81 protein-coding genes, 25 pseudogenes and 2 riboswitches (1 of these 108 only partly in view) are annotated in these 115,343 nt (G+C 42.8%); of the genes and pseudogenes, 46 read left to right on the plus strand and 60 right to left on the minus strand.

Going from position 1 to position 115,343, the window contains the following annotated elements; genetic code table 11:
* The 7 genes and pseudogenes from TT12_RS00520 to TT12_RS00550 form a co-directional block, all read left to right on the plus strand.
* Nucleotides 1-1,488: the 3' portion of an NAD(P)/FAD-dependent oxidoreductase gene (locus TT12_RS00520; protein WP_045451260.1), read on the plus strand. Its footprint begins 273 nt before the window's first position; the window shows 1,488 of its 1,761 coding nt (coding positions 274-1,761); its start codon lies beyond the left edge, outside the window; the stop codon is at nucleotides 1,486-1,488.
* Nucleotides 1,489-1,529: 41 nt separating this feature from the next.
* Nucleotides 1,530-2,513: a DUF1365 domain-containing protein gene (locus tag TT12_RS00525; RefSeq protein WP_045451539.1), complete on the plus strand. Its 984-nt coding sequence runs from the start codon at nucleotides 1,530-1,532 to the stop codon at nucleotides 2,511-2,513.
* A gap of 368 nt (nucleotides 2,514-2,881) precedes the next feature.
* Nucleotides 2,882-4,084, plus strand: a pseudogene (locus TT12_RS15940) (class I SAM-dependent methyltransferase).
* A 101-nt stretch (nucleotides 4,085-4,185) separates the two neighbouring features.
* Nucleotides 4,186-4,595, plus strand: a pseudogene (locus TT12_RS00535) (DUF2177 family protein).
* A 126-nt stretch (nucleotides 4,596-4,721) separates the two neighbouring features.
* Nucleotides 4,722-5,267: an acyl-CoA thioesterase gene (locus TT12_RS00540; RefSeq protein WP_045451264.1), complete on the plus strand. Its 546-nt coding sequence runs from the start codon at nucleotides 4,722-4,724 to the stop codon at nucleotides 5,265-5,267.
* 104 nt (nucleotides 5,268-5,371) lie between these two features.
* Complete coding sequence (locus tag TT12_RS00545; protein ID WP_045451266.1) at nucleotides 5,372-6,493, plus strand: cation diffusion facilitator family transporter; 1,122 nt, start codon at nucleotides 5,372-5,374, stop codon at nucleotides 6,491-6,493.
* A 15-nt stretch (nucleotides 6,494-6,508) separates the two neighbouring features.
* Nucleotides 6,509-7,216: a DUF2059 domain-containing protein gene (locus TT12_RS00550; RefSeq protein ID WP_201604995.1), complete on the plus strand. Its 708-nt coding sequence runs from the start codon at nucleotides 6,509-6,511 to the stop codon at nucleotides 7,214-7,216.
* A gap of 180 nt (nucleotides 7,217-7,396) precedes the next feature.
* Here TT12_RS00550 and dps read toward each other — a convergent pair whose 3' ends face one another.
* On the minus strand, nucleotides 7,397-7,879 hold the full coding sequence (gene dps / locus TT12_RS00555) for a DNA starvation/stationary phase protection protein Dps (RefSeq protein ID WP_045451268.1): 483 nt from the start codon (nucleotides 7,877-7,879) through the stop codon (nucleotides 7,397-7,399).
* A gap of 371 nt (nucleotides 7,880-8,250) precedes the next feature.
* On the opposite strand from dps, the gene uvrB reads away from it, so the two are divergent.
* From uvrB to TT12_RS00580, 4 genes are all read left to right on the plus strand, one after another.
* Nucleotides 8,251-10,362, plus strand: a complete 2,112-nt coding sequence (uvrB, locus tag TT12_RS00560; RefSeq protein WP_025652097.1) for an excinuclease ABC subunit UvrB — start codon at nucleotides 8,251-8,253, stop codon at nucleotides 10,360-10,362.
* A gap of 239 nt (nucleotides 10,363-10,601) precedes the next feature.
* Nucleotides 10,602-11,660, plus strand: a complete 1,059-nt coding sequence (locus tag TT12_RS00565; protein ID WP_045451273.1) for a pyridoxal phosphate-dependent aminotransferase — start codon at nucleotides 10,602-10,604, stop codon at nucleotides 11,658-11,660.
* Between the two features lie 536 nt (nucleotides 11,661-12,196).
* A complete protein-coding gene (locus TT12_RS00575; RefSeq protein WP_243443190.1) occupies nucleotides 12,197-13,219 on the plus strand; it encodes a pyridoxal phosphate-dependent aminotransferase in 1,023 nt (340 codons plus the stop codon).
* A 306-nt stretch (nucleotides 13,220-13,525) separates the two neighbouring features.
* The gene (locus tag TT12_RS00580) at nucleotides 13,526-13,903 is read left to right on the plus strand and encodes a hypothetical protein (RefSeq protein WP_045451279.1); all 378 of its coding nucleotides are present in this window, start codon (nucleotides 13,526-13,528) and stop codon (nucleotides 13,901-13,903) included.
* A gap of 137 nt (nucleotides 13,904-14,040) precedes the next feature.
* On the opposite strand, the gene TT12_RS00585 is transcribed toward TT12_RS00580, so the two are convergent.
* The 3 genes from TT12_RS00585 to TT12_RS00595 all read right to left on the minus strand — a co-directional run bounded on the left by TT12_RS00585 (nucleotide 14,041) and on the right by TT12_RS00595 (nucleotide 16,675).
* The gene (locus TT12_RS00585; protein ID WP_207803936.1) at nucleotides 14,041-15,711 is read right to left on the minus strand and encodes an alkaline phosphatase D family protein; all 1,671 of its coding nucleotides are present in this window, start codon (nucleotides 15,709-15,711) and stop codon (nucleotides 14,041-14,043) included.
* Nucleotides 15,712-15,856: 145 nt separating this feature from the next.
* Nucleotides 15,857-16,246 carry a hypothetical protein gene (locus tag TT12_RS00590; protein ID WP_045451282.1) on the minus strand — a complete coding sequence of 130 codons (390 nt, stop codon included), beginning with the start codon at nucleotides 16,244-16,246 and terminating at the stop codon, nucleotides 15,857-15,859.
* A gap of 195 nt (nucleotides 16,247-16,441) precedes the next feature.
* Nucleotides 16,442-16,675, minus strand: a complete 234-nt coding sequence (locus tag TT12_RS00595) for a hypothetical protein (RefSeq protein WP_045451284.1) — start codon at nucleotides 16,673-16,675, stop codon at nucleotides 16,442-16,444.
* Nucleotides 16,676-16,954: 279 nt separating this feature from the next.
* Between TT12_RS00595 and TT12_RS15045 the strand changes: the two genes are divergently transcribed.
* Nucleotides 16,955-17,194: a hypothetical protein gene (locus tag TT12_RS15045; protein ID WP_201502363.1), complete on the plus strand. Its 240-nt coding sequence runs from the start codon at nucleotides 16,955-16,957 to the stop codon at nucleotides 17,192-17,194.
* A 280-nt stretch (nucleotides 17,195-17,474) separates the two neighbouring features.
* On the opposite strand, the pseudogene TT12_RS00605 reads toward TT12_RS15045, so the two are convergent.
* A pseudogene (locus tag TT12_RS00605) lies at nucleotides 17,475-17,988 on the minus strand (hypothetical protein).
* Between the two features lie 313 nt (nucleotides 17,989-18,301).
* On the opposite strand from TT12_RS00605, the gene recJ reads away from it, so the two are divergent.
* Complete coding sequence (recJ, locus tag TT12_RS00610; protein WP_045451547.1) at nucleotides 18,302-20,131, plus strand: single-stranded-DNA-specific exonuclease RecJ; 1,830 nt, start codon at nucleotides 18,302-18,304, stop codon at nucleotides 20,129-20,131.
* A gap of 73 nt (nucleotides 20,132-20,204) precedes the next feature.
* On the opposite strand, the gene TT12_RS00615 is transcribed toward recJ, so the two are convergent.
* From TT12_RS00615 to TT12_RS15055, 9 genes and pseudogenes are all read right to left on the minus strand, one after another.
* On the minus strand, nucleotides 20,205-20,870 hold the full coding sequence (locus tag TT12_RS00615; RefSeq protein ID WP_045451289.1) for a trimeric intracellular cation channel family protein: 666 nt from the start codon (nucleotides 20,868-20,870) through the stop codon (nucleotides 20,205-20,207).
* A gap of 114 nt (nucleotides 20,871-20,984) precedes the next feature.
* The gene (locus tag TT12_RS00620) at nucleotides 20,985-21,620 is read right to left on the minus strand and encodes a trimeric intracellular cation channel family protein (RefSeq protein ID WP_045451292.1); all 636 of its coding nucleotides are present in this window, start codon (nucleotides 21,618-21,620) and stop codon (nucleotides 20,985-20,987) included.
* Nucleotides 21,621-21,756: 136 nt separating this feature from the next.
* On the minus strand, nucleotides 21,757-22,911 hold the full coding sequence (locus tag TT12_RS00625; protein WP_045451295.1) for a multidrug resistance efflux transporter family protein: 1,155 nt from the start codon (nucleotides 22,909-22,911) through the stop codon (nucleotides 21,757-21,759).
* A gap of 61 nt (nucleotides 22,912-22,972) precedes the next feature.
* A pseudogene (gene queE, locus TT12_RS00630) lies at nucleotides 22,973-23,703 on the minus strand (7-carboxy-7-deazaguanine synthase QueE).
* A 241-nt stretch (nucleotides 23,704-23,944) separates the two neighbouring features.
* A pseudogene (gene dapD / locus TT12_RS00640) lies at nucleotides 23,945-24,765 on the minus strand (2,3,4,5-tetrahydropyridine-2,6-dicarboxylate N-succinyltransferase).
* A 143-nt stretch (nucleotides 24,766-24,908) separates the two neighbouring features.
* Nucleotides 24,909-25,864, minus strand: a pseudogene (locus TT12_RS00645) (alpha/beta fold hydrolase).
* A 135-nt stretch (nucleotides 25,865-25,999) separates the two neighbouring features.
* On the minus strand, nucleotides 26,000-27,154 hold the full coding sequence (locus TT12_RS00650) for an amidohydrolase (protein WP_207803937.1): 1,155 nt from the start codon (nucleotides 27,152-27,154) through the stop codon (nucleotides 26,000-26,002).
* Nucleotides 27,151-27,537: an amidohydrolase family protein gene (locus TT12_RS18050; protein ID WP_207803938.1), complete on the minus strand. Its 387-nt coding sequence runs from the start codon at nucleotides 27,535-27,537 to the stop codon at nucleotides 27,151-27,153. The genes TT12_RS00650 and TT12_RS18050 overlap by 4 nt, the downstream gene beginning before the upstream one ends.
* A 25-nt stretch (nucleotides 27,538-27,562) precedes the next feature.
* Nucleotides 27,563-27,736, minus strand: coding sequence for a hypothetical protein (locus tag TT12_RS15055; RefSeq protein ID WP_207803939.1), 174 nt, complete (start codon nucleotides 27,734-27,736; stop codon nucleotides 27,563-27,565).
* 529 nt (nucleotides 27,737-28,265) lie between these two features.
* On the opposite strand from TT12_RS15055, the gene arsS reads away from it, so the two are divergent.
* From arsS to TT12_RS00670, 4 genes are read left to right on the plus strand one after another with little or no spacing between them, the layout of a single operon-like run.
* On the plus strand, nucleotides 28,266-29,264 hold the full coding sequence (gene arsS, locus TT12_RS00655; RefSeq protein ID WP_045451303.1) for an arsenosugar biosynthesis radical SAM (seleno)protein ArsS: 999 nt from the start codon (nucleotides 28,266-28,268) through the stop codon (nucleotides 29,262-29,264).
* Nucleotides 29,265-29,276: 12 nt separating this feature from the next.
* Entirely contained in the window at nucleotides 29,277-30,140 is an 864-nt protein-coding gene (locus TT12_RS00660) for a DUF547 domain-containing protein (protein ID WP_045451306.1), read from the plus strand.
* A gap of 23 nt (nucleotides 30,141-30,163) precedes the next feature.
* Entirely contained in the window at nucleotides 30,164-30,874 is a 711-nt protein-coding gene (locus tag TT12_RS00665; RefSeq protein ID WP_243443191.1) for a TIGR04283 family arsenosugar biosynthesis glycosyltransferase, read from the plus strand.
* 17 nt (nucleotides 30,875-30,891) lie between these two features.
* Complete coding sequence (locus TT12_RS00670) at nucleotides 30,892-31,530, plus strand: TIGR04282 family arsenosugar biosynthesis glycosyltransferase (RefSeq protein ID WP_045451310.1); 639 nt, start codon at nucleotides 30,892-30,894, stop codon at nucleotides 31,528-31,530.
* Nucleotides 31,531-31,643: 113 nt separating this feature from the next.
* On the opposite strand, the gene TT12_RS18055 is transcribed toward TT12_RS00670, so the two are convergent.
* On the minus strand, nucleotides 31,644-32,024 hold the full coding sequence (locus TT12_RS18055) for a phosphorylase family protein (RefSeq protein ID WP_306304311.1): 381 nt from the start codon (nucleotides 32,022-32,024) through the stop codon (nucleotides 31,644-31,646).
* 58 nt (nucleotides 32,025-32,082) lie between these two features.
* Entirely contained in the window at nucleotides 32,083-32,553 is a 471-nt protein-coding gene (locus TT12_RS18060; protein ID WP_279378757.1) for an MTAP family purine nucleoside phosphorylase, read from the minus strand.
* A gap of 516 nt (nucleotides 32,554-33,069) precedes the next feature.
* Between TT12_RS18060 and TT12_RS00680 the strand changes: the two are divergent.
* From TT12_RS00680 to TT12_RS00690, 3 genes and pseudogenes are all read left to right on the plus strand, one after another.
* A pseudogene (locus TT12_RS00680) lies at nucleotides 33,070-34,091 on the plus strand (TAXI family TRAP transporter solute-binding subunit).
* Nucleotides 34,072-34,632, plus strand: a complete 561-nt coding sequence (locus TT12_RS00685; RefSeq protein ID WP_227678861.1) for a DUF1850 domain-containing protein — start codon at nucleotides 34,072-34,074, stop codon at nucleotides 34,630-34,632. The pseudogene TT12_RS00680 and the gene TT12_RS00685 overlap by 20 nt, the downstream one beginning before the upstream one ends.
* Before the next feature lie 10 nt (nucleotides 34,633-34,642).
* A pseudogene (locus tag TT12_RS00690) lies at nucleotides 34,643-36,693 on the plus strand (TRAP transporter permease).
* 126 nt (nucleotides 36,694-36,819) lie between these two features.
* Here the strand turns inward: TT12_RS00690 and lipA are convergent.
* Together lipA and TT12_RS00700 are read right to left on the minus strand one after the other, a co-directional pair.
* On the minus strand, nucleotides 36,820-37,863 hold the full coding sequence (lipA, locus tag TT12_RS00695; RefSeq protein WP_045451313.1) for a lipoyl synthase: 1,044 nt from the start codon (nucleotides 37,861-37,863) through the stop codon (nucleotides 36,820-36,822).
* Nucleotides 37,864-38,037: 174 nt separating this feature from the next.
* Nucleotides 38,038-38,447, minus strand: a pseudogene (locus TT12_RS00700) (carboxymuconolactone decarboxylase family protein).
* A 485-nt stretch (nucleotides 38,448-38,932) separates the two neighbouring features.
* Between TT12_RS00700 and acnB the strand changes: the two are divergent.
* The 3 genes from acnB to TT12_RS00720 all read left to right on the plus strand — a co-directional run bounded on the left by acnB (nucleotide 38,933) and on the right by TT12_RS00720 (nucleotide 43,323).
* A complete protein-coding gene (gene acnB, locus TT12_RS00705; RefSeq protein ID WP_045451314.1) occupies nucleotides 38,933-41,536 on the plus strand; it encodes a bifunctional aconitate hydratase 2/2-methylisocitrate dehydratase in 2,604 nt (867 codons plus the stop codon).
* A gap of 206 nt (nucleotides 41,537-41,742) precedes the next feature.
* The gene (locus TT12_RS00710) at nucleotides 41,743-42,471 is read left to right on the plus strand and encodes a hypothetical protein (RefSeq protein WP_045451316.1); all 729 of its coding nucleotides are present in this window, start codon (nucleotides 41,743-41,745) and stop codon (nucleotides 42,469-42,471) included.
* Between the two features lie 402 nt (nucleotides 42,472-42,873).
* Nucleotides 42,874-43,323, plus strand: coding sequence for a PACE efflux transporter (locus TT12_RS00720; RefSeq protein WP_243443192.1), 450 nt, complete (start codon nucleotides 42,874-42,876; stop codon nucleotides 43,321-43,323).
* A gap of 120 nt (nucleotides 43,324-43,443) precedes the next feature.
* Here the strand turns inward: TT12_RS00720 and TT12_RS00725 are convergent, their stop codons facing one another.
* A complete protein-coding gene (locus TT12_RS00725; protein WP_045451320.1) occupies nucleotides 43,444-44,241 on the minus strand; it encodes an enoyl-CoA hydratase/isomerase family protein in 798 nt (265 codons plus the stop codon).
* A 471-nt stretch (nucleotides 44,242-44,712) separates the two neighbouring features.
* On the opposite strand from TT12_RS00725, the gene TT12_RS00730 reads away from it, so the two are divergent.
* Complete coding sequence (locus TT12_RS00730; protein ID WP_045451322.1) at nucleotides 44,713-45,525, plus strand: alpha/beta fold hydrolase; 813 nt, start codon at nucleotides 44,713-44,715, stop codon at nucleotides 45,523-45,525.
* Between the two features lie 237 nt (nucleotides 45,526-45,762).
* Here TT12_RS00730 and TT12_RS00735 read toward each other — a convergent pair whose 3' ends face one another.
* The 8 genes and pseudogenes from TT12_RS00735 to TT12_RS19200 all read right to left on the minus strand — a co-directional run bounded on the left by TT12_RS00735 (nucleotide 45,763) and on the right by TT12_RS19200 (nucleotide 53,079).
* The gene (locus TT12_RS00735) at nucleotides 45,763-46,827 is read right to left on the minus strand and encodes an HpcH/HpaI aldolase/citrate lyase family protein (RefSeq protein ID WP_201539932.1); all 1,065 of its coding nucleotides are present in this window, start codon (nucleotides 46,825-46,827) and stop codon (nucleotides 45,763-45,765) included.
* A 213-nt stretch (nucleotides 46,828-47,040) separates the two neighbouring features.
* Nucleotides 47,041-48,236, minus strand: a pseudogene (locus tag TT12_RS00740) (cysteine protease StiP domain-containing protein).
* A 63-nt stretch (nucleotides 48,237-48,299) separates the two neighbouring features.
* The gene (locus TT12_RS00745; protein ID WP_045451324.1) at nucleotides 48,300-49,127 is read right to left on the minus strand and encodes an HAD hydrolase family protein; all 828 of its coding nucleotides are present in this window, start codon (nucleotides 49,125-49,127) and stop codon (nucleotides 48,300-48,302) included.
* Between the two features lie 82 nt (nucleotides 49,128-49,209).
* Nucleotides 49,210-50,520 carry a phosphoribosyltransferase domain-containing protein gene (locus TT12_RS00750; protein ID WP_045451327.1) on the minus strand — a complete coding sequence of 437 codons (1,311 nt, stop codon included), beginning with the start codon at nucleotides 50,518-50,520 and terminating at the stop codon, nucleotides 49,210-49,212.
* A 45-nt stretch (nucleotides 50,521-50,565) separates the two neighbouring features.
* On the minus strand, nucleotides 50,566-51,066 hold the full coding sequence (locus tag TT12_RS15945) for a S1 family peptidase (protein WP_243443193.1): 501 nt from the start codon (nucleotides 51,064-51,066) through the stop codon (nucleotides 50,566-50,568).
* The gene (locus TT12_RS15950) at nucleotides 51,021-51,308 is read right to left on the minus strand and encodes a S1 family serine peptidase (RefSeq protein ID WP_243443194.1); all 288 of its coding nucleotides are present in this window, start codon (nucleotides 51,306-51,308) and stop codon (nucleotides 51,021-51,023) included. The genes TT12_RS15945 and TT12_RS15950 overlap by 46 nt, the downstream gene beginning before the upstream one ends.
* 8 nt (nucleotides 51,309-51,316) lie before the next feature.
* Nucleotides 51,317-51,805, minus strand: coding sequence for a TerD family protein (locus TT12_RS15955; protein WP_045451329.1), 489 nt, complete (start codon nucleotides 51,803-51,805; stop codon nucleotides 51,317-51,319).
* A gap of 87 nt (nucleotides 51,806-51,892) precedes the next feature.
* A pseudogene (locus tag TT12_RS19200) lies at nucleotides 51,893-53,079 on the minus strand (ATP-grasp domain-containing protein).
* Between the two features lie 305 nt (nucleotides 53,080-53,384).
* On the opposite strand from TT12_RS19200, the pseudogene TT12_RS19205 reads away from it, so the two are divergent.
* Nucleotides 53,385-54,672: pseudogene (locus tag TT12_RS19205) on the plus strand (TerD family protein).
* A gap of 136 nt (nucleotides 54,673-54,808) precedes the next feature.
* Here the strand turns inward: TT12_RS19205 and TT12_RS00775 are convergent.
* From TT12_RS00775 to queC, 11 genes and pseudogenes are all read right to left on the minus strand, one after another.
* A complete protein-coding gene (locus TT12_RS00775) occupies nucleotides 54,809-55,417 on the minus strand; it encodes a TerD family protein (protein WP_045445366.1) in 609 nt (202 codons plus the stop codon).
* A 109-nt stretch (nucleotides 55,418-55,526) separates the two neighbouring features.
* Nucleotides 55,527-56,279 (minus strand): TIGR00266 family protein, encoded by a 753-nt coding sequence (locus TT12_RS00780; RefSeq protein WP_045451333.1) that lies wholly within the window; start codon nucleotides 56,277-56,279, stop codon nucleotides 55,527-55,529.
* A gap of 170 nt (nucleotides 56,280-56,449) precedes the next feature.
* Nucleotides 56,450-57,024: pseudogene (locus TT12_RS00785) on the minus strand (TerD family protein).
* A 480-nt stretch (nucleotides 57,025-57,504) separates the two neighbouring features.
* Nucleotides 57,505-58,556, minus strand: a pseudogene (locus tag TT12_RS00790) (DUF475 domain-containing protein); the annotation flags it as partial.
* Nucleotides 58,557-58,828: 272 nt separating this feature from the next.
* Nucleotides 58,829-59,403, minus strand: a pseudogene (locus tag TT12_RS00795) (TerD family protein).
* Between the two features lie 356 nt (nucleotides 59,404-59,759).
* Nucleotides 59,760-62,103: pseudogene (rlmKL, locus tag TT12_RS00800) on the minus strand (bifunctional 23S rRNA (guanine(2069)-N(7))-methyltransferase RlmK/23S rRNA (guanine(2445)-N(2))-methyltransferase RlmL).
* Between the two features lie 228 nt (nucleotides 62,104-62,331).
* A pseudogene (locus TT12_RS00805) lies at nucleotides 62,332-63,518 on the minus strand (mechanosensitive ion channel family protein).
* A 115-nt stretch (nucleotides 63,519-63,633) separates the two neighbouring features.
* Entirely contained in the window at nucleotides 63,634-65,130 is a 1,497-nt protein-coding gene (locus tag TT12_RS00810) for a dihydrolipoyl dehydrogenase (RefSeq protein WP_045451334.1), read from the minus strand.
* Between the two features lie 194 nt (nucleotides 65,131-65,324).
* Nucleotides 65,325-65,822, minus strand: a complete 498-nt coding sequence (locus TT12_RS00815) for a peroxiredoxin (RefSeq protein ID WP_045451336.1) — start codon at nucleotides 65,820-65,822, stop codon at nucleotides 65,325-65,327.
* 190 nt (nucleotides 65,823-66,012) lie between these two features.
* Nucleotides 66,013-66,342 (minus strand): hypothetical protein, encoded by a 330-nt coding sequence (locus tag TT12_RS00820; protein ID WP_045445384.1) that lies wholly within the window; start codon nucleotides 66,340-66,342, stop codon nucleotides 66,013-66,015.
* Between the two features lie 236 nt (nucleotides 66,343-66,578).
* Nucleotides 66,579-67,295, minus strand: a complete 717-nt coding sequence (queC, locus tag TT12_RS00825) for a 7-cyano-7-deazaguanine synthase QueC (protein ID WP_201605111.1) — start codon at nucleotides 67,293-67,295, stop codon at nucleotides 66,579-66,581.
* A 430-nt stretch (nucleotides 67,296-67,725) separates the two neighbouring features.
* On the opposite strand from queC, the gene ttcA reads away from it, so the two are divergent.
* A complete protein-coding gene (gene ttcA / locus TT12_RS00830) occupies nucleotides 67,726-68,886 on the plus strand; it encodes a tRNA 2-thiocytidine(32) synthetase TtcA (protein WP_045451340.1) in 1,161 nt (386 codons plus the stop codon).
* Between the two features lie 138 nt (nucleotides 68,887-69,024).
* Here ttcA and TT12_RS00835 read toward each other — a convergent pair whose 3' ends face one another.
* The 6 genes and pseudogenes from TT12_RS00835 to ccoN all read right to left on the minus strand — a co-directional run bounded on the left by TT12_RS00835 (nucleotide 69,025) and on the right by ccoN (nucleotide 75,273).
* Nucleotides 69,025-69,606: a FixH family protein gene (locus TT12_RS00835; protein ID WP_045451345.1), complete on the minus strand. Its 582-nt coding sequence runs from the start codon at nucleotides 69,604-69,606 to the stop codon at nucleotides 69,025-69,027.
* A 335-nt stretch (nucleotides 69,607-69,941) separates the two neighbouring features.
* Nucleotides 69,942-71,351, minus strand: a complete 1,410-nt coding sequence (gene ccoG, locus TT12_RS00840) for a cytochrome c oxidase accessory protein CcoG (RefSeq protein WP_045451347.1) — start codon at nucleotides 71,349-71,351, stop codon at nucleotides 69,942-69,944.
* Nucleotides 71,352-71,830: 479 nt separating this feature from the next.
* Nucleotides 71,831-72,967, minus strand: a complete 1,137-nt coding sequence (gene ccoP / locus TT12_RS00845; protein ID WP_045451348.1) for a cytochrome-c oxidase, cbb3-type subunit III — start codon at nucleotides 72,965-72,967, stop codon at nucleotides 71,831-71,833.
* Nucleotides 72,964-73,146, minus strand: a complete 183-nt coding sequence (locus tag TT12_RS00850; protein ID WP_010199605.1) for a CcoQ/FixQ family Cbb3-type cytochrome c oxidase assembly chaperone — start codon at nucleotides 73,144-73,146, stop codon at nucleotides 72,964-72,966. Before TT12_RS00850 ends, ccoP begins: the two co-directional genes overlap by 4 nt.
* Nucleotides 73,146-73,783 (minus strand): annotated as a pseudogene (gene ccoO / locus TT12_RS00855) (cytochrome-c oxidase, cbb3-type subunit II). Before ccoO ends, TT12_RS00850 begins: the two are co-directional and overlap by 1 nt.
* A gap of 9 nt (nucleotides 73,784-73,792) precedes the next feature.
* Nucleotides 73,793-75,273: pseudogene (ccoN, locus tag TT12_RS00860) on the minus strand (cytochrome-c oxidase, cbb3-type subunit I).
* Between the two features lie 861 nt (nucleotides 75,274-76,134).
* Between ccoN and TT12_RS00865 the strand changes: the two are divergent.
* Nucleotides 76,135-76,524 (plus strand): hypothetical protein, encoded by a 390-nt coding sequence (locus TT12_RS00865; RefSeq protein WP_045451351.1) that lies wholly within the window; start codon nucleotides 76,135-76,137, stop codon nucleotides 76,522-76,524.
* Between the two features lie 130 nt (nucleotides 76,525-76,654).
* Here the strand turns inward: TT12_RS00865 and TT12_RS00870 are convergent, their stop codons facing one another.
* On the minus strand, nucleotides 76,655-77,629 hold the full coding sequence (locus TT12_RS00870) for a hypothetical protein (protein WP_045451354.1): 975 nt from the start codon (nucleotides 77,627-77,629) through the stop codon (nucleotides 76,655-76,657).
* A 453-nt stretch (nucleotides 77,630-78,082) separates the two neighbouring features.
* Here TT12_RS00870 and TT12_RS00880 point away from each other — a divergent pair.
* From TT12_RS00880 to TT12_RS00890, 3 genes and pseudogenes are all read left to right on the plus strand, one after another.
* A pseudogene (locus tag TT12_RS00880) lies at nucleotides 78,083-79,316 on the plus strand (lipoprotein-releasing ABC transporter permease subunit).
* Nucleotides 79,317-79,471: 155 nt separating this feature from the next.
* On the plus strand, nucleotides 79,472-80,152 hold the full coding sequence (lolD, locus tag TT12_RS00885) for a lipoprotein-releasing ABC transporter ATP-binding protein LolD (protein ID WP_045451357.1): 681 nt from the start codon (nucleotides 79,472-79,474) through the stop codon (nucleotides 80,150-80,152).
* A gap of 337 nt (nucleotides 80,153-80,489) precedes the next feature.
* Nucleotides 80,490-80,798 carry a hypothetical protein gene (locus TT12_RS00890; protein ID WP_045451359.1) on the plus strand — a complete coding sequence of 103 codons (309 nt, stop codon included), beginning with the start codon at nucleotides 80,490-80,492 and terminating at the stop codon, nucleotides 80,796-80,798.
* Nucleotides 80,799-80,987: 189 nt separating this feature from the next.
* On the opposite strand, the gene TT12_RS00895 is transcribed toward TT12_RS00890, so the two are convergent.
* On the minus strand, nucleotides 80,988-81,563 hold the full coding sequence (locus TT12_RS00895) for a DUF2062 domain-containing protein (RefSeq protein WP_045445416.1): 576 nt from the start codon (nucleotides 81,561-81,563) through the stop codon (nucleotides 80,988-80,990).
* A gap of 322 nt (nucleotides 81,564-81,885) precedes the next feature.
* Here TT12_RS00895 and TT12_RS15975 point away from each other — a divergent pair, with 322 nt between their 5' ends.
* From TT12_RS15975 to TT12_RS00915, 7 genes and pseudogenes are all read left to right on the plus strand, one after another.
* Nucleotides 81,886-82,230 carry a hypothetical protein gene (locus tag TT12_RS15975; protein WP_243443198.1) on the plus strand — a complete coding sequence of 115 codons (345 nt, stop codon included), beginning with the start codon at nucleotides 81,886-81,888 and terminating at the stop codon, nucleotides 82,228-82,230.
* Nucleotides 82,231-82,271: 41 nt separating this feature from the next.
* On the plus strand, nucleotides 82,272-83,216 hold the full coding sequence (locus TT12_RS18065) for a ComEC/Rec2 family competence protein (RefSeq protein ID WP_279378758.1): 945 nt from the start codon (nucleotides 82,272-82,274) through the stop codon (nucleotides 83,214-83,216).
* A gap of 124 nt (nucleotides 83,217-83,340) precedes the next feature.
* Nucleotides 83,341-84,438 carry a ComEC/Rec2 family competence protein gene (locus tag TT12_RS18070; RefSeq protein WP_279378759.1) on the plus strand — a complete coding sequence of 366 codons (1,098 nt, stop codon included), beginning with the start codon at nucleotides 83,341-83,343 and terminating at the stop codon, nucleotides 84,436-84,438.
* Entirely contained in the window at nucleotides 84,399-84,869 is a 471-nt protein-coding gene (locus tag TT12_RS15985) for a hypothetical protein (RefSeq protein ID WP_243443199.1), read from the plus strand. The genes TT12_RS18070 and TT12_RS15985 overlap by 40 nt, the downstream gene beginning before the upstream one ends.
* A gap of 206 nt (nucleotides 84,870-85,075) precedes the next feature.
* Complete coding sequence (sppA, locus tag TT12_RS00905) at nucleotides 85,076-86,131, plus strand: signal peptide peptidase SppA (protein ID WP_045451362.1); 1,056 nt, start codon at nucleotides 85,076-85,078, stop codon at nucleotides 86,129-86,131.
* A gap of 135 nt (nucleotides 86,132-86,266) precedes the next feature.
* Nucleotides 86,267-87,155 (plus strand): annotated as a pseudogene (locus TT12_RS00910) (alpha/beta hydrolase).
* 249 nt (nucleotides 87,156-87,404) lie between these two features.
* Nucleotides 87,405-88,193 (plus strand): CPBP family intramembrane glutamic endopeptidase, encoded by a 789-nt coding sequence (locus TT12_RS00915; protein WP_045451553.1) that lies wholly within the window; start codon nucleotides 87,405-87,407, stop codon nucleotides 88,191-88,193.
* 66 nt (nucleotides 88,194-88,259) lie between these two features.
* Here the strand turns inward: TT12_RS00915 and dusA are convergent, their stop codons facing one another.
* The 3 genes from dusA to TT12_RS00930 form a co-directional block, all read right to left on the minus strand.
* Nucleotides 88,260-89,231: a tRNA dihydrouridine(20/20a) synthase DusA gene (dusA, locus tag TT12_RS00920; protein ID WP_045451365.1), complete on the minus strand. Its 972-nt coding sequence runs from the start codon at nucleotides 89,229-89,231 to the stop codon at nucleotides 88,260-88,262.
* A 128-nt stretch (nucleotides 89,232-89,359) separates the two neighbouring features.
* Nucleotides 89,360-90,661 (minus strand): MFS transporter, encoded by a 1,302-nt coding sequence (locus TT12_RS00925; protein ID WP_045451556.1) that lies wholly within the window; start codon nucleotides 90,659-90,661, stop codon nucleotides 89,360-89,362.
* A 337-nt stretch (nucleotides 90,662-90,998) separates the two neighbouring features.
* Complete coding sequence (locus TT12_RS00930) at nucleotides 90,999-92,639, minus strand: phospholipase D family protein (protein WP_045451368.1); 1,641 nt, start codon at nucleotides 92,637-92,639, stop codon at nucleotides 90,999-91,001.
* A gap of 479 nt (nucleotides 92,640-93,118) precedes the next feature.
* Here TT12_RS00930 and TT12_RS00940 point away from each other — a divergent pair, with 479 nt between their 5' ends.
* The 4 genes from TT12_RS00940 (at nucleotide 93,119) to TT12_RS00955 (ending at nucleotide 97,174) form a co-directional block, all read left to right on the plus strand.
* Nucleotides 93,119-94,408, plus strand: a complete 1,290-nt coding sequence (locus TT12_RS00940) for an O-succinylhomoserine sulfhydrylase (protein WP_045451559.1) — start codon at nucleotides 93,119-93,121, stop codon at nucleotides 94,406-94,408.
* A 251-nt stretch (nucleotides 94,409-94,659) separates the two neighbouring features.
* Nucleotides 94,660-94,989, plus strand: a complete 330-nt coding sequence (locus TT12_RS00945) for a YbaB/EbfC family nucleoid-associated protein (protein ID WP_045445429.1) — start codon at nucleotides 94,660-94,662, stop codon at nucleotides 94,987-94,989.
* A 119-nt stretch (nucleotides 94,990-95,108) separates the two neighbouring features.
* Nucleotides 95,109-95,702 carry a recombination mediator RecR gene (gene recR / locus TT12_RS00950; protein ID WP_045451374.1) on the plus strand — a complete coding sequence of 198 codons (594 nt, stop codon included), beginning with the start codon at nucleotides 95,109-95,111 and terminating at the stop codon, nucleotides 95,700-95,702.
* A gap of 137 nt (nucleotides 95,703-95,839) precedes the next feature.
* The gene (locus tag TT12_RS00955) at nucleotides 95,840-97,174 is read left to right on the plus strand and encodes a ribonuclease D (RefSeq protein WP_201604974.1); all 1,335 of its coding nucleotides are present in this window, start codon (nucleotides 95,840-95,842) and stop codon (nucleotides 97,172-97,174) included.
* A 39-nt stretch (nucleotides 97,175-97,213) separates the two neighbouring features.
* Here the strand turns inward: TT12_RS00955 and TT12_RS00960 are convergent, their stop codons facing one another.
* From TT12_RS00960 to gcvT, 6 genes and pseudogenes are all read right to left on the minus strand, one after another.
* Nucleotides 97,214-97,903 (minus strand): esterase/lipase family protein, encoded by a 690-nt coding sequence (locus TT12_RS00960; RefSeq protein WP_045451564.1) that lies wholly within the window; start codon nucleotides 97,901-97,903, stop codon nucleotides 97,214-97,216.
* Nucleotides 97,904-98,013: 110 nt separating this feature from the next.
* On the minus strand, nucleotides 98,014-98,634 hold the full coding sequence (locus TT12_RS00965) for a hypothetical protein (RefSeq protein ID WP_045451377.1): 621 nt from the start codon (nucleotides 98,632-98,634) through the stop codon (nucleotides 98,014-98,016).
* A 337-nt stretch (nucleotides 98,635-98,971) separates the two neighbouring features.
* A pseudogene (gcvP, locus tag TT12_RS00970) lies at nucleotides 98,972-101,865 on the minus strand (aminomethyl-transferring glycine dehydrogenase).
* 76 nt (nucleotides 101,866-101,941) lie between these two features.
* Nucleotides 101,942-102,724, minus strand: a complete 783-nt coding sequence (locus tag TT12_RS00975) for a nitroreductase family protein (protein ID WP_045451379.1) — start codon at nucleotides 102,722-102,724, stop codon at nucleotides 101,942-101,944.
* A 258-nt stretch (nucleotides 102,725-102,982) separates the two neighbouring features.
* Nucleotides 102,983-103,362: pseudogene (gene gcvH / locus TT12_RS00980) on the minus strand (glycine cleavage system protein GcvH).
* A gap of 69 nt (nucleotides 103,363-103,431) precedes the next feature.
* Nucleotides 103,432-104,522 (minus strand): annotated as a pseudogene (gene gcvT / locus TT12_RS00985) (glycine cleavage system aminomethyltransferase GcvT).
* A 282-nt stretch (nucleotides 104,523-104,804) separates the two neighbouring features.
* Nucleotides 104,805-104,964, minus strand: a riboswitch (glycine riboswitch).
* A gap of 55 nt (nucleotides 104,965-105,019) precedes the next feature.
* Nucleotides 105,020-105,157, minus strand: a riboswitch (glycine riboswitch).
* A 235-nt stretch (nucleotides 105,158-105,392) separates the two neighbouring features.
* On the opposite strand from gcvT, the gene TT12_RS00990 reads away from it, so the two are divergent.
* The 5 genes from TT12_RS00990 (at nucleotide 105,393) to TT12_RS01015 (ending at nucleotide 110,847) form a co-directional block, all read left to right on the plus strand.
* Complete coding sequence (locus tag TT12_RS00990; protein WP_045451381.1) at nucleotides 105,393-105,713, plus strand: YcgL domain-containing protein; 321 nt, start codon at nucleotides 105,393-105,395, stop codon at nucleotides 105,711-105,713.
* 307 nt (nucleotides 105,714-106,020) lie between these two features.
* Nucleotides 106,021-106,662 carry a hypothetical protein gene (locus tag TT12_RS00995; RefSeq protein WP_045451384.1) on the plus strand — a complete coding sequence of 214 codons (642 nt, stop codon included), beginning with the start codon at nucleotides 106,021-106,023 and terminating at the stop codon, nucleotides 106,660-106,662.
* A 378-nt stretch (nucleotides 106,663-107,040) separates the two neighbouring features.
* On the plus strand, nucleotides 107,041-107,904 hold the full coding sequence (locus TT12_RS01005; protein WP_045451389.1) for an AAA family ATPase: 864 nt from the start codon (nucleotides 107,041-107,043) through the stop codon (nucleotides 107,902-107,904).
* Between the two features lie 85 nt (nucleotides 107,905-107,989).
* Nucleotides 107,990-109,213 (plus strand): vWA domain-containing protein, encoded by a 1,224-nt coding sequence (locus TT12_RS01010; RefSeq protein ID WP_045451392.1) that lies wholly within the window; start codon nucleotides 107,990-107,992, stop codon nucleotides 109,211-109,213.
* Between the two features lie 437 nt (nucleotides 109,214-109,650).
* The gene (locus TT12_RS01015; protein ID WP_045451394.1) at nucleotides 109,651-110,847 is read left to right on the plus strand and encodes a globin domain-containing protein; all 1,197 of its coding nucleotides are present in this window, start codon (nucleotides 109,651-109,653) and stop codon (nucleotides 110,845-110,847) included.
* 131 nt (nucleotides 110,848-110,978) lie between these two features.
* On the opposite strand, the gene TT12_RS01020 is transcribed toward TT12_RS01015, so the two are convergent.
* From TT12_RS01020 to rtcA, 5 genes and pseudogenes are all read right to left on the minus strand, one after another.
* The gene (locus tag TT12_RS01020) at nucleotides 110,979-111,794 is read right to left on the minus strand and encodes a phosphodiester glycosidase family protein (protein ID WP_045451397.1); all 816 of its coding nucleotides are present in this window, start codon (nucleotides 111,792-111,794) and stop codon (nucleotides 110,979-110,981) included.
* A gap of 354 nt (nucleotides 111,795-112,148) precedes the next feature.
* Nucleotides 112,149-112,666: pseudogene (locus TT12_RS19210) on the minus strand (glutamate synthase-related protein).
* Nucleotides 112,654-113,013, minus strand: a complete 360-nt coding sequence (locus TT12_RS19215; RefSeq protein ID WP_502685156.1) for a glutamate synthase-related protein — start codon at nucleotides 113,011-113,013, stop codon at nucleotides 112,654-112,656. The pseudogene TT12_RS19210 and the gene TT12_RS19215 overlap by 13 nt, the downstream one beginning before the upstream one ends.
* Complete coding sequence (locus TT12_RS19220; protein WP_502685157.1) at nucleotides 113,010-113,663, minus strand: glutamate synthase-related protein; 654 nt, start codon at nucleotides 113,661-113,663, stop codon at nucleotides 113,010-113,012. Before TT12_RS19220 ends, TT12_RS19215 begins: the two co-directional genes overlap by 4 nt.
* 245 nt (nucleotides 113,664-113,908) lie before the next feature.
* Nucleotides 113,909-115,009, minus strand: coding sequence for an RNA 3'-terminal phosphate cyclase (gene rtcA / locus TT12_RS01030; RefSeq protein WP_045451567.1), 1,101 nt, complete (start codon nucleotides 115,007-115,009; stop codon nucleotides 113,909-113,911).
* Nucleotides 115,010-115,343: the final 334 nt, after the last annotated feature.

Consider the following 115,343-nt stretch of genomic DNA (forward strand, 5'->3'; position numbering starts at 1 on the left):
ATAGATACTGGCTTTATCGTCTTTAATGAGCGTACTTATCCCAATTTCTTTCGTCTACTGCATGAGCTGCAAGTGCCGTTTCAATCGACTGACATGAGCTTTTCGGTAAAGAATACGGCGCGCCATTTTGAATACAATGGTCACACGCTCAATACTTTATTATCGCAGCGTAAGAATGTCTTTAATCCAAAATTCTGGCAATTTATCAAAGATATTCTACAGTTTAACAGGCATATCAAGCAGCTACGCCAAGACTACGAAATGGCACGTGCTAACGGGCAAGATGTTGGCATTTTTACTGAGCAAACACTGGGCACCTATCTCACAGAAAAAAGTTATGGCAAGCTGTTTATAGACAACTATCTGCTGCCAATGGTTTCTGCCATTTGGTCAACCAGTCTGCATGAAGTACAAGACTTCCCACTGGTGTTTTTTGCACAGTTCTTTGACAATCATGGCTTGCTCGATGTGGTTAATCGTCCGCAGTGGTTTACGATTAAAGGTGGCTCAAAACAGTACGTCAATAAGTTGATTCCACGCTTCATCAAAGCGGGCGGTAAGGTGAGAGTAAACAGTCCCGTACAGTCTGTGGTTCGTGATGGTGAGCAAGTATTATTGACGGTTCAAAATAAAAGCATTACTGACAACAATATCGAAAGCTTGAACGAAAAATTGGTATTTGACGAAGTTATCTTTGCTTGTCATGCAGACACCGCGCTCAAAATTTTAAAAGACGCCAGTAAGGATGAACATGAGGTACTCAGTCATTTTCGCTTTACCAAAAATACCGCCGTACTGCATACCGATGTCAGTGTCCTACCGAACAAGCCATTGGCGTGGGCCAGCTGGAATTACCTGATTGATGAGAATCTCGCAAATAAAACTGCGCGACAATCAGGACAATCAGCTACTGAAAACCATACTAAAAAAGCGCAAACATTAGCAAAACCAGTGCTGACTTATCACATGAATATTTTGCAACGCCTGACCAAAAAGCACAATTATTTGGTTACGCTGAATCCAGAAACCGTTCGTGAAAATGTTGATGATAAGCACGTCATTAAGCGCATCGATTATAGCCATCCTGTGTTTGATAAAGTGATGATTGAGGCGCAAAGCAGATGGTCGAGTATCTCTGGTAACGACATGCACACACATTTTTGCGGTGCCTATTGGTTTAATGGTTTTCATGAAGATGGCGTACGTAGTGGTCTACGTGTCTGTCAGGCGCTCGGTCATGATATTGCGATAAAAGACGAGGTTGATCCGACTCATCTGCCTGATGCCGAGAGCGCACATACGCCGTTTCGTTATAAAGACCTGCCGGTAAAGGCAGACACCAAATTGCGCACACTTAATAAGCGTGAGGTTGTCACGGCGCTTACTAATCAGGAGCTGATTGAGTACATTGAACGTTTACAACCGACTGTTAAAAATGATGAATCAAAGCGAAAGCGTCGCTTATTTGGCTGTCATAACGTGCAGTGATTTTGGCAGTGAAATCAACGAACACTATTGAAGAGAATGCTATGTCTATTGAAACCGGCACGCCTAATAAGCTGTTACCCCATCAGTTGTTCAATGGGACGACTTGGCACAGTCGGTTACTGCCAAGTGTGCATAAATTTGCGTATCCATACCGTTATTGGGGCATCAATATCAGCGCATTGGCTAAAGGGCTGGAGCTTCCTGAAGTAAGTATAGGTATTAGTAGTAAAAATAAGCTTTTAAACAAGTTGCTTTCAAAAGGGCGGCTGACCAAAGGATTGCCATTATTTTCAGCAAAGAAAAAAGCCTTGCAGCAGTTTTGTCCTGATGATTACTTACAAGGTCTACCTTTACAAGAGTCAAATAGCCTAAGTAATTTATCAATGAGTGGTAAACAGGATAATGGTCGTTCAAATTCTGTTCAAGCACTTAATCATCGCTTAAACCAAGCGTTTACTGAGCAAACGGGTAGTGCGCCAACAGGCGATATTATTGGAATGCTCGTTTGCCGCAATGCGGGCATATATTTTAGTCCAGTCAATTTTTACTTAGGTTTCGATGAGCAGCAGATACCGTCGCATTTATTGGCTGAAGTCTCTAATACACCGTGGGATAAGCGCCATTATTATGGGTTTACACTCAATGGTGCGAATACTGAATTTTGTCATAATAAAGATTTTCATGTCTCACCTTTTAACCCGATCGATCAGCTATATCGTTGGCAGGTTAAGGTAAAAAAGCAGCCGGATAATTGCTTGCAAGTTCGTATTGCTATTGATATCAGCGACGAGCGCGGTGAGGTATTAAAAACGGGTATAAAAATGGCTGGCGTTCCAATGACCGCCACAACAATTCGCAACAGTTTGCGAAAAAATCCGCTAATGAACATGACCTCTGTAACCCGTATTTATTGGCATGCTTTCAAGCTTTATGCGATTAAAAAAGTGCCTTATATTCATTATGATGAAAAACTGGCCGATAGCCAACAGAACAAAGCACCGACTCCAAAAGATATTCTTCGATAGTTGAAGGGCTAACGACCAGCCAAAGAAATTTATCAGCTTAACGCTTAAGCATAGAGCATTTAAACAAGGATGAATATACGATGTCAGCACGACCAACCGACCGAGCACCCGTTTCGACATTAGGAAAATTGACCGCACAGATGAGTAAGGTCGTCAATGAGCGCGCCATTTTTCAGCCCGTCAGTGCGGGAATGAATCAATTGGCAAGAAAACTCATCTTCCGCGCATTAACGCATATCCAGTTTGGCAGCCTGACTATAGTCGAAGCATTCGATGAGCAAGCACCTAATACCGTCAGCTTTGGTAAAGTATCCGATAGTGTCGCGAGCAGTTCGGCAGTGGGTCGCCATTCACTACACGTCACCTTGATGATTCATGATCCTACTGTCTATCGGCAGCTGTTGCTTGGCGGCTCTATTGCGCTAGCAGACAGCTATATCAATGGTGAGTGGGATACGGACGATTTGACAGGGCTGATTCGTTTGGCAGCGCGTAACTTGGCGGTGTTGGATAAGTTAGAAAATCGCTTTGCAGGTGTGAGTAAGGCGTTTGAAAAAGCGAAGCATCGGCTACGCAGTAATGATCAGTCTGGTGCTAAGTCCAATATTTTAGCGCATTATGACTTGGGCAATGATATGTATCAGCGGTTTTTGGATGATACGATGATGTATTCAGCAGCAGTCTATCGTACGCCTGATGTATCACTGAGCGCAGCGCAGCAGCATAAACTGGCGCTCATTTGCCAGCGATTACAATTGACGCCTGATGATCACGTGATAGAAATTGGCACAGGGTGGGGCGGTTTTGCTATTTATGCCGCCACACATTATGGCTGTCACATAACGACGACGACCATCTCTGATGCCCAGTATGATGAGGCGCAGCGCCGAGTCGATGCGGCGGGACTGTCTGATAAAATTACCCTGCTGAAGCAAGATTATCGTGAGCTGACAGGGCAGTACGACAAGCTAGTCAGTATCGAGATGATTGAAGCCGTTGGGCACGAGTACTTACCGACGTTTTTTGCCAAATGTAATAGCTTGCTCAAACCCACAGCTGATGGTACTGCAAGCCATTACCTTTAATGATCAAACTACCAAGATTATGTTAATTCAGTCGATTTTATCCAAACGCACATTTTCCCTGGTGGTTGTTTGCTCTCTAATCAAGAGCTAAATACGCAGTTTACGGAACAAACCGACATGGTTATCAAGCAGCTACATGATTACGGTTTTGACTATGCTCATACCTTGCGCGACTGGCGTGCGGCGTTTATGGCACAGCGTGAAGAAATTAAGGGGCTTGGTTATGATGATGCCTTTATTCGCTTGTGGGATTTTTACTTTTGCTACTGCGAAGGTGGATTTTTAGAGCGTACTATCGGCGTGGTACAGTTGACCGCAGTGAAGCCAGACAATATTGATGTGATGCATTTCTCTGATTTGTCTTCTCATGACACTCTGACCGATGAGCAAAGCAGCCGCCTGATTCACGATATTATGAATTCTCATGAAAGCGGTAATGTTAACAGTGATGGCCAAGACGCCTCCAAACGAAACATAGCGTCTTAACAAGTTGCGTTTCAATAGGCAGTGTCTTAACAAGCACTGACTTAACAAGCGATGATGGAAATAAGCTGGGATTAAAAAACGCTAATTAAAAGGATGTGGTTATGGGTTATGTATTTATATATCTGGCTGCTGTGCTTATATTTTTGGGTATTGACGCAGTTTGGCTCAAGACCATGACTGGCTTATTTTATGAAAAGCGTATCGGGCATCTGCTTGCCGATGAGCCAAACATGATTGCTGCTGGCGTGTTCTATATGTTTTATCTACTGGCTCTCTGTGTCTTGATTTTATATCCACAAATCAAAGCAGGCGCTTCGATTGGTCATATATTCTTGCTTGGTGGCCTAATAGGCTGATGGCCTACGGTACTTATGACTTTACCAGTTTAGCGTTGTACAAAGGTTTTACACTGGATACAGCGTTGGTTGATTTTGCTTGGGGCGGTATCTTGACAGGTTCAGTGAGCGCCATTGTTGCTTGGCTTGCTTATCGTTTTCATTGGTTGAGCTAAAGTTAAATAGCTTAAGATTTACATAACCTAGACCATTCAATGACAGAGTGCTGTTTGTGCTCTCTTATGAGCTGCTGTATAAATGATACTTACTATCAACACGCCCTAAATCATTCAAGGATTTTTATGCCGCAATACAATACCAGCTCTACTGCCAAAAAAGCCCCATTAAATCATGAGCTATATATGTCGATACTTATGACGCCTGATATGGCGAATTTTATTGGCAATGTGCATGGTGGTGATTTGCTTAAGATGCTAGATCAAGTCGCTTACGCTTGCGCCAGTCGCTATAGCGGCAATTATGTGGTGACGCTATCTGTCGACCAAGTGATGTTCCGTGAGCCTATATATGTTGGCGAATTGGTTACCTTTGCGGCAAGTGTTAATTATGTGGGGAATACTTCAATGGAGGTCGGTATTCGCGTCGAAGCAGAAGACGTTCGAGCCCGTACTGTACGCCATACCAACAGCTGCTATTTTACGATGGTCGCTATCGATGATAATGGCAAGCCCACACCTGCGCCGCCACTTGATATCAAAAATCCCATGCAGCAATGCCGCGCCGATGCCGCACTAGAGCGTAAAAACCTGCGTCTGGAAAGCTCGCATCGACCCAGTTGTGATATAGGAGATATGATTGGTGAGCTGGCTAATCTTCATGATCGTTAAGACAAATAGACCTTGTATAGTCAGTTAAACGGCTTTCAATATACGGTCTATTAATCTGGTTAAATATATATATCTGCGTTCAAAAAGCCTATATCGAGATTATTATGAGCTTAAAACCATCGGAAGCCGAGTCACACACTCCTGTTTCTCATCAGTCAGCGCCGCATAATAGTCGTGCTCGAGGCACTGGTACGCTCATTAAAGATACCACTTCTGATAGTGATTCTCGTTCTGTATTAGACGGTTCTGCTAAGTCGACCACTAATAAAGACAAGCAACATTCCGCTTCATTGGTAACGGTATTAATTGCCGTTGGAGCCAACATTATCATTGCGATTGCCAAAACGGTAGCAGCATTTATGACGGGTTCTGCTTCTATGATCGCAGAGTCAGCGCATTCGTGGGCAGATGCAGGTAACGGTACCTTATTAATCGTCGCCGAGAAAAAGGCGATCAAACCTGCTGATGAAAGCCATCCCCTCGGCTATGGCAAAGAAGCTTATGTCTGGTCGATGATTGCCGCTTTTGGTGTCTTTATGGCAGGTTCGATTGTCTCCATTTATACTGGTATCACCGAGTGGAATGCTGCGGAAAGCGAGACCAACTATACCATCGGTTTCATTGTATTGGCGATTGCGTTTGTGCTCGAAGGGTTTTCATTAGGGCAAGCTTACTTACAAAGTAAAAAGCATGGTGAAGCGATAAATGTCAGCGCCATTGGCTATGTGGTCGATACGTCAAACCCAACTTTACGTGGCGTATTCTTTGAAGACTTGGCAGCTGTCATTGGCTTGGTTGTCGCTGCTGCTGCCATGGGTATGCATGCTTATACGGGACAGCCGTTTTGGGATGCGCTCGGCTCTATCATTGTCGGAATATTATTGGGTGCGGTAGCCATCTTTTTAATTAGCCGTAACCGTGACTTTTTGGTCGGTTATAAAGTATCAGAGAGGATACATGGCTATGCATTGACCGAGTTACTCAATCATCCAGATATAGATAGTGTGTCGTACTTACATTTGGAGTGGGTGGGACCCAAAAAGATATTTATGGTGGCGGCAGTCGATATCGCTGGTAATCAAAAAGAAAAAGAGATTGCCCAAAAATTCGAAATTATTGAAAGTCAGTTCCGTGCGAATCCTTTATTTCAGGAAGCTATCCTGACATTATCTGTACCCAATGCCGAAACTTTGAGCTTACCCAATAGTTATAACCAAGATGCCTGATAAAGAGAAACTAATATGAAACTAAGTCTTCAGTCTGCTATAGAGAGCCCTGTTGGGCGTTCAATCATGGTTCGCTCATTAAGTATGGCCGTTGTCACTATTAGCGCAGTAGCCAGTCTGACTCAAGCACAGGCTGAGCTGGTAATTCATAATGGGTCTGCTCAACAGCAAAGCGTAAGTATCAATAGAATAAGTGCGAATAGCGCTTCTATTAACAATACCGCTTTTATGAATAATAATATTTCCCCAACAGATACGTCTATCGTTAAGCTGATGGAAGTGATGCACATTGATGAGCAAATAGAATCTATCGTTAACGGGCAACAAGCGGCTATCGATGCTATCAATGTACAAACGCAAAATCGTACTGAGTCAGTAGGTGATGGTAACTTAAATAAACGCCAACAGGCGCTACAAGAGCAGATTCAAAAAGTGCTAGGTCAATATGCCAAGATAATGACCAATACTATCGGCGATACCACTGACAAGCAGACGTTGACGCAAGCATATATTAAGGCGGCAAAAACTTACTATACGCAAGCGGAAGTTGATGCCCAAATTGATTTTTATGATACAGAAATGGGGCAAAGTATTCTTGCTAAGCAACCACAAATTACCGCCGCTTTTTTACAGCAATCCTTGCCTGATGATACTAGTGAAACTGAGGCACAGCTGGATGAGCTTTTACCGCAGATGCAACAAATAATCCAAGGTGTTTTTTAACTGACAGCTAATAACTGACAATTTAGCTACTTTGAAGCCCGTTTCTGAGCGTGAATCTTAAAGTTATTATACATAAATCATTAAACATAAGTTCGTACACACAAAAAAGTCACTATAAAAGTGACCTTTTTTGCTGATATAGACTATCTTATTGATATAACTGGTTTGAGTACAAAGATATTATTTCTTTGGCGCATTGGCACCGATGAACCAAGCATCTTTATCCACAGTACGGCTTATTTCTGTTAATAAGTCAGCGGTATCTTCGTCACCCGCATCACCAGCAGCATCAATCCCTTCACGCAATGATGCCGCAATGGTCTTATAACGATTGGTAAGCTCACGAACATGCTGATCGACTTCAGTGATATCAGTAGGGTAAGTCTCTAGGATAGAGTCCTCAACGACGCGTTTAGAGATACCATTGGCTTTACCGCCAAGGATAACAATACGCTCAGCGACCGTATCATAAGCTTCAGTCAAGCGACCATAAGTATCATCTAATAACTGATGAACACCGATAAAGCCAGTACCTTGCAAATTCCAATGACATTGCTTACTGTCCATACTCAAATCAATGAGATTCGCTAGATTAGCGTTCAATAAGTCGATCATTTTCTTTGCGGTTGCGTCATCTATTCCACTTGCGTAACGTTCTCTCATGTTCTACTCCGTTATGTGTATTATTTTAATGAAAATCTCATTTGTTGTTATTGGTATCTTACTAATGAACTACTTGTTGATTCGTTATAAATAATAGCAGCTTAAATGAAGATTGAAAGCCTCAAGCTTTAGGCTTTATTAGGTGGTCGTGTAATGAGTTTGTTAATCATGAAAAGCTTTGTAAATTTAGTAGTTGCTGTGTGCGTTTTTTATAACGAAGGTACTATTTATTCGTTATAAATAGGGCGTGTGACGTCATATCTAGATGCCAATATTGTAAGAGAAGATGACAAGATAAAACCCTTAATTACCTTTAAAAACCCTAGCTTAGACCCCACATTGTTATAAACCTTCAGAAGAAGAAAGCCATTATGCGAATGCCTGAACCGCGCTCGTCGCGTCAGTTAAACCAATTGGCCACTCAGCTACAGGGCGAAGCTGAAATTAGTGGTGTCAATGCGTCTGGGACGCAAATATCAAGTCGTGCTTTTGAGATGGTTACCGAATTTGAGCCAGCAGGCGATCAACCGCAAGCGATTGAAAAGCTCGTCAACGGTATTAATTCTGGCATGGATGAGCAGTTACTACTGGGTGTAACGGGTTCGGGTAAGACCTATACCATGGCAAAGGTCATCTCTGAGACGCAGCGTCCAACCATTATCATGGCACATAACAAAACGCTTGCCGCGCAGTTATATGGTGAGTTTAAGTCATTTTTTCCAAACAATGCCGTTGAGTATTTCGTCAGTTATTATGACTATTATCAGCCGGAAGCCTATGTCGCGGCAAGTGACACCTTTATCGAAAAAGACAGCGCTATTAATGATCATATCGATCAGATGCGTCTGTCAGCGACGCGAGCACTCCTAGAGCGCCGTGATGCAATTATCGTCGCCTCGGTCTCGTGCATTTATGGTTTGGGTGATCCAGAAAGTTATTTAAAAATGCTGCTGCACGTCGTCGTTGGGGACAAAATTGATCGCACTGCTACCATTAAACGTCTTGTTGAAATGCAATATACGCGCAATGAGCTAGACTTTGGACGCGGTACGTATCGGCTGCGTGGCGAGCTGCTAGATATTTATCCTGCGGAGTCTGAGCAGCTGGCGGTACGTGTGCATTTATTTGATAATGAAGTGGAGAAAATTACTTGGTTTGATCCATTGACAGGTAAGACGGTACGTAGCGTGCCGCGTATTACTATTTATCCAAAGTCGCACTATGTGACGCCGCGTAATAAACTGGAAGCTGCCAGTCATACGATTCGGGCTGAGCTTGAGCCGCGTTTGGAGTATTTCCGTGAAAACAATAAACTGATTGAAGCACAGCGTCTTAAAGAGCGTACCCAGTATGATCTTGAGATGATTCAGCAGCTCGGCTACTGCAACGGTATTGAAAACTATTCGCAGCATCTCTCTGGTCGTCCATCAGGGGAAGCGCCGCCGACCTTATTTGACTATATTCCAGAAGACGCACTGCTGTTCCTTGATGAGTCACATGTCACTGTTTCGCAAATCGGTGCAATGTATAAAGGCGATAGATCACGTAAAGAGAACTTGGTCAATTATGGCTTTCGTTTGCCAAGTGCGATGAACAACCGTCCGATGAAGTTTGAAGAGTGGGAGCGTATCAAGCCAAAAACGATTTATGTCAGTGCCACGCCTGCATTGTATGAGCTTGAACACAGCGAGCAAGTGGTCGAGCAAGTCGTGCGTCCAACGGGTTTGATTGATCCTGAGATTGAGATTCGTCCTGTATTGACGCAGGTCGATGATGTGTTATCAGAGATTACTAAGCGCCGAGAAAAAGATGAGCGCGTGCTGATTACCACGTTGACCAAGCGCATGTCAGAGGATTTGACCAGTTATCTAAAAGAATACGATGTCAAAGTTGCCTATCTGCACTCGGACATCGATACCGTTGAGCGTATGCAGATCATTCATGAGTTACGTACAGGCGTGCATGATGTGTTGGTCGGTATTAACCTATTGCGTGAAGGGTTAGATATGCCAGAAGTGTCATTGGTCGCGATATTTGATGCCGATAAAGAAGGCTTTTTGCGTTCTGAGCGTGCACTTATTCAGACCATCGGTCGTGCTGCGCGCCATATCAATGGTAAGGCTATCCTTTATGCTGATCGTATTACCAACAGTATGCAAAAGGCGATAGACGAGACCGACCGTCGCCGTGAAAAACAAGTGGCATTTAACCTTGAACACAACATCACACCAAAAGGGGCGCGTCGCAGTATTACTGATAAAATCGATACGGGTGACGATCAGAATGCCAATGACAATCAAGTGATTCCTATCAAGAGCAATCTACCTGATGTCGATATTAGTATCTTACGCAGTCCTGATTTGCTGGCGAAAGAAATCAATCGTCTTGAAAAGCTCATGAAGCAGATGTCGCGTGATTTGAAGTTTGAAGATGCTGCAAAAACGCGTGATAAAGTGCTAGAGTTAAAGGCGCATTTGATTTAGATGGTTATTTGAACTGCCGTTAATATCAGTTTGTATCTAACAAAAAGGTGAGTTGCTAATGGCGCAGCTCACCTTTTTTATGGTCTTCTTATGACTAAAATAGCCTCGCTTTTGTTCAAGATTATTAATAACTAATAATTGGTTATATCAAAACTTGTGTTTATACTAAATGCCCCTTAATATGATATCAATGAGCAATATGAACTTATAACAACGGACGTTGAGGCACATAATCCATCATGCAAAATAATAAATTCTTAGAATTAAATGCGAATGAAAACTCACTAGGTATGGCAGATTCTGCTAAACAAGCTATTATAGAATCTTTAGGTGAGGGCTTTCGTTATCCAGATAATCCACGCGCGGCGCTCATTAGCAAAATTGCCACCATCCACGGGGTGGCAGAAAACCAAATCTCCTTAGGCAATGGCTCGACTGAAAATATTCGAGCTACCTTACAAATGTTGCAAAACAAAGCATTAAAAGAGGGCAAGCAGTTTCAAATGGTGATTCCTGTGCCAACGTTTGATTGTGCAGAGATGTATGCAAATTCTATTGGCGTGCCTGTGGTCAAGATACCACTAACCGCTGAAAACTATGATTATGATTATGATTTTGATGAGCTACAAAAAGCCGCTGACGATTTTGATGGCATCAGCCTACTTTATATTTGCAATCCAAATAATCCAACGGGCATCATTACATCAACGTCAAAGCTCAAGACTTGGGTAAGTAATGCACCAGATAACCATTACTTCTTGCTAGATCAAGCTTACTTGGAGTACGTATCAGATCCAAGCTTTGAAAGTGGGATTGAGTGGGTGAAACAAGGGTTATCAGACAACCTTATTGTTATTCATACTTTCTCAAAGTTATGTGCCTTAGCAGGTATGCGAGTAGGCTACGCGGTTTCTAATCCGCAAGCTATTGAGAGTGTCGAAGCGTTTATGTCTATGGACAACACCAACTTGTCAGGTGCGGTTGCTGCTATTGCGACGTTAAATGATGCCAAGTTTTTAGCGCTCAGCTTGCGCAATACCAATCAGTCGCGCCAAATGATTGAGACAGTATTAGACGATCTTGGATTGCGTTATTTACCTTCACAGACCAATTTTATTTTTCATGAGATAAAAGGTGATTTAAAAACTTATATCGATAGAATGCGTGACCATGGCATCAAGGTTGGTCGCGAGTTTCCACCTATTACAGGTTTCAACCGTCTAACACTTGGCACACCTGACGAGATGGCAGCATTTATTAAAGTATTAAAGCTGTTCCGTGAAAAAGGCTGGGTCTAAGTAGTGCATTAAAAAATTGCTAATTTGAAATATCGATAAACTAACAAGACTAGGGCGTGTCCTCAATTCAATCGATTACTTGCTAAATGGGCTAAAAATGGCTAAAAATGGCTAAATTTTGCAAAAATCGTCAAATAGTTTCTTAATATCTCGATATTATTTGCGCTACTTTCCTTGTTTAACGGCAATTTATCTCATGTTTATCACCATTTTTAAAATGAGGACACGCCCTAGTATTAGCAAAGTGATTTGCCTATAGGGTGGCTCTTTTTTATTTAACGGCTACTATCAATAAATGAGCATCTTACTCATAACAGCTGCTAACGAGTTTCATCGCTCAGAGCGCTTGTAATCAGGGTAAATGCCACTTACCATAACCATTATTATCCGAATGCATCTCACCATCCATATATAAACCCTACTAAATAATCAGAGTAGCAAAAAAGACGAGCGCAAGTGCTACGTCCGCTGGCTGAGCGAGTTTGACATTGTTCATCGCATATTTGGTATGGGTATCAATTAGGCGTATTACTATTGTGTTTACCAATCCATTAATAGAATTAAACTCTAACGAAAACTCACTGGGTATGGCAAAATCTGCCAAAAAAGCGGTTATCGATGCTTTAGATATCGGCTTTCGTTATCCAGATGACCAGCGTGCAGCCTTAATCACTAAAGTTGCGAAAATTAATGACGTGACTGAAAGTCAAATATCTCTAGGTAGCGGCTCCAGTGAGAATATCCGCACGGTCGTACAAATGCTGCAAAACAAAGCGTTAATAGAAGGCAGAAACTTCCAAGTAATTGTGCCGCACCCAACCTTTGCTTATGCGGAACTATATGCAACCTCTATCAATGTGCCCGTGGTAAAAGTAGCACTGATACCTGAAAGCTATTCTTTTGATTTACAAAATATGCAAAAAGTGGCTGATGATTTTGATGGTATAAGCTTGTTTTATCTCTGCAATCCCAACAATCCTACAGCGACGATTACTGACACAGATGAGTTAAAAGCGTGGATAGGAACGGCACCAGACCATCATTATTTCTTGCTAGATGAAGCCTACTCAGAATATGTCACTGACCCAAGTTTTGAGAGTGGGATCACGTGGATAAGAGAGCAGCGCTCAGACAATATTATCGTGGTTCGGACTTTCTCTAAACTGTGTGCGCTAGCAGGTATGCGTGTCGGCTATGCAGTTGCCAGTCCGCAAATGATCACTGAGCTAGAGGCGTTTATTTCAGTGGATAACACCAATCTGTCTGGTGCTGTCGCCGCGATAGCAACTTTGGATGATGAGGCGTTTTTGGCATTGAGTTTGCATACTGCCAATCAATCGCGTCAGCTGGTTGAGCAGACGTTGGATGAGCTTGGACTACGCTACTTACCATCACAAGCCAGCTTTATATTTCACGAAATCAAAGGCGATGTACAAACCTATATCGATAGGATGTGCGACCATGGCATCGCTGTTGGTCGCGAGTTTGCGCCTATCACTGGCTTTAATCGCTTGACGCTTGGCAGACTGATGAGATGGCAGTGTTTGTTGAGGTGTTGAAATCGTTTCGTGAGAAAGGCTGGGTGTGATTAAGCCAGATAGAGTAGTTTCATCATTAGAAAAGGGGAGTTGCCTAGTTTGCCACTTCCTTTGTTTATTGCAATAGGATAAAGGAGCTACAGCTAACATTCTATTTTTACCAACATCAAACGCAGTTTTACATATCCTGTCTTAAAAAATATCACGTCATCTTATAGTATTGATTCATAAAGCACGAATGAACAAGCAGCAGATTACATGCTGGACAGTGGCTGTAAAATCAGGTGTGCTAACGTATATTATAATTTTAAGGTCAGGGATATATCCATGTTTGATATCAAATCATTTTTTAAGAGAGAAGTAGAAAAAAAACTCATCAATGTAGATGATTATATTTTTATGCCTGAGCGAGTAGAGATGGAGCTGGAGGGCGGAATACTAAATTGTGTACTCAACAGTGATGGTCGAGTCGATATCTTTTATAGTAAGCAAGGCGTGACAGAGGTCGGCTCGGCATCACGTAAGCATCCCTTTACGGCATTCGAAACTGAACTATATCATGGCGTTTATGATGACGTTATTAATGATTTGATCAAAGAAGTAGACAAGATTATTGATGGCTCTTCTAAGTATTTTAGCCGCAGTAAAATACTGCCTTTTACAGCAGCTTTGTCACAGAATCCAGTTGACAAAAACAAGTTATAAGCCAAGTTAATAAGATAAGTGATGGTACAAAGACTTAGCAATAAAAAGGGTGGGTTATTTATAACGCACCCTTTTTAATTTTTATTCTCAATGAACATTACTTTGATGCTTTAAGTATCTAGTGCAGTTAACGATACTTATATTTTCACCCCGACAGCTTTATTTGCAGCAGCTAATACAGCGACGTTAGTGATAGGGCGAGATTGTTCACCCTCTATTAAATGATTCGCCTGTGCTTGAGTGAGCAAGCTTTTGGCAAATCTAGTACTGTCATCTCGTGTTTTTAAGGTATTAGTATAATACCATTCACACTGAAACGCCTGCTCGGTGATATCTAACAGCATATAGCCGTGATCAGTTTGGTTGTTGAACTTCTGATGTGGATTGGCTTCTGGCCCAGCACCTTTTTCAGGAAACGCGAGCGAGGTTAGAGCAGGGCAGACGAATTCGACAGCCAGTGATCCTGAACCTGTGCTTGGATTATAGCTGTCCCCATCAAACGGATTTTTGCAGACATCAAATGCAAATGAAGCGTGATAGTCGCCAGTTAGAACGACTGTATTATCGATATTATTATTTTCAATGAAATTGAGCAGGCGATCGCGAGCACTGGCGTAGCCATTCCATATGTCTCCCGAGTTGGTGGCAGATGCACCTCTGAATGGAGCTAAAATGACTTGCTGCCCCAGTATCTGCCATTTGGCATCGCGGCGTTTGCCTGCCAGCATGTTTAGATGAAGCCAGTTCTCTTGTTCGACTCCCAATAGTTGGCGTTCAGGCTCATTACTGGCAGTAGCATCAAGCTTTTCACGGCCAAATATACGTGTGTCCAGCATATTCAAATCAAACAATTTACCAAACTCGAAGCGTCGATAAATCCGCAGCTGGCTGTCTAGCTCGTTGCTGCTATCATCACGGATAGGCATCCACTCATGATAAGCTCGAACCGCTGACATCTTGCGCTCTATATAGCTGCCTTTGCTTTCAGTATGGAACCCAGCACCCCCTTTCCATGAGTTATCTGCAATTTCATGATCATCCCAAACGGCGATAAAAGGGTGCTGGCGATGGCATTCTTGTAAATCAATATCAGTACGATAACAGGCATAGCGACGACGATAATCTTCTAAACTAATAATCTCATTTTTGGGGTCTATCGGACGTTCTTCTATTAAGGATTGATCACGATAAAACCCTTCTTGATATTCGTAGATATAGTCACCTAAATGCAGTACGGCTGATATATCGGCTTGCTTAGCGATATGTGCATAACCATTGAAGTAGCCAAATCCATAGTTCGAGCAAGAAACCACGGCCAAGCGCACACGGTCTACTTGATTGGCTGGTAAGTTTGGTTGCGGGATAGTACGAGTGCGACCAGTGGGCGAGATATAACCCAATGCTTGAAAGGTATAGTAATAGGTCGTATTAGGCTGTAGAGACTTGGGATCGACTTTGATAGTAAAGTCAGATTCAGAGGTGGCTAACGCTCTTCCTTGAGCAACGATTTTTTTCATCTCTGGGTCTGTTGCGATAGTATAGCCAACAGGGATGCTCGTGGCACTGATACTGCCGTCATTGGTAATTCGTGTCCACAGTATTACTCTATCCTGTAGAGGGTCACCACTGGCAATACCATGCTTAAAAGGTGAGGCGCCTTGATAACCCAAGTCATCTAAGACGTCCAATTTATCACTCTGGATATTTTCATCGTCGTCTGATGAACAGGCGCTCAGCTGGTCAGTAGAGTGCCAGCCACAGTGACTTGACCACCTAATTTTATAAACGCACGTCTTTTCATTTGTCATCCTTGATATCAAGTGAATTCCATTTCATTTACACCTAATTTATACGAATAGGCTGGGTTAAGCAATCGCTAACCCGCCTGTGTCAATATTAATATCAACGTCAAAAATACATTGTCAAAACTGTGCTTCGCTACTTATTACAAGTTTATTTCATAAAACTGGTATAGCAGCTTTGTAGAGATTTTGCGACGACTTTCGTGACCAGCTGTGTGCGATATTGCGAATCGATAGCAGCATTGCCCAATTCAACGAGTGTCACTTGTTGCGGCGCTTGCTCACTGACGCAGCCACAAACATTACTTTTTACAGCTTCTTGTTGTGTGTCGGTCATAGCCACGCTAGCCACACGCCAAGCAGTTTGCTTTTCAATCTGACTGCGGCATTGGTTATCAATCGCTGATTTAAAGACATTCATACCAATCTCATTTGCAGTACCGATAGCAGTACCTGCATTATTATTCATGCCACCAGTCGTTGTGCATCCAGATAGAGCGAGGGTAGCGAGCATAGCCGTTGATATTAAGATTTTTTTCATGGGTCTGATCCTTTAAGATTTTTATTGGTTTTAAGGTTTATGCTTAATAGAAACTGGCATTTGGTAGGAGTTGATGTTTGCTAGTTGACATGTGTTTTTTCCAAGCAGGTCGTATATTATCAGCAAAACTTATCAATAACACCACCAACTATTATTAGTATTGAATAAAGCTTTTTTTATCAAAGCTTGACGTTATCAATCCAGCCACGCATAAGGGTGATAATATGCATAGGCTTTATAACCAATATAGCCGATAATCATCAATAAACCACCGACGATAAATAACCAAGTGGTGAGGTGTTCCCACGAACAATCATCAAAAAGGTCATTGAACGCCGCAGAAATACTGGCGATGAAAAGAATGAGGCAACCCAATAGCAATATCAGTGTTGAGGTGAGCTCATAACCATCTATTCTAAAGTTCGGCATACCATAATCCAAGAATAAAATTCATCTTACTTTAACGATTTTAATCAATAAGGGAGGTGAATTGTTCATGAAGTATTGCTATATTTGGTGGTGGTTTTTGCCATTTTCCACTGTTAATGCTATGCATCGAGATATCATGAAACATACATGGACAGGAATATTTATTTCATCAAAATGGGTTTCCTAAATTCAATTAGAGATTCAATGAATAAAAAGCTATCAATACCCTGTCTTTTAATTGCTTTGACACTCAGCCTGTTTTTTATCAGGAGTGTATATGTGATGTCTGATTATCACGTACAGCAGTGTCATTGGAAAGGCTCTACATCAAAAGTTATGGGAGATGGATTTAGTTTTGATAACGATGTTCGGCTCGAAGATGGCGTAATTCTCATAAACAACAAACCAGCGGCAAAAATAATGGTTAGAAAGTATCGTCCTTATGCAGATAACATCATTATAATTAGTGACATAGAGTATTCTGAGTTAGAGATGTATTATGAAAAAGGCTGTTATTAAATTGAAAAATTAAACCATATATGCGTAGCTCAGCACAAAAAAACCAGCTAAGGCAATAGCTCTTAGCTGGTTTTATTTTATAAAGTTAGGGCGTGTCTTCAATTCAATCGATAAATCTCTAAATGGGCTAAAAATGGCTAAATTTTGTCAAACGTCGTTAAATAGCTAGGTAATATCCCGATATTATCTGCACTACTTTCCTTGTTTGACTGCAATTTATCTCATTCTTATCTCCATTTTTCAATTGAAGACACGCCCTAGTGTCGGTTTTTTAACTGTTTTAGACATTTTTACCGTGTTGCTTTTGCTGAATGTCTTTTGCGAGTTTGTAGCACTCATTGATGTGGTCATTGGCGATTTTTTTGAAAATCATATAGCCATTGTAGCAGCAACCATTTGACCCCCTAATGGGATAAATTTCGTTACTTGTTTGGCAGCGATACGACCACCGAAGCCTTGTACGGTCTTTTTAACAATACCACGAGTCGCCATCAACCTGCAAAATCGACAGTACGATCTTTTAATGCGCCCCAATGAATGGCTCGTGATTCTAAATCAACTGCCGCCTTACGGTCTTCAAGTAAGCCAAATCGTTCGCTAATGTCAGGTAATAGTTGAGTAAGCATACCAGCGTCTACTGCGACATCAAAAAATGGTACAGGAACGATGGCAACACCAGCAGAATATTTGGCGCGTTTTTTAACCAGCTTTTGACATTCTTTTTTTACTTGTTCAAGATCCAAGCTAGGGTCAATGGTATTTGGTAACTTTTCAGCCAGTGGTGTGGTTTTCATAAAGCATCCTTATAAATGGTTAAAATAAAAAATCAAATCTCAATAGATAGCAAGTATCTCAGTTGCTTACCATTTTATGGATTTCTGAGCGGCATACAATCATTGCTTTGTAGCAAAATGCAGAAAAATGCAGTCGCTATGCACCGTTTTTGTAAATGAAATATTATTCATACTATATGCACAGAGTATGAATTATTTGCTCTATGCTAGTATGAAAATATGGCTTATCACAATGTGCTGCAACAAAAAACGATAAACCAAGCCGCCAAAAATTGTCATTGTGACCCTCTGCCAAAGCCAGTAGAATATGCACATGCTAAATTTAACCCCCCGTTATACCAGCACTCGCATCGACGAGTTGCCCGCCGCGCTGCAACCACTTGCCGCCCAATCATTGACGCTTGCCCGCCTGTATGCAGGTCGCGGCATTACTCAGCCTGATGAGCTAGAGACGCAACTCTCAGCGCTATTGCCAGCCGAAATGCTACATGGTGTCACCGAAGCAGTGCGTCTATTAGACGTTGCCATCGATGACGGTCAGCGTATCCTTATCGTGGGTGATTTTGACTGTGATGGTGCGACCAGTACCGCATTAATGATGCGCGCGCTCACAAAAATGGGCGCAGTCGTTGACTTTTTAGTGCCCGACCGTTTTAAGTACGGCTATGGTTTGACACCAGAAATTGTTGAATTGGGTATTGAGAAGTATCATCCTGAGGTGATAGTGACCGTCGATAACGGTATCTCAAGCCATGAAGGCGTGGAACGTGCGCAAGCCGATGGCATCACCGTGATTATTACTGATCATCATTTGACGACTAAAGAAACACCGCCTGCGGAGGCTGTGGTTAATCCCAATCAGCTCGATTGTCACTTTAGCAGTAAAGCGCTCGTAGGGGTGGGCGTGGCATTTTATGTGCTTGGACGCTTAGCCAAGCTGCGCCGCGAAGCCGGTAAATCTACCGTGCAAGTGAGTCAATATTTGGATTTGGTGGCATTAGGGACGATTGCCGACGTTGGGGTGCTTGATAAAAACAATCGCATTTTAGTGCATCATGGACTGGCGGCTATCCGCCAAGGGCGCTGCTCGCTCGGTATCTTGGCACTCCTTGAACAAGCAGGGCGAGATCCTAAGCAGTTGCAGGCGCAGGATTTTGGGTTTGTCTTAGGACCTCGTATCAATGCCGCTGGTCGTATGGACAATATGCGCATCGGTATTGAGTGTTTGTTGACCGAGGACTGGGGTACGGCGCAGCGCTTGGCGCAAGAGCTTGAGCAGTTAAACCGGACGCGTCGACAGGTAGAAGGTGAGATGCGCGCGCAAGCGGATAACATCGTACAGACATTAGCCGCTGCGGATACAGACATGGACGATGAGGCTACGGCGGATAACCATGAAAGCGGCGATATTATTGTTCAAAATAGATCTGAGAAAAAGACGAATAATAATCATAAACGCAGTATCGTTTTATACCAAGATGATTGGCATCAAGGCGTCATCGGCATCGTCGCTGGACGGTTAAAAGAAATTCATTATTTGCCAAGTATCGTTTTTGCACCCGCGAATACAGAGCGTACCGGTGACGATGACCCTATCAAAGGCTCGGCGCGTTCTATCGCTGGCGTGCACATTCGTGATGCGATTGAGCAGGTTGCCGAGCGCCATCCTGATTTAATCAGTCATTTTGGTGGTCATGCGATGGCAGCAGGCTTAACGATCAAACGCCGTAACTTTGATGGGTTTGTTATGGCTTTTAATGACGTCATGGCACAGATGGATAATGAGGTGTTTGCTGAGCAAAAATTCACTGATGGCGCGTTGCAGGCGCGTGACTTTAGCTTGTGGTTTGCTGAACACTTAGCTGATGCCAATATTTGGGGTCATGGCTTTGCATCACCAATATTTGACGGGGTCTTTGAAGTGTTAAGCTTTAAGATATTAAAAGATAAGCACCTTAAGCTTTCGCTGCGTTACCCTGATGTACAATATCCGATTGAAGCAATTTATTTTAACTTTGATAGCGAGATATGGGATTATCGTGCGGAAAAAGTGCATGTATTATTTCAGCTAGACATCAACGAGTGGAACGGCAAACAAAGTCTACAGTTGATGGTAAAGGATTTAGCAGTCGTACAGGAATGATGGCATTATCTTATTATAAGATACTTAATAAGTAGCAAATATAGCGTCGACTTTGTTTAAGGTTGACGCTTTTTTAGTATTTCCATTCGATAGTTGGAAACTGCCAGTCATAACGAATGGCGAGCATGCGTAAGGTAAAAATCGTACCCATAGTAGCGATGTCAGCAATCCAAGCTGTCACACCCAGATTGTGTAGTGCGAAATAGAGGATGCCGCCAGCTAAGGCTGCCGAAATATAAATCTCTTGCTGCAACACCAGCGGAATCTCATTGCAGATCATATCGCGGATGATACCGCCGACAATAATGGTGATCACCCCAAGTAATAACGCCACGGGCACATTTGCACCCATACTATCGGCAACCTTGATACCGATTAAGGTAAAAACTGACAGTCCAATAGTATCTGAGAGTTTGAGGAACTTATTAACGCGTTTAGAGTTGGGGTGAAAGAATATCTGCATCACTAATGAAGAGAGGGTGATAACAGTCAGGTAGCTCATATCCACCATCCAAAATAGTGGATGGCGATCTAAAATGACATCACGCACAGTGCCGCCACCGATAGCGGTGACAATAGACACCAGTAAACAACCAAAAACATCGAAATTTTTGTGTTTTGCCAGTATCGTGCCTGAAATACTACAAGCGATAATACCAATCATATCAAAAAGATAAATGAGAGAGCGTGGGTCAAACGTAGTGATTAGTGCTGAGGGGTTCAATGCGATAGCCAGCATGAGCAAGTCTCACTAAGTTTGTATGATGATTGTCTGATTATTTTTAGCCCATTTAAAAAGTAAACGATGGAATTGAGGATACGCCCTAGTGTTTAAATCATATATATATCGGTCTTATTTCACCAAACGTATAGAAGGCAGGTGCCAATCAAAACGCAATGCTAGCATCCGTACAGCAAAGATAACGCCCAGCATAATAAATTCATTCAATCCAGCATCTACACCCAAACGGTCAAGCAGCAGATAAGTGATCGAACCTACAATACTAGCAGAGATATAAATCTCGCGTTGAAGTAACAGTGGTATCTCATTACAGATGATATCGCGTAGCAGACCACCAATAATAGCCGTCCAAACCCCCATCATAATAGCGATAATAGCTGACATATCTTGTGTCAATGCTATCTTAAAACCAATCACGCTAAAAGCCGCCAACCCAATGGCATCGAACAGCTTCAATGCCTTATCAATCTTATGATACAGATGAAAGAATATTTGTAAAATAAGCGATGTCACTGTGATGACGATCACATAATTGAGGTCAGTCATCCAAAAGAGCGGATGACGGTCTAGCGCCATATCACGTAGTGTACCGCCGCCGATAGCATTGACCATCGCAACCAAGATACAGCCAGCAATATCAAAGCCTTTGTGCTGTGCCAGCAGTGTACCTGCGATCGCACAAGCAATCACACCAACCATATCTAATAAATATAATAAAATATCAGGAAAAATTAAATCATTAACCATGATTATATTACCAATATAATGGCCATCAAAATAGATTGGCTGGGCTGGGCTGGGCTGGGCTGGGCTGGAATAGATTAGTTTTGAAGTTGTTTATATCAATAATTTAAATAGAGTTAACCTAATTTTAGGTAGTAGTTTAGCCATCTTTTGCAAATAGAATAAGCCCAACGATAATCAGAGCAATACCTATTAAACCCATCGCTGATGGCAAAGTATTATTGAGCAATAGCATACCGCCAATTAAGGCAAATATCACTTCACTTGCCTGAGTGGCATCAACCCCAGCCACTTCGCTTGAAGTTTCCGCTTTTTCACGGGCATATAAAAAGATACTGGTTGCCGCCACGCCTGCCAATAGAGCCACAAGTAAGGTATTGAATACCTGCTTAGTATCAGGCAAATCCGGATGAACGACAAGACCCAAAACCAACCAAAATGGCAGACTGCCCAAGGTCATTAACCATACTTTGTTAAAGGCATTTTGTAGGAGGGTGGTTTTGATAGCAGGTATACGTGCGATTAAAGTTTGCAGCAAAGAGCTCGGCAAGGTTTGAGTGGGGTGGTTAAGGTTTAAGGAATCGACCGCGTCCGCCGTATAACTCATATCGGCTGACAAAGCAGGTGCTTCTGTAATAAATGAGGTGGTTTTTTTACTAATCTCGTTGGCTTGGATATCACTTTTTTGAGTGCTAGTAGGCTCGGCACTACGCTTGCGAGCGTTGTAAGATACCTGCCAAACCAACTGGTTACCAATGGGATAGCTAAAGGCGGCTATTAGAGCAGGCACGGCACCATAAAGCAGCATATCTTTCATAGGCACTGCATTAGCATCTAGCAAAGAAGCGGCATGCAGTCCTTCACTGATATTGACCAGTACCACGCCAGCAAATACTAATAACGCATATGCAATGAATTTTTTATCAAAACGTTGTCCGAATGCTAGCAAAACGAGTAGGCTTGCGACCACTGTAAACATAAAAGTCGCGGCGACTACCCAGCCTGCGACATGATCAGCCGCGTAACAGATTCCTGTATAAAAAATTCCAAAACCAATACTGCCCGTAATACACCAAAAGCCCCAATGTTGACGGAATATAGTCATCAGCTCTGTAATACGCCCAAAACCATGCTGCATAATTATAATAGCCGTGAGTATTAGCCACATAAATGCATAGCGAAGGCTAGCTGACCAAAACCAATGCCCACCAGCCGCACTCATAACTTCGTTTAACACAAACGTCGAGCTAAAAAATGCCCCCGATAATAAGCCCAATAAAATGAGTTTGACCATAGCTATATTCCTATCCTTGGGTCGCTATTTATGTTGAATATCCATTTAGATAATTAGACTATTATTTACCTTTAGCATCTGCCAGATGATTTTATGCAGTTGCAATTGGAAGCGTACGGGCAGCGCGTCAGCCAACATCCATTCTGCAAGTTCGCGCGCCAACACAGGTACATCGGGGCTGACTTCTTCGTCGATATCCTCTGCGACATTAAACATCGGAGAAAACCAAACCGTATCGACCAATTCATTTAATTTATGCTCAGACAGCTTGGTTTTCGCCCAGTCGTAATCTTCACGATTCATAATGACAAATTTAATTTGGTCATGCTGAGTGAGGTAGTCGAGATTTGACCATAGATTCTTATCGACTTCACCTGAGCTTGGCGTTTTGAGATCCATGACTTTACTGACGGCTTTTGGCACGTTTGCTACCGTGAGCGCGCCTGCGGTTTCAAGCGAGATTTCATAACCGTCGCTCAGTAAGCGCTTCATTAGTTCAATGGCGTTCGGCTGAGCTAAAGGCTCGCCGCCAGTCAGACAAATACGCTTGCAAGGATAGCTTTTGATGGTCTCTATAATGGTTTCTAGCGACTGCCGCTCGCCGCCAGTAAAGGCGTATTCAGTATCGCAATAGACACAGCGAAGTGGACAGCCAGTCAAGCGTACAAATATCGTTGGCAAGCCTGAGGTCAGCGCTTCACCTTGCAAAGAATAAAAGATTTCTGTCAAACGTAGACCGGCTTCAGGGTCAGTGACAGGAATGGCGGCGGTGCGTAATAGTGATTCACTCATAATATGTCAAATACAGTTAAAGATTGCTAATGGGATGAGGCATTTATCAATCGTAATAAAAAGGCAGGTTCTGGTATGGGCGTTTTGCGTTTGGATAAAGCCAAACCAAAAAAAGGGATTATAACGCACCACCCTCTATTAAGCTGCAAAAAAGACGCTGAAGTTTTCTTCAGCGTCTTTAATAAGGAGGATCTGTCGCTGTCCGTACGGTTTGGGTACGAGACTTTAAGTATTAAAAATACTAAGCTAAACGTAATAACTCATTGACTGATGTTTTAGCGCGGGTTTGTGCATCGACTTTTTTGACGATGATAGCAGCATATAAGCTATGCGTACCATCTTCTGATGGCAAGCTACCCGGTACGACAACAGAGCCTGCTGGTACACGGCCACGATGAATCTCACCCGTTTCGCGATCATAAATGCGCGTTGATTGACCAATAAATACCCCCATCGAGATAACAGCGCCTTCTTCGACGATTACGCCTTCAACGATTTCAGAACGCGCACCGATGAAGCAATTGTCTTCGATGATAGTTGGATTCGCTTGTAATGGCTCTAATACGCCGCCGATACCAACGCCACCTGATAAATGCACATTTTTACCAATTTGGGCACATGAACCCACGGTCGCCCACGTATCTACATCGCGCCTTGATCGACATACGCGCCGATGTTGACATACGACGGCATCAATACCGCACCTGCTGCGATGAACGAGCCTTTACGAGCAACAGCGGGTGGTACAACACGTACACCTGATTCTTTAAACTGTGCTTCGGTCCAGTTGGCAAACTTAGTCGGCACTTTGTCATAGAACTGGACATGTTCGCCCGCTGCCTGAACATAGTTGTCGTTTAAGCGAAAAGAGAGCAAAACGGCTTTTTTTGCCCACTGGTTCACGACCCATTCGCCATCCTTTTTTTCTGCAACGCGCAATGTGCCGTTATCTAATTGCTCAAGTACTTGATTAATAGCATCACGCACGTCCTGTGGCATCGTGCTTGGGCTGTATTCGTTGCGTTTTTCAAAGGCTTGTTCGATGGTTTGTTGTAATGACATAAAGGTTCCTAAAGTTAGTGGAAGGTAAAGCATATATTATCGTTAAATAACTCGCATGACTTGGCGTAAAAACTTGCTTGCCGTATTGTCGCTAATTTGGCGACTTTTAGCAAACGAGTTAACTGCCAAGATGAGCGCTGCTGTTAATTGCCTGAGCTATGGCTTTCTATCCATTCTAAGATATCTTCATAAACGGTTTGATGGTCTTTTTCATGCAAAGGCTCATGACGCATATTTGGGTAGAGTTGGATATCTACTTGACTGAAATTTTGCTTGTTTAAGCGCGTGACAATTTTGCGGATGCCGTTGCCCATATCTCCGATAGGATCATCTTCGCCGCTGATAAATAGCATCGGGAAGTTTTTTGGGATAGTCATTGCCCAGCCTTTGTTTAAGCCAGTTTCCATCAGAAAGAATAGTGTCATAAAGCCATTATTGGTGAAATCAAAGCCCGTTAAGGGATCTGCTTCATAGGCTTCAATGGCAGCAGGATTTTCAGTTAACCATGCAAATTCTGATGAAGAGATACGATCTTCAAGCTTAATATTCAAGACTTTATTCATCACCTTGGCAAACATTGTATTTGGTTTTTTAGGTGCTACTTTTGCCAGTACTTTATTGACTGGGAGTAGCACTTTAATCAAGGGGTTGGCATCTGCTGTACCCATCAAAATAGCACCTGTGAAATTGTGTGCATGGTGCTTTAGGACATTACGCACAATAAACGAGCCCATAGAGTGACCCATTACAAAGTGCGGCACGTCAGGATGGCGGTTTTTTAAGCTATCTGCCATGACAATGACGTCTTTTAGCAGGGACTGTACTGGATGCTCTTCACCAAAAAACCTAAATCTGCTGATGTTTTGACGGTCTTTCCATGTCCCAAATGGTCATAAGTTGCCACTGCGATACCATTATCCGCTAAAAAATGAGCGAAGTCTGCGTAACGTCCGCTATGCTCTGCCATACCGTGAACAATCAGTAACGTGGCTTTTACCGCTGTGTTTTCATGGCTTGGTTCAAAAAAATTATGATGCAAGTAATGAATATTATCGGAGGAGAGAATGTGGTCGTTACCTGTATCGGTGTTGGTACTCATATAGGGTTCCTTAAACAGTTTTAATGAATGTTTTTAATAAATAGCTTTAATGGTTCATCATCTTAATGAATAGCAGGCATGACAATTTGAAATCGCCTGCTAAAATTTGGCTTATTATACGGCGCTTACCATGAACTATTGTACTGGACGTTGGTAAATCGTTTGACCTTCTTTAATGGTTGTGATGACTTTGATATCTTTGAGCTTGCTTGTCTCTATGGTTAATGGGTTGGCATCCAAGATAACCAAATCAGCCAGTTTCCCTGGCGTCAAAGTGCCTTTGCTGTCTTCTTCAAAATACTCATAAGCAGCATTGCTGGTAATGGCTTTTAACGCTTGATACGGCGTCGCTCGCTCATTTTTACCAATGATTTTACCTGAGCGTGAAGTGCGATTGACTGCTGACCAGACTAAAAATAATGGGTCAACAGGTGTCACTGTGTCATCAGAGTGATTGGTGTATCTAAGTCCCATTCTATCAGCAGTGGCAATCGGGCTTGAAAAGTCGGCACGTTTTTTACCTAAGTTTTTAACGTGTACGTCTCCCCAAAAGTAAGTATGGTTGGTAAAGAAGGACGGCACCATATTGTATTTTTTGAATGCGGCAAGCTGATCAGGTCGGGCAAATTGAGCATGAATGGGCACAGTACGGCGATCTTTATCAGCTGCTTGACCAGTCTTTTTGACCGCATACTCGTGTGCCTTGATGAGCATATCGGTTGCGCCATCACCATTATTATGGATAAAGAGCTGATTGTCACGAGCATAGGCTTTGACAAACATCTCGTTCAGTTCATCTGGGCTGACACTTGGTAGACCGCGGCAGTCCTTTTCACAATCTGGAACTGGCGTGAGATAAGGTTGGCTAAAATAGGCGGTCTTGCCTTGTGGCGAGCCATCTGCAACGATTTTGGTACCCTGTACTTTAAAACCGTTTTTATAGGTTTTCCATACGAAGTTTTTATCAGCCAAATTCTCATCTAAGTCACTCACTCCTGCCAGTGCGACCAAGTCAATTTTAAGTTTACCTGCATCGGCTTGTTTTTGAAAAAACTGAATGGTATTACGAGCTGTCGAACCGTTATGCGCCGTCGTTATGCCATTCTTTGCATAATAATCTTGCGTCTGCTCAAAGAATTTGCCTTGATTCGGCGCTAACACTTCTAGCATATTGCGCACGAACGGATACATCGCCGTTTCTTGTACGAGACCGTTTGGTTCATTAGAGCCTTTAATTCGAGCAATATTACCGCCTGCTGGATTTTCACTGTTAGCAGTGATGTTCATCATGCAAGCGCCTTACTGTTTGCGACGCCCATATGACCACTCGTGTGTTGTAAATACACTGGATTGTTTGGCAATACTTTATCAATTTCGCTTTTAGTCGGATGACGCCCCTCAGCGAGCTGAGTTTCATCATAACCCCAACCAAAGATCCAGTCGCCATCAGCAATGTTATTGTCCACTTTATAATCTTTTAGCGTTTGCATCATTTTGGGAATACTATCGACTTGACCGATGGGCGGCGGGTTGAGATTGACCTGACCCATGGTGTTCGACACCATATCAAAATGACTATGCGGATCGATAAAGCTGGGTAATAAGGTTTTATCTTGTAGATTAATCTGTGCGGCATTTTTATATTTCGATTGCGCCTCTTGTAAATTGCCCACATAGCAATCTTGCCCGCTTGGGTGACTAAGCTTCAGCCATTTGTGGCTGATCGCCCTCCATCGTGATGATGTTGCCATTGTAATAGACAGTTGCTGAGTTGCTCATATCCTTGGGCGCGGTCTGCATGGTGGTGCAACCTATGACACTCATTAATCCAATGCTCAGTACAGTTGGTTTTAGTAATGTGCTCATATTCATTACGTTATCCTTAAAGGTGATTTGATGCTTACATCCGTGTGTTATAAGCATTGGTACGTGGTGGGTTTTCTATATTCTAAAAGTATTTATATTTTATCAGTGCATGTTGTTTTAAAAGATATGAATGTTGCAACCAATTTAGCGATAAAGCCTTGTGCGGTCAATGCTATTTAAGAGTTTTGCACTGACAACTGTGGCATTGCCAATTGGAGGAGAAGGTCGATCTATAAATCTACTGAATATAATATCTTAAAAGCCAAATTGAGAAGTGCTGTATGACATCCTACGAGACGTCATGCTCATTTGGTATAAAAGGTGAAAATCACGATATTAGTTGTCAATACCGTTCCACAATCAGGTATGATTAATTAGATAAAACGTAAAGTGACAAGACTGGAAATGAGATGATAATTTTATGAAATAGTCATAAAAAGCAATTGCTTGCGTGTGAATTTTTCTTTTTTAACCTTTTTATTTTTGCGTTATTCTTCTTGCTTTAGAGGTGCTACTAACAGGGTTTTATACCATTATGAAATCAACTATCGAATTACTCGAGCACACGGATTTCCCAGCGATCAAACGTCGTGAGTTAACCACGCTACAGGTCAATATGGGTTACTTATGCAATATGTCTTGTGTGCATTGTCATGTGGCTGCCAGTCCTTACCGCACAGAGATGATGTCGCGTGAGTTAGTTGAGTTGATTCTAGAAGTCTTGCAAGCACAAAATATTGAGACGCTTGATTTAACGGGCGGTGCGCCTGAGATGCATGAAGACTTTAAGTATTTGGTCACAGCCGCACGTGCCTTGGGTGTAACAGTAATTGATCGCTGTAATCTGACTATCCTGATGGAAGAAGGCTTTGAGGACATGGCGCAGTTTTTGGCAGACAATGCGGTCGAAGTGGTGGCTTCAATGCCCTGTTATTCATTAGAAAATGTCGATAAGCAGCGCGGCAAGGGCGCATTTGATGACAGTATATTGGGATTGCATAAGCTCAATGCGCTTGGCTACGGCAAAGTGGGTTCAAACTTAACGCTCAACCTCGTTTATAACCCGCAAGGTGCCACGCTGCCGCCCAATCAACAGCAGCTTGAAGCGGATTATAAGCGCGAGTTAAAAGCGCATTTTGATATCGAATTTCATCAGTTATTTGCCTTGACCAATATGCCCATTCAGCGTTTTGGTGCGGTGCTATTGGCTAAAAACCAATTCCATCCCTATATGGATTTGCTCAAAGCCAATTATGTGGCTGCCAATTTAGCCGAAGTCATGTGCCGATCGACCATCAGTGTCAATTGGTTAGGAGAATTGTTTGATTGTGACTTTAACCAGCAATTAGAGATTCCAGTGTCCAACAAGTCTCGTCGGCATCTAAGCGATTTATTAACGCAAAATCCTGCTGGCGATGACATTGCTATTGCAGATCATTGCTATGGCTGTACGGCAGGGCAAGGAAGTAGCTGCGGTGGTGCGCTAGAAGAAGAGACAACAGATCAGACGATAGAAAAAATATCATTGATTTAAATGGAGTGACTCATGTCAGTATTTAATAGTACAAGACTTAATAGTAAAAGCCTTTTTTTAAGCAGTGGTTTGATAGTTAAAACAGCAGTAGCCATCTCTATATTGTTAGCCAGTATGGCAAGTTATGCGGATTTTAATCACAGCACTTGGGATAGTTTACTGAATAAAAACGTCACCATGACCAATGGTGGCAAAGCCTCAGTCGTTAACTACAACGGTATGAAAGCGGATCAAAGCAAACTTGATAGCTATATGGCGGCGACTAGCAAAGTCAGTCAATCAGAGTTTAATGGTTGGAGCAAAGATGAGCAATTAGCATTTTTGATTAACGTCTATAATGCTGGCACTGTAGAGCTAGTCTTGACCAAATATCCTAACATCAAGTCGATTAAAGATATTGGTGGAATATTTGGTTCGCCATGGAAACAGGATTTTGTCACGCTATTAGGCAAGAAGCGCTCGCTTGATGACATCGAGCACAATCTAATCCGTGGCTCCAAACGCTATAACGAACCGCGTATTCACTTTGCGGTGAACTGTGCGAGCAGCGGCTGTCCTGCGCTATTAAATGATGCTTTTACAGGGCGTAAATTAGATAAACAATTAGAGCAAGTGACGAGTAAATTCCTCGCGGATAGCAGTCGCAACCGTCTCAAAGGTAATACGTTAGAGGTCTCGCCAATTTTTAAATGGTATAAAGAAGACTTTGAAACCAACTGGCGCGGTACTAATGATTTAGAAGGGTTTTTGGCTCGTTACAGCTCGTCTTTAGGGCTTAATAAGTCGCAAACGGCTGAGCTAAAAGCAGGAAAAATGAAGATTGGCTATACCAATTATAATTGGAGCTTAATAAGAAATAATGGTAACAACAAGTAAGAGTACTGCTAACTATGACGGCTATGGCGACGGTTTCTATTATTATTCCAGTACTCAATGAGGCAAATAATTTGCCTTTATTGTTTGATAATATCAACAAGCTAAATCCAAACCCGCAGCAAGTGATATTGGTCGATGGTGGTTCAAACGATGATTCTATTGACATAATCCAAAGTTTTATTAATGAGTTAATGCTTGATAATGATCGTAAAATTGATTGGCAAATGACTGAGTCTAAAGCAGGTCGCGCGCTGCAAATGAATACAGGTGCAGCGTTAGCAACTAGCGATGTATTGCTATTTTTGCATGCCGATACGCAATTGCCACTGCACGCTATCGATAGCGTTTCTGAAGCGATGAAACGGGCAGAGTGGGGACGTTTTGATGTGCAAATAGCCAGTCGTCAACCGACACTGCGATTGGTCAGTCAAATGATTAATTGGCGCTCACGGTTGAGCGGAATCGCGACAGGCGACCAAGCCATTTTTATTAGCCAGTTTTTATTTGAGCGAATCGGTAATTATCCTAACCAAGCGTTGATGGAAGATATTGAGTTTTGCAAACAATTAAAAGGTATTGCTAAACCTGCTTGTTTAAAAAGTAAAGTCATCACATCAGCAAGACGCTGGCAACAGCATGGCACTTGGCGGACGATTATTTTGATGTGGCATCTACGTTTTGATTATTGGCGCGGCGTATCGGCTGATAATATCAAAGCGCGTTATTATAAATAAAAGTACAAACTCTTACCATGAATCAAAAACCACAAACTTGTGTTATCCTTTTCGCCAAATTCCCCGCACAGGGCATGGCAAAAACGCGCTTGCAACCCGCGCTTGGCATTGAAGGTGCTGCGCAAATGGCGCATAAACTACTATTGCATAGTATAGAACAAGCCGTCGCTACTGGCTTTACGGTTGAGTTATGTGTCAGTCCTGCGCCAACTGATCCATGCTGGCAAGCGCTTAATTTACTTGACTCGCTGCAATGGTCAGCACAAGCAGATGGTGATTTGGGTTTGCGTATGTTAACCGCCAGTCAGCAAGCGTTAACACGTTTCGAGCACGTTATTTTGATAGGTACGGACTGTCCTAGTCTTACAACCATTCGTATTCGACAAGCTGCCCAGCAGTTAGAAACACAAGATAGCGTCATGATTCCTGCTTTTGATGGTGGCTATGCACTGTTTGGTTTTAAGCAAGTTGCTGCTCGTTTATTTAGCACTATCGAATGGAGTACGGCGAGCGTAGCAAAGGTTACTCAACAGCGCTTGGCAGAATTGAGATGGTCTGTAGCGTTGTTAGCGCCTTTGCCTGATATTGATGAGCCTGAAGATTTGTGTTACTTGCCAAATGGCTGGCTTGATGGTTACAAAGTTATTGAGAATTGAGAACGCCTTATCATTTAGGGTTTTTAGGTATGAAAAAGCCATCGAGCTATTTTGTTGACCCTATTAGGTTGATTATAGTTCGATGGCTTTTTGATAATCATAAACTGGTATGGCTAAGGCAATAATGCTGAAAGTCTGGTTTTAGTACCTTCGCTCATCGCTTCTACTGGCGTTACTAACGCTTGAGCTAAAGCTGTATGGGCAATAGAGTCAGGCTGTTCTTCTGCTAATAGGGCGACCGCTTGCTTAATAACGTGCTGCGCATTATCGGCATTTTTCATCAAATTCTGAATAGCATAATCGGCACTAACGGCTTCCTTCGTCGGATGCCAACAATCAAAATCTGTCACTAATGCGAGCGTTGCGTAAGCCATACTCGCTTCACGTACAAGCTTAGCCTCTGGCATATTGGTCATGCCGATGATGTCAGCGTTCATTTGTCGATACCAGTTGGATTCTGCACGAGTGGAAAACTGCGGCCCTTCGATACAGATATAAGTGGCTTTTGCATGACATTGACCTTCGCTATCTGCGCCTGAGTATAAGCACGCGTTAGAACATCCGCGACTTTAGGACATAAAGGATCAGCATCGCGACGTGTGCCACTGCACCTTCCCCAAAAAAACTGCTGTTTCGATGCTTAGTCATATCGATCATTTGATCGGGAATAACCATATCTAAGGGTTTAAGCGCTTCTCTTAATGAGCCCACTGCCGATACCGAAATAACGTAGCGTACGCCCAAAGTTTTGAGGGCATAAATATTGGCACGATAAGGCACTTCGGAAGGGGTGAATTTGTGACCTTGACCATGACGAGTTAGAAAGGCGACCGTCACGCCATTTAATTCACCTAAGACAATATCATCAGAAGGCGTACCGTAAGGCGTCGATATGCTGACACTACGTTTATTGGTTAAATCTTGCATCTGATAAAGACCGCTACCGCCAATGATGGCGATATCAGCAGATACCGATACCGATACCGATACTGCCGCTGACTTTTCTACACTAGATATTGTCATAAAGGTTTTCCCTATTTTAGAGTAACAGATAACGTTGCCAAGATATGTGGTGACGAATTTATAAATTTAGACGGGATCTACTTTAAGTGAGCTGCCTTACAAGATAACCGCTTAGGGTTTATATATAAAATATAATCAATCCTACAGTATGGTAAAAGTGCATTAAGAGCTACCATCTAGTCATTTTATATCAGTATTTTTTTGTCAAATAACAAATAGTCTCGTTTATATTTAGATGATTATAAAGGTTTACAATAGACACAGACTTTGGTTAAATGAATTGTCTAATGAAACATTGTTCCGCATAGCAAAACTTTATTTGGCTATTGATTCATTATAAGAACGGCTGCTCCTTTACTTAAATAGCTTCGCATACAAAGTGTGAGTGTAGAGGGAATCTGGATGGCAGTTTATTTATAGCAAGAATTGCTATATTATTACAGGTCTGTAACGCATCACTATTGATATATTGATGCTGTTAAGTGTATTAACTCGATTATTTCAAGGATGAATTCAATGCTCAACTCTCTAAAATCCCCGTTGCTTTTATCAGCAATGTTAAGCGCCACTTTAGGTCTGACGGCATGCTCATCACCAAGTTCAGAAAGTACTGACAGTACGGCAACAGATAATAGCGCTGCTACTGACACTGCTGCCGACAAGCTTGATACCAAGTTTCTTACCATCGCTACTGGCGGAGCATCTGGCCTTATAACATCATCGGCACTTCCTTATCAGAAGTCTATGTCAAAACCTTTGGGGTCAACTCAAAAACGCAAACCACTGGCGCTTCAGTCGAAAACGTCAACCTATTAACCCAAGGCAAGGTCGATATGGTGTTGGCGCTCAGTGATGTAGTCACCGACGCGATCGAAGGCAAAAACAACTTTGATAAGCCGATAACCAACATCCAACAGATTGCAGTCTTGTACCCTAATGTGGTGCAAATTGTCACCACCAAAAAATCTGGCATCAAAAATATTGAAGACTTACGTGGTAAGCGCATCGCTGTGGGCGATCAAGGCTCTGGCACAGAAGTAAATGCTCGGACGCTATTAGAAGGGTTTGGTATCACATATGATGACGTTACCGTTGATTATTTAGGCTTTGCGGAAGCAGCGGACGGTATGAAAGCGGGTAAAATTGAAGCAGCTTTCTTTAGTAGTGGTCTGCCAAACTCTTCATTGATGGAGCTAGAGCAGGGTCTAGACTTACAATTAATCACCATCAATCAAGACAAGCTAAAAGAAATCATTGCGACTAAGCCTTACTTTAAGACCTTTGAGATTCCTGCTGGCACTTATGGCAATGACGCCGCGATTCCAACCGCAGCAATTATGAATGCTCTATTGGTGAGCTCAGAGTTGTCTGAAGCAGATGGTTACAAGCTGACCAAAGCGTTATTTGACAATTTAGACGGTCTAAAAACAGCGCACCAAGCGGCCAATGATATTAGCTTAGCAACCGCGCGTGAAGGTATGGTCGCACCTATCCATTCTGGCGCTAAAAAGTACTATGATGAGCAAGCAGCTAAATAAGCGATTAGGGTTATTGATTGGCGTGGCAGGCATTGCCGCGCTAGTTTTTTTTACGCTATGGCATCTCTTTGTCCGTCAGCCTGTGGTGGAAGTGCGTGTCGCAGGCGTTGATGGTGCTAATGATAAAGTTTGCTACTTTGTCGAGCCAAATTTTCAATTGCGCTGGATACACTCTGTAGAAAAACAATGGTGGGAAGAGCAATACCAACGTATAGACAGCAGTAGTACAGAAGACGCTGAATTGCTGCTGACCACCACTTATTTTGAAGCTTTTGGGGCGGGTACACCCTCAACCGAAGCGCTTGCTCCCATACAAAAACCTGGCTATCTGGGTTATCAAATCAATGAAAAATTGCCTAAGCTTAATTGGGTGGTCTCACGGCTTACCAAAGGTGAGATTGACTATGGTAACTACCAGATGCTCATTCATCGCTGGGTGCCAGACTATTCTGAAGTAACGATCATGCCGAAAACGTATGGTTTCATTGATAGATTTAACAAGGATTTGTGTCATGAACTCCCAAGTGATGGATCACAATAATGTGACAACGATGTCAGATAACCATATCAATAACGAATTGCCTATACATTCCAACACGGATGCTGATACTCAGGTTGACGCTGAACTTGAGGCGCAAGCCCACAATAAAGCCATATTAGAAAAGTATGATAGAGAATCCATCACAAGGCACATCACTCAAGGACCAGTGAAGTATTTTATCGCTGGACTTTGCATTTTATATTCACTGTTTCATTTATATATCACCTTTAATCCCATGCCAGCGCTGCTACAGCGCTCTGTACACGTGGGCATTGGTTTTGCCTTAATTTTCTTAATTTTCCCCGCAAGTAAAAAAAGCAGCCGTCAGCGCGTGGCATGGTATGACTGGATATGGTTTGCCCTGTCATTGTCTGGCATGGCTTATCTCATATATGAGTATCAAGATATCGTGACCTCACGTGGCGGTATGGCCAATCAGATGGATGTGATATTTTCGCTGATTACGGTAGTCTGCGTATTAGAAGGCAGTCGCCGTATCACAGGTTGGATTTTACCGATATTGGCAGGGATATTTTTGGCGTATCCGTTAGTCAGCATTTGGACTTTATGCCAGACCGGTTACTGACTCGTCCTTATGACATGGGTGATATCTTTGGTCAATTATTCTTAAAAACGGAAGGTTTATATTCTGTTGCGATTGGTGCATCGGTCACTTTTATCTTCTTATTCATTCTTTTTGGTGCATTCTTAGCGCGCTCAGGGATGGGACAGCTGTTTAATGATTTGGCATTGGCAATCGCGGGTCACAAAAAAGGTGGTCCGGCAAAAGTAGCAGTGATTTCTAGTGGCTTTATGGGTAGTATTAATGGCTCTGCTTTGTCAAACGTGGTCAGTACTGGTGCCTTTACCATTCCACTCATGAAAAAGGTTGGTTACCACAAAGATTTTGCGGGTGCCGTTGAGGCAAGTGCCTCTGTTGGCGGGCAAATATTACCGCCAATTATGGGCGCGAGTGCCTTTATCATGGCGGAGACAACAGGCTTGCCGTATAGCACAATTGCGTTGGCGGCCTTATTGCCAGCGATATTGTATTATCTGGGCGTCATTGCGCAGGTGCATTTTCGCGCTGGTCGTCGTGATCTAAAAGGTATCGCTAAAGAAAGCTTGCCAGCCGTGAAAGAAGTGTTAAAAGCCCGCGGTCATATGCTGCTACCGATTGTATTTTTGATTTTCTTATTAATCAGAAATGTGCCCGTTGGTTATGCAGCGGCTTATACCATTGGTTTTACTGTCATGGTCAGTATGCTGCGAAAAGAGACCAGAATGGGTTTCTCTGACATTTTGGGTGCATTAGAAGATGGCGCACGCCAGTCGCTCGCGGTAATGGCTGCTTGTGCAGTCGTCGGTATTATCATCGGAGTCGTGAGTCTAACCAGCTTTGGAACGGTGATGACCTCATCAATTGTCACACTTGGTGCAGGTTCGTTATTTTTCACGCTCATTTTGACCATGCTTGCCTCGATGGTATTGGGCATGGGACTGCCGTCTATTCCTGCCTATATTATTACAGCAACGATGGCAGCACCAGCCTTAGCTGGTTTTGATATTCCAATTTTGTCGGCGCACATGTTTGTTTTCTACTTTGGTATTTTTGCCAATATTACACCGCCTGTGTGTCTGGCAGCCTTTGCTGGTGCGGGTATATCTGGTGGCGATCCGATGAAGACAGGGTTCTTATCGCTCAAACTGGCACTCGCCGGATTTATCGTGCCGTTTATGTTTATCTATAGTCCAGCGATGTTAATGATTGATCCTACTGGGCTTGCGGTAACTGCTAAGGACTTCCCGCTACCACCTATTATCGATATTATCACGGTAGTATTGACGTCAATTACGGGTGTTCTCGCACTTAGTGCAGCATTAGAAGGTTATTTTAAAAGCGATATGAGCCCAGTAACACGCGTTATTTTGGCAATCGGAGCTTTGCTGTTAATCTATCCTGGAATAACGACTGGTCTAGTGGGTGGCGTGATCGTTATTGCTATCGCCATCCTTAATACTAGAAACAGTGGCGAGCCAACGCCCACTTTAACCATTTAAGACGTTGCGGTTGAAGGTTTTAAAAATCTATTAAAGCTAAAAAAAGGGTGAATAACATAAAATGTTATTCACCCTTTTTACATGCTCAGCTTAATTTTTAAGTATTAGCTCATTAAACCCCGACACTTAGCAGCCAAGTTTGCCTTCTGCTGCCAATGCTTTTTTGCTACGAATCGGTGCAGGGCATTCTTCGCCGTAGTACTGACGATCTGCAAAGTAGCTTGAGCGTACCATTGGGCCTGCCCAAATGTTAAAGAAGCCGATTTTTTTACCATAATCCATATAACGCTGGAACTCGTCTGGATGGACATAACGATCGACAGGCGCGTGGTTTTTACTAGGTTGCAGATACTGACCAACCGTAATCATATCCACATTGTGCGCTTTTAGGTCATCAAGCAGCGCATAAATCTCTTCTTCGGTCTCACCAAGGCCAACCATAAAGCCGCACTTGGTCGCGATATCAGGGCGACGCTCTTTATAGAGTTTGAGTAAATCTAACGAATGCTGATAGTCAGAACCTGGACGGAAGGCTTTATATAAACGAGGCACGGTTTCGATGTTATGGTTAAAGACATCTGGCGGTGTTTCAGTTAACAAGTCTAATGCTACTTCCATACGACCACGGAAATCTGGTACCAATATTTCAATGAGGCAATTCGGGCTAAGTGCGCGAGATTCATTGAGAACTTCTACGAAATGCGCCGCGCCGCCATCTTTTAGATCGTCACGATCCACAGAGGTGATTACCGCATACTTAAGCTGCAAACCTAAAATAGTCTCGGCAGTGTGACGCGGCTCATCTGCATCTAGCTCATTCGGACGACCATGACCGACGTCACAGAACGGACAGCGACGGGTACAGATATCACCCATAATCATAAAGGTCGCGGTCCCATCAGCGAAGCACTGCGGCAGGTTAGGGCAAGCCGCTTCCTCACAAACGGTATAGAGCTTTTGCTCGCGCAAGGTGGCTTTGATACGAGCTACTTCAGCGGGCGAAGACATTTTAACCCGAATCCAATCTGGCTTTTTCTTTGCCTCGATGGTCGGAATCACTTTAATTGGGATACGGGCAACTTTATCGTAGCCACGTAGCTTTTCGCCTTGAATGGCTTTTTTAGGTTTGACCTTAGCAGCAGGCACATGTGTTTGTACGGCAGTTGTCATAATAAAGTATCTCTTAACCCTTTATATCATAAGGGTTTATGGAATTATTAGAATGTGTTGTGAGTGAGGACATTATAGCAGAAACTTAGGGGCTAATTTTCAATGAATAATGTTTAACTGATCATTTTGATGTGGATCATTAAGGCTACTATGATTTGTCTCGCAACCGTAGTTTTAAATATCTATATTAATATCCAACTCATTCAGGGTTTCTATGGCAGCACGAAACGCTTCTTGGGTAGCGGGCGCACCGCAGTAGGGTAAGCTGTGCATTAATACTTCTCGAATCTCAGCGACACTTGCGCCATTATTGATGGCACCTCGAATGTGCCTTTTAGCTCAGTGGGGCTTTTTTGTGCAATTAAAAAAGCAATGGTGATTAATGAGCGGTATTTGCGTGGCAATACTGAGTCATCTTGCCATGTGCTGCCCCAAGCGTGTTCGATAATCCAGTCTTGTAATGGTTGGGTAAATCCAGTCGTGCTGTCAAGCGAGCGTTTGACATGTGCCTCACCCATCACGTCAGTGCGAACTTTCAGACCGTCTTGATAATTAGCGTTGCTCTTTATATTACTGTTTTCCATGTCGCTGTTTTCCCTATTTTTGTTTTCCATTGCACTACTATCCATATCATCATCCTTAATGTTTATTCGTTTAATATATGGTTAATAAAAGCTGTTTTTTCAAGCGCTATTTTTCTAAGTGATATTTTCTCTAAGCTATCGTATCAAGATGATATTTTATCAAATAATATCCTACAAAGCGTCTAGCAGTCACAGCGTATTTATTTAATCATAAATCGAGCAGTGCTTGACTAAAATGACAAGCTGTATATCGATTGTGCAAGGCTGCTCAATCATATTGTTGATGGTACTATTTATATAATAAATGTTCAATATGAGCCCTTTATAACCGCTTTATGAGCCTTTTAAAGGCTGAGCCATTAACATTTAGGGCGTTTTAAGCTATGATTGCACCAATAATTATTCCATCTAGTATATAGACGCAGGCGGTCATGCTGACTACCCACGTAATGTACTAATACTCCCAACTGACGAGGACGACTATTGTGTTAGAAGCTTATCGTAAACATGTCGAAGAACGTGCTGAGCTAGGAACGGTTCCGCTACCACTGAATGAAAAACAAGTAGCAGAGTTGGTTGAACTACTAAAGAATCCACCAGCAGGCGAAGATGCGTTCTTGATGAACCTGCTAGAAAACCGTATTCCTGCTGGCGTTGACCAAGCGGCTTACGTTAAAGCGGCGTTTTTAGCAGCGATCCTTAAGGGTGAAACCTCTTCACCACTTATTAGCAAGCAAAAAGCCGTTCAAATCCTAGGCACGATGCAAGGTGGCTATAACGTTCAGCCATTGGTTGCGGCACTGGATGACAGCGAAGTTGCACAAGACGCTGCTGAAGCGTTGAAAAAGACGTTACTGGTGTTTGACGCGTTCAATGACGTGACTGAAAAAGCAGAAGCGGGCAATGCTATCGCTAAAGAAGTGGTTCAATCTTGGGCTGACGCTGAATGGTTCTTGAACCGTGATGCTGTACCAGAAAAGACCACTTACACGACGTTTAAAGTGACTGGCGAAACCAACACCGATGATTTGTCGCCTGCGCAAGATGCGTGGAGCCGCCCTGATATCCCATTGCATTCATTGGCTATGCACAAAAACTCTCGCGACGGCATCACTGCTGACGAAGAGGGCGTTGTCGGTCCAATGAAGCAAATCGAAGCGCTTAAAGAAAAAGGCCATCCGCTCGCTTATGTTGGTGACGTGGTAGGTACAGGCTCTAGCCGTAAATCTGCGACCAACTCAGTATTGTGGCTCATGGGCGATGATATCCCTAACGTGCCAAACAAACGTGGCGGCGGTTTAGTACTTGGTAACAATATTGCTCCTATCTTCTTTAACACTATGGAAGATTCTGGCGCATTGCCAATCGAAAAAGTAGCCGTTGATAACCTAAACATGGGTGATGTGTTTGACATCTATCCGTATGAAGGCAAAATCACTAAGCATGATTCAGATGAAGTGTTGTCTACGTTCAAATTGAACTCACCAACATTGCTTGATGAAGTTCGTGCTGGCGGTCGTATTCCATTGATCGTTGGTCGTGGTTTGACCAATCGTGCTCGCGCGTACATGGGTCTTGGACATTCAGATATCTTTGCTAAGCCAGAAGAGCCAGTTGATACGGGTAAAGGTTTTACCCTAGCGCAAAAAATGGTCGGTAAAGCTTGTGGTCTAGAGGGCGTACGTCCGGGCATGTACTGTGAGCCTAAAATGACGACTGTAGGATCGCAGGATACGACTGGTCCGATGACTCGTGATGAGCTAAAAGATTTGGCTTGCCTAGGTTTCCAAGCAGACTTAGTCATGCAGTCATTCTGTCACACTGCCGCTTATCCAAAGCCAGTTGACGTTGAAACTCAGCACACACTACCTGACTTTATCATGAACCGTGGCGGCGTAAGCTTACGTCCAGGCGATGGTATCATTCATAGCTGGTTGAACCGTATGCTACTTCCAGATACCGTTGGTACTGGTGGTGACTCGCATACGCGTTTCCCAATGGGTATCTCATTCCCAGCAGGTTCTGGTTTAGTAGCATTTGCCGCAGCGACTGGTGTTATGCCACTTGATATGCCTGAATCTGTCCGTGTACGCTTCGTTGGCGAACGTCAGGCTGGTATCACGCTACGTGACCTAGTACATGCGATTCCTTATCAAGCGATTAAAGAAGGTCTATTGACCGTTGATAAGAAAGGCAAAATCAACGAGTTCAATGGTCGTATCTTAGAGATCGAAGGTCTAGAAGATTTGACCGCTGAGCAAGCGTTTGAGCTATCTGATGCCTCAGCTGAGCGTAGTGCTGCTGGTTGTACCATCACTTTGTCTGAAGCGTCGGTGACTGAGTATTTAAACTCAAACATTACCCTTCTAAAATGGATGATCTCAGAAGGCTATGGCGATGCGCGTACGATTAGCCGTCGTATTGAGCAGATGCAAGAATGGCTAGCGAACCCAAGCCTATTGCGTGCTGATGCTGATGCAGAATACGCCATCGATATGACTATCGATATGAGCACCATCAAAGAGCCTATCCTTTGCTGCCCGAACGATCCAGACGATGCAAAAACATTGGCTGATGTCGCCGGCGATACCATTGATGAAGTGTTCATTGGTTCATGTATGACCAACATCGGTCATTTCCGCGCTGCGGGTAAACTGCTACAAGACGTACCAGCAGGTAGTTTGAAAACTCGTCTATGGATTGCGCCACCTACTAAGATGGATGCGCGTCAGTTGATGGAAGAAGGTTACTACAACATCTACGCTCAAGCAGGCGCTCGTACTGAGATGCCAGGTTGTTCACTATGTATGGGTAACCAAGCACGTATCGCACCAAAATCTACGGCGGTATCGACGTCAACTCGTAACTTCCCGAACCGTCTAGGTCAAGGTGCTAACGTATACCTAGCTTCTGCAGAGCTTGCAGCCGTAGCAGCGGTACTTGGTAAATTGCCAACCAACGAAGAATATCAGCAGTACGCTGGTATGCTTGATAGCATGGGCGAGGAAGTGTATCAGTACATGAACTTCGATCGTATGGATTCTTATACTGAAGAAGCCGACAAAATTAACGTTGCTCAATTGACCTAATCTTGAGTATACAAGCTTTTAAAATTAGAAGCTTTATACTAAAAACTTTATACGTAAGACAAAAAACCCCCCGTATCGTGATGATGCGGGGGTTTTTGTTATGAGAAAAGAGAGATAGATGATTTTATATAGTTTTTTGCGTAGACTATTCAAACAGTTTGGTTTGATATATATTTTAAATATAAAAATATTTAGAGGGTGTATTTGTGAAGTTTGAAGATTATTATTGCATGAGACAAATAGAAGAGAGAGGCCTTAAAAGTGAAAATGTTGCTACTAATAAAGAATATACTGATTCCTTAGATGAGTACCGCCAAATTGATGATATTATTCTTGATTTTCATAATAATTTTTATGTTTTTGAGGATTTTTCAAATAAACTTTATACATTCATGCTTTTAATAGTTATGGTTTTTTTAGTATTGAGCTTTAGCTCTTTCAGCTTTTTATCACTATCCATGGCAAGTTTAGAATTTTTAAAATATTTTTTTGATATACCTGTTGAAAAAGTTTTTATAATAAAAGCATGGTATACCTCTATAGGATCAATCGTAATTTCAGCAATTTTATTTGCTTTTTTTCTGTTTTTAAGAGATAAAGGGTATCAAAGTAGCTATTACAAAAGGTTGTTAAAAACTGATAAGACTAGTAATGAGTATACTAGTAAGGGTTTTAATAAGTTTAAAGATTTTACAGTAAGAGATTATAGAATACATTGGATTAATTGCCTATTCGCTCCGAAAGATATTGAATATGTATTCGAAACTTATAATAGCTACGTTAATCACAAAGATGATTTAGATCAAGTTGCTAGTGTAAAAGGTATTTTTACTATATTTGCAACAGGTGGTATAGGATTTTTGGCATCTTATCATGCAAATGTACAAAGTAAAAGTCCAGATTTTTTTTTCAAAAGACCCACAATTTTTCTTTAATTTATCATTTATGATTTTTTATACTTTATTATTTGTATCTTTGATATATTTCATATTTTACCTTATGAAGGATTTATTCTTTGATTTTATAGACCTCTTTAGAAAGAATAATGAGGTTACGGAGGTTAGAAAAAAAAGACTTGCCTATTATATACATCAGTCTAGAGTATTAAGGGTTAAAGGAAAATATAGGAAGTTAATAAATAATGCTGCTTTAACCAGTCTTGGGAAGTAGCTAAAAGCTAGGTTTTCCAAATGGCTTTATAATAAATTTATCTCATGTATAATATAAGTGCAGGCGGAAACCGTGGCTCTGCACTCAATCTATCTTTTCTATCTCGGGACGGACCGATACTTTGATAGGCACTTTTTTGTTTACACTCTAGTGCTTTGGAGTTTTGGTTGATTACTTTATCCCCACTAAAACGTCGTATCGTCTATGTGACTGTCTTTGAGCTTATCGCTATCATTTCTTCTACTTTCGTATTGATGAAGCTGAGCGGTAGCGACGCGGCAGAATCCTTACCAGTTGCTGTGATGGTGTCATTGGCAGCAGTGATTTGGAACTTCTTATACAATACAGCTTTTGAAGCGTGGGAACGTCGCAAGCATGTGGCAAAGCGTACCTTACTCATTCGCAGTGCGCATGCATTAGGGTTTGAAGGCGGATTGGTATTGATTTGCTTACCACTTTATATGATCTGGTATGACGTTGGCTTAATCAAAGCTTTTATGATGGAGCGGCGTTACTGCTATTTTTCTTGGTTTATACCTTTATCTTTACCTTGGGTTTTGACAAGATATTTACTTTACCGCATCACTATAAGACAGCCTCTGATTCTTAAGAGTTAAAAGTGTTACTTAAAGATATGCTTAATACGGAATTTTCTTGATACTGTATGACCCAAAAATAAAAGGCTGCCATTAGGCAGCCTTTTTGATGATAGCGCAAAAAAGAGTGTGATCAGGTTATTATTTACCTTGATAAACTGGCTTACGTTTTTCCATAAAGGCGGTAATACCTTCTCTAAAATCATCCGTTTTAGCAAGCATGGTCTGTTGATCCACTTCCATATCGAGCGCTTCATTGAGACCCATATAAGCGTGCGTATTAATCATATGCTTCATTGATGCCAATGCTTTTCCGGGCAGATTGCTCAGGCGCGTTGCCAATGCTAGTACGCTAGCATCCAGCTCGTCGCTACTGACCACATCATTAACCAAGTTTAAGCGTGCCATATCTTCCGCTTTGAGTTTATCGCCAAGCATGACCATCTCAGTGGTTTTTGCCACACCGATCAATTGATTCAGTAAATAAATGCCACCAGCATCTGGTATTAGACCGATATTGACAAAGGCTTGCACGAATTTGGCATTATCAGCGGCTATGCGAAAATCACAAGTCAGTGCCAAGTTCATGCCAGCACCTGCCACTGCGCCTTCTAATTTGGCGATAATAGGCTTATGAATATTACGCAACTTTAAGCTAATCTCAGCGACTTCGCCAACCATAAAATTTAGCTTATTCGACAGCGCCTCGCTTTCCATGCCGTTTTCTAACATCTCACCGATATGCCCGCCACTTGAAAAGTTATTGCCTGCGCCTTGCAGGATGATAACTCTGACGTCTTTGTCTTCATCTGCATTCGTCAGTGCATTCATCATGGCATCTTTGAGCACTGTGCTAAAGGCATTCAGTGTTTTGGGATCGTTCATCGTGATGGTTGCGATATGGTTTTCTACTTGATATTCGACGAGAGGGTGTGACATGGTTGATATCCTTAATTGAGTTTTCTATAAAACGTTTTTGGTAACACTAGCTATTGGCAGTAAATGTGACAAATAATGCAATGGCAAATACTATAGCAGTTTGAGCTTATTATAAAAGCAGGATCTGTGCGCGCTTAAGACATGATTCAGGTATGGTGTTTTTTGCTGCTATCATATTGCTAAAGCTATTAAACCTACCATTCAAAAATAAGGCTACTATCTGTAGAAAGGTTGAATTATGCTAAGGCATGTCCTCAATTCAATCGAGCATTCTCTACATGGGCTAAAAATGGCTAAATTTTGCAAACTGCGTCAACTAGCTGATGAATATATCGATATTATTTGTGCTATTTTCCTTGTTTGGTGGCAATCTATCTCATTTTTTTTACCATTTTTAAAATGAAGACACGCTCTAGAAGGCAGGTTTTAAAAGACTGATTTTTTATTTATTAAACCAACAAGGAAGTGGTTATGCCAATTATTCATGTCAATAATGTTGAACTTTATTACGAAGACAGCGCGCCAAACGATAAGCAAAAACCCGTCATGGTATTTGCCCACGGTCTGCTGTGGAATACGCACTTATTTGATAAGCAAGTCGAGTATTTCAAAGCTGGTTATCGCTGTATTACGTTTGATTTTCGAGGACAAGGTCAGTCTGAAATAACCAAGTCTGGCTATGATATGGAAACCTTAACCGAGGATACATTGGCATTATTAGAGGCACTAGATATTCATAAGTGCCATTTGTTAGGGTTGTCGATGGGCGGGTTTGTCGCCCAGCGTGTCGCACTCAAACGCCCTGAGCTATTGCTGTCGCTTACCCTGTTAGAGACTTCTGCTGATCCTGAAGATCCCAAAAACGTGCCGCAGTATCGTAAGCTGGTCAAAGCCATTCGTTGGCTGGGTCTCAAACGCGTGAGTAACAAGGTCATGCCTATTATGTTTGGTAATACTTTTTTGACAGATAAGTTGCGTAAGTCTGATCGTAAGCAGTGGTTAACGATGCTACAAGGCAATCGCAAAGGTGGAGTCATTAAGGCAACGATGGGCGTCATTGAGCGGTCAGGCACCTACGATCAGCTAGGAAGTATTACGGTGCCGACATTAATCGTGGTCGGTGATGAGGACACAGCAACCCCTTATTCGAAGGCTGAACGTATGCATTTTGCGATTGCAGGGTCTAAATTGGCAGTAATCAAGGGCGCTGGTCATACCGCCACCGTAGAAGAGCCTGAGCAGGTCAATCGAGTGATTAACACCTTTTTAGCGGACTGTGTCTAGTTTTGAGTTGGTCTTGAAATAGCCCTAAATAAGGCATCGTTTTAATAGTAATAGAGTGATGGAACCTTTGTGCTAAAAAAGCGTTATCTTGAATGTGATAACGGCTTTTTTATTGAGCGCATGTAAAAGAGTGCATTTGAAACATTGATTTAAAATTAGGGCACGTAATCATTTTTAGCCCATTTAGGCGCTTTCGTTCAGATTGAGGACATGCCCTATTAACCTTAAGGTTTTTATTTATAACCGTGCCGTATAGTCATTATTGCCGTCATCAAGAGTGCCACATGCCTCGGCACGATTGACGATTTCTGTTGCCCACGCGCGATGGGTAGCAGGCTCTAGCATAGTATTGTTATATTTAAAAACCGCTTTTGCCTCGATATGCAAGATTGCTTGTGCTTCATCTAAAATGCTCAATGGTACGCAATAGGCTTGTTGCACCAGCGCAATTTGGCTTGGATGAATGACCGTTTTGCCGACCAATCCTAAGCTAACATCGCGGGTTAGCTCTTGCATAAATAGTGTTGGCTGATCCAAATATTCAAAGACAGGCGCTGTTAAATAAAAGCCATGCGGCACAAAGCAGCCGAGCAGCTGATAGGCAAGGGTGCCGATAGGAGTATCATAAACGATGCTGTTTTTGGGACGGCGCAAACGCAATGCTGCAAACAAATCATTGCCACCGATACGCAAGGCAAATACAGGCTGGCTAAAGGCTTCTTTAAAACCAATGGCCAATTCCTGATTATGATGCGGATTAAATAGGGCTGCGGTCTCAAGCGTCGGCATCAATAGTTGCTCAGTGCTCAGATTTTGACAGGCCATACGCCAATTGGATAGGCTATACATATCGACTTTTGGCATGACAAAGCCATCAATCAAATCGATATGGGCAAAACCTGAGAGCTGCTCTAACATCGCTGGATGACGCGGGCGTATAAATACCAGCGGGCGTGTTGGTTGCTCAATCTGAATATCGGCATGTTTTGATGGGTCATTGATGCTATCGACATGCGTCGCCCATGTATGCAGCAACGTTTGCAAGCGCTCAAGTGCCAGCTCAACATCATTATGGCTAACCGCATCTTCTAGGCAGATGATAATACTATTAATCGTTGGTAATTTATCACGCTTAATGACTTGCCAAATATCTTGGCGAGTTGCTGGCATGTATAGGCTAGCTCCCAACTGATACGGGTGATGCGCATGTGGTTTTAGCATCGCATGACGCTCAGTAATAAGGTGAGCGTAAGACTGGGTGTTTTGATAAAGAGTAGACTCGTTGTTTTGCATATCTGACATAATTGGCATCATCAATAGTGATAAGTGAATGGTTATAAAATCTAAGAAGTATCATCAAGTAATATGGCTTAGCAGCAATGACCGCAAACCCAAAAATACGTTTGGTAATGTCAAATTCGTTTAGCCGACAAGAAGGAGTACTTGTACTTTTTTCTTTCGCTGCTTTGATTTTGAGATGGGTCTGGTTTATAAAAAACGCGAGTGTAGCAATGATTAATGGTCTTCGCTACGTTGCTTGATAAGCGTGATGGCTTGATAGGGATGTATTTTATCACCTAATACACTAACAATGATATTTCGCTGGGCACATAAATGTCTTAGCAGTATGGTATCAGGATGGTCGGCGCTGGCTAATAGTATGCGTTCAGGGTCACGGCGCAATATCGCCCGTGTTGCCTCTGCAATCGTTGGCTTAATGCGGTTACGATTGGTGATATCGTAGTCTGCTGCCAGCTTGTCGATTAAAGCGGCTGTCTGATAGCGCGGCTGTTGAAACGTCGGCAAGCATTGCAAAAGTGGGGCTAATGCACGGCGCACTGCATCGATATGAGCGATGAAAGCTAAGCTATGGTCGACCTCAATTAAGTTATCATAAAACACGCTGCGGTGTAGCCTAATGCTGGCTCGGTATATAAACTTCGCGAAATCAGTCCTGATACCGTGCTATTTAATAATCCTGACGGAATTAGCCAGTCATCGATACTAGCTGCAAGCCAAGCAACGCCAGCTGGATCAGCCAGCGTTAATAAGGGAATAACATCTGCCCCTTGATGAAAGATATTGGGAAAGTTTGCATGACTAGGATCGCTAAATTTTTCTAAACTATGAGCAAGCTCTTGATAAATCGCGCCTTTGCCTGTCCAGCCGTCAACAAATACGATAGGACTGTCTGGATGAGCATTCAATATCATTTGTAACGCAACTGGATCAAGTCCGCGGTCGCGAATGATGCTGATACCATAATGCACGCTCGGCAAAGCAGAGCTGCTATTAACGTCTGCTAACGCACGCTGCAACAAAACGCCAACTGGCAAACCTGCGCGCACCAAACTGACTAAGACTAGCGGGCGCTCATTACTAACGGTATTTTTATTTCGAGATTTTTGAAAAAGATGATGTAGCGTATAAGCCAAATTAGCAATATCAGCGGCAGTCCTCTCAGCTCCTTGCTCTAATGCTTGCGTGTATAGCTGCTCATGCATAGCAGTAGGCGCTTGTTCCAAGGTCAACATATCAGAATAATGACGTTGCCCACTTTGAATAAGTGCTTCTTTTTGGCTAACCGGCACGTCTGCAACCGCGTCTTTAGCGACTATATCGAGCAGTACGGTCACATCACTGGCAAGATAGCTGCCTGAGCCATATGCTTTTAATTTTTGAACATTAGGGTTTGTTATATGATGGGTCATAAAATAATTTCTACTTCTATAAACGGCGGCGATTATTGTTTTTATTTAGGAGAGATTAAGTGTTTAGAATGATTGAGAGCTAAGTCGTTCATGTAACTGACCATGATTGGGCATACCATACCAGTCAAGCAGCTGTAAAAATGGTAAATCTGCCAGACTGTCACCAAAGCCAAAACTTGGTCGCTGACTGTCTAAATAATTAGCTAACAAGAACTGTACCGCATGGCGCTTATGAACTGCGTGCGGCAATATCGCTAAATTATTCGCATTCACGTGCACATAAAAATCCTGCTCAAAGTCTCGTATTAACGTTGGCAGTTTTGCAGCGAGATCTACTAATGCTTGATGGTCTTTTTGCGCATGTTTGATAGCCAAATAAATGGTTAATTCTCTATCATTAGCGCCATTGTTAAAGCTATCGATGTGCGGTGTAAAGACCAGCTGGCTACTGTCATTTTTGCTGTGATTTGCGAATAGCTGGCTCAGCTGCTGCAATTTTTGTTGCAATGGCGCAAGCTTATTATACATATGCTGCTGCCATTCGCTTAGTAACTGCCCATCAGACGTCAAAATAATCGCGCCATGAGTCAAAACTTGCCAGCTATCAAAAGGCAGTTTTACGCGCTGGATTTCACTACGGTCACGTGCCGTCACTACGATTAGATCAGTGCTAGCAAGTAGCCAGTTAAAAAACGCCGCTTGGCGCTGACTCATAAAACTTAATGGCTCGCCTTGTTTGTTAACGGTTGCGCAAATCAATTTTTCAGCTTCAGTGGTGGGTAAGTCCCATGCGTCAATTTTACGCTGAGTTTGAAAGAGCGTATCGTCCAAATCCATTAGCGCGTAAGGCTTAACGATATCAGGATTGGCTTGAAAGAATAGGCTGGTCATAAAGGTGTCCGTAAGGGTTAAATGTGAAAAGCAGAGCTGGATTTAGAGGATGGTTTTAATGGGACAGTTCTTATAAAATAATTTACAGCGTCGGACTCACCACCAATACATTATCCAAACCTTTCCACATAGCATCAACGCTATCAGTGGACGTTTCCACACACAAGACAATCAAATCCCAATCGCTAGGTGCAACGTTATACGCAAAGTTGGTCATACCAAGCCCATAATTATCATTAAAACTTAGCATCGAGGTAATTGCGCCACCAAGCGCAATCGGTGAGCGGGTTAACGCACTAAAATTAACCGTATTCTTACTATTCTCTATATGCGTATTTTGCGCAAGCCATTCAGCCAATAAAAACGGTAACCAAACAAACTCATTACTGCCCAATACTAAGATACGCTGTGGCAACTGTTCTTTATCAAACGGCTCTTTCTCAGGTTGAGCTTGCTTGTTAAAAACGTTAAAGGCAGTTTGAAATCTCAAAAGATAATGATCAAACCCATCGGTGCTATCTAGGGTTGGGAAACGTCCCCAATTGCCAGTATTACCTAGAGACTGACTGCCTGCTTCAGTTGTATCAACCGATGGCATCGTTATCGGTTCAGGATTGGGCGCATCTGTCCAAGTCCATACACCAGACAGTAGATGATGACGTTGAAAGTGGATATTGGGCAGGCGTTTTGCGATTTGGTCAGATACAGCTTCATTGGCATCGGCTGCCTTCTGATTCTGGTTTAAAGACCAATCAACCAAAGTGGTAAGATGTACTTGCTCTAGTTGGTCAAGTCCTGCGTTACGAAGGGCAGTGACGACATTGACGCAAGTATTGCCCGTCGATGCTTCATCATCCACCATAATCAAGGTCTTGCTCGCTAGTAATTGCGCTTGGGTCACTGTATCTGCACTTTGATAAATGAGATGCTGGCTGGCATGACTGTGATCTTCGCTGAAAGTGGTTAATAAAGAGTCGCTGCTACTGTTTTTATTGTCATCATGTTGCGCATGACGCGTAGAGTTCAATAGTAAGGCATTGGGATAACGCGTTTGCAGCGCTTGGTGCACACCGGCCGATAAGCCAACCGCCGTCTCTGCCATACCGATGACTAAAATCGGCTCAGGCAAATCGCTAGGAACCAAATTCGCCAAGTCAGTAAAAGCTTGACGCATGGTACTAGGAGCCACTGGAACATGACGACCTAATACTTTTGAGACAAACAAAAAGGCACGTTTTGGGTTAATGCGTTGTGCAAAGCCAAGTAAGTCTTCTAATTGATAATCGTTACTTGGTTCTGCTCTATTTTTCGTAGTGGCTGAATTGGTTTGATAGGTTAAATCAAGATTGCCGCGTGGTAGGGTAATGGTCGTGCTGTGTTGCTTATTTAACATTCATATTCCTTTGGACTTTCTTTTATATATAGTTACGTGTATTTCCTAACTCTGACAACCTACTAACCACAAAGCACCACGGCTTTTTTTACTTAATTGCGGTGTGGTCAACGCGGCAGCTGTCGTGCGTAACATGCCAGATGAGTCAGATAAATTATCTAAACTAATTCCAGCGCTCGCGAGTAGGGCGGATAATAACTGAAATTTCACCGCATAGTTCATATTTTGTGCATGCTCATGGACGAGGCTGGACGTTACCATGCCGATAACTTCGCCAGTCGGCAGTAATAAAGGGCTGCCACTAGAGCCTGGCTGAATAGGCGCAGTAAATTGCAGATAGCGAATATCATCGCCAAACCCTGTCAGTCCTGAGATGCAGCCTTGCGTTACTTGTAATTGGCTACTCAATCCTGATAACGGAAATCCCAAGGTGGTGATGGTTTCACCCAAATTATCAGTACAACGCTGTGCTAAGGGTAAATAACTTGGCAGTGGCTCACTTACTTTAATAATGGCTGAATCACTACCAATATCGCTGAGTACCACTTGCGCCTCACGATCGGGCTGCCCTGCTGACGCACACCAATCATTGCCGCCGACTCAATGACATGATAGCAAGTCAATAGATGATAAGGGTCAATAGCAAAAGCCGTCCCTGTCCAAGTTTCACCAGACTGAACGTGTCTTGGTGGGCGCGTATCACTGTTAGGATAATCCTGCTGCGCACGTTGAGCATCTTGGATAAGGGCGTGCGTATCTGGCGGACGCATATCGAGGCTAATTTGCACATGATGCTCTAGGCTTGCCAGCCTTGCGTAGAGCTTTCACCAAGGGCGCGGCATTTAAATTGTCCATTGCGTCGGTATATTTCTAATATGATTGCTGCTTTAATATGGCGCTCACTTGCGATAAATTCATAACGAATATCGCCATTGTTTAGCGTTAAATTTACTTTGCTTAATTCGACAGCGGGTAAGTTGAGGCTTGGCTCATGATAAACATAAGCAATCAGTTGTAAAAAGCTTACCCCTTGTTTATCAAATAATGCAGGCAAATCCAGTTGCCATGCGCTTGGATTATCTTTGCTATTGAGCTGCGCCCATTCCTTCGGTTCATGAAGATAAGCAGGACTACAAGCGGCTTTGCGATGCTCATCCAAAGGCAGCCATAATAGCCCAAGCTGCACGCCAAACTTTGACTGATCTGTCGTTGCAAAGGCGACCGAACAATTCGCTGTCGCGATGACCGTATTTGCCCCTAACACTAACGTGGTTTGTGCTGTCATCGTTTGCCTCTTATTGAATATATTCGGTTGCCATGGATGTATTATTGTCGATTCGTTGCCGTCAGCTTTTTATATGATTATTTTGACTTATTCAGTGATGTCTTCTTCAACTTTTACACCGACCATAATAGAGCGCACTTGGCAGGGGGTTATTTGTTGCGCGATATCAGCCAGTATCGGTTTATCGGTTAAGCCCAGCCAATAAGCAAATCCAACTTGGGTTAAATCCACACCGCTGTGGGTGGTGTAATCAATGCCACCAGAAGGGCGGCTATTAATCTCAAGCACACGGTGCTGACCGTCATCATCAGCTTTGGTTTGCACACTGACGATGCCATCGCAGCCAAAGGCTTTTATGAGTGGAATGACGACATCCATGACCGCTTGCTCGTAGCCGATATGCTGGATTTTCCCTGTTTTATAGCGGGTGACAGCAGCTAATACTTCGCCATATTCACAGACGACATCGATAGAGTACTCTTGCCCTGACAAGTAAGGCATTAGCAGCATGGGAATTGGGCGTTCCTGCACCATGACACTGTTTGCATAAGCATTGATAAATTGCGCCGTATTTATTTTTTTCTCTTCGGTAAAGTATAAATGCTCAAAGCTGTCGTATTGCTCGTCTGTTTCTGTACCTGCTTCTCGACCCATCTCTTTAACTTTGCTCAGTCGCCAAAACCCTTGAGCGAAAATACCCGTAACCGGTTTGACGCATAATGTTGGTGACCGTACGTAGCAAGTAATGCTTCAAGCTCTGCGACATTATCAAAGCGCCACGCCTCGGCAACGGGAATATCATGCTCATGACACTGCTGCATAAAGGCAAACTTATCATCTATCACTTCTAACGCTGTCACACTCGCTGCACCCGTCAATAAACGAATACCAGCCGCGTCAAAAGCCTCACGGTGGGCTTCATAATCAATACCATTGCGCCCAGTGAGCAACACTTTTACGTTGTTTTTCTGCGCTTGTTCTAACACAAACTGCCAACGCGGCATCAATGGCTCAACAGATTCGAGCACTGTTTGCTCATCGTTATCTGCGGTGCTAGTAGAAGGCTCGCGGTAAACGCTGTCAGCAAATTCAAAAATCTCAGGTCTATTGTGGCGGTGTGAAGCGATAATGTTGAACGGAGTATCAGCGTGATTTTTTAGGGTTTGCAGGCTGGCTAACATATCACGCTGGCTTGACTGACCTTCAGCTAACCAAACGGCAGGTGAAGCGGCAGTTGATGTTGTATGATCGTTATCGTTAGCAGGGGTTTTCATAATTCTCTCAGCATTATCGTAGGTTTTAGATATAATTGAATAATTCACTATCGTCATCGCAACACCATCAGGAATATAAGCAAGCCGTAATATTGCTAATAGTAGGGGCTATTATATACAAATGCTAAGCGTTATAAATGCTGCTGACAAAATAGCATGAAGGATTTGTAAAAATATTTTTTAGGGTCATTGGCATGTTATTGAACGGTTGTACGCTTTAAAAGTCAGCGGCCATCCATGCTACTATATGACAATTATTAGCATAACAAACACACGCACATAATAAATAATTCAAAGGATGTATGATGAGCCAAATCCAACCTCAAAAACTGATTGCTGGTGCCAATGCGCCACTGCCAACAGATCATATTAGCATTCGTATTTTAAGCCAAAATGCGGTCGATTGCGCGGCATATCGCCTGACAACTGACGGTAAAGTACGCGGCGATGGCGACATGATATTTTATGGGCAGACACGTAGCATGATGGCAGTGTGAGTTTCCGTGGTCATGATAGCGATGGATTTTTTGATATTAATTTACCTGCGCAGCCTGCAAATATCGAGAAGATAGCATTAGCGTTTTCTAGCGCGCAGACGCTTGCGCAAGTTGGCGATGTCGATATTCAGGTATTGCAAGGCAGCCAAGTGCTGATGACTTGCCAACTAAGTGCAGCTGGACGTAATGAAAAAGCCATTATTTTAGCGGAATGTTATCGCCGCCAAGGTAGCTGGAAGTTTCGTTTTATTGCCCAAGGTTTCGAAGGAGGCTGAAGCCTTTGTCTGAGCATTTTGGTGTAGAGATTGCTGATGAAGCGCCCGCTCAAAGCCCTGTACAAGACCAGTCACAAGGTCAAGCTCAGCCCATCAATACGCAGCGCCCAATCAATACGCAGAAAGCAGGTAGTGCGCCTCAAACAAGCGCGCCGCCGCCAATTCCTACAGCTTCTCCAAATCCGTCAATTAACCTAAGCAAAATCACTTTAACCAAAAATCAGTCTAGCATCAACCTAAAGAAACGTGATGACTTTGGTAAAATTTCTGTTAACTTAAACTGGAATCAAAATCCGACTGCCAATCAGCAAGCACCCAAAAAAGGCTTGTTAGGCGATCTTTTCAAACAACATAAAGCGGGCGGTATTGACCTTGATGTTGGGGCGATGATTCATCTGAAAAATGGTGAAAAAACCTTGATTCAGGCATTGGGTAATCGCTTTGGTAGCTTAACATCAGCGCCTTATGTGTGTTTGCGTGCTGATGATAGAACGGGACAAGTCAGCGGCGGTGAGTGGCTAGATATTAACGGTCAGCAGTGGTCGCAGATAGAAGAGGTGTTTATCTTTGCTTTCATCTATGAAGGTGCACCAAATTGGGCGCAAACCGATGGTGTCGTGACCATTCATGTGCCAGACCAACCACCAATTGAAACGCGTTTAACGGAAGGTACAGGTAATCTACCGATGTGTGCGATTGCGCGTTTGGTCAATCAGCAAGGTAGTATCAACGTCGAGCGTATTAATCAGTATTTTAAAGGACATCAAGAGATGGATAAAGCCTTTAACTGGGGCTTTAGCTGGAAACGAGGGAGTAAGTAAGTGCTTTAATTATATTCTTTTGCACATGTAAAAAAACAGCCCATCTACGATTAGATGGGCTGTTTTTTATCAATAATGTTGCTTCAATAGCTCATTTTAACGGATGAAGGCTAATCCAACTCAAGCTTTTAATCCTTTACGCATGCGGCGTGATGGCAGGCATCAAATCATGAAAGGTGCGACCAGAAGCCGTTTCACCAATCGCATGCATTTTCCACTCGTTATTATGACGATATACTTTTGCCATAATCATCGCGGTATGCCCACCTTGCGCTGATAAATTGTAGCGCGCGACTTCCTGATTGTTATTGGCATTGACGATACGACAAAATGCATTTTCTACCGTTTCAAAGGTTTGACCAGTGAAACTATTGACCGTAAATACTAGAGAGACGACATTGGCAGGGATTTTTGAAAGATCGACATTGATAACTTCGTCGTCACCATCGCCGTCGCCAGTGCGGTTATCACCAGTATGGACGATACTGCCATCTTTTGATTTCAGCTGACTGAACCAAATCGCATCGATGGCTTGTTTATTGGTATCAAACATGATGCACGAAGCATCTAAGTCAATCGAGTCGCCGCCGCTACCACCACCGAATAACTTGCCCAGGAACCCACCTTTTTTATCTTGAGGGTTTTGAGCAACGTCCCAGCCTAGACCCAGTTTTACTTGGGTAAGCTCGCCGCCCGCTTCTTTGCTTAGGGAGATTTTTTGACCTTTTTGTAAACTAACTGCCATGTGATATTCCTTATACTACAGTGTTATAGTAATTGTGAGTAGAGGGTTAAATAAAGTCTATAATGACGAGGAGTCGTTGTAACATAAAGCTTTAAAAACATAATAATAGTTATAAGATATTGCCAAGTAAACTGTTACTGCCGCCACGACCACCTGAGCTAGTCCCTAAGACGCTTTGTAGCCAGCCTTGGTAACTATCACGATTACGAGAGCAGATAATGACTTTGCCTGAGCCTGAGAAGTTTAAAACCATACCTTCGCCACTGGTGACCGAATTGATGATATTGCCCATGAAGCCTTTTTTCTTACTGGTGGCGACCGACAGTTTGTATTCCAAACGCGAGTCCCAACAGACCACATGGCCGTTATCAATGATGACGTCTTTACCAGGTTCGACATCAATCTCAAACAATGAGCCAAAACCCGATACCACTACCTGACCTTGACCTTGCGTCTGCATCACCATAAAGCCGCCAGTATCACCAAAGACGGCGCCACCTAGATTACGTTGAATCTTAGCCTTCACATCGACACCCGTTTGCGCCGCGACAAATGCGCCATCGCTTAAAGTATATTGCTGCGCACCGCAATCAATGATTTGCATATCACCGTCGAGCGTTGGCGCAAGTAAACAATCGCCTTCACCGTTCACGGCTTCAATCTGCTGCTGAAATAAGGATTCATCATTGGCAAAACGGCGCATAAGTGATTGCATCAGACCGCCTTGCAGCTTACCTTTTAGCTCAAGGTTTGATTCCATCATCACCATTGCATTGGCTTCACAATAGATGGAGTCGCCTTTTTTGAGATTACAATGAAGAAATGGTTCAATGGTACCGATTAAGCTAAACGTGGCGGTCATAGGGTGCGAATCCTTATATCAGTATTCTATATGTTTGTAAGTTATGTCTGTAAGTCGCTTCACCATAGATTTTCGCTAGCCTATTACTTTTAAAGCCATCAAATGCGATAGTAGGGCACACTTGATGGCTTTTCGGGCTTATATTATTAGCGTTAGATGTTAGTTAGCTCTTAAACATTAACGCCATAAGAAGCCGCTAATGGTCCAAGACCACCACTGAAGCCTTGACCAACGGCACGGAATTTCCAGTCACCACTATGGCGATACAATTCACCAAAAATCATCGCAGTTTCGGTACTACCGTCTTCTGATAAGTCATAACGTGCGATTTCAGCATCGCCATTGTCGTTAACGACACGGATGTAGGCATCACCCACTTGACCAAAGTTTTGATTGCGGCTTTGACCTTCATAAATAATCGCACAGATAGCGACTTTGCTTACGTCAGCTGGAATGCTAGCAAGATTGATTTTGATTTTCTCATCATCGCCGTCGCTTCACCAGTACGGTTATCACCTGTGTGCTCAACCGCGCCATTGTCTGACTTTAAGTTGTTAAAAAAGATGAAATCTTGGTCATTACGTACTTTGCCCGCTTCATTGACCAAAAAGCCAATCGCATCTAAGTCAAACTCTTGACCGTCAGTAGCACGTGGATCCCAGCCAAGACCGACTGTAATATTGGTTAAACCCGGCGCTTCTTTTGATAAGTTTACGTTGCCGCCTTTTGTTAAGCTAATAGCCATATAAATATCCTTTTGATTAATAATTGAGTGGATTGAATGATAAAAAAAATAAACTAAAATAGTGCAGTGGTCGATATATAAATGCAAACAATGAATAAATTTACTCGTATGCCACGCCCTGCATATCATTACGATTTACTATACTAAGCGATTGCTTACTAAGCAAGGCGTATTTTGTGTGATTACGATATGATTACTAAGGGACATATCAATGCTGCAAGTCTGATACTTTTTAACCGTCCGAGCAACAGTCGTTAAGGTGTTGTTATCAAAAAGTAAATTAGATCGTCAGGCAGTGCAACATAAAAAAGCACTTATTCAACGGGTGTCAAATAAGTGCTTTAGAGCAAAAACGGGTCATACCAACTGCTTTGGTACAACCCGTCTATTTTTAAACTAATTTTATCTATCCACTTTATACTGTTTGATATTAAAAATTTTTGCTTGGTTTTTTAACATCGAACGAGCATCAAGTAATTGATTTGCTTCTCGCTTACGATAATTGAGTGAAGCGACAAACGCCCAACCAATAAAGGTAATACCAATCAGACCAGTGATAAGCTCTGGTACATGGAATTTCACTGATAGCAGCATGATGATAGCTAAAGCACCGATAGCATAATGCGCGCCGTGCTCCAGATAGACATATTCATCAAGGGTGCCTTTATCGACTAAGAAGATAGTCATCGAACGTACGAACATCGCACCAATAGCCAGACCTAGCATAATAACGATTACGTCATTAGTAATCGCAAATGCGCCGATCACACCGTCGAAACTGAATGAAGCATCAAGGACTTCTAGATATAAGAAACCGATAATACCACCTTTCATAATCGCGCTAGTTGCAGCACCAGTACTATTACCTTGAGCGTCTAGTTCTTCTTCAAGATCACCCTCTAACATACCAGAGACCACTTGTACGCCAAGATAAACCAAGATGCCCCATACGCCAGCGATTAGGACCGCAGCTGATTGCTCAGGCTTGGCAAATGATACAGCAATCATCAAGACGATAAGCGCGACAAACACGCTCATGGCATCGACTTTACCTAATTTTGCCAGACGGCTCTCAAGCCAATCGAACCAGTGTACTTCTTTTTCATCAAAGATGAAGTTTAAGAAGACGAGTAACAAGAAAATACCACCAAATGCTGAGATTTCGGCATGATGTGCCAATAGTCTGGCTGAGTATTCTTTAGGATCATTCAATGCCAAATCGATTACTTGCATCATACCAAGGTCGGCAGTAACAGCGACGATAACAATAGGGAATACCAAGCGCATACCAAAGACGGCGATTAAAATACCTACCGTTAAAAATATCTTTTTCCAAAACTCGTCCCAGCCTTAAGGACTGAGGCGTTGACCACCGCATTATCAAACGATAATGAAATCTCCATGACGGCCAAAATAGCGGTAATAGATAGGGTGGTTATCATACCGCCCATACCGCCATGTGAATATCCCCACCATGCCGCGACCGCTAGGGCGATGGCTGTGAAAATAAAGTCTAAATAAAAATGTCTCATGACACATCCTGTCTGGTTGCATAAAGCTAAGGTCGGCCTACTATAGGCAATAACCACAAAAAAGCGGTTATTGCTAACCACTTTTTTTGCATAATTCTAAACGAAACATAAAGCATTACTAGTCATTTAGCTATGAATAATTGTGACTATTTTGCAACCATATTTTACAGCCATTATCATTGCTAATGGTGAGTAAAAATAGAGGCTAATACCTGCGTTATATTTTGAGTTTAATTGTCATATAGTAGTCTAAGCATGAATAAGTTATCAAGTTAGATAACAACGCCATACTGTTGACACATGCTTGCAAGCCGCCTGAATAGCCTTGACCAACGGCACGGAATTTCCATTCACCGTTGTGACGATAGACTTCGCCAAATACCATTGCCGTTTCAACAGAGTAATCTTCTGCCAAATCAAAACGTACCACTTCAGTGCCTGTCTCTTCATTCACGACACGAATAAAGGCATTGGCAACTTGACCAAAGTTTTGACTACGAGCCGCCGCATCATGAATAGTGACAGTGACGACAATTTTATCCACATCAGCTGGGACTTGAGTCAGATTTACTTTGACGACTTCATCATCTCCATCACCTTCGCCAGTGCGGTTATCACCAGTATGCTCAACCGCGCCATTATCAGACTTAAGTTGGTTATAGAAAATGAAGTCATGGTCGCCGCGTACTTTACCTGCCGTATTCAGTAAAAACACACTGGCATCAAGATCAAACTCAGCACCAGAAGTTGCGCGTTCATCCCAACCAAGACCAATCAGTAACTTGGTTAAATTTGGGTCAGTCTTGGTGAGCGATAAGTTACCGCCTTTATTAAGTGATAATGCCATGGGATTGTCCTTATTATTAAAGTAAAAGGTTATTAGAGTAGGGAGAGGGGCAATATTAAAGCAATAGCAATGCAAGCTATCAGACGTAAGCTAAAGTAGCAAAATTGATAGTGGGATTGAACTGGTTGAAAAATTATATAGTCAAGGAATTTTAGAATCGCTACAAGGCGACCGACCGCAGATAGTACACTGAGTACATCTAGGGCGGGTAACACCGTAGCGGTTTAAAAGTGCTCTGACTATAGCTGCAAAACTATTGCTTAATGACGCTCTATCATAACAACAAAAAATGACCCAATCAAAGCCGATTGGGTCATTGTTATGTGTACGATCAGACTGACCATAAAAGTTGGCGTCTAAATGCGGTGGTTAACCTTTAAATCCATCCATAAACCTAAATTATCAGCCTGACGATGACGAATCTCAAAACTTTGATGAATGGGCTTTTTAATATCAAAATCAAAACCAATGGTTTTTGGGTGATATCAATAATTTCATAACGCTCAGTTAGTTGCTCATCGAGCTCAAAGCGGGTAAAGTTATTTGAAAAATACAAAATCCCGTCGGAGGTCAAGCGGTTCATCGCGCGATTAATGAGGGCAGAGTGGTCGCGCTGCACATCAAAGGTACCTTGGAACTTTTTCGAATTCGAAAGTCGGTGGATCGATAAAGATGACATCAAATTGTTCAGTATTGTCTTTAATCCATTCAAAGATATCAGCTGCGACGAATTGATATTTATTGCGGCTAACGTCCAGACCATTTAATACAAAGTTTTGCTTGCCCCAGTCTAGATAGTTCTGTGACAAGTCAACGCTAGTGACTTTTTTCGCGCCAGCCAATGCCGCATGGACACTTGCGGTACAGGTATAAGCAAATAAGTTCAGTACGGATTTATTACGACTGTTGTCTTTGATACGGGCACGCATATTACGGTGATCAATGAACAAACCCGTATCTAAATAGTCCGTAAAGTTGACGTAAAAATACGCACCATCTTCACGTGCAACATGAAATTTACCACGCTTTTCTGTGGTGTTCTGTTTGCTATATTGGTCATTACCAGACTGGCGTGCACGGGTCTTGATGAATATTTGTTCACGGTTAATACCAAAAACTTCACGAATACCATTAGTGCCAAGTTGAAGCGTTTTTTAGCCGTCTCAGGTGGAATGGTTTTTGGTGGCGCATATTCTTGCACGTGCACATAGTCGCCATATAAATCGACGGCGACTTTGAAGTCGGGCAAGTCAGCATTGTAAACGCGCAAATTACTAACCTTGTCTTTTTTAGCCAACTTCTTCAGCTTGGACAGATTTTTTTGCAAGCGGTTGATAAAGTCTTGTCCCTCTTCCACTTCAATCTCACGTTTTTCGAAGCGACTAACGAGATTGCCCGTTTGTCCCGCAATCAAGGTGCCATAGCGGAAATAAACGGTGATAGCACCATTATGACAGCGTAAGGTTTTTGGTTCTTTGATAGGTAAGATATCAACTTGCTCAACATTAGATGCCAATATGCCAAGCATTGGATCGATGCCGCTACCAGCAAAGCTGTCTTGCAAAATAAGCCCAATCGCTTGATATAACGGCTTAATCATCTCTTCGTCACCCAACGCTCACCATAAGGTGGGTTGGTGATGATTAGAGGATTGCTCAATCGACCGTCATCGACTAGTGGCTTCAAAATAGTGCTCAGCTGGTCAAGCGCACGCGTCTCAAGATCAAGTAATGGTAGTAAATCTTGCAAACCTGCGGCAATCAGGTTTTTCTCTGTTGCTAAAATCGCGCCGCTATCAGCATCAAAACCCAAAATCAGCGGTAATGTATCTGGTTGCTCATTAGCAATTGCTAAGGCTTCGCGGAAACGTGTCTGGGCATCATCGATCATCTGTTGCCATAAGGCATCGTCATGATGCTGCCATTGGTAAAAACCAAATTGATTGGCGGCTTTATCGATACCCACGGCATAATCGCAATGCATGAGTAGTGCTTCAATAATAAAGGTGCCAGACCCACACATTGGATCAATTAGCGCATTATAAAAAGGTGCATTGCCAGCTTCATTTTTCTTGTGCCAGCCTGCACTATATAGTAGAGCCGCTGCCAAGTTTTCTTTGAGTGGCGCTTCAGTCATTGCCACACGATAACCACGGCGATGCAAACTGGTACCTGATAAATCTAAATACAGCTCAGCTTGCTTATCATTCACGGTTGCAAATATAGAAAAGTCTGGGTTTTTACTATCGACGTTAGGACGGCTGTCATAAACTTCATTGAACGTATCTGCAATCGCATCTTTAATACGTAGCATCGCAAACTGTTGACTGACGGCGACACGCTTATCGACCGAAAGACGAATGGCAAAGGTTTGCTCTAAACTAAACTGCTCAATCCAATTGACCGATTTTGCCAAGCCATAAAGTTGCTCAGCCACATCGTATTCGGCATTGATGTTTTTGCGTTTAATGAGCATTAGTACCCGCGAGGCGACACGTGACCACAAACAAATGCTATATAAGTCACGCAAAGTACCAGTAACTGCCAGACGGCCTGTACTTTTGATTTCACTTGCAATACCAAAACTTGTCAGCTCAGTTTGGAGTGGTGCCTCAAGCCCATCGGCACAGGTGATAATAAGGTCAAGCGACAATTCTGGTGAAGCTGCTGTTAGAGGTGCGGGCGCGGTTGTTTCGGTCATACGGATACCTGTGGGCTAAATTGATAAGTAATGCACATCATAAAATAAGATGTTTAACCGCCAATTTTACCATAATTCAAGGCAGGATGGTTTAAAGTAGTGGTGTTTATCAAAGAGAGATTCAGTAATGTCATCTTTCACAGAATCATGCTTATCATACTAAAGATGAAAACCTTACGCCTAAAAATTGTGGGATAAATCGTCCAAGGGATAAATAATCTAATGAGCTTATTTATCCGCTTTGCTCAGTGGTGGCGTTTCTGACACGACCTGCGTTGTAGTTGCAAAAGGTTTAGTGGCAATAGGATAATCCACATCCTTTGGCATAAGCAGACGCATATGAGGGTAAGGAGTAGAAATATTAGCGGCATCAAAGGCACGCTTGATATCTTCTTTTAGACCTTCTTTAATTTTGGGCATGCGCGCGACAGCAGCAGGCTTGACCCAAAAACGCACAATAAAAAACACTCCGTATTCACCAATTTCATCCACGGTGGCCGAGGTTTCAGGACGGCTGAGTACCACATCGGTATGAGTAAGCACCTGCAAAATTTCCTTGCGAGCAGTATCGACATCATCTTCAAAGGCGATACGCACACGAATATCGAAACGTATGAAGTTCTTGGAGGTTAAATTGGTCACCTCAGAGGAGGCAACGTTAGAGTTGGGAATAATGACGGTGATGTTGTCTCGCGTCAAAATATGGGTGGTGCGTAACGCAATGAGTACGACGCGACCCTCATTGTCATTGATATGAATCCAGTCGCCAACCTGAAAAGATTGTTCGAGTAAAATGGTAATACCTGCAATGAAATTAGCAAGCGTTGATTGGGCAGCAAAACCGACTGCCAAACCCACAATCCCTAAACCTGCGACCAATGAGACGATATCGAAACCAAATTGCGCCATGACGCTGGCAAGTCCGAGTACCAATAGCAGCACTGACAAGATGTTTTGAAGCAGCTGCTCTATAGAAGCATTGAGACCATAATGCTGTAACACCTTATGGATAATCTGTCCAGATGACGCCCAAAGTACATAATAAATACCCGCCCATGTACTGGCTTTTGCAGTAGCTTTGATAGTCTCTGGCTCAAAGTAAATCTGGCTCATAATGGCAATCAAGCTGGCAACTATCCAGATATAACGCAAGACTGAACGGACAATCTTAGTACGGCGCTCATTCAGGCGGATTTTTGTCCTACTTTGCTTAAGGATGTAAATGGCAAGCCAATAAAAAATCCCAACACTGCCAGCAGTATTAGGATTTTGATGGCAGTACTAGCGAGCTCTACCGCTTGAGACGACCAATCAAGTGACTCTTCATCGACAGAGCCACCAAGCGCAAGGTAGAGGCTAGTATGCAAGTCACGAACAATCTCTTTAAAAAAATCAGTAATACTAGCGATTGCCATTTTTTGGTCCATGCAGAGTTTTTAAAGTACCTCAAGTCGTCAGTGCTACCAAACACAACATGAGTGATGATTAATACGGCACATCCTTGTTTTGAAAGTGTAGCTGAGCTGATGCTTAAAAGCTATCTTCCTGTGTGTCTTGGTACTGATAAGGTATTGCCATTTTGTGTTGAACATCGCGTAACGCGGTACGTAAGCCCTCTAATATCGTAGGATGATAAAAAGGCGTATCGAGCATGGCCTTAACACTCAAATCATTGGTAATCGCTGCCGCTAAAATGTGTCCAATATACTCGGCATCAGGACCCACCATACTAGCGCCTAAGATTCTATCAGTTTTTTTACAGCCATAGATATGTAGCAGGCCACAGTTGACGCCCATCACGCGACTACGTCCTTGATTGTCGAAGCTGACACTACCGATGACATATTCTAAGCTTGTATCCTGCTGAATGTCTGGTAGAGACATGCCGACGTTAACGATTTGCGGTGAGCAAAACACAATAGAGAAGGGCGTGGCGGGCGGGCGAATATGAGCGGCGTCTTCATTCTCGCAGACCATACTTCCAGCGCTATAGCCTTCATCACTGGCCACATGCAATAGTGGGAGATTGGCGTTGGCATCACCAACGATATAGACATCTAAATCACCAATCTGACCTGTTTTTTTATTCAAGTGCTTTGGACGGTCTTTGTCGTCAAGTTCAACGCCTAAATGTTCGACTCCCAGCGGTTTGATATTATTGCGGCGACCGGTCGCAACCAGTACATACTCACCTTGCCATTGTTGCGACTCTCCGGCACTGTCTTCATAATCAATGAACGCGGCTGAATGGTCATTATCCGTGGCTGTTTGCACGCCGACATCGCTGATTTTGCTGCCCAAATGTATGGTCAATTCGCGGCTTAAGCAATCGATAGCTTTGTTATTGATATCATCGTCTTTGAGACTTGCAACACGTTTGACACGATTAAACAAAGTTACTTCTACGCCTAAGCGTTTAAAGGCTTGCGCAAGCTCTAATCCGATAGCACCTGTACCGACGACGGCCATTGTTTTTGGTAAATTTGTGAGCTCAAAGATCGTATCAGAGGTGAGCATGGCGTCACCAAGCTTATCTGCCCAGCCATCTGGGATAAATGGAGAGCTGCCCGTGGCGATAATGATTTTGTCAGCGGCAATCAGTGCATCATTGACTTCAATGAATCCTCGGTTATTGATATGAGCGCGTCCTGAGATTTTTTTGTGATCAGGCCAGCTATCTACTTGAGCTTTGACGTAGCTAGCAAAATGAGCACGCTCGTCCCGAACGCGTTGCATGACTTGCTTGCCATCTATCTGGACAGTGGCATGGACGCCAAATTCAGCAGAGTGATTGGCTTCATACGCGCGATCAGCGGCGGCAATCAATAGTTTGCTTGGCATACAGCCGACCGCAATACAAGTGGTCGTCCAGAATCCGTCATTAATAATAACAACATCATCATGGGTTTTACTGGCTTGACGAAAAGCATTTTGCCCAGCAGTACCTGCACCGATAACGGCAACAGATACTTGGCGAGTAGCTTTGGATGCTGTGTTATCCGCTGCAGTATCAGATTGTTTATTCATATGATTCTCAAGTTATAAAATGTTTATTATTTAGGGCTGTTTTTTAGATGAGTTTTTTAAGAGATTCCTCTGATAAGAGCTTGCTCTAAAAAAATTATTAAAAAACCAATTTTAGCCTCTGATATCCAGCGTTTATCCTAATGATTATTAGCATCTATTTTAAAATGCTTTTTTATGATTCTTGGCTTTATTTGTTAAGGTGCTAAGGTTTCAAGCAAACGTTCAGTGTAGCCTTTGGCACGTAAATTTCGCTGAGCATGAGTGAGCGTGCCATCTTTATCAAAGACAAAGGCTGAACGGACCAGCCCTAAGCTGATTTTTCCATACATATTTTTTTCTTTAATAACGTCAAAGTATTGGCATAGTTTTTCATCAGTATCGCTGATAAGGGCAATGTTTAAATCATATTTGGTGATGAATTTCTCGTGAGATTCAACACTATCACGTGAGACGCCGATAATGTCATAGCCTAAATCATCAAACTCATGGAGATGAGCAGTAAATTCGGTTGCTTGAGTGGTGCAGCCTGGCGTACTGTCTTTTGGATAAAAGTACAGAATAAGCCCTTTATCAGTATTGGCAATCATCTCTTGGAGATTGATTTCATTATGGATAAAGTTGCCGGCAAGCTTTCGTACTATCGTCACTGGAAAGTCAGGTAAGGTTAGGTTTTCTGTGGTTGGTTTTGCCATTATAAAATCCTTATTCATTTTTGTTTATATCAGTACTTATGTCAGTGCTTATGTCGATTGGTAATCTATGCTGTGTTCTTATTATAAGCAGATTAGTAGCAATTCATAATCAGTTTTACACTTTGCGCCTGTATTGACAACAAAAAAGACTGGCAATAGCCAGTCTTTTGTATATCAAACGAGGTGTGTATTATGCTGGTTTTTGTGGCTGTTTTAAATCTAAGCCAACAGTGCATTGCTGCAAATCTTTTTGCATTTTTTTGACGTAAGGCAGTCCAGACGGATCTTTTTTGTCTTGGGCATAGCTCTCAATTTCCCACATCTGACCGATGGTCATGTTGCTACGCACACCAATAGTGCAATTGCATAGTTTGGTCGCATCGCCTTTGTCAGCGACTTTATATTTGACCGCACCATTAACGCAGGTATTGATGTTATTTTGCTTAATATCGGCAGCGTTTGCTTGTGGCATTACAAAAATGGCAGCTAAAGCTAGGGGTAATAATGGCAACAACTTCATAAATATCCTCTTACGGGTAACATCAATTTTCTAAATTTTGTACTCAAAGTAAAGCAAAAGTACTCATAGTTCGTTGATTAATGTGGTTACTTATATCTTGTGATAAATGCAATCGCTCATACCATAACAAGTATGTGAGTTAAAATACAACGGCGGCGTGCTGTGTTAATGCAAGCGAATGTTTCGCTAATGTTGATTGCTATCACGCTTTCATGCAAGTGCAATTCTATCATTAACTAAGATTGATAATGGGTTGGGTCAGTGATGCCCGCCTGAGCAAAGCCTTGACGGCGTAGGGCACAGCTATCACATACACCGCAAGCAAGACCTTGCGCATCGGCTTGGTAGCAAGATATGGTTTGCCCATAATCGACGCCCAATGACAATCCAAGCTCAATGGTTTTTGCTTTTGACAGTTGCTGTAATGGCGTTTGAATGGATAAGTGATGACCGGTAACGCCCGCTTTGGTGGCAAGATTGGCCATATGCTCGAAGGCGGCAATATACTCTGGACGACAGTCAGGGTAGCCTGAGTAATCGACTGAGCTGACGCCAATGACGATATGATTGGCATCGGTCACTTCAGCAACGGCTAGCGCATAAGACAAAAATATCGTATTACGCGCAGGCACATAGGTGTTGGGAATAGCGTCGTTATCGATCTCATCACGCTTTTTATTAGGGAATTTATCCGTATCGCCATCAGGAACAATCATACTGTGATCTGTCAGCGAAGAGCCACCAAGCTGAGCGATATCAATATCAATGATTCTATGATTGACCTCGGCAGTCTCAGAGATGGCTTTTGCCGCGACCAGCTCACTATTGTGGCGTTGACCATAATTAAAACTGACCGCAGTCACCGACGCATAACGTGCCTTGGCCCAATACAAACAAGTCACCGAATCAAGCCCGCCTGACAGCAGCACAACGGCATTTTGGCTTTTATGCAGAGCATTTAAGTCAGTATCGAAGGCTTGATTATTGGAGGCGCTTTGCGAAGTAACATTAGTCATAGTGGTATCTATTATTGGTTTGCGAAATGGGTTTGCGAAAAACGCCTATTTTAGCAAAAATACGCTCATTACAGAACCACGGAGCCATTATAAATACGATATGAAACCTTAATCAGCTCAAAAGAGAAATTTGTTTATAAAAGTATGGAGCTATCAGCAGTGCTATGGTCGAATGTTCAGCATGCCCTGAGCTAAGCCATAAAAAAGACTGAATATTTAATCTGATAGTTTAATCTCATCTTTTCAATCTGTTAGCAAATTTTGTTATAATCGCTGCTTTTAGAGCCACTGTACTATTACCTCCTTGCTAAAGGCTTTATTCTTCCATTTTTTAGCAAAATTCCCTTGTAAAGATATTGAGTAACTTATGACCGCAGCAACCTTGTTTACGCCACAAATTACGCCTGAAATCGATGATATGTCAGCTGATACAGGTTTGGATAATCATGCTTGGGACACTGATGGTGATAGTATGGAATATGAGGATGTTGCTGACGATCATACAAATGAAGACAGTATCGCCGCTGCACCGTCAACGTCTACTGAATCAGCAGAGTTCCGTAAGCTACAAAAGAAGCTGCGTAGACAAGTCTCTTGGGCGATTCGTGATTTTAATATGATCGAAGACGGCGATGTGGTCATGGTCTGTGTTTCAGGTGGTAAAGACAGCTATACCTTGCTGGATATTTTACTATTACTCAAGCGTATCGCGCCGATTAACTTTGATATCGTCGCGGTCAATCTCGATCAAAAGCAGCCCGGTTACCCTGAGGATATTTTGCCAGCGTATCTGAACGAGCAGGGTATTGCTCACTATATCTTAGAAAAAGATACTTATAGTATCGTTAAGAGCGTGGTGCCAGAAGGCAAAACTTATTGCTCGGCGTGTTCACGTCTGCGCCGCGGCTCGTTATACGGTTTTGCTAAGCAGATTGGCGCAACCAAAATTGCGCTGGGTCATCATCGCGATGATATGTTGGCGACTTTCTTTTTGAATTTATTTCATGGCGGCACTCTTAAATCGATGCCACCGAAATTGCTCAGTGATGACAAGCAAAACCTACTTATTCGCCCATTGGCTTATGTCGAAGAAAAAGACATTATCGAATATGCTCGCTTAAAAGCATTTCCAATTATTCCATGCAACTTATGTGGCAGCCAAACCAACTTACAAAGGGCCATTATCAACGATATGTTGCGGGAATGGGATAGTGCTCATCCGCAGCGTTTGGCCTCTATTTTTAAAGCCATGCAAAACGTCGCACCGTCGCAACTAGCAGACCGTGAATTGTTTGATTTTGAGCAGTTAAGTCTTGATCGTGATGACAATGAGCGTTTGTTTGAAGGAGATAATATCCAAGCTGGGCAGACCGAGAGCTTGGCTGAAATTGGCCTACCTGTATCGCCAAAAACTCAAGCGTTCAATCCGAAGTTTATGAGTGATAAACAGCAACTGCCAGAATCAGATAAAGCGACAGCAGATAATCGTATCACGCAAAAAATCCCAACGATTAATCCGGTTATTTGATGGTTCTATACTGAACCAGCTATCGCTAAAACCTTTAAATTGGCTATAAAAAACCAGCTCATTATCTACTAATGGCTGGTTTTTTATGTGTTAATAAATCAATTATTAATCATGCTTATAATAGCAAGATTGGTAAAATCAACTTTCTGCAAAAACAGGTAATGGGTCAAAGCTAACTTTTGAACGTGGTAATTTCGCCACATCTTGCATACGCCAGTCATCTTTACCATCGCTACTTACTTGTAGATAATATTTTGCTTTTAAAGGATCTATATCTACCTGCGCACTGTATTTATTGCCGTCGACATGTTGAAGTACAACATCGTGATCTTTTTTGATATCGGTTGCATGTGAGATAGACAGATCTAGTTTTTCAGGATAAGCCAAAGGATTACCATTCAGCAGTTTACCTGATTGCAGACTCTGTTCAGGATAATTTAGATAGAATACAACATCACCATTATCTGCAAACTGCATTTCGCCGTGCAAATCTAAGTCATAAGTCAATTTGTCACGTGACACATCATGATAAAGCGTCTTACCATCCATATACCAGTCGTCACGTACCACGCTATCCCGAATTTGATAAGAGTAATAAACAAAAAAGATACAGGCCACTACGACAAATGCTGGCATGCCAATAACAAAAATAACCACCATGTAATTCTTATACCATGGCTGAGTATCTTGATGCTTAAAATTTGATGCTGGAGTAGACATAAAATACCTATTAATCAGATATCTGTTTATCAGATATCTATAAACTGTATCAATGGATAAGCTGACAGCAAAACAGCTGCCAGTTTAATGATAAATCGTCCACCTGCTAGCCACTGACTCACAGGTGAAATATAGAATTATATACTAGGGCGCATCCTCAGTCTGAAAGAAAGCACCTAAATGGATTAAAAATGGTTAAATTTTGCCAAACTACTGGTTAATAGCACGATGTTATCTATACTATTTTCCCAGTTTGGCTGCCATTTATTGCATTTCTATTACCACTTTTAAAATGAGGACGCGCCCTAGCTAAGCTATCAATCGCTTATAAAAACCTACTGCCCTTGAGTAGTAAATACGTTTTGTTTACTGACTTTATACTGACCATCTTCACTGGTCACATTTAGGGTCACTGATGTTTGTTCAAAATCGATAACCTTAGGGTCGCCATAAATACTCACAGGCATATCAAAGCTTTCACCTGCTTCTAATGGTACATCATTGAATCGCAGCGCCAAGCTCAAACCTTCTTGTGGAGCAAGGGTTATTGTATAGGTATGTGGCTCTTGTGTCTTATTAGTCAGCTTGACGATATAGCTGTTTTCAATCATGCCTTGATTATTCACTGAAGACAACTGATTACGGTCACGGCGAATATCAATCTCTAAGGGTACACGGTCCGTCAATGCATAAATAACGCCACCACATAAAATAGTAATAACGGCTAAATAAGCAAATAGACGTGGACTGATGACGCGGGTATCTTCTTTTTCTGACAACTGTCGTTCTGTCGTATAACGAATGAGTCCACGTGGATAGCCGACTTTATCCATAATTTCATTACAAGCGTCAACACAAGCCGCGCACTGTATACAAGCGACTTGCAAACCATCTCGAATATCAATGCCAGTCGGACATACCTGCACGCACATGGTGCATTCAATACAGTCGCCTAAATGTTCAGGATGCGTGCCTTTTTTGCGTGCCCCGCGAGGCTCACCGCGCTCATAATCATAGGATACAACCAAAGTATCTTTATCAAACATGACGCTTTGAAAACGACCGTATGGGCAGATTTGGATACACATCTGCTCACGCATATAACCTGCATTGACGTAGGTAGCAAAGGTGAAAATAAACATCGACACCCATATCCATGTTGGCCAATCAGGGATAGGAATAAAACCACTGGTTTGCCAGCTTTGATATAAATAATCTGTTCCAGCGACATAACTGACAAAGGTTGCCGCGGTAATTACTGAAAATACCAACCAAATAAAATATACCAAAGAACGTTTAAAGGCTTTTTTTGCGCTCATCGGTTCTTTGTCAAATTTGATACGCTTGTTGCGATCGCCAATCACCCATTTTTCAACATATTGATAAAGATGTGTCCAAATCGTCTGAGGGCAGGCATAGCCACACCAAACACGCCCTGCATACACAGTCACCATGAATAAAGTGAATGCGGCAATAATCGCAAAGGCGGCAATGAAGTAAAAATCTTGGGTCAGAAAAGTCATGCCAAAAATATAGTAATGCTGCGAGGGAACATCAAGCCATATTGCTTGCCTACCATTATAACGTAACCATGGCAACAGCAGAAAAGCGGCTAAAAGCGCATACATCGTGACGACACGAATGTTTTGATAAAAACCGGTGACAAACCTAGGGTGAACTCGATGCTTGGTCGCATCAAGGTCAATTTGCTGTACAGGGATTTTATTGGGTTGTGGTGCTGACATAAACGTGCCTCTTTTAAAAAAGAATCAGTCTGCTGGCATGATGAACAAACATCTTTAATCATCAGATGTATGAGTGTGTGATGTTATCAATGTCAGTAAGTAGCGGATAAAATTTTGAACAGAAAAATATTTTAACCCATCTACCAAATGATCGATTGCAAATAGCTTAATGAGAATGGGTGACTATCTTCTAAATTCGCCACTAATAAGTGGTTTTTAGGTAGTGTCATTTTAGCATTCTCCCTATCATAAATGGGGTAATAATCTTAAAAACCAATCAATATATCAGCATAATGATCGATATATTGGTCGTGCTCTATGCAGTATTAAACTGCATTTCATTTGCTACTCAAATTTTGACAATGCGGTAGCAGTTAATAAACTCTCATCAAAGAATTTATAAAAAAAGGAGAACTGCAATAACAGTTCTCCCTTTATCAAATCTTATCCACTGATGCTATGACAACCATCTTTAAATATTAGTTAGCCGTCGTTTCTACAGTGGTTGCTACTTGAGTAGCGGTTGTTGCTTTAGCAGCAGGTTGAGGAGTTTTATCTGATAATGAGTAAACATAAGCTGCAAGTAGCATAATACGCTCATTACCCAGTTTGGTTTCCCACTCAGGCATCACACCAGCACGACCATAACGTAAGGTTTCGCGGATGGTCTCACGATCACCACCATATAACCAAATGTCATCCGTCAAGTTTGGCGCGCCAGTAGAAGTCATACCTTTGGCATCTGCACCATGACAAAGTACACAGTTAGTCGGCTCATTAAAGATTGCCTCACCTTGAGCGATTTGAGCTTTATCAAGCTCGTAACCAGGTTGGTTGCCAGATATTGACAGCACGTATTCAGATACCGCACGTACCCCATCTTCACCGATTTGATCACGCCATGCAGCCATACCACCAACTCGACCTTTATGTAGCGTGGTCAAAATGTTTGACGCTTCTCCGCCATATAACCAGTCATTGTCAGTTAGATTTGGATAGCCTACCGCACCTTTGGCGTTAGAGCCATGACAGACCGCACAGTTCTGTAAGAACAAACGACTACCAACTTTTAAAGCATTCGGGTTTTCTGAAAGCTTTTCTACATAAGGTGATAGTTCTGCAGTTTTCTCATCAATTTGAGCTTGCAGATCTGCTGGTGGTGTTTCACTGCGGCGCATCGTTGCCTGTAACTCAGCAAGTGCCGCTAAGGTCTCTGTCGCACCACTAGCATCCGCTTTTGCTAAAATGTTTTTCTCAAAGTTATCCGTAAATACTTTGTTATTACTCTCAAGCTCGCTATATAGCTCGTTCTTAGAGGTCCACGGTACCGTTTCGCCATCGACTTCTACAGTGGCAATACCTTCCCATTTTGATGGGAAAATACCTGGGAAAAATACCCAATAGGCAACACCCCAAGCGATAGAGCCAAAAAATATTACGAGCCACCATTTAGGTAATGGCTTGTCGTACTCTTTGATACCATCATAAGCGTGGCCTGTCGTACCGTCATCTTCTAGTTCTGGCTTGTACTTCAATACCATTAGTAAGACACCGAGGATAGCAGCCCAACACATGATACTTAGTATGGTAATCCAAGAACTCCAAAAAAATGTCATCGTTTATCCTTATTGCGCTGCTCTTCAGACAGAGATTTTATATCCTCGTCATCAAGCGCAAGTTGTGCATCTTCTTCGAAGCGTTTTTTGTTTTTTGGCGAATACGCCCACCATGCAACACCTACGAAGGCAACAAAGGCAGAAACGGTCGCAATTGTTTGTAATTCACCAATACCCATTAGCGCTGTCCTTCCATCGCGGTGCCCAGTTGCTGTAGATAAGCAACCAAAGCATCAAGTTCAGTGGCACCAAGTACAGCATCTGGTGCTCCTTCGATATCTTCTTCAGTGTAAGGTACACCAAAGCGATCACGGAATAGACGCATTTTAGTTTGAACGTTTTCACCATTCACTTCGTTGGTAGCAAGCCACGGGAAACCAGGCATTACTGATTCAGGTACTAGTGAACGTGGCGCAATTAAATGCTGCTTTTGCCAGTCTTCAGAATAACGACCGCCAACACGTGCCAGATCAGGTCCAGTACGTTTTGAACCCCAAAGAAAAGGGTGATCCCACGTAGATTCAGCAGCACGTGAGTAGGCCCATAACGTTCAACTTCAGCACGTAGTGGACGAATCATCTGAGTATGACAAACGTGACAACCTTCACGAATATAGATGTCACGACCCTCAAATTCTAGTGCAGTCCATGGCTCCATAGAGGGCAGGGGAGCATTCACCCCACCTTCTTCAGGACCCTTGTTGTCATATATCAATGGTACGATTTCAACTAGCGTTGCAAAGCTAATAGCAATAACGATACCGATAACCAACAAGCCTGTATTTTTTTCAATAATTTCATGCGGTGTACCAGACATGATCGCTCCTTATACGTTAGCTGCTGAGGGTTTATCAACACTAGGTTCATGATCAGTAGGATCTGCGATATCGACAGGCTTACCTTCTGGCATTTTAAGTGTTTGATAAACGTTATATGCCATCACAAACATACCCGATACATACAAGAAGCCACCAAAAGCACGACCAATATATGGGAAATGTGAGAACTCAACTGTATCAACGAAGCTATATACCAATGTACCGTCTGGATTAGTAGCTAGCCACATCATGCCTTGGCCAATACCTGAAATCCACATAGATACGATATAGAAAATAGTACCCGCTGTCGCCAACCAAAAATGCGTGGTGATTAAGCTGATAGAATACATCTTAGGTTTGTTATAAATACGTGGTAACAGTACATATAGCGAACCAATGGTAATCATACCTACCCAACCAAGTGCACCTGAGTGTACGTGACCGACTGTCCAATCCGTATTATGCGATAACGCATTCACTGTCTTAATCGACATCATCGGGCCTTCGAACGTCGACATCGCATAGAACGACAATGCCACAATCATAAAGCGAATGATCGGATCGGTACGTAATTTATCCCAGCTGCCCGATAGTGTTAGCACACCGTTAATCATACCACCCCAAGATGGCGCAAACAGGATGATTGAGAATACCATTGCTAGAGACTGCGTCCAATCTGGAAGCGCTGAATAATGCAAATGGTGACCACCAGCCCACATATATGACGCAATCAATGCCCAAAAGTGAACGATAGACAAACGATAAGAATAAATAGGACGACCAATCTGTACTGGAACGAAGTAATACATCATTCCTAAGAAAGCTGCCGTTAGATAAAAACCTACCGCGTTATGTCCGTACCACCACTGCACCATCGCATCGGTCGCACCGCCAAATAACGAGTAAGACTTAAATGCGCTAACAGGAATCGCCATGCTGTTTACGATATGCAGTAATGCAATCGTAATAATAAAGGCTGCAAAGAACCAGTTAGCCACATAAATATGTGAGGTTTTACGTTTGATGAGCGTACCGAAGAAAACAATGGCATAAGAGATCCATACCAAGGCAATCAAAATATCGATGGGCCACTCAAGCTCAGCGTATTCCTTGGTCGATGTTAAACCTAAAGGTAGGGTAATAACCGCTGATACGATAACGGCTTGCCAACCCCAAAAGGTAAACCAAGCTAAATAAGGAGCAAATAACCTTGTCTTACAGGTGCGCTGAACAATATAGTAAGACGTTGCGAACAGGGCAGAGCCACCGAACGCAAAAATGACCGCATTGGTATGTAGCGGTCTTAAACGACTAAATGTCAGCCATGGAATGTCAAAGTTAAGTGATGGCCATGCTAACTGTGAAGCAATGAACACACCAATACTCATGCCGACGATGCCCCATACCACGGCCATTATCGTAAAGATCTTACGATAGTAATTTCGTACTCACGGTCAACTGGGGCGACTGCTGTGTTTTGTAAACTCATTGGATGATTCCTTTACAGCCCGAATTATCAACAGAATTAACTAACTCTCCGCGCTATCTGCATCATAAAAGTAATAGTCAGATAAAAATAGAATCGCGGCACATGCTGTTTTTTGTCTCGCTTATCACCATAATATTATTAACTATCAATCTAAGCTTTCGCTTTATATCAGCTGGTATTGAGGCATAAAGGCGTTTTAAACGCACGACACTCACAGCTGGTCGATAGTAGGATTGTTAATAAATCATTAAGGTGAATAAGAAGATGCGCCGTTTTTGAGCATCAAACATCTAAAGAGGTGAAGTATTTATCTTAATTATTACCAAAAATTCTGTACTAATGAAGATAGATACCAATATCCATAGGGCCATAAAAATGTACTGACCATAGACGTATGCTAGCGGCGGCTGACAAAAAAACATGTTTGCGTAATGTTTAGTTAAAACTCCCGACTCTGTTTAAGGGTATTGTAACGCAATCCTAATCAAATATCATCAGAACTATGCGGCAAAATACAAACTCTTTGGTAAAAATCTTAGCAAGCAACTTATTATAACTTTGCAATTTGTCTATTTTATACCCAATTTTATCACGATTCTAGAAATACATTTTGGTGATAGAGGGACAGTAATCACTACGCTTAGATATCATGACCAGCAGCATTTTTGTAACAATGGCCGCATAAGCACTCTAAATAAGTTTTACTTATCATCAAGTCGACCCTTATAATGAGGCTAAATATAAGTGATGATAGCAGTTTTTATACTGCTATTATGAGCAACTATTTTATCACTTGATACCCAGTCAGGCGAGTGAGCCAAACAACGGTAGCCTGAAATAACATCAATTAAGGACAATAATATGGCAGTTTTTTTGACAGATGAGTGGTTTGAGCAAGTTGAGAAAATGGGTAATGGGGCAGGCGAGCTAAATTTGCCGCCAGCACTGGCGAATATGATCGTCAATCTAAAAGTATCTGACACTGAGCAAGACATCGAAGCGAACTTTGCAAACGGTTTATTGCATCGCGGCTTGAACGACGCCGCGACAACCACATTGTTGCTTGACCGCAGTATCTTGCAATCAATCATCACTGATTTCGATACCAATGAAATTATGGGTGCTTTTATGGGTGGTAAAATTCGCGTTGAAGGCGATATGTCACAACTGATGGCAGTACAAACGGCCCGCCCAAGTGCTGAACAAAAAGAGCTATATACTCGTATTAAATCAATGACGACCATGGCTTAATTCTATATTCGCAGGGTTTTATACTGACGATGGTAAGAAGACAAAAAGCCCCTAATGCTTATTAGGGGCTTTTTATTTGATGATACATTTAATTATCATTCTTAAAAGTAGCGGATGACTCGTAAAGTAGTTAACTGGCTTTTGATTGCTGCGCCGCACTTTGCTGGTTTTCTTTATAGATGGCAGCTTGTAGCCAGACGTTCGCTTGTACGTAGTCATGCACTTTAATAGAAGCCGTCTCTGGCGTGTTGAGCGCACCGATACGAATCACGAAAGGATCGGCATCTTGTTCGCGTAGTATCACGACATCAAACAGAATAATGGATTTATCATTAAATGTTGTTTCTTGCTTGCCGAGCACCTGACCTTGGCACCATGCTTCATCTTCTTGTCCCAAAGTATCACCAAATAGATAGGCACACATGTGACCCAAGTTGATCTCAACTGGCGCCATTTGCGCTTTGGTCTCTGGTCTCCATTCTTTGATTTGCTCTTGCAGATCATCGGGTATTTTTCCATCATTGGCGGCAACGATGTCGTTAAATGCACGGTGGTAGCGGATCGCTTCTTGATCTTCAACCATGATGACTTCGTTTTGCTCACTTAGCTTAATCTCATGTGCCCAAGCGCTAAAGTTCACAAAGTAAGACGTGTCTCGCTGATATAAATGGCGATTGGTGGTGTAGAGCTGGTCAAAGGCGTAAATAATACTGCCATCAGCGGTACGCAAGCGTAATACAGCATCGTGTGAATTGTCATTGGCAATGATGCGCTCAATCTTACAATTGAGTCCATACGGGCTATCGACACAAGGATAAGCATTGATAAAGCATTCAGGCTTGCCATTTTTCATGGCTAATACTTGATTGATATGACAAGGCTGATTTTCAGATAGCAATAGGCAGCTGTCTTGAGCGCTGACATTGCTATTGAGACCTTTAGGCATGGCCGCCTTTTCGATCATTTTTTGTAGCCATTCTGGCACGTCATGACTCATGTCATCGGTCAGAATACTCCAATGATCGGCGTGACCTGCAGATTGCTCATCAGTCATGGTGATTTTGGTGGGAGATTGGACGTTTTTATATTGATAATTAATGGTCATGAAGATACTCAAAATTAGTCAGCGTGAGGTTTGGACCTGAAACGGCTATTGCTGGCTATCATAAGGCTTTATTTAACACGATAGATTTATGATAGTTGGCAACGTTGTCATCAGTAAAGGGTCAACAAACAACAATGAATGGTTAATGACAATTGTCCTTAGCATACAATATATAGGTATTGACGCAAGTAATAGCAAGCCCCTCATAAAAAATAGTAACAAAAGCCAGTTTTTTATTAAAAAATACGCCCAGTTTTTGCTAATGACTGGCACATATCAGCCAAATTGTGTCAAACTAGCTCCCTTTTGACGGCTGTCTTTGGCTCGTCTGAAACCCTGTTTTTGTGTTCGATTTATATGTGACTATGGCAAGTGCAGGTGTGAGATGCATTTGCTGTTGCTCGTTTTATAGTATATATAAAGTCGCACGTAGATAAGATAAAGAGTTTGAATATGTTTCGTCCTTTAGCGTTGTTTATCGGCTTACGATACACCCGAGCAGAGCGTAGTAATGGTTTTATCTCCTTTATCTCGCTTATCTCGATGATTGGTTTGACTCTTGGGGTTGCCGTATTGATCACGGTGCTATCAGTCATGAATGGTTTTGATCGGGAGTTAAAAACCCGTATTTTGGGTATGGTCCCGCAAGCAACGGTCGTTTCCACCGAGATTATCAGTGATTGGAAGCAATTGGCTGATAAAATTAAAGAAGATCCTGAAGTGGCAGCTGTAGCGCCTTTATTCAACTGCAAGGGATGTTGACGTCAAACGGTCAGGTTGCAGGGATTATGGTCACTGGTGTCGATCCTGAATACGAAAAAGATGTCTCTATTATCAATGAACATATGGTTCAAGGCAGTATTGATACTTTACAAAGTGGTGAGTTCAATATTGTGCTAGGTGAAGAGATGGTACAGTCTCTAGGGCTGCAACTGGGTGATAAAGTGACGCTAGTGCTGCCAGAGGCATCGCCTTCACCAGCTGGCGTGATACCACGATTCAAGCGCTTTACCTTGACAGGTATTTTTACCATCAGTCCAGAAGTGGATAGCTCATGGCATTTATCCCGATGGGTGATGCGGCAAAACTGTTGCGTCTGCCAGATGGCGCGCAGGGTGTGCGTATGAAGCTTAATGACATCTTTACCGCGCCGATGGCAGCAGAAAAAGCCGCCGCTATTGCCCCTCAGCAGTTGTATCCTAATGATTGGACACAAACGCATGGCAACCTATTTGGTGCGATTCAGATGGAAAAAGCCATGGTCGGCTTGCTGCTATTTTTAATTATCCTAGTGGCTGCTTTCAATATTGTTTCAAGTCTAGTGATGCTCGTAACTGATAAAAAAGCGGACATTGCGATTCTAAAAACTTTTGGTGCATCCCCTCGTTTGATTACCCAAGTGTTTATGGTGCAAGGCGTGGTCATCGGTGTGATTGGTACGATTGCTGGCACGATACTGGGCGTGATATTTGCGCTTACAGTGAGTGATATTTTAGGCTTTATTAATCAAGTCTTTAATTTGAACTTGTTTGATGCGTATTTTGTTAATTATTTGCCATCAGAGTTGCGTGTACTAGATGTAGTATTGATTACAGGTGCGTCTTTCGTACTGAGCTTTTTGGCAACCATTTATCCAGCACGCCGAGCGGCTAAGATTCAGCCAGCACAGACGTTGCGTTATGAATAAATAATTTTATATGCCGCTTAAGTTTTTATATACAGTTTGAGTTATTACCAATGCTTGTTAGGTAAAATTAATTTTAATGTAAGTTTAGGCTGATAAATTGTTTGTAGCGCTGAATAAAGCATCAATACCAGTATAAATAGAATAAAGGAAAAGCCATGTCTGCCATTTTAGAGGCGAAAAATATCAACAAGATATATGATGAAGGGGCGGTTAGTACGCAAGTACTGACTGGCTTGGATTTGACCGTCCATGCTGGCGAGCGCATCGCCATCGTTGGCACCAGTGGTTCAGGCAAGAGCACTTTGCTACACTTACTTGGTGGTCTTGATACGCCAACCAGCGGTGAGGTCTGGCTACATGGTCAATTGTTAAATAGCATGAATGAAACTGAGCGCGGTGCCATGCGTAACAAGCATCTGGGATTTATTTATCAGTTTCATCACTTATTAGCCGAATTTACTGCCATTGAAAACGTTGCAATGCCGTTATTGATGCGACCAGAGGTCTCAACGACTTCAGCAAGAGAGCAAGCAATTGCGATACTAGAAAGTGTCGGACTTGAGCATCGTCTGGCGCATAGACCTGGTGAGCTATCGGGGGGCGAGCGCCAGCGTGTGGCTATTGCCCGTGCTTTGGTTACGAAGCCGTCGCTTATTTTGGCAGACGAGCCAACTGGTAATTTGGACTATGACAATGCACAAAGCGTGTTTGGATTATTATCAGAGCTGCAAAATACCATGCAGACCGCACTATTAATGGTGACACATGATCGCAATCTAGCGGCGCTGGCGGATCGTCAGTTATTGCTACGTAATGGTCATTGGGAGCAGTATTAGCTGTTTTTTAACACTGCATTTTTTAACGCTTTATTTGTAATAGCGTAAATGGTTACGGTTGCTAAGTAGTAGGGTGTGTCCTGATTTAAGTCAATGGATATCTATATGGGCTAAAATTTGTCAAACGTCGTTGAACTGAACTGCTGATTAATATCACTATGATCTGTGTTATTTCTCTTGTTTAACGGCAATTTGTCTTGCTTTTATCATCATTATTAAATGAGGATATACCCTAGAACGACAAGATTTATGTTCAACAGACACTAAGTTTGTAATAAAAATAAACGCAAAATGGGGCTGAAAAATGCCGCCAATTGATTAAAGAAGGATTATTATTATGGATAGAGATGACGACCCAATCGCTGCTTTTGGCAGTGCCGAAGAAGGCAATGAGCCTTTAAAACCCTATATGGATGTGACGTTATTCGAGACGATTGATAAACAGGCACAAATAGACCTATTAACACCCGTTTTTGATGCCATTACTTTGGCTGGCGTTGATTATGATCTAAAAGCTCAAGACAGTGCAACGGGCAAACGCTATACATTACTTAAAGATGAAAAAGTGGTTGAAGTTTTCGTGATGGACACTAGCCTTACGGACAACATTCTCGCTGCCATAGAAAAGAATAAAGAAGCGGAATGATTGGTATCAACAAAGAAAATGGCTTTTGTTTTTAGGTAATAGCCAGCTTAAGGTGATACCGAGACATAGCATAGAAAAATCGAGGACAGATGGTAACCTAGATTGCTGGCGTTAGCGAATGGTTGAAAGTAAAGGATGGTTCGCTACGTTATGGTTACCATGACCATGACTTGATAACAGCAGCATATATTAGATTTTAGGCGGTTTATCAGAAGGTTCTTGCTGACGTTTTTGCCAGCTCACGACGGTTTTGTAGCGCCAAACTGCCTTAAATGCCAGTCCACAAACGATGCTGGTCACAATCGCTAAGATCGTCAAGCCTATGCAAAAAGCAGCAATCGATACCGTGCCGCGATAGGTAATGAATGGATTTGCACCATCTGATAGTGCCCATAAGCTAAAATCAGCAATCATCCTGCCGATAAGCCGCAGACTAATCATCGGTACGTCAAGGATTTTGGCGCCGATATAATAGCCTGCATAAAAGATGGGCAAGCTCGTGAGTGGATTGGTAATCCAAGTCAAGCCGAGTGCCATGGGAACATTGGCACGAAAAATTAATGAGCCAACTAGAGCCAGTAGCATCTGCCCTGGCAATGGAAAAAATGCACTAAGCACCCCGATATAGACCGCTTTATTTAAGCTATGTCGATTAAAGTGCCATAATCGTGGATCAGCCAAATGCGGTGCGAACAGTTTTAAGGTGCGACTTTCTAAGATTTTCTCTGGCGTAGGAAGCAGGTCTTTCAGACGTTTTTGGGGCACAGGATCGCCTTTTGTAATCGTTAGCTACAGTCCGCTCAATCGCATTGATGGTCTGCTATAAAGTAATATTATTCATAAAGTGTACAGCTGAGGATATAGAGGATAATGATGTCATATTATCATCATCGCAATATGTCAGTCAGTATAGGGTAATAGTTATATAAATGCTATTGCATGACGTATCAGTTGTTGTTGCTGGTTTAAGTATCAATCTGTGTTTTGGTGTTTCGGTACATTTTCGTCATATTAAGTGGCTATTTATCATAATAAATAGCTTTATTTAGGCAAAACTAATATTCACCTCATCAAGCAAGGAGCGCTGGTGTACTGGTTGATTGGTAGCTTGATTATTATCGCCATGATGGGCGTTTTGGCAGTCGCAGATAGTATGGCGATACCCACTAGTTCATCGTTAATGGATATATTGAATACTCCTATCTTATCTTTGTCGCTCATTATTTTTGCTATTATACTGATTGTTATTGCCCAGTTTAATGTACCTTTTGCAAAACCCAGCCATTTATCGCAACATAATGCTGGTCTCTCTTCACGTAATCCTTCATATAATATTTCACATAAATCTAAACTCTTCTTTCGTATTTCGAATCATGTTTTAGTTGCTGTATTGGCAATTGGATTAATCATTGGCAGTGCGCTGCAAGCCTGATTAGCCATCAGCAAGCAGAACTAACAGAAATCACTGAGCCAATGCGTGTACAAGCATTAGTCACCATCGAAGGAATAAGTGACAGCGTTTATGACGTCGCCACGGACAGTGGCTATCGACAAGTTGCTGTCATTAGTGATATATCACCCTTGATGTCGGCGTTGGCGGTTAAAGATTTAGATGCCATGACCAGTAACTTTCTAATAGATGAAAATAATAGCCTAAGCAATAATAAATTGTATGAAAATAACTCAAATAACAATAACGGTAAGAATGTCACGTACCGTGTATTGCTCAACGCTTATCCAAAAAAACCATCAAAACAATCATCCAAGAAAAATTTAGACAGCAATCCGTTTGACCGCTTAAATTACTTACAACCTGGCGATCAGCTGTTTATGAGTTTAGCGCTTGCACCACTGGCGACCTCTGAGCAAGCGTTGAGCAATCCATCTGGTTTTGACAGTTATCGCTGGCTGCGAGGTCGTCATATTGATGGAGTCGCTAATATATTGACCGTTGGCACATCAAATGTCACCAATACTGAGGTATCAAAGCCAGCGTTTGCCTCTTCTTCATATCTGCAGCGTTTTCAGACTTATATCAACCAAGGACGTTGGCAATTACGCCAGCATTTTTATCAAGATTGGTCGACACAGACCACAGCAGCGCAACAGGCAAAAGCGGTCACTTTAAGTTTGCTCACAGGTGATCGCAGTTTAATCAATCACGATACCAAGGATTTGTATCAACTGGCTGGTATTTCACATTTGCTGGCTATCTCTGGCACTCATGTATTGTTTTTAGCGATTATGCTGGCGGGTGCGGCTGTGTTGCTTTTTGATCGGTTATGGCCAAGGATTTATCGTTATGTACCGCGTTGGCAAGTGCGCTGGTGGGTGATGATCGCTGCTGCTTTTATTTATGCGTTATTTACTGGTTTTGATGTACCGCTGCTCGTACCGCATGGATGTTATTCGCGATAGGTTTGGTACGTTTGACATTATTGCCGGTTAGTACGATGCGGGTGTTGTTTGCCTTGGCAGTGTTGATGGCATGGCTTGATCCTACGTATTATGGCAGGCAGGGTACTGGCTATCTTTTATCGCAGTGGCATTACTCCTTAAATATGATGATGCATCATATACGCAATCAGCTGTCGTATCAGAAACGGCACCTGCTCATAATGCCAGTGTAGTAGAGACTGCGTTCAAGCGTGTTTGGATAATAGTCAAACGTGTATTCAAATTACAATTTTGGCTATTTATTGCTTTATTACCTATTACATTGTTATTATTTGGCAAGGCGTCGCTGTGGGGTCTTGTCATCAATCTGTTTGCTATCGGTTTATTTGGTTGGGTGATTGTGCCGCTTAATCTGTTAGCAGGGCTGTGCTATCTTTTATCACCTGCTATTGCTGATAGTATTTGGCTGCTCGTTAGCGCCATTGTCGCGAAATTGCATGAACTGATAACGTGGTTAACTTCATTACCTGCATTGTCAGAAGCGTGGCTTTATACTCCTGTGAATGTCGCCATATTACTGATGGTACTATTAAGTATGTTGCCATGGCTACTACCACGAGGATTTATCAGTCGTTGGCTGGCACTGCCGCCGCTCACCTTATTAATGATGACGGTATATGCCAATCAGCAATCACTAACGACGATATCGACCTTGTATATCTTACCAACGGGTGATCCCTATATAAGCGCTGCTTTGTTGCAGTATCCTGTTGTCAATAATGAGCAGTCATCCACAACAAATACGCATAAGACAAACATCAGCTGGCTATTTTTATCTGACCACAGACCCAATGCCGCACGAACGATGCCAAGTAATCTAAAGGCGAATAAGCTGTCGATGACATTGGCGCAGCAGCTGGGTAGCTTGTCAGTTGATACACTAGAAGGTATAGTCGTGCAGAGTAGTAGTGCTGGATTGACGGATACGCTTACTACTGATAAGACGTATTTAGCTTCTAATGCTAGTGCTTCTGAGCTGTTGCCTTTGACGGTTTTTCAGCTTAATCAGCGTTTACCTATTAGTCAGTATTGGCAAGCAGGGCGCTCTGATCATTGGTCTGCATTTCAGCAAGCCTATAAAGTCACTAGCCAATCCAAGGACATTACGAATATTAGTGTGCAACGTTGTGAACAAGGCAAAACGTGCAGTTGGGCAATGGTGGTTTGTCCATACAAGCATTGACAGGGTGGAGCAACATAGACAGTCCGAGTGTTTGGGATTGTACGGTGGCTATAGATGCCAGCTTGCCCATAAGGGTATTAAAATATAATGCGGCTGATCCACTCAAATCAATACCTGCCACTGCGCAGACACTCACATCAAGTAGCCAGCCACCGACTCATCAAGCCAATATGCCTCGGGCACGTCTGATATTAAATGCAGATACTCATCAGCGCATTTGGCAAATGTGGACATTGTTATGTCCAGTTGAACCACCTGAGCAACCACGCACTTTTCGTAATGTGACATGGCTAGGACATAGCACATCACAGATAACTGCTGAGGTGATAAGTCGTCAAGCCATCAATGAAATGATCACTTATGATGGCAAAATGCCAGAAGCAACGTTGTCTCTCAATCCGGCAGTAGATACTACCAATACGACGCCATAAAAATATTGCTTATCTAATCAATGTTACAATATAGTGATATTTCCCAGTTATACTATTGAACCATGATTGAAATACCACCATACTTAGCAGCCTATGAATATAGATGACTGTGACCGTATTTGGAGTGAGAAGCAGCTCCTTATTACTGACTGTATTTCTATCTTCTCTTTTTATTGCTTTAGACTGTTTCTGACTTAGGAAGTTATATGCCCAACTGGCCACCAGACCCTAACAAACGTCCTGACAATTCGGCAAATCAGCCAGTACCGATGTCGCCGCCAAGCCAGCCGAGTGGACAAGAATGGCGATTGCTTGAAAACACTTTATTGGCTAGTGTGGTCGAGCAACGCCGCGCCCGTCGCTGGAGTATCTTTTTTAAACTATTGACCTTTGGTTATATTTTACTGATATTTCTGACGCTTGGTCGTAGTTGCAGCAGCAGCGCGCCAACGGGTCTAGATGGTGTCGACACGAGCAAGCCGCATCTAGCCGTGGTTGAGCTACAAGGTGTCATTAGTAGTGGCGATGTGGCCAACGCTTATGATGTCAATGAGGCATTGACCCGTGCTTTTGAAAACAGCAATTCAAAGGCGGTAGCTTTGGATATCAATTCACCTGGTGGCTCACCAGTACAGTCTGATGAGATTTGGCAGACTATGATGGATTTGCGTAAAGAATATCCAGACAAAAAACTCTATGCAGTGATTGGTGATATGGGTGCTTCTGGCGCGTATTATATTGCTTCTGCGGCGGATGAGATTTATGTGAACCCGTCAAGTTTGGTTGGCTCTATTGGCGTGATTATGCCAAGCTATAACATCAAAGGTTTGATGGATAAAGTCGGCGTAGAAGATCGTACGATTACTGCTGGTGAATACAAAGACATCTTAAGTTTGTCACGTCCGTTAACGGATTATGAAGAAAAACATGTCGAAAAAGTATTAGACAACACCCACAAGCATTTCATTAATGCAGTGAAAGAAGGTCGTGGTGATCGTCTCAAAAATCCTGAACAAAATAAGCTGTTCTCAGGGTTATTCTGGACAGGCGAGCAGTCGATTGAGCTTGGCTTAGCCGATAAGAAAGGCAGCATCGCTAGCTTAGAAAAGCAGTTAGAGCTGGATAATGTCATCAATTATAGCCCAACAGATCCGTTCCAATTATTCATGGACCGCTTTGCTGTTAAATTGGGTGCGGGCATTGGCTCTAGTGTCAGCCTTGATGTTTTACCGCAAGAAGAAGGCAATGCGCAGATGCGTTAAGCGTTTTATGTTTGAGATTTACTGTGTATGATTGTTGAGGCTGAGCGTATGATTATGCTCAGCCTCAATTGTATATGAGATTCAATGATTATAAAAAACACCCTAAATAGCGACTTAAATCGAAGAGAGCTTATCATGAGTGATGAAATTAATTTGCCAACTTTTACTGCTTTACCTGTCTCTACAATAACCAACAAACCTGTCCTGCATTTTGCTCATGCTAATGGGATGCCAAGTGCGGTTTATCAACCATTTTTTGAGAAGTTAGCAGAATTTTTTACCATTGAATATATTGCCATGCTGGGTGCAACGCCTGATTATCCAGTCGATGACCATTGGCGCAGCTTACACAGCAGATTATTGATAGTGTCAAAAATACCTGTGAGAAGCATGGCGTGTCGCAAGTAGTGGCAGTGGGTCATTCGCTGGGTGCGATGTGTACCTTGCAGGCATTGTATCGTGCGCCGCAGTACTTTGCCCAAGCGGTACTCATGGATCCACCTTGGATTTATGGCAAAGTGAGTTTGCTATGGCATTTGGCAAAGACGGCGGATAGATTGCCGATGATGAATAACCGCCTGATGGATAAATTGTCACCAGCTGGCGTGTCTAAGCATCGCCGTGATGTCTGGGAGAGCCGCGCAGATGCGTATGATAAGATGCGGCACAAAGGTTTTTTCAAAAACTTTGATGAACGTAGTTTCAAGGCTATATCGAGCATGGGCTACACGAACGTGCGGATGGCAAAGTGACATTGGCGATTCCGAAAGCCAGTGAGGTCGCTGTCTTTCGCACCAATCCATCTTGGTATTGGCTGGCACCAAATCATGGACCAAAGCCGCCTGTTACTTTGATTATCGGTCAAGACAGTATCTTTTTAAAACGCCGATTTCCGCAACAAATAAAGTCGCGTTTGAATATTCCTTATGAGACCCATGCCGGTGGTCATATGTTTCCACTTGAGTATCCAGAGTCGGTCTCTCAGCAAGTATTATCATTGATTGAGCAGCAACTACCAACATAATCGCTGATGACTATTTATGCTCATTATTGCTTATGCTAGGGCGTGTCCTCATTTTAAAAATGATGATAAAAATGAGATAAATTGCCGTCAAACAAGGAAAGTAGCGTAAATAATATCGAGATATTGATAAGCTATTTAACGATGTTTGGCAAAATTTAGCCATTTTTAACTCATTTAGAGGATAATCGATTGAATTGAGGACACGCCCTAGATGCGAGCTGACAAAATATCCGTTTGAGTAATGACTTTATGCTAAAAAATGCTACTGGTTCGCACAATCTTAATACGCCGCCTAAGCGCACGCCGCTATTTTCACGATTGGGTGTGTTTCTACTGACTGTTGGCATGCTAATGGCATTTTTTATCAGTCAGCTGCTAGGCGTGTATATCGCTGGCAAGCTGGTATTACCGGCTGCTAAAAATTCAACCATGGCTGATATTTTCTTTTTCGGCAGCAACGATGGCACTGTGGTCAGCCTCTCTATTATGATAGGCTGCGTGCTACTGGTTGCTATTAGTCTCTTGGTTATTCGTATAAGAGGGGGCGATAGTCGTCAGTATTTAGCGTTAAAGCCGTTCTCATTTGCGGTGGGTATGGGATTGCTTGGGCTGCTGTTGATATTTATGATTGGCAGTCAGGCATTGACTTATTTGCTTGATAAATCGCCATTGCTCTTCGTCGATCCTTTATATCAGTCTGTCAGCTCAGTATGGCTGTTGATGTTTGCAATGGTCATTGTCGCGCCAATCTATGAAGAGCTGATATTTCGTGGTCTATTATGGTCAGCGATCGCAGAGCAATTTACCTCGTCAACTTATTCAAAGCATCGAGGGGCGATCGTAGCAAGTGTCGTGACCAGCTTGATATTTGCGGTGATCCATGTGCAGTATGGTATTTATGAAATCAGTACCATTGTGGTACTGGCATTGATATTTTGCTACGCGCGTATCAAGTCAGGCTCGCTGTTACTGCCGATATTATTGCATATCGTGAATAATGGGGCGGCGATGTGGCAATATATTGCGCAAATCGCCTAAATAAACAATGGCTATTTCGGCGTTATTATTACACTTTTATAGCTGTCATCATAATGATGAATTTTCTTAAGTATCAGGATTTAGTAGTAACACCTCATCCGCTGCCCGTTTAATATCATCGATTGTTAGCTGAGGTTTGCCACTTAACGCCTGTCGCCATTTGCGCGCACCCGTCAGTCCTTGAAACAGCCCTAAATAATGTCTTGTCATCGTTGGCAGTGCTTCACCTTTAGCAATCTGCGCCTCCATATACGGATAAAGCTGCACTAAAATATCTGAGCGCTTAGGTGCTGGTTCGTTCCATAAGCTATTGGTTTCTGCTAATAGGTAAGGGTTGTGATAAAACGCGCGACCAATCATCACGCCATCCACATGCTGCAAATGTGCTTCGATATCTTTAACAGTATCGATGCCGCCATTAATCTCGATATCAAGCTGTGGAAAGTCTTGTTTGAGACGATAGACATCCTCATAACGTAGTGGTGGTATCTCGCGATTTTGCTTGGGGCTAAGCCCCTGTAGCCATGCAGTACGTGCATGGACAATAAAGCGTGTGCAACCCGCTGCTGCCACTTTTTCTACAAAATCAACCATAAACTCATAACTGTCAAAATCATCGATACCAATACGATGCTTCACGGTTACTGGGATATCGACCGCCGCTTGCATGTGTTTGACCAAATCGGCAACCGTGTGCGGCTCTGCCATGAGGCAAGCACCAATCTTATTATGCTGTACGCGATCAGAGGGACAACCAACATTGATATTGACCTCATCATAACCATGCTGCTGCGCAAATTCAGCACATTGCGTCATCTCGCTAATATCTGCGCCGCCCAGCTGTAGTACAAGCGGATGCTCAAGCGTATCAAAGCGCAGATGCCGTGCTCGATTGCCATGTATCAGCGCGCCCGTACTGATCATCTCGGTGTACAAATAAACATGCGGATTAAAAAGCCGAGCAAAATAACGATAATCCGTCGTTGTCCAGTCGATCATGGGTGCGACTGAGAGTCGTTTGTTGGTCATATCAACCATGGTTTTGAGCCTTAATATTTTATAATATTGGTGTCTTAAATAAATGAACAAGGTGCAATGTATGAGACATACGATTGCACCTTAATTTTTTAATTTCAATCGTTATGCAGATAATAGGCAGCTACTAGCTAAATAATGTGGTCGATTTTTTTAAATTCAGGCAAATTATAAAAATAAATACCCATTATTATGCCGATAAAACCGATAAACGCAATGTAGAGCGCTGGTGAGAAGCTCACATACAAAGTGGCATAACCCAGCCCGAAAGGCACAAGTACTCCAACAATACCGTAGGCGATATTATAACAAAAAGCCATTCCTGTTAGTCGTACATTGGTCGGAAATAACTGTACAAGGATGGCAGGTATCATCCCAACGATGCCAGCACAAAAGCCTAAAAGCGCATACATAATGAGGATGTAGTCACCGCTGGCTTGCAGATGGTAGAAAAAGGCAAACATCTGAGCGATCAAAAGAATAGAGCCAACCGTCAGAATCTTACCGAAGTTTTGGTGGTTGGATATTATCCCATAAAAAATACAACCAAAAACCATGAACACAATACCCAGACTGTGTGAGAATCCAAATAAATCGCTGTCTAAGGTAAAACGTAATTCAATCAAATCGGGTAGCAATAGCACAACAACGGTCGTGATGCTAGAAACAATAAGCGTGAGAACCATGCCGATAAATAGCGAATGTTTGCAATGCTTAAAGAGTAAATTGAAGGGTTTGGCAACATAATCGCTCGGCTTTGAGTTTTTCATTTCTAGAAAAAAGGGTGACTCATCTATCCATCGCCACGCCAATAATGGTAATAAACTCAGAATAGCCGCGATGAAAAATGGCAAGCGCCAGCCGTAATTAGCCAATTGCTCAGTCGTCATAGAATTGGTTAACCAAAGAAAAAAGGCATTAGAAAACAGCACGCCTACATAAAAACTGGCGGTGACATAGCTACAAGATACTGACGAGTATTGGCGCGGTACATGCTCTGCCACAAAAACCCAAGCGAGTGGCACATAAAGACCAAATGCCATGCCTTGTATCAGCCTCAAGACTATAAATAAGGTTGGTGCAATCAGCCCCCATTGCCCATAGGTAGGTAAGCATGCCATCGCCAACAAGCTGACCGCCGTCACTAATATACTGATCAATAGTATGGGTTTTCGGCCTTTGATATCACCATAACGACCAAAGATGATACCGCCAAGTGGGCGTGCCAAATAGCCAATTGCAAATAGACCAAGCCCTTGCACCTTTGTAATAGCTGGGTCAATATTAGCAGGGAAAAAAGCGGTCGCCATGATATCTGCTAGATATAAATAAATCAAAAAATCAAAAAACGCGACTGCGCTGCTAAAGCAGATAAACAGTACGGTGTTTCTGTCTTTAGAAGACATCATTGCATATTGAGAACGAGAAGGCATAATAGGTCGCGCATCCACATATAATAGTATTCGTTAAGCCGATTATTATCTGGATAACCGGCTATAATAAAAAACGACAAATCAATATGAAAAATAATGATTTGCCGAAAAAATAAAGACGTTTGAGCTAAAAGTTATTGGGCAACAAGCTCGGAGTTAAAAGCACTTGAATGAATAGTGCTTAAATGAAAAGTACTCCAACTAAAAAGTACTCAAACTAAAAAAGTGCTCAAACTAAAAAAGTGCTCAAACTAAAAAAATTGGGCAAAAGAATCACTCAATAGCGCTGTTATTATTTAAATATGACTAAGTTTTAGAGTGTTTTTAATGGTGGCAGCTATAGCAACCAATCAATAGGTAGCCATGACATGATAGTCAGCCAGACATGATCGCTGATATCGACGCGTGGCTCTGAATCATAAACCACTTTTTTATCGTCTTCCATAGTATGCCACTGTAGCTTACCATTATCTGATAGTTTGACTTCATAAGCTTGGTTTAGCAGGTCATCGCTCAGCGCACCATGCAATTGTTTTGCCAGCTCATCATCATTGATGATCACACCCATTTCTGTATTGATATTGGCAGATCGAGGGTCGACATTATAGGAGCCAATGAATACTTGATAGTCATCAACGGCAAACGTTTTTGCATGTAAACTGGTTGAGGATTGACTACGAGCTTTCCAAAGCTTGTTTTCGCGTTTTTCTTCAGAGGCAGTGGATTTTAGCTCGTAGATTTTGACACCAGCGCGCAGCAAGTTAGGTCGCCATTGACTATAGCCAGAATGCACAGCAGTCACGTCGGTCGCATCAAATGAATTGGTCAAAATCTTAATCTCGATACCAGCTTCAGCCAATTGCACTAAAGTATTGACACCATCTTTGGTGGGTACAAAGTAAGAGGAGATGATGGTTAGCTTTTTGGTTGGGCTGCCTAATAAGGTACGCAGTTGATGCACCAAATTGGTATCCGCTGGTACCGTTTTAGTCAGCTTGCCTACATCATCACTCAAAAACTGCATGTCTGTCCAGCGAAAAGGCACGCGTTTATTGACCAAGTCACTGTCTATCGTTGACTCTTCTAGCGCTTCTTTATACACCGTCAAATGATTGTCGCTACCTTTTTCATCCTGACCGAGCTTGTCCAGTGCCGCTAGGAAATCAGGCGCTGTATTGTTGTCAGGCTTCACTAGCGTTTCGATGTCAAATGACAAAGGCGAAGACCAATAGCTTGAAAAACTGTTGTCAATATCTGCGACGACTTTACCGATGAGTAAAACATCCAAATCCGCAAATTGACTATTTTGGTCATTGCTTAAATATTCATTGCCAATATTACGTCCCCCAATGATGGTAATCTGCTTATCAAAAGTCATGCTTTTATTGTGCATGCGGCGATTGATACGTGGCAGACCTGTGACGTAGTTTAATGTTTGAAACTTACGGTGCATCAGCGGATTGATGATTCGTACCGCAATGTTCGGATGACTGGAAAAACGTAATAAATGCTGATCGAAGGTGGCGTCATTATTAAAATCATCTAATAGTAAGCGTACAATGATGCCGCGTTCAGCCGCTTCCCACAGATCTTTCAATAGTAGCTGACCAGCTTGGTCATTATGCCAAATATAATACTGCGCATCGATATTACGTGTGGACATGTCCGTTAATATACTGCGAGAAGCAAAAGCATTGGCACCAGTTACAATGGGGTGGTAGCCGGATAAATCTGGGTGAATATCATTCTGCTCGCTAATCGATGCTACCAAATCAACGTCATTGGTTGCTACTGTGTCACTTTGTCCAGTTTCTTGATTGTCTTCGTGTTGATATAAGTCATGTACTCGTGCTGATAATGCTTGGCTCTCAGGTAAGTGCGGCTGTTTTGGCAAAACCTGACATCCACTAAGACCTAAGGTTAGTCCGAGTGTTAGACTCAACGATAAGTTGCTTGGTTCTATACTGAACATCGACATAAATGAATTACCTTAGTGAGCCTTACATAAAGAAGTATTTGTTAGAAAGTAAGCGTGAGGGCATGTCCTCATTTTTAGTCCATTAAAAAGACTATCAATTGAATGAAGGACATGCGCTAGTGCATCGTTTATTTTACCGATGATAGCACTGATTACGAAGCGTATAACAATATCGCCCAAGACAAAAATTAAATCGCCGCTAAGCTTATCAGCTGTCGTCATCTATGCCTATTATAAATACGTTATTTTTGTTAGATTCAGCGACTTATTCAGTCATTATTTACTTATCGTCTCTCTTTCATCTGTTGTTAAGAAAGAGGTAGATGTGTATTCAAAAATAATATTTAGCCATCGCTTGAAACCAGCTGTGTGGAATAAGTTGACATGATATGATAACGCTGATGCATTCGGTCGATAATCAGAAGAATAAGCAGTCATTTTATATCAATCAAAATACCAATCAAAGCAACGGAATATTTATGAGTCAGTCGCAAGCCCATGATGATAAAAATGTAGATAAATTAGATCCAAACTGGCGCAGTGACGCGCTCAATTTAGATCTCGATTATGGTATGCAAACCATTGCTGTACGGGCAGGGCAACATCGTACCGATGAGGGTGAGCACTCAGAGGCTATCTTTACTACCAGCTCGTACGTGTATACCTCAGCGGCAGATGCCGCGGCACATTTTAATGGAGACAAGACGGGCAACGTTTACTCACGCCACACCAATCCAAGTGTGCGTACCTTTGAGCGTCGTTTAGCAGCGCTTGAAAACGGAGAGCGTGCAGTGGCGACAGCCTCTGGCATGGGCGCGATTTTGACTATGTGCTTGGCATATCTGAAAGCGGGCGATCATTTGCTTGCTGCCAATCAATTATTTGGCTCATCGATTGGTCTATTTAATAATTATATGGCAAAGTTCGGTGTGGAAGTCAGCTACGTTGATTGCTTCGATAATGAGGCGTGGGCAAACGCCGTTCAACCAAACACCAAAGTCATTTATTGCGAAAGCCCAAGTAATCCATTGGCACAGATTTGTGATATTGGCTTTTTAAGCCAGCTGTGTAAAGCCAATGATATCTTATTGGTCGTTGATAATTGCTTTGCCACTCCAGCTTTGCAGCGTCCACTTGATTTGGGTGCCGATGTGGTGATTCATTCTGCCACTAAATATTTAGACGGTCAGGGGCGAGTACTTGGCGGCGCACTAGTTGGTAGCGATAAGCTGATGCAAGAGGCGTTTACTGTGGTACGTTCAGGCGGTATCAGTATGAGTCCATTTAACGCATGGGTATTTACCAAAGGGTTAGAGACGCTGAAACTGCGTATGCAAGCGCATTGTCAAAATGCCAATCAAGTAGCAGAGTTTTTGGTCAATCATCCCAATGTTAGTGCCGTACATTTCTCAGGTTTGAGTGATCATCCTGCTCATGAGCTTGCGACGCGTCAACATCATATGAAAGGTGGCTATGGTGCTATCATGGGTTTTGAAGTAAAGGCTTCTGACAGCACTGATTCAAATAGTCGTGATTCGAAATCTGCGGCTTGGCATGTCATTGATTCCACCCAAATGGTCTCTATTACCAATAACTTGGGCGATGCTAAAACCACCATTACCCATCCCGCGACCACCACCCATTTTCGCTTGAGTGCAAAAGAGCGCGCTGAAGCGGGCGTAAAAGATTGTCTTATTCGTTTGTCAGTAGGCTTAGAAGATGTAGAAGATATCATCAAAGATTTGGCGCGTGGTTTAGACAGTTTGTAAAGATAACGGTATAATCGCGGTTAGCACTTTATATTAGGGCGTGTCCTTATTTCAAAAATGGTGATAAAAATGAAATAAATTGCCGTTAAACGAGGAAAATAGCGCAGATAATATCGGGATATTAACCAGCTATTTAACGATGTTTGGCAAAATTTAGCCATTTTTAACCCGTTTAGATATGATCAATTGAATTGAGGACACGCCCTAGTAAAATATCAATCATTTATGATTAAAAAACAAAAGAGGCAACTATGAATATTCAAGCATTAATGCAACAAGCACAAACGATGCAAAAGAAAGTCGAAGCAAACGTTGAAAATGCTAAGAAAGAGCTTGCGAATAAAGAAGTACAAGCTGAAGCGGGCAGTGGTCTGGTAAAAGTCACCATGACGGGTCGCCATGTGGTTAAGCGTTTAACCATCGATCCAAGCTTGCTAGAAGATGAGCCAGATATGATCGAAGATCTTATCGCTGCTGCTATCAATGACGCCGTTCGTCAAGCAGATGCGCTATACGAAGAAACCATGGCTGGCGCGACCTCAGGCATGGGTCTACCACCTGGTATGCAAGGTATGTTCTAAGTCGTTATTTTTTAAGCCAAACACGACATATTAAAGACAAAATGGGGTTGTTATCGACATGATACGACCCCATTTTCATAGCTACGATTTATAAATTAAGTTAAATAAAGGAAGATGCTTTGCTGACAGCCAAATTTGATCAGCTGGTTAAACAGCTGCGTATTTTGCCGGGTGTGGGTCAAAAAAGTGCCCAACGTATGGCGCTGCATTTGCTCACCAAAAAACGTCCACAAGGCATGGCACTTGCCCAAGCGCTTGATGAGGCGATGCGCGATATCGTCGAATGCCAACGCTGCCATAGCTTCAGTGATGATCAAATCTGTCCGCTGTGCCAAGATCCGCGCCGTGATGATGCCTTGCTATGTGTGGTTGAGACCGCAGCAGACGTGATGGCTATCGAACAAACCGCAGGCTACCGTGGCCGCTACTTTGTGTTAGGTGGTCATTTATCACCGATTGATGGCATTAGCGCTGATGATCTGAATATTGAACAACTGGTCTGGCGGGTCAAGCAAGAGCCTGTTGAAGAGTTGATATTGGCGACTGGTACGACTGTCGAAGGGCAGACCACCGCGCACTTTATCAGTGCAGCGGTTAGTCGTCATGTTAATAAGGTCACACGTTTGGCACAAGGTGTACCAATGGGCGGCGAGCTTGAATATCTTGATAGCATGACCCTTGGACAAGCGATGCAAAATCGTTCATTTTTATAGCATCTTTTTATAAGGACCAAGTCTTTTCCATTTTATTTTATGAAATTGTTATAATTGATTCACTAGTATTTTATTATTTACTTTTATCGAGACGCCTCTAGCGTTTTATTTTTTCCTATTTATGCAGGTATCTGCCCGTGTCCAACCATGCTCCAACAGCTTCAACTGCTGCCATCCAATCAAACCTTGTAGACAACATTAACATTGCTACTTCTGATGATTTATTAGCACAATCAATTAATTCTAAAATAGAGTCAGCAGATCTGCCCTCAGAGCCAGATATTGATGCGTTGCTAGATAGTGCCGACGAAGCTGCTGTCACGTGGGTGCGTGAACAAAATGGTTTGGCTGAAGTTATCGATGCATTGGCAACTTGTGGTCGGGTGGCGTTAGATACCGAGTTTATCAAACGTGATACTTATTATCCGCGCTTGGCATTGGTGCAGCTGAATACTGGCAATCATATTTATTTATTAGATGCCCCGCAGTTGCAACTGACCGAACTGTGGCAGGCACTGGCCAAAGTTGATGTGGCGATTTGGCATGCCTGTGGTGAGGATTTAGGGATTTTTTATCTACTCTCTGGTTGTCCGCCATTGACCAATATATTTGATACGCAAATTGCGTTGTCTTACTTAACGGGTCAATTGCAAATGGGCTATCAGCAAGCGCTTGACGACCAGCTAGACATGCACATTGATAAAGAACAAAGCCAGTCGGACTGGCTGCAACGTCCATTATCAGACGAGCAAGAGCAGTATGCGATTGATGACGTACGCTTTTTGCCAGCACTTTATTTAAGTCTTGAATATGCGTTAAAAAAGCAAGGTTTATACGATTATGTATGGGCAGATTGCCAGCTTTATGCCAGTGATTTGTATGATACTCAGCATGTTGAAGACAGCGCAATGTACCTAACAATGGCAGATTATCGTTATACTTCACAGCAGATGGCGATACTGCAAGCGGTTGCGACGTGGCGCGAGGAGCTGGCACGTTCGACCAATCAGCCACGTACGTTTGTGATTAAAAAACAAGCAGTACGTGAGATCATCACTGAAAAACCAAGCAATATGCGAGAGCTTGCGCACAAAACCACGATGCACCGCAGTATGTTGCGCTTATACGGCGAAGAGCTGCTAAAAGTGATAAATCAAGCAAAAAACCTGCACCCTGCTGAATATCCTGACTGCCTATTACCGCCGTATCGCTCAAAAAATAAAGTACTGTCAAAAGCAGTGCAGCAAGCGATCGATAATCACGCACGAGCTATCGGCGTACCTGACAATGTATTGATGCGTAAAAAGTGGCTCGGGCAATTGTATGAAGTAATTGCTTTTGATAAAGATTTAAGCGAGTTGCCAGAGGGATTAAAAGGCTGGCGGAATGACTGGGTCATGAACACCCTGATTCCAGTCATCAAAAAACATAAAACTGAGTTGCAGCAGGGTATGGGTATCAACGTTCGATAAGCCATAAGATTCTATCATTGATAAAAGATGATGCTTTTCTCAAGACGTAAGTTTGTTATGCTCGAACTGTCCATGTTGTAAAAAGTACTTGGTTTGCGCGGCTACTGTTTTATCGACCAGCATCCCAGTATGCGAGACTGGTAAAACTATGTGATCCGTGGCAGCCTCTATTTTGGTTTCTTCTATATATACTGTGCCATCGTGTAGTAGGTGTTCTACTGATGGCATATTATTTGTCTTACGCAATTTTCGATTATGATACTGTAAAAACAACTGCCCTAGGCCATAAGGACGATTACCCGCAATCACCCCAAGGGTAATATGCTCCGGTAAAGGTGCTACGCTGCCATCTAACGCATCGATGTATGAGCGACCCACTACAGCTGGGGTCAAGCGCCAAATGTAGTCAGCACATACACTGCCTACATGCGGTGTCCCAAGTGTCACGCAGCGTCCTATCTGCCACTGCGGATATGCAGTGACAAAATCACGAATAATCAGACCGCCCAAACTATGACCGACCAAATCTATCGGTTGGTCAGGGTGATGATGGTTTTCTAGCCAGCTATTTAGGCGGGCACTATTGGTTTTGATACCGTCACGCATACTACGATAACCGAATTGATGAGTATCAAATCCTGTTGCTTGCAAGCGTTTGGCGAGTGGTCGCATGATCCAAGCGGTTTGGTGCAGACCATGGATGAGAATGACGCAGTTTTTTTGTGGCATGGCATTTTCCAACAAAGTAAAAATAGTTTTGATAACATATGAAAAAGAATGCTAAAAACATGAAGAACCAGTCTTTATAACTCATATAATCTATGTATATTAAATCTAGCTCAAGTTTGACTCATTTTACGGAGTTCTATTCCCAACCTTATATGGCAATATATAATAAGGATAATTGAGCAAACCACTGCCCAACCTAGAAAGCTTAGTAAGTACTTATCCCAATGTTTATAGATAACAAGTTGGTAGTTGTGATTCAGCTTTCTGTTTTCTGCAATTTCTTGATTTTCTAAGTAATCTATAAAAGCGCCACTATCATCATATCCAAAGCAGTTTTGTTTCCACCATTCATTAGAATGCTGAGTTTTCCAAATTACTTCTCCATAACTACCATATAATTGAGCTTTGCACAGCTTTTTTTGGAAGTTGTTACTAACTGCGCTAGGACTTCTGTTAAAAACTACTACTCCTAATATATTAGCAGTAGTAATAGGTTGGTCATCAAATAATACAGTCTTCTGATCAAGTAGGTTTACTTTAACAATTTGGCAGATTGCTATTTCATCAGGTCGTTTTTTTTCACAGCTGATGTTTAACTTATAGTCATTAAAATAGATACTGATAACTGTGGCTAGAGCAGCAAAAAACATGATGCCTGCTATGAGTATGACACCTTCAAGCTGAATGGGCTCGTGATTAGACACTGTCGTATTTTTATTTGCACGAGTCATTTTAGCTATTCCACATAAGATTAAATGAGAAGATCATTATAAAGCGTTTGCTTATAGACACAATTATGATTTTAACTAACTATAGTCGATTAAATTTAAAAAGAATTAAGTGCTGCTGAGATAAGTTTTACGTAGCATCTACAGTGACGAAGTCGCACAGCAAGCAAGGAAAATATGTATTAGTAGCAGGCTATTCTGATCATCTTTTGTTTTATTTAGAGTTAACCATGCTAAGAGCATAACAAGTCAGATAAAGTACATACAAAATAAAAACCTCCAAATCAGCTGCTGACTTGGAGGTTTATTTTTATATCAACTGTTCATACTTATTTGAAAACTACATATAGTTTTCGATACTTGGGCAAGAACACATGAGATTCTTATCACCATAAGCGTCATCGACACGTGCTACACTCGGCCAGAACTTATGGGCGCGGATATAAGGCAGTGGGAATGCTGCTGTGTCACGGCTGTATGGGTGCGTCCATTCGCTGTTGGTGACCATCGCCGCGGTATGCGGCGCGTTGACTAGTGGGTTGTCTTCTAACGTCCAACCCTCTTCGCCAGCTTTGGCTTTCATTGCTTCGGCTTTGATAGATTTTAGGGCACTGATGAAACGATCTAATTCTTCTTTAGATTCAGACTCAGTTGGTTCAATCATCAACGTACCTGCAACTGGGAAGCTCATCGTTGGTGAGTGGAAACCGTAATCCATCAAGCGCTTAGCAATATCGCTTTCACTGATGCCAGTCTCTTCTTTCAACGGACGAATATCGATGATACATTCGTGCGCGACGCGACCATTTTTGCCCGTATAAAGGACAGGGTAGTGGTCTTTTAATTGAGCAGCGACATAGTTAGCATTTAATAGCGCAAGCTCAGTTGCTTTTAGCAGACCATCACGACCCATCATGGCAATGTACATCCATGAAATTGGTAGGATGCTTGCTGAACCATAAGGGGCTGCCGATACGGCCGAGCAGTCTTTTTGTGCATTATGCACAGGCTCAATGTATGGTTGGCCATAAAGGGTGCTAAATGCGATTTCATGCCGATAGGCCCATGCCTGGACCACCGCCGCCATGCGGGATGCAGAAGGTTTTATGCAAGTTCATGTGCAATACATCAGCGCCAACGTCAGCCGGTTGCATCATGCCAACCTGTGCATTCATATTGGCACCATCCATATAAACCTGACCGCCATGTTTATGGATAAGGTCACAGATTTTACGGATGCCTTCTTCAAACACGCCATGCGTCGATGGATAAGTAATCATCAAAGCACCTAGATTGGCACTGTTTTCTTCACACTTAGCAGTTAGATCATCGATATCAACGTTACCATTGTCATCGGTTTTAACCACGATTACTTTCATGCCCATCATCATAGCCGTCGCAGGGTTAGTACCGTGCGCTGACTGAGGGATTAAACAAACATCACGGTCAGTTTCACCCAATGATTCGTGATAACGGCGAATCGCTAGCAGACCAGCATACTCACCTGAAGCGCCAGAGTTTGGCTGCATAGACACATCATCAAAACCAGTAATGGCTTTCAGCTGGTCTTGCAAGCTATCAATCATGGCAACGTAGCCTGTGACTTGGTCACGTGGTGCAAAAGGATGCACATTAGCAAATTCAGGCCACGTAATCGGTAGCATCTCGCTGGTGGCATTCAGTTTCATGGTACAGCTACCCAATGAAATCATGCTGCGGTTCATTGCCAAATCTTTGTCTTCAAGTGATTTTAAATAACGCAGCATTTCATGTTCAGTATGATGCGAGTTAAATACTGGATGCGATAAAATAGCATCGGTACGCAAGTGTGCACTATCAAGAGAAACGCGAGCGTCTTCTGGTAGGTCATGTGCTTTACTAACAAACAGCTGAGTTAATACGCTAAAGTCTTGTTGATCGCTGGTTTCACTAAACGCGACGCTTAATTTGGTTTCACCAAGACGCCATAAGTTATAGCCTACATTGTCAGCATTTTCGAAAATTTGAGTGGCCAGTTTTTCTGAGCCACAATCAACGACGACGCTGTCAAAGAACTGATCATGTACCACGTTTAAATTGCTGTCATTAGCATTTTTAATGACATCAGCAAAGGCAGTGGCAAACGCGTGAATACGAGTTGCAATACGCTTTACGCCACCTGGACCATGATAAACGGCATACATACCGGCTAGGTTAGCAAGCAATACTTGTGAGGTACAGATGTTTGAGTTGGCTTTTTCGCGGCGGATATGCTGCTCACGAGTTTGTAGTGCCATACGGAGGGCAGTATTGCCTTGTGAATCTTTAGAGACGCCGATGATACGACCAGGAGCTGAGCGTTTGGCTTTATCAGAGAAGGCAAAGTAAGCAGCATGTGGACCGCCAAAGCCCATTGGAATACCAAAACGCTGCGTGCTACCTAAAGCGACGTCTGCGCCCATATCGGCTGGTGACTTTAATAGCACCAAGCTCATGATGTCACTGACGACACTCACATAAGTTTTGTTTTTCTTCACGGCAGCGATAACGTCGGTTAAATCTTTAACATCGCCTTCAACACCGACATATTGGAATAGCGCACCGAAATAATCGCCTGATTTAGCCAGTTCAAAATCACCAACCACCACTTCCCAACCAAAGTACTTGGCACGGGTATTAATAACATCTAAGGTTTGTGGATAGATACGGTCATCAACAAAAAACTGCGTCGATTTGCTTTTGCTGACACGCTTTGACATTGCCATGGCTTCTGCAGCTGCGGTTGCTTCATCAAGCAATGACGCGCCAGCGAGCTCAAGACCAGTCAAATCAATACATACTTGTTGGAAGTTAAGCAAGGCTTCTAAGCGACCTTGGGCAATCTCTGCCTGATAAGGCGTATAAGCGGTGTACCAGCCTGGGTTTTCAAGGACGTTACGCTGAATGACCGCAGGCATACGTACTGGCGAATAGCCTTGTCCGATATAGCTCTTATTAACAGTGATGTCATCTGCATGGTACGCAATTTGGCAAGCGCGGCATGCTCACTCATCGCTACTGGCAAATCTAGCTCTTTATGCAAGCGCACTGGCTCAGGCACGGTATCGTTGATGAAGCTCGCCATGTCTTGATAACCAACGGCACTGAGCAGGTCAGCTTGCTTGGTCTCATTAGAGCCGAGATGACGATAGACAAATTCAGCTTCGTTGAATAAACTTTAAAGGTATCAAACGTTGGGTTTTGCGAGATAGTCATGACAATCCTTGGTTAAGGGAGTAATAAAGGGATGGCTAAAATAACTAGTAATAATAACTAATGACGGTTTAAGATTTTATACGTAATGAACAAATTGCTTTTGGTCAAAGCGGAACTGGCTGTTGTAAACGCCATTATCAGCGCGCTCACCAGCACCAATCATCATAATGATATGTTGATCGTCGCTTAAATTTAATAAGCGCTTCATGGCAGGCTCATCAAAACCACCCATCGGACAGCTATCAAAGCCATGCGCGCGTAGTGCAAGCATTAGGTTTTCAGCCGCAAGGGCGGTATTGTTGGTTGCCCAGTTTTTGGTGTCTTCAAAAGTATAGTAAGGTGATTTAATCGGACCTTTTACCCGTCTGACCACTTGAGTCGCACCCCATTTAGCCGCTGATACCACATTGGCAGGTCCTCGTAAGAAGTCCATGGCAACGACTTTGGTATAATAGTCTTTAACCTTTTTGGGTACTGGCTTATCAGGGTATTCGCGCAATATTTGCTTGGCATGGTCATGCCACACATCGGTGCGCGCAACGACTGCGATTAAACGAGCGGCGGTTTTCGCTGCATTTTGATTCATGCAGTTTTTCACCGCGCGTTTGCGCTTGTCCGCATCATCAATCACATAAAATTCCCACGGCTGTAGATTGCTAGAGTTTGGTGCAAGCATGGCCAAACGCAAACAGTCTGCTAACACATCATCAGGTATCGGTGTGTCGGTAAAGCGGCGGACTGAACGACGTGATTCAATCACTTCGCGAAACGCTTGCAGCTGCGGTGTATTATCAGGCGTGGCAAATTTTTCTTGAGAACTTGCTTGAGCGTTTGCTTGATTATCAGTGTCAGGGGTCATATGAGAATCCATGCTGGAGATTAAGTGATCAACTTGGGGCAGTATTGAGTACGTCTCTTTAATAGCGCCTGACAAGTAATTGATATGAATAAATCAGATAGCGATTGGAAGCAATAAATTGAGCGATAAACATTCTAAGAAAAAGCGTACAGATATCAGCTGACGCCAATATCTGTCATAACAAGTTGTGTTTTTTAAGGTTATAAGTAGCGGCATTTAAATAAAACACCGCTTTTAAGCGAGAGAGTGAAGCTGCTATTACAGCTCGTTTTCGTACTCATCAGCAGTTAGCAGTGCTTCGTAGTCAGCGATGTTGTCAGGCTTCATTCTAAAGAACCAACCTTCGCCATATGGGTCAGAGTTGATGATTTCTGGATCGTCTTCTAGGCTTCGTTGATCGCAACGACTTCACCTGAGATAGGCGCATAAACGTCAGAAGCCGCTTTTACTGATTCAACTACAGAGATTTCGTCATCAACAGCGATGATGTCGCCCACGTCTGGTAATTCAACGAATACCACGTCACCCAATAGGTCTTGAGCATGGTCAGTGATACCAACAGTGATAGTACCGTCGTCTTCTAAGCGTAACCACTCGTGGCTGGCGATGTATTTTAGTTCTGCTGGGATATTGCTCATGGTCTCTCTCCTAAGTGATAGAGGATGGTTAACAAAAATAGTGGATGTTAATAATAGGGTTTATAATGCCTACGAGTCAAACTGCTGTTTGCCATTACGGACAAACGGTAGCTTAAGAACACGTACATCAACGAACTTGCCTTTGCCGCGCAGATCGACCTGAACGCTATCATCATCTGATACGCTGGCAGGCACACGGGCAATCGCAATCGAATTTTTTAGACTAGGGGAGAAGGTGCCACTGGTGATAATGCCAGTTTGCTCATTGTCCGTGCCTTGATTGATGGTGACTGTCATGCCTTCACGCAATACGCCGCGTGTCGTTAGCAACAAGCCAACTTGCTTCATGGCAGAGCTATCGTCTTTTGACTGTTGGCGTTTACTAACTAAAGCATCACGACCGACAAAATCACGCTCGTCTTTTAACGCGAGTGTCCAGCCCATGTTGCACTCGTAAGGACTGACGTTGTCGTCCATGTCATGACCATAGAGGTTCATGCCAGCTTCCATACGCAAGGTGTCACGCGCGCCAAGCCGGCAGGTTTGATGCCATTGGCTTTTAATTGTTCAAAAAACGCTGGTGCATCATCACCATGCATAATGACTTCGACGCCATCTTCACCAGTGTAGCCAGTCCGAGCGACGAACCAATCTGCGCCTTCGATGTCTGTTAAATCAGCACCAACGAAAGGCTTAAGACCGGATAAGGTATCTGCCCAGCTAGGTTTGGTTTGCGCGAGTTTTTCAACCGCATTTGGTCCTTGCACGGCAATCATCGCAAGCTCTGGACGCTCGGTGATGCTGATGTCAAAACCTTCGGCGACTTTGTCAAATTGTGCCATGTCTTTGTCACGAGTAGCAGCGTTTGAAACGATGCGGTATTCAGTAGCGTCTTCGTTCATTAGGTAAACGATTAAGTCATCGATGACGCCACCTTGCTCGTTGAGCATGCCAGAATATAGCGCTTTACCGACGGTTTTGAGTTTATCGACATCATTGGCCAGTAGCTTTTGTAGCCATGCTTTGGTATCGCTACCTGTGACATCAGCGACGACCATATGTGAGACATCAAACATACCGGCATCAGTACGTACCGCTTCGTGCTCTTCGATTTGCGAACCATAATGGATTGGTAATTCCCAACCAGAAAAATCCACCAGCTTGCCGTCACTATCAACGTGAGACTGATAAAGAGGTGTGCGTTTAGGGCTGAAGTGTTGGCGCTTTGAGCAGTATTATCTTGAGTAGTGGTCATAACAAATCCTTATGTGGACATCAGCTGCATTCGATAACCAGTCGTAAAAACAAGTATCAAAGTATGAGGCTGATGTGCCTTATCATAGTAGCGAGAAGCAATATTGCAAGGTGCAAACATTGCAACCAAAGGTAGCACAGAAAAATAGCGCAATCCGCCAAACAGACGCTGAACGTCGGTTTAAGCAAAAGCCCTATCTGTCCTGTAACCTGAGATTTTCAACACGAACCATCATTGCACGTTTTTAAAAGCATCAGCCTTAAAAAACCAAATTAAATGATGTCGCATTTTCTCCCCTTCGGTGGGTAAGGCGTCGTCCGTCCTTACCGCTCTCCAGATTTGTTATGCCTTATGTTTGGGTGTGCTACGCAATTGATGGTAGACAGCGAAACAGTCGTGACATGTGTTTTTTCAGTCCTTTTACCTGAGCGATTGGCAGGGTGGATGCGCCTTCGGTGGTCAAGTAGCAATTATCAGCGCCAGCTCATTAATATGAACGCACTTGATATTTTGCTCAAGACTCTCTCCTGAAAAACGCTTTTATTATGAAAGGTTCACCGCGCTTTTACAAGTCATCTAGGCGATTAAAGTGAATAATTTTGGCAAAAATTATTTTTTGTGAGAATAATCAATACCGTATCGATAAGTAAAGCGTTTTACGGTTGGTAGGCAGTAGTCAATTTAGCATGAATGCCTATTGCAAAACGTAAAGCGACTACTGATATTCACCCAAAATATGCTAATCTATGGCGATAGTTTCTGATAGGTCATTATTATGCATTGTGATATTTATAAATTCCCCAAACATAACGATATGTATGTCTATATTGCCCGTCCTGATTATCCTGATGATACCGACGAGATTAAAGATTGGCTTGGCGTATTACCAAAAGATTTCCGTGCCAGTTTAGGGCGCAGTAAATTTGTGATGCACTTGGACTTAGCCAATACGCCGACGCTTGCGCGCGTTGATAAAGCAGAAGTACTGGCAAAATTACAGTCGCAAGGGTATTTTGTACAAATGCCTCCGCAAGATGTGATGCGCCGCCAAGCGGAATTACGTGCACGTGAAGCACAAGACAATATTTATGATTAATGGGTATTTTTGAAGCGAGTTTTTAATCAGCTTCTTTTGGCTATGTTGCATGACAGCCAGCAAGAAAAAGTTTACGACACATTTGCGCTCATGCATTTTGGTAGAAAGTCGTGATAAACTAGCAGGCTATATGAGTGACAAGACAAAAAATACGTGGCGAGGCAAAAGGTCATGTTTCAAGTGCTTATGTCTTAAGGGCTTTTGGCGATAATATATTCGATATTATGGTTCGTTGAAATAGCACACTGTCTATCGTTAAGCGCGTAAACGCGCTGCACAATTTATAAACGCAGGTAACTACACACGCATGGACTGGTTAAAAGGTATTATAAACAGCTTACCGCTGGAAGCCATTAGTGATATTCTCGGCGAAATTGCTATTTGGTGGGGACAGCTGGTAAAAGACGTGCCACCCGCAGACTTACCGATGTACGCGTATCTGGGTGGTGTCGTTATTGTGTTGGTATTGTGGTTGCTGGTCGCTCGTATGCTGCCGCGGCCGTTGGGCGGTATGAGTTGGATGATATTGTTTGCTGTGTTATTGGCACCAGGTACTGCCCTTGGCGATCCAAGTGTGATTGCCCCCGCTAGTATCGCCGTGGTTTATGCGATTATGATGAAAGACACGGCTGGCGCGATTACCAATATGCTGCCGATACTCGTGGTGTTAGTGGTCGGCTTGTTTGTGGGCTTCGTTTGGCAGCTTATTCGCGGTGCTTTTGAGTCAAGTCTAGACAAAGCGCGCAGTCGTACTGCAGAAGATACACAAGCGACCATGCAGCTGACGACTGGCAATTATTTGACAGAAGGCACGACTTTAACCGATCAAGCCACTGTTGCTGAACCGTCTAATAAAACGCCTTTAGCGGCTAACCCTAAAGCAGACGTTAGCTTAAAAAAAGACAGCAGTTTAGCTAAAAAGCCTAATATGGAAAAGCTCGATAAGTAGTAAAGCAACATCAATAAAGTGCCATCAGTAAAGCGACGTCAGTAAAGTGATATTAAATTTTTGCTAGCGATGGTTGGAGCTTTGCTTTTATAGTAGCTATATAAAAGACGCTATCAATAAAAGTACTGTGAATGAAAAGCACCATAAAAAAGACACCATGCGTGTCTTTTTTTATGAAAAAACGTTTTATAACTGCGCCGACCAACCGTCAAAGGGCGTTCAAGGTATCTATTATTTTTCAACAACTGCGAACGCATGAGTATTTTGGCAATCAATCATGCTGTGCTAATCTAAATGATTATTTATTTGCCATCAATTGCCTTTAAGCCTTTTCTGGCTCTTGATAGCCTAATCTATAACAATAACTGAGACTTGATTATGAGCACGACTGATAAAACGAAAAAAAGCTTTACTGGTACGCAAAATTATATTGCCACTGACGATTTGCAGTTGGCGGTCAACGCCGCGATGACACTACAAAAACCACTATTGATTAAAGGCGAGCCGGGCACTGGTAAGACATTATTGGCGGAGGAGGTCGCTGAAAGCTTAGGGATGCCGCTGATTACGTGGCACATCAAGTCAACCACCAAAGCGGAGCAAGGGTTGTATGAGTACGATGCCGTATCGCGCTTGCGTGACTCGCAACTGGGTGATGATAAGGTGTATGAGATTGGCAATTATATCAAGCCCGGTAAGTTATGGGAGGCATTTACCAGTAACGAGCGCAGTGTATTATTGATTGATGAAATTGATAAAGCTGATATCGAGTTCCCAAATGACTTGCTGCATGAGCTTGATAAAATGTCTTTTTATGTCTATGAGACAGGCGAGACCATCACTGCTGCGCAGCGTCCTGTGGTTATTATCACCTCAAACAATGAAAAAGAGTTGCCTGATGCTTTCTTGCGTCGCTGCTTTTTCCATTATATTGACTTTCCAGAAGAAGAGACCATGCGTCAAATCATTGACGTGCATTTCCCTAATATCCAAGAAAAACTGGTCAATGATGCGCTGGATATTTTTTATAAGCTGCGTAATGTCCAAGGGCTTAAAAAGCCACCATCAACCTCAGAATTGGTCGATTGGTTAACGTTGCTACTGGCTGATGATATGGCACAAGAAGAGTTGGAAGAAAACTTACGTGGTGAAAAGTCTATTCCACCGTTATATGGCGCGCTGCTTAAAAATGAAGCCGATGTGAGCTTGTTGCAACGCTTTGCTAATATAATGCGCCGTTAAGCAACAGACTATTTTCAAAATGACGACACGCCTAATAAAATGGCTTCACTCGTCACCATATCAGCCAATAAGCGATGCGACTCTTATGTTTATCAAATTGTTCTATACCTTACGTACTTATGGTGTGCCAGTCAGTACGCGTGAGCTGCTTGACCTAAATGCCGCATTAGATCAAGGGCTGATGATGCAGCCGCATCCTGAAAATCCAGAGTTGTCTACCTTTGCCAGTCGTGAGGATATGTACCGGCTGATTCGGCTTTGTATGGTCAAAGACGAGCGCCATTTTGATAAATTCGATCGAGCAATGGCAGATTATTTTGAAGGCGTCGACAGTCTAGATATGGATGAGCTATTGGCTAAATTGACGGACATTCCTAAAGAATGGCTTGACTTAAAATTAGACCCAAAAAACCTAACCGAAGAGCAGCGCCGACTGCTCAAAAAATATGGCTCGTTAGAGGAGCTAATGAAAGCGCTTGAAGAGCGTCTCAAAGAGCAAAAAGAGCGTCATCAAGGCGGTAGTAAGTGGGTTGGTACAGGCGGTACATCGCCATTTGGTGCCTATGGTGACCATCCAGAAGGCGTGCGCGTTGGCGGTGAATCACGTAAACGTAGCGCCGCTAAAGTCTGGGAGCAGCGTAAATACCGCAACCTTGATGATGACAGTCAGCTTGGTACCCGTCAAATTCAAATGGCACTACGAAACTTGCGCCAGTTTGCCCGTACCGGTAGCGCCGATGAGCTAGACATTCATGAGACTATTAAACGCACGGCAAAAAAAGGCGTGCTCGATATCCATATGCAAGCTGAGCGCCGTAATCGTGTCAAAGTACTAATGCTGTTCGATGTGGGCGGCAGTATGGATGTCCATATTGAAGCGCTTGAGAAATTGTTTTCTGCGGCTAGAAATGAATTTAAAACCTTAGAGTTTTTTTACTTTCATAACTGTTTGTATGACTATGTTTGGAAGGACAATAATCGTCGCCATAGGGCGCCGATGCCAACGTATGAGCTGCTTAATAAATACGGTCGCGAATATCGCGTTATCTTCGTCGGTGATGCGTCAATGTCGCCATATGAGCTGATGACAGTTGGTGGCAGCGTTGAATATATGAACAATGAGGCGGGTATTGTTTGGCTCAAGCGGGTGCTCGCGCATTTTGATAAAGTCGCTTGGCTCAACCCTGAAGATCCAGCGTACTGGCAATATACCCAAACCATCGTTGAAATTAAGAAACTATTTAACAATAAAATGTATCCGATGACCTTACATGGGGTAGAAGAGATGACCAATTATCTAGCGCGTTAATTTTGACGTGTGGATAAAGATACGCCCTAAATTAAAAAACCTGTTAATCCCTATATTTTCTGATAAAAGCAGCCGTTATGACAGCATAGCGGCTGCTTTTTTGTCGAAAATAATCAGTTTTGCAGTCACACGGCATTGGTATAAGCAGCAAAATATGATAACATTCATTTTAAATGAATCTTATAAAGGTGTTTTGACTGGTTCGGCAAAAAATTTGATGACAAGAATTTGATAATTGTTTGTAAAAATCAGTCGTCGTTACTTATTTAAGCACTTCATTTTTCATATGTTAATCAACCAATCAATGTAATGAACTTATGCCATTTTCAACCATTTTAGTAGCAAAAAAGCGCGTGCAAGTACTACATTCAGTAGACTAAACGAGTTTGACAGCGCTCCTCATACTTTTTGGAATTGGTACTAATAAGAGAGACAGTATGGCTTCACCAAAGACTTTAGAAATCGTCACCGCAACTGTTCCCGTCCTTGAAGAGCATGGAACGGCAATCACCACGGTGTTTTATAAAAATATGTTTGAAGAGCATCCTGAGCTGTTGGACATATTTAACGAAACCAATCAAAAATTGGGTCGTCAACAGACGGCTCTAGCAACGACCGTGTTAGCCGCTGCTAAGCACTTGGATAAATTGGCGACGTTATTGCCACAGGTCACGCAAATCAGCCACAAGCATCGTGCTTTACAAATTTTGCCTGAGCATTATCCTATCGTGGGTAAGCATTTAATTGGTGCAATTAAGGAAGTACTGGGCGAGGCTGCCAATGACGATATCATCGATGCTTGGACTGAAGCTTATAATGAGATTGCCTCAGTATTTATCCAGATTGAACATGGCATGTATAAGGAGGCGATGTGGCAGGGTTTTGCGCCTTTTGTAGTGACTAAAAAGGTAGCAGCTGCTACGGATATTGCTGCCTTTACAGTTGTACCAGCCAAGGATAATGCAGAAAGTCATCAAGAGATCGACCTGAGCAAATTGACTTTAACCGCAGGTCAGTACATCACAGTGAAGACAGATCCAAAAGACAGTGACCATGTTGCCCTGCGTCATTACTCTTTGTACTCTGCTAGTACCGATGCAGGCATTCAGTTTGCGGTCAGACGCGATAACCGCAATGAGCATCATGGTTTGGTCTCAAACTATATGCACGACCAATTAGAAGTGGGTGATACGGTTTTATTATCGGCACCAGCAGGTGACTTTGCGCTCAATCAAGACTTGGTACAGCAAAATGAGATTCCGCTAGTATTGATGAGTGCGGGTGTTGGGGTAACCCCTGTGTTATCTATGTTGGAAGCACAAGTATTAGCCAATCCAAAACGACCTATTATCTGGGTTTATGCTTGCCAAAATGATGCGCATCACGCTTTCAATACTGAAGTGGAGACGCTGTTAGAAAAGGCTGAGACTGTAGAAAAGCATATTTTCTATTTTGAGTCTGGACAACTATTAGATGAGGCGTGGCTTGCTCAATTACCTAAGCCTGCTGATATTTATGTCTGTGGCTCGATGCCATTTATGGAAAGCATGATCGATGGGCTAGTGACGCTAAATCACGGTGTTGATAGCGTTCATTATGAACCGTTTGGTCCCAAGATGAGTTTGGGCGGTTAATTTTAGCTATTGTTAGCCATTAACTGTTGCTATTAATAAAAAAGCACTTGGATGACAAAGTCGTCTCAAGTGCTTTTTATTCAATGCAATTTATCTTATTTTTATCACTATTTTAAAAATAAATACATCGCCTAATCTTTATTTTTAACCAATCCAACCATCACACCCATCTCTTTTTTATCATGCTTATCAATGCTGGGCGCATATAATGCCGACGCAATCCCGCCATCTAAAAACAGAGCATTCGGACAGTTTAAGGCATCCTTAAATAACGATGCAAATTGATAAAATGTCACCGGCTCATCGCTATTGACAAATTTTATGTGGCCGTCATCACAAACACCTGCGCCATTACGAATCTTGAGTGAGGTGCTATCAGGATTAAACTGTGGATGTATCTCGTTATTGATAACCAACATAGGACCTGATTGGGTGGCATACCAAGGCTTCGCTTCGCCGCTGTTAAGCTGCTCGTTTAAGGCGGTACTTTCTGTGATATGTACTTTTCCAACTTTATCCCACCACAGCACACCATTGGGCAATAAATGGAAATTGCCACCGCCTTCTTTAAGATTTAGCGATTTGATCTCTTCACCATCAATGATGGTATAACCAATCGGTGCATAGTTCTCATTGTACATACCTGCATTCATAGCAAAGCTCAGTGCTTGATTTGAGGGCAATGTGGCTAATAACGTCTCAAAGGTGAGCAACGATTTCGTACTATCAGGCTGCTGCCAAAACAATTTCAATGAATAGCGGCCATCCATCAAGGCTTGAGCGTCAATGCTACAAACACTATAAGAAAATGGTGCATCTTGAGTCTGACACGACCAGTTTTGTGTCTTGTTGTCAGCAGTATCAGTGCTTATCGGTTGGCAAGCACTGACACTTAGCAAGAGTAGGACGAGTGCTCCTAAAGGTAAGGGAAGAGCGAAATTTGGCATCAATGATATATCTTTTATAGTATGGAGTGAGATATAAATAGTCAGAGCTCACGGATTTTTGATCGCTATTTCTTAATCGCTGCTAGGCGGAAATTCGCGAAAAGTATTGTTGACGTTGCCGATTAACTGCCCACCGCCAGTGATACTCGCAAAGTTACCAAGGCTCTGTTCCACCGATGTGGTGTTTCTCTACCTTTATCCCGTGAGTCTTTATTATAAGCAATGAGGCGTCATCATTGGCTAAAAAGCTATCTGGGTTCGCCATGACCCACATCTGATTAAACACATCTGCGCGGGCGCTATTATTGAGTAGCGCTCCCTTATCGGTAAAATAAAAGAACTTCGATAATAGTTTTATCTGTCCATCATCGAGGCGGCGCGCGATATGATACGGTTGTAATTGGCTTGGGTGTTGTAGCCGACCGCACCGACGATACTGGCTAGGGATTTCAGAGTGTTTTTATGGAAGCTTGCGACACGCTCAGCTTTGCTTGGTACATCCAGCGCTTTTTGACGATAAGGGTCTTGGGTGGCAACGCCCGTCGGGCAAGTGTTAGTATGGCACGAACGTGATTGAATACAGCCAACAGCAAACATAAAGCCGCGCGCTGAATTACACCAGTCTGCGCCCAAGGCAATCATACGGCAATATCGAAACCAGAGACGATTTTACCGCTCACACCAAGTTTGATTTTATCGCGAATGCCTGCGCCGACCAAAGTATTGTGTATTAATAAAAATCCTTCAACCATCGGCATGCCGACATTGTCCATGAATTCGACAGGAGCCGCGCCAGTACCGCCTTCTGCGCCATCGATGACGATAAAATCAGGATAATTATCGGTTTCGATCATGGCTTTCACAATGGCCATAAACTGCCAAGCTGACCAACACAAAGTTTGAAGCCTACAGGTTTGCCGCCTGACAACTCACGCAATTGTTGCCAAAAAGCCACCAATTCTCGCGGGGTACTAAAGGCTGTATGCGACGAGGGCGACACACAATCTTGACCTGTCGGTACTTGACGGGTATCAGCGATTTCTTGGGTGATTTTCTCCGCGGGTAGCACGCCACCTTTGCCAGGTTTTGCCCCTTGAGATAATTTGATTTCAATCATTTTTACTTGTGGATCAACCGCTTTTTCGGCAAAAGACTGCGGGTCAAAATTGCCACTATCATCACGGCAACCAAAATACCCTGTACCTAGCTCCCAAATCAAATCACCACCGAACTTGCGATGATAAGGCTGATAGCTCCTTCACCCGTATCATGAGTAAAGCCGCCCATTTTTGCGCCTTGATTGAGCGCCATAATCGCGTTAGCCGATAAGCTGCCAAAGCTCATCGCCGAGATATTAAATACCGACATATCATGCGGCTGTTGACAACGCTCACCGCCAACGATAATACGAAAGTCTTGGTTGTCTAAAGGCTGGCTAATGGCTGATTGTAAAAACCATTCTTTACCATTGGTGTATAAATTATCTAGCGTACCAAAGGCATTGGTGTCGCTGACGTTCTTAGCACGTTGGTAAATTAGCGCCCGCTGCTGGCGTGAAAACGGTACTTGCTCTTTGTCATTTTCTAACAAATATTGTCGAATTTCAGGACGAAAGTCTTCAAGTACATAACGAATATGTCCGGCAACGGGATAGTTTTTCAAAATAGCATGCTTTGATTGTATGACGTCATAAATCCCCAAGCATACCCCAAACCCACCGAGAATAATTAACCACCAATTTAGCAATAGTAGACCTGCTAAAAATATTAAGATGGCAGCGCCAAAGGTGCTATAACGCAGCAATAAGCCGACCAAATACGGAGAGTTGGTTTTAGGTTCAGGATTTAGATTGGTACGAGATTGGGGCATGGCTACACTCAACAGTAATACATAAATATTAAAAAGGTGACAATGATTCAAAGAGAGAGTAGGGTAAAAGCGACCCTCTTATGACCATTATTGTTAGACACTGACAAAGCGCTCAGATTTATCGCCTACATCATACACATATGATATCACTGCATAGCAGTAATTGGGTAACAGAGTGCTACTGTTGATGTTGTTAGTGGCGTGATTTTAACAGACAACTTGTACCAAAGTTTTCTGCTCATCGATCACTTTAGCTTAATCTCAACGGGCAAAAATTGCTGAATGAGCCATGCTTGGGTTTCAGTGTGCTTACTAACGACACGCGCGGTAAACTCGCCACCGCCTGCTAACGCCAACGGTAAGAGTAATTGATCGGTTAAGTATTCATCGACCAGTGAGTCGGTGTTAAATACATAACGTTTGACTAAGCCTGATAAACGACAACCTATCTTTTCCGCCGAGCTGCGTTTCTCTCCTAATAAAGTAAACACCTCGGCGTGATATTCTTTATGATTTTGGGTGTCAGAAACCTCATGAGTGACTTGTGCATAGCAGCTATTGCCTTCACCAATGCCTTGCAATTTATGACTATGAGTGGTTATCAGCGTTTCATCAATTCCCGATTCGACCAATGATGCTTTTGCGCTGGCAAGCTCACGTTTGCAAATGTCGTACTCTAGATTGAGCACGCTCGCGACCAGCTCTATACCGATAAGCTCTCCACGCTTGGTTAGCTGTAAGGGTGGCGTATTCGCACGGCGCATAAATGGTGTTATCGTCGCTTTAATCATGCCGCCACCAATAGGCGCAAACCCTGCTTGCACGCACTCAATATCAACGTGCATGCCTAATTTCGCTAATGCAGGGACGAATGCCTGCTGTAAAAAGTCCGTGGTTGGCGCTAATGGATTATGCGTACCGCCTTTTATACTCACCGTTGAATAAGCACTTTGATCTGTATTGGCAAAAAGCAGAGCAGGAAGTAGCGTTTGTAGCACCAAACTGGTACTGCCAGCTGAACCAATATCAAAATGGTAATCACCTGATCGAATCGCATTCGGCACAAAGCGAAATGATACGCTGCCTAACGCTGCGCCTGTCACGCTAGCGTTCGATATATGTTGTGACGCTTGTACGCACATCAGGTGTTGACGCATTAGCCCAGGTTTGGCTCGCCCAGCGCGGATATTAAACATTTCAATGGGTATGCCTGTCAGCATCGATAATGAGAGAGCGGTACGAATGATTTGTCCGCCACCTTCGCCAGTGCCGCCATCTATTTTTAGGGTCGCACGCTTGGTGCTCGCAGTATGGGCACTGGCATTACTGGTGCTTTGGTTGGGCATAAAGCTCATTGGTACACTCTCAAAGTTTAATTTTTCGTAAAGCGTGATGTGATTATTTTATCGTGTGTGCTTAATTCACTATCAATTATTATCAAATAAAAGAGCCTAAAAAATACGGTATGACGCATATTTTTTAGGCCCTGTTGATCTATCAATCTATCAAAGTTTAGCTTTAGATATCAACATTTAGCTGTTGAATTTTTTCGCTAATAACTCTTTGATAAACGTCACGACGGCTGCGCTGTGCTCAGAGTTTTTGATTTCATCTAATAGCTCAGCTTTTGACATGCTTTGGTATCTTTGTATGTCTTCGCTGCTGATGTTTTTTGCGCTG

The sequence above is a fragment of the Psychrobacter sp. JCM 18903 genome, assembly GCF_000586475.1.
Classification (GTDB): domain Bacteria; phylum Pseudomonadota; class Gammaproteobacteria; order Pseudomonadales; family Moraxellaceae; genus Psychrobacter.

What these genes read in the sequence shown, in the direction of transcription:
- TT12_RS00525 (WP_045451539.1), top strand. Translation starts at nt 1,530, where the DNA reads ATGTCTATTGAAACCGGCACGCCTAATAAGCTGTTACCCCATCAGTTG.
- TT12_RS00540 (WP_045451264.1), top strand. Translation starts at nt 4,722, where the DNA reads ATGCCGCAATACAATACCAGCTCTACTGCCAAAAAAGCCCCATTAAAT.
- TT12_RS00545 (WP_045451266.1), top strand. Translation starts at nt 5,372, where the DNA reads ATGAGCTTAAAACCATCGGAAGCCGAGTCACACACTCCTGTTTCTCAT.
- TT12_RS00550 (WP_201604995.1), top strand. Translation starts at nt 6,509, where the DNA reads ATGAAACTAAGTCTTCAGTCTGCTATAGAGAGCCCTGTTGGGCGTTCA.
- dps (WP_045451268.1), bottom strand. Translation starts at nt 7,879, where the DNA reads ATGAGAGAACGTTACGCAAGTGGAATAGATGACGCAACCGCAAAGAAA.
- uvrB (WP_025652097.1), top strand. Translation starts at nt 8,251, where the DNA reads ATGCGAATGCCTGAACCGCGCTCGTCGCGTCAGTTAAACCAATTGGCC.
- TT12_RS00565 (WP_045451273.1), top strand. Translation starts at nt 10,602, where the DNA reads ATGCAAAATAATAAATTCTTAGAATTAAATGCGAATGAAAACTCACTA.
- TT12_RS00580 (WP_045451279.1), top strand. Translation starts at nt 13,526, where the DNA reads ATGTTTGATATCAAATCATTTTTTAAGAGAGAAGTAGAAAAAAAACTC.
- TT12_RS00585 (WP_207803936.1), bottom strand. Translation starts at nt 15,711, where the DNA reads ATGACAAATGAAAAGACGTGCGTTTATAAAATTAGGTGGTCAAGTCAC.
- TT12_RS00590 (WP_045451282.1), bottom strand. Translation starts at nt 16,246, where the DNA reads ATGAAAAAAATCTTAATATCAACGGCTATGCTCGCTACCCTCGCTCTA.
- TT12_RS00595 (WP_045451284.1), bottom strand. Translation starts at nt 16,675, where the DNA reads ATGCCGAACTTTAGAATAGATGGTTATGAGCTCACCTCAACACTGATA.
- recJ (WP_045451547.1), top strand. Translation starts at nt 18,302, where the DNA reads ATGCTAAATTTAACCCCCCGTTATACCAGCACTCGCATCGACGAGTTG.
- TT12_RS00615 (WP_045451289.1), bottom strand. Translation starts at nt 20,870, where the DNA reads ATGCTGGCTATCGCATTGAACCCCTCAGCACTAATCACTACGTTTGAC.
- TT12_RS00620 (WP_045451292.1), bottom strand. Translation starts at nt 21,620, where the DNA reads ATGGTTAATGATTTAATTTTTCCTGATATTTTATTATATTTATTAGAT.
- TT12_RS00625 (WP_045451295.1), bottom strand. Translation starts at nt 22,911, where the DNA reads ATGGTCAAACTCATTTTATTGGGCTTATTATCGGGGGCATTTTTTAGC.
- TT12_RS00650 (WP_207803937.1), bottom strand. Translation starts at nt 27,154, where the DNA reads ATGATGAACATCACTGCTAACAGTGAAAATCCAGCAGGCGGTAATATT.
- TT12_RS15055 (WP_207803939.1), bottom strand. Translation starts at nt 27,736, where the DNA reads ATGAATATGAGCACATTACTAAAACCAACTGTACTGAGCATTGGATTA.
- arsS (WP_045451303.1), top strand. Translation starts at nt 28,266, where the DNA reads ATGAAATCAACTATCGAATTACTCGAGCACACGGATTTCCCAGCGATC.
- TT12_RS00660 (WP_045451306.1), top strand. Translation starts at nt 29,277, where the DNA reads ATGTCAGTATTTAATAGTACAAGACTTAATAGTAAAAGCCTTTTTTTA.
- TT12_RS00665 (WP_243443191.1), top strand. Translation starts at nt 30,164, where the DNA reads ATGGCGACGGTTTCTATTATTATTCCAGTACTCAATGAGGCAAATAAT.
- TT12_RS00670 (WP_045451310.1), top strand. Translation starts at nt 30,892, where the DNA reads ATGAATCAAAAACCACAAACTTGTGTTATCCTTTTCGCCAAATTCCCC.
- TT12_RS18060 (WP_279378757.1), bottom strand. Translation starts at nt 32,553, where the DNA reads ATGACAATATCTAGTGTAGAAAAGTCAGCGGCAGTATCGGTATCGGTA.
- TT12_RS00685 (WP_227678861.1), top strand. Translation starts at nt 34,072, where the DNA reads ATGAGCAAGCAGCTAAATAAGCGATTAGGGTTATTGATTGGCGTGGCA.
- lipA (WP_045451313.1), bottom strand. Translation starts at nt 37,863, where the DNA reads ATGACAACTGCCGTACAAACACATGTGCCTGCTGCTAAGGTCAAACCT.
- TT12_RS00725 (WP_045451320.1), bottom strand. Translation starts at nt 44,241, where the DNA reads ATGTCACACCCTCTCGTCGAATATCAAGTAGAAAACCATATCGCAACC.
- TT12_RS00730 (WP_045451322.1), top strand. Translation starts at nt 44,713, where the DNA reads ATGCCAATTATTCATGTCAATAATGTTGAACTTTATTACGAAGACAGC.
- TT12_RS00735 (WP_201539932.1), bottom strand. Translation starts at nt 46,827, where the DNA reads ATGTCAGATATGCAAAACAACGAGTCTACTCTTTATCAAAACACCCAG.
- TT12_RS00745 (WP_045451324.1), bottom strand. Translation starts at nt 49,127, where the DNA reads ATGACCAGCCTATTCTTTCAAGCCAATCCTGATATCGTTAAGCCTTAC.
- TT12_RS00750 (WP_045451327.1), bottom strand. Translation starts at nt 50,520, where the DNA reads ATGTTAAATAAGCAACACAGCACGACCATTACCCTACCACGCGGCAAT.
- TT12_RS15955 (WP_045451329.1), bottom strand. Translation starts at nt 51,805, where the DNA reads ATGACAGCACAAACCACGTTAGTGTTAGGGGCAAATACGGTCATCGCG.
- TT12_RS00775 (WP_045445366.1), bottom strand. Translation starts at nt 55,417, where the DNA reads ATGGCAGTTAGTTTACAAAAAGGTCAAAAAATCTCCCTAAGCAAAGAA.
- TT12_RS00780 (WP_045451333.1), bottom strand. Translation starts at nt 56,279, where the DNA reads ATGACCGCCACGTTTAGCTTAATCGGTACCATTGAACCATTTCTTCAT.
- TT12_RS00810 (WP_045451334.1), bottom strand. Translation starts at nt 65,130, where the DNA reads ATGAATAAACAATCTGATACTGCAGCGGATAACACAGCATCCAAAGCT.
- TT12_RS00815 (WP_045451336.1), bottom strand. Translation starts at nt 65,822, where the DNA reads ATGGCAAAACCAACCACAGAAAACCTAACCTTACCTGACTTTCCAGTG.
- TT12_RS00820 (WP_045445384.1), bottom strand. Translation starts at nt 66,342, where the DNA reads ATGAAGTTGTTGCCATTATTACCCCTAGCTTTAGCTGCCATTTTTGTA.
- ttcA (WP_045451340.1), top strand. Translation starts at nt 67,726, where the DNA reads ATGACCGCAGCAACCTTGTTTACGCCACAAATTACGCCTGAAATCGAT.
- TT12_RS00835 (WP_045451345.1), bottom strand. Translation starts at nt 69,606, where the DNA reads ATGTCTACTCCAGCATCAAATTTTAAGCATCAAGATACTCAGCCATGG.
- ccoG (WP_045451347.1), bottom strand. Translation starts at nt 71,351, where the DNA reads ATGTCAGCACCACAACCCAATAAAATCCCTGTACAGCAAATTGACCTT.
- ccoP (WP_045451348.1), bottom strand. Translation starts at nt 72,967, where the DNA reads ATGACATTTTTTTGGAGTTCTTGGATTACCATACTAAGTATCATGTGT.
- TT12_RS00850 (WP_010199605.1), bottom strand. Translation starts at nt 73,146, where the DNA reads ATGGGTATTGGTGAATTACAAACAATTGCGACCGTTTCTGCCTTTGTT.
- TT12_RS00865 (WP_045451351.1), top strand. Translation starts at nt 76,135, where the DNA reads ATGGCAGTTTTTTTGACAGATGAGTGGTTTGAGCAAGTTGAGAAAATG.
- TT12_RS00870 (WP_045451354.1), bottom strand. Translation starts at nt 77,629, where the DNA reads ATGACCATTAATTATCAATATAAAAACGTCCAATCTCCCACCAAAATC.
- lolD (WP_045451357.1), top strand. Translation starts at nt 79,472, where the DNA reads ATGTCTGCCATTTTAGAGGCGAAAAATATCAACAAGATATATGATGAA.
- TT12_RS00890 (WP_045451359.1), top strand. Translation starts at nt 80,490, where the DNA reads ATGGATAGAGATGACGACCCAATCGCTGCTTTTGGCAGTGCCGAAGAA.
- TT12_RS18065 (WP_279378758.1), top strand. Translation starts at nt 82,272, where the DNA reads ATGCGTGTACAAGCATTAGTCACCATCGAAGGAATAAGTGACAGCGTT.
- sppA (WP_045451362.1), top strand. Translation starts at nt 85,076, where the DNA reads ATGCCCAACTGGCCACCAGACCCTAACAAACGTCCTGACAATTCGGCA.
- TT12_RS00915 (WP_045451553.1), top strand. Translation starts at nt 87,405, where the DNA reads ATGCTAAAAAATGCTACTGGTTCGCACAATCTTAATACGCCGCCTAAG.
- dusA (WP_045451365.1), bottom strand. Translation starts at nt 89,231, where the DNA reads ATGGTTGATATGACCAACAAACGACTCTCAGTCGCACCCATGATCGAC.
- TT12_RS00925 (WP_045451556.1), bottom strand. Translation starts at nt 90,661, where the DNA reads ATGCCTTCTCGTTCTCAATATGCAATGATGTCTTCTAAAGACAGAAAC.
- TT12_RS00930 (WP_045451368.1), bottom strand. Translation starts at nt 92,639, where the DNA reads ATGTCGATGTTCAGTATAGAACCAAGCAACTTATCGTTGAGTCTAACA.
- TT12_RS00940 (WP_045451559.1), top strand. Translation starts at nt 93,119, where the DNA reads ATGAGTCAGTCGCAAGCCCATGATGATAAAAATGTAGATAAATTAGAT.
- TT12_RS00945 (WP_045445429.1), top strand. Translation starts at nt 94,660, where the DNA reads ATGAATATTCAAGCATTAATGCAACAAGCACAAACGATGCAAAAGAAA.
- TT12_RS00960 (WP_045451564.1), bottom strand. Translation starts at nt 97,903, where the DNA reads ATGCCACAAAAAAACTGCGTCATTCTCATCCATGGTCTGCACCAAACC.
- TT12_RS00965 (WP_045451377.1), bottom strand. Translation starts at nt 98,634, where the DNA reads ATGACTCGTGCAAATAAAAATACGACAGTGTCTAATCACGAGCCCATT.
- TT12_RS00975 (WP_045451379.1), bottom strand. Translation starts at nt 102,724, where the DNA reads ATGACCCCTGACACTGATAATCAAGCAAACGCTCAAGCAAGTTCTCAA.
- TT12_RS00990 (WP_045451381.1), top strand. Translation starts at nt 105,393, where the DNA reads ATGCATTGTGATATTTATAAATTCCCCAAACATAACGATATGTATGTC.
- TT12_RS00995 (WP_045451384.1), top strand. Translation starts at nt 106,021, where the DNA reads ATGGACTGGTTAAAAGGTATTATAAACAGCTTACCGCTGGAAGCCATT.
- TT12_RS01005 (WP_045451389.1), top strand. Translation starts at nt 107,041, where the DNA reads ATGAGCACGACTGATAAAACGAAAAAAAGCTTTACTGGTACGCAAAAT.
- TT12_RS01010 (WP_045451392.1), top strand. Translation starts at nt 107,990, where the DNA reads ATGTTTATCAAATTGTTCTATACCTTACGTACTTATGGTGTGCCAGTC.
- TT12_RS01015 (WP_045451394.1), top strand. Translation starts at nt 109,651, where the DNA reads ATGGCTTCACCAAAGACTTTAGAAATCGTCACCGCAACTGTTCCCGTC.
- TT12_RS01020 (WP_045451397.1), bottom strand. Translation starts at nt 111,794, where the DNA reads ATGCCAAATTTCGCTCTTCCCTTACCTTTAGGAGCACTCGTCCTACTC.
- TT12_RS19220 (WP_502685157.1), bottom strand. Translation starts at nt 113,663, where the DNA reads ATGCCCCAATCTCGTACCAATCTAAATCCTGAACCTAAAACCAACTCT.
- rtcA (WP_045451567.1), bottom strand. Translation starts at nt 115,009, where the DNA reads ATGCCCAACCAAAGCACCAGTAATGCCAGTGCCCATACTGCGAGCACC.